At 60.8% G+C, this 115,343-nt stretch carries 108 protein-coding genes and 2 pseudogenes (1 of these 110 running past the window's edge); 11 read left to right on the forward strand and 99 right to left on the reverse strand.

The annotated features are described in order from the left end of the window. Nucleotides 1-403 (forward strand): annotated as a pseudogene (locus G485_RS30300) (hypothetical protein); the annotation flags it as partial. Between the two features lie 369 nt (nt 404-772). Here G485_RS30300 and G485_RS0100010 read toward each other — a convergent pair. The 8 genes from G485_RS0100010 to leuC all read right to left on the reverse strand — a co-directional run bounded on the left by G485_RS0100010 (nt 773) and on the right by leuC (nt 15,944). Then, entirely contained in the window at nt 773-2,575 is a 1,803-nt protein-coding gene (locus tag G485_RS0100010) for an ABC transporter ATP-binding protein (RefSeq protein ID WP_027090799.1), read from the reverse strand. Continuing rightward, nucleotides 2,572-4,359 (reverse strand): ABC transporter ATP-binding protein, encoded by a 1,788-nt coding sequence (locus G485_RS0100015; RefSeq protein WP_027090800.1) that lies wholly within the window; start codon nt 4,357-4,359, stop codon nt 2,572-2,574. The genes G485_RS0100010 and G485_RS0100015 overlap by 4 nt, the downstream gene beginning before the upstream one ends. Before the next feature lie 283 nt (nt 4,360-4,642). Continuing rightward, complete coding sequence (locus tag G485_RS24600; protein ID WP_051317914.1) at nt 4,643-8,392, reverse strand: dynamin family protein; 3,750 nt, start codon at nt 8,390-8,392, stop codon at nt 4,643-4,645. Next, entirely contained in the window at nt 8,389-9,195 is an 807-nt protein-coding gene (nth, locus tag G485_RS24605) for an endonuclease III (RefSeq protein ID WP_084423031.1), read from the reverse strand. Before nth ends, G485_RS24600 begins: the two co-directional genes overlap by 4 nt. A 191-nt stretch (nt 9,196-9,386) precedes the next feature. Continuing rightward, the gene (locus G485_RS0100030) at nt 9,387-12,098 is read right to left on the reverse strand and encodes an S-layer homology domain-containing protein (protein ID WP_027090801.1); all 2,712 of its coding nucleotides are present in this window, start codon (nt 12,096-12,098) and stop codon (nt 9,387-9,389) included. A 49-nt stretch (nt 12,099-12,147) separates the two neighbouring features. After that, nucleotides 12,148-13,686, reverse strand: a complete 1,539-nt coding sequence (locus G485_RS0100035; RefSeq protein ID WP_027090802.1) for an N-acetylmuramoyl-L-alanine amidase family protein — start codon at nt 13,684-13,686, stop codon at nt 12,148-12,150. 209 nt (nt 13,687-13,895) lie between these two features. Further along, on the reverse strand, nt 13,896-14,504 hold the full coding sequence (gene leuD / locus G485_RS0100040; protein ID WP_027090803.1) for a 3-isopropylmalate dehydratase small subunit: 609 nt from the start codon (nt 14,502-14,504) through the stop codon (nt 13,896-13,898). Between the two features lie 18 nt (nt 14,505-14,522). Continuing rightward, on the reverse strand, nt 14,523-15,944 hold the full coding sequence (gene leuC, locus G485_RS0100045; protein ID WP_027090804.1) for a 3-isopropylmalate dehydratase large subunit: 1,422 nt from the start codon (nt 15,942-15,944) through the stop codon (nt 14,523-14,525). A gap of 178 nt (nt 15,945-16,122) precedes the next feature. Between leuC and G485_RS24610 the strand changes: the two genes are divergently transcribed. Then, nucleotides 16,123-17,055, forward strand: coding sequence for a LysR family transcriptional regulator (locus G485_RS24610; protein ID WP_035154274.1), 933 nt, complete (start codon nt 16,123-16,125; stop codon nt 17,053-17,055). Here the strand turns inward: G485_RS24610 and G485_RS0100055 are convergent. Beyond that, entirely contained in the window at nt 17,046-17,846 is an 801-nt protein-coding gene (locus G485_RS0100055; RefSeq protein ID WP_027090805.1) for a carbon-nitrogen family hydrolase, read from the reverse strand. The two genes, G485_RS24610 and G485_RS0100055, sit on opposite strands and share 10 nt — an antisense overlap. A gap of 169 nt (nt 17,847-18,015) precedes the next feature. Between G485_RS0100055 and G485_RS0100060 the strand changes: the two genes are divergently transcribed. The 7 genes from G485_RS0100060 to mtnB all read left to right on the forward strand — a co-directional run bounded on the left by G485_RS0100060 (nt 18,016) and on the right by mtnB (nt 25,603). Continuing rightward, nucleotides 18,016-19,194 carry a pyridoxal phosphate-dependent aminotransferase gene (locus tag G485_RS0100060; RefSeq protein ID WP_027090806.1) on the forward strand — a complete coding sequence of 393 codons (1,179 nt, stop codon included), beginning with the start codon at nt 18,016-18,018 and terminating at the stop codon, nt 19,192-19,194. 377 nt (nt 19,195-19,571) lie between these two features. Then, complete coding sequence (gene proB, locus G485_RS0100065; protein WP_027090807.1) at nt 19,572-20,699, forward strand: glutamate 5-kinase; 1,128 nt, start codon at nt 19,572-19,574, stop codon at nt 20,697-20,699. Beyond that, complete coding sequence (locus G485_RS0100070) at nt 20,692-21,939, forward strand: glutamate-5-semialdehyde dehydrogenase (protein ID WP_027090808.1); 1,248 nt, start codon at nt 20,692-20,694, stop codon at nt 21,937-21,939. Before proB ends, G485_RS0100070 begins: the two co-directional genes overlap by 8 nt. Before the next feature lie 107 nt (nt 21,940-22,046). Further along, nucleotides 22,047-22,922, forward strand: a complete 876-nt coding sequence (proC, locus tag G485_RS0100075; RefSeq protein WP_027090809.1) for a pyrroline-5-carboxylate reductase — start codon at nt 22,047-22,049, stop codon at nt 22,920-22,922. 40 nt (nt 22,923-22,962) lie between these two features. Then, complete coding sequence (locus G485_RS0100080) at nt 22,963-24,210, forward strand: 2,3-diketo-5-methylthiopentyl-1-phosphate enolase (protein WP_035154276.1); 1,248 nt, start codon at nt 22,963-22,965, stop codon at nt 24,208-24,210. Next, entirely contained in the window at nt 24,207-24,950 is a 744-nt protein-coding gene (locus G485_RS24615; protein ID WP_240489032.1) for a 2-hydroxy-3-keto-5-methylthiopentenyl-1-phosphate phosphatase, read from the forward strand. Before G485_RS0100080 ends, G485_RS24615 begins: the two co-directional genes overlap by 4 nt. Continuing rightward, nucleotides 24,947-25,603: a methylthioribulose 1-phosphate dehydratase gene (mtnB, locus tag G485_RS0100090; RefSeq protein ID WP_027090811.1), complete on the forward strand. Its 657-nt coding sequence runs from the start codon at nt 24,947-24,949 to the stop codon at nt 25,601-25,603. Before G485_RS24615 ends, mtnB begins: the two co-directional genes overlap by 4 nt. Before the next feature lie 84 nt (nt 25,604-25,687). Here the strand turns inward: mtnB and G485_RS0100095 are convergent, their stop codons facing one another. The 6 genes and pseudogenes from G485_RS0100095 to rfbF form a co-directional block, all read right to left on the reverse strand. Further along, nucleotides 25,688-25,867, reverse strand: a complete 180-nt coding sequence (locus tag G485_RS0100095) for a hypothetical protein (RefSeq protein ID WP_027090812.1) — start codon at nt 25,865-25,867, stop codon at nt 25,688-25,690. A 51-nt stretch (nt 25,868-25,918) separates the two neighbouring features. Continuing rightward, nucleotides 25,919-26,968, reverse strand: coding sequence for a hypothetical protein (locus tag G485_RS24620; protein ID WP_051317915.1), 1,050 nt, complete (start codon nt 26,966-26,968; stop codon nt 25,919-25,921). 17 nt (nt 26,969-26,985) lie between these two features. Further along, the gene (locus G485_RS0100105; RefSeq protein WP_027090813.1) at nt 26,986-27,921 is read right to left on the reverse strand and encodes a hypothetical protein; all 936 of its coding nucleotides are present in this window, start codon (nt 27,919-27,921) and stop codon (nt 26,986-26,988) included. 18 nt (nt 27,922-27,939) lie between these two features. After that, a complete protein-coding gene (locus G485_RS0100110) occupies nt 27,940-28,845 on the reverse strand; it encodes an NAD-dependent epimerase/dehydratase family protein (protein ID WP_169732276.1) in 906 nt (301 codons plus the stop codon). Between the two features lie 17 nt (nt 28,846-28,862). After that, a complete protein-coding gene (gene rfbG / locus G485_RS0100115) occupies nt 28,863-29,951 on the reverse strand; it encodes a CDP-glucose 4,6-dehydratase (protein WP_027090815.1) in 1,089 nt (362 codons plus the stop codon). Beyond that, a pseudogene (gene rfbF, locus G485_RS24625) lies at nt 29,944-30,624 on the reverse strand (glucose-1-phosphate cytidylyltransferase); the annotation flags it as partial. The pseudogene rfbF and the gene rfbG, both read right to left, overlap by 8 nt. Nucleotides 30,625-30,626: 2 nt before the next feature. On the opposite strand from rfbF, the gene G485_RS24630 reads away from it, so the two are divergent. After that, the gene (locus G485_RS24630; protein ID WP_051317917.1) at nt 30,627-31,070 is read left to right on the forward strand and encodes a class I SAM-dependent methyltransferase; all 444 of its coding nucleotides are present in this window, start codon (nt 30,627-30,629) and stop codon (nt 31,068-31,070) included. Between the two features lie 298 nt (nt 31,071-31,368). Here G485_RS24630 and dut read toward each other — a convergent pair whose 3' ends face one another. The 71 genes from dut to sucC all read right to left on the reverse strand — a co-directional run bounded on the left by dut (nt 31,369) and on the right by sucC (nt 103,505). Further along, nucleotides 31,369-31,812, reverse strand: coding sequence for a dUTP diphosphatase (gene dut, locus G485_RS0100135; protein WP_027090816.1), 444 nt, complete (start codon nt 31,810-31,812; stop codon nt 31,369-31,371). Beyond that, nucleotides 31,775-33,055, reverse strand: a complete 1,281-nt coding sequence (locus G485_RS0100140) for a M16 family metallopeptidase (protein ID WP_027090817.1) — start codon at nt 33,053-33,055, stop codon at nt 31,775-31,777. Before G485_RS0100140 ends, dut begins: the two co-directional genes overlap by 38 nt. 103 nt (nt 33,056-33,158) lie before the next feature. Continuing rightward, a complete protein-coding gene (locus G485_RS0100145) occupies nt 33,159-34,151 on the reverse strand; it encodes a polysaccharide deacetylase family protein (RefSeq protein ID WP_027090818.1) in 993 nt (330 codons plus the stop codon). A 208-nt stretch (nt 34,152-34,359) separates the two neighbouring features. Further along, nucleotides 34,360-36,459: a polyribonucleotide nucleotidyltransferase gene (gene pnp, locus G485_RS0100150; protein ID WP_027090819.1), complete on the reverse strand. Its 2,100-nt coding sequence runs from the start codon at nt 36,457-36,459 to the stop codon at nt 34,360-34,362. Between the two features lie 191 nt (nt 36,460-36,650). Beyond that, nucleotides 36,651-36,920: a 30S ribosomal protein S15 gene (gene rpsO / locus G485_RS0100155; RefSeq protein WP_027090820.1), complete on the reverse strand. Its 270-nt coding sequence runs from the start codon at nt 36,918-36,920 to the stop codon at nt 36,651-36,653. A 175-nt stretch (nt 36,921-37,095) separates the two neighbouring features. Beyond that, a complete protein-coding gene (locus G485_RS0100160; RefSeq protein ID WP_084423035.1) occupies nt 37,096-38,067 on the reverse strand; it encodes a bifunctional riboflavin kinase/FAD synthetase in 972 nt (323 codons plus the stop codon). Between the two features lie 29 nt (nt 38,068-38,096). After that, on the reverse strand, nt 38,097-39,056 hold the full coding sequence (gene truB, locus G485_RS0100165; protein WP_035154279.1) for a tRNA pseudouridine(55) synthase TruB: 960 nt from the start codon (nt 39,054-39,056) through the stop codon (nt 38,097-38,099). Continuing rightward, nucleotides 39,053-40,039, reverse strand: a complete 987-nt coding sequence (locus tag G485_RS0100170; RefSeq protein ID WP_027090823.1) for a DHH family phosphoesterase — start codon at nt 40,037-40,039, stop codon at nt 39,053-39,055. Before G485_RS0100170 ends, truB begins: the two co-directional genes overlap by 4 nt. Further along, nucleotides 40,036-40,392, reverse strand: coding sequence for a 30S ribosome-binding factor RbfA (rbfA, locus tag G485_RS0100175; protein WP_027090824.1), 357 nt, complete (start codon nt 40,390-40,392; stop codon nt 40,036-40,038). Before rbfA ends, G485_RS0100170 begins: the two co-directional genes overlap by 4 nt. A gap of 39 nt (nt 40,393-40,431) precedes the next feature. After that, the gene (gene infB, locus G485_RS0100180; protein ID WP_027090825.1) at nt 40,432-43,338 is read right to left on the reverse strand and encodes a translation initiation factor IF-2; all 2,907 of its coding nucleotides are present in this window, start codon (nt 43,336-43,338) and stop codon (nt 40,432-40,434) included. Then, nucleotides 43,331-43,654: a L7Ae/L30e/S12e/Gadd45 family ribosomal protein gene (locus tag G485_RS0100185; RefSeq protein ID WP_205620101.1), complete on the reverse strand. Its 324-nt coding sequence runs from the start codon at nt 43,652-43,654 to the stop codon at nt 43,331-43,333. Before G485_RS0100185 ends, infB begins: the two co-directional genes overlap by 8 nt. After that, nucleotides 43,647-43,967, reverse strand: coding sequence for an RNase P modulator RnpM (gene rnpM, locus G485_RS0100190; RefSeq protein ID WP_027090827.1), 321 nt, complete (start codon nt 43,965-43,967; stop codon nt 43,647-43,649). Before rnpM ends, G485_RS0100185 begins: the two co-directional genes overlap by 8 nt. Before the next feature lie 58 nt (nt 43,968-44,025). Next, nucleotides 44,026-45,126, reverse strand: coding sequence for a transcription termination factor NusA (nusA, locus tag G485_RS0100195; RefSeq protein ID WP_027090828.1), 1,101 nt, complete (start codon nt 45,124-45,126; stop codon nt 44,026-44,028). 25 nt (nt 45,127-45,151) lie between these two features. Beyond that, nucleotides 45,152-45,613, reverse strand: a complete 462-nt coding sequence (gene rimP, locus G485_RS0100200) for a ribosome maturation factor RimP (protein ID WP_027090829.1) — start codon at nt 45,611-45,613, stop codon at nt 45,152-45,154. A 186-nt stretch (nt 45,614-45,799) separates the two neighbouring features. After that, complete coding sequence (locus G485_RS0100205) at nt 45,800-50,113, reverse strand: PolC-type DNA polymerase III (protein WP_027090830.1); 4,314 nt, start codon at nt 50,111-50,113, stop codon at nt 45,800-45,802. Between the two features lie 287 nt (nt 50,114-50,400). Next, nucleotides 50,401-51,285: a hypothetical protein gene (locus G485_RS0100210; protein ID WP_027090831.1), complete on the reverse strand. Its 885-nt coding sequence runs from the start codon at nt 51,283-51,285 to the stop codon at nt 50,401-50,403. A 26-nt stretch (nt 51,286-51,311) separates the two neighbouring features. Beyond that, on the reverse strand, nt 51,312-52,268 hold the full coding sequence (locus G485_RS0100215) for a helix-turn-helix transcriptional regulator (RefSeq protein ID WP_027090832.1): 957 nt from the start codon (nt 52,266-52,268) through the stop codon (nt 51,312-51,314). A gap of 404 nt (nt 52,269-52,672) precedes the next feature. Then, nucleotides 52,673-54,121: a proline--tRNA ligase gene (proS, locus tag G485_RS0100220; RefSeq protein WP_027090833.1), complete on the reverse strand. Its 1,449-nt coding sequence runs from the start codon at nt 54,119-54,121 to the stop codon at nt 52,673-52,675. A 26-nt stretch (nt 54,122-54,147) separates the two neighbouring features. Beyond that, nucleotides 54,148-55,410: an RIP metalloprotease RseP gene (rseP, locus tag G485_RS0100225; RefSeq protein WP_027090834.1), complete on the reverse strand. Its 1,263-nt coding sequence runs from the start codon at nt 55,408-55,410 to the stop codon at nt 54,148-54,150. 98 nt (nt 55,411-55,508) lie between these two features. Then, nucleotides 55,509-56,651, reverse strand: a complete 1,143-nt coding sequence (locus tag G485_RS0100230; RefSeq protein WP_027090835.1) for a 1-deoxy-D-xylulose-5-phosphate reductoisomerase — start codon at nt 56,649-56,651, stop codon at nt 55,509-55,511. A gap of 38 nt (nt 56,652-56,689) precedes the next feature. Next, nucleotides 56,690-57,481: a phosphatidate cytidylyltransferase gene (locus G485_RS0100235; protein ID WP_027090836.1), complete on the reverse strand. Its 792-nt coding sequence runs from the start codon at nt 57,479-57,481 to the stop codon at nt 56,690-56,692. Nucleotides 57,482-57,486: 5 nt separating this feature from the next. Further along, nucleotides 57,487-58,293, reverse strand: coding sequence for an isoprenyl transferase (locus G485_RS0100240; protein ID WP_027090837.1), 807 nt, complete (start codon nt 58,291-58,293; stop codon nt 57,487-57,489). Between the two features lie 63 nt (nt 58,294-58,356). Further along, complete coding sequence (frr, locus tag G485_RS0100245; protein ID WP_027090838.1) at nt 58,357-58,911, reverse strand: ribosome recycling factor; 555 nt, start codon at nt 58,909-58,911, stop codon at nt 58,357-58,359. 2 nt (nt 58,912-58,913) lie between these two features. Beyond that, entirely contained in the window at nt 58,914-59,642 is a 729-nt protein-coding gene (gene pyrH, locus G485_RS0100250; protein WP_027090839.1) for a UMP kinase, read from the reverse strand. Nucleotides 59,643-59,739: 97 nt separating this feature from the next. Next, nucleotides 59,740-60,390 carry a translation elongation factor Ts gene (gene tsf / locus G485_RS0100255; protein WP_027090840.1) on the reverse strand — a complete coding sequence of 217 codons (651 nt, stop codon included), beginning with the start codon at nt 60,388-60,390 and terminating at the stop codon, nt 59,740-59,742. A gap of 129 nt (nt 60,391-60,519) precedes the next feature. Continuing rightward, the gene (gene rpsB, locus G485_RS0100260; RefSeq protein WP_027090841.1) at nt 60,520-61,218 is read right to left on the reverse strand and encodes a 30S ribosomal protein S2; all 699 of its coding nucleotides are present in this window, start codon (nt 61,216-61,218) and stop codon (nt 60,520-60,522) included. A 169-nt stretch (nt 61,219-61,387) separates the two neighbouring features. After that, entirely contained in the window at nt 61,388-61,903 is a 516-nt protein-coding gene (locus G485_RS0100265; RefSeq protein ID WP_027090842.1) for an MltG/YceG/YrrL family protein, read from the reverse strand. After that, entirely contained in the window at nt 61,896-62,501 is a 606-nt protein-coding gene (locus G485_RS0100270; protein ID WP_027090843.1) for a DUF6115 domain-containing protein, read from the reverse strand. Before G485_RS0100270 ends, G485_RS0100265 begins: the two co-directional genes overlap by 8 nt. A gap of 28 nt (nt 62,502-62,529) precedes the next feature. Continuing rightward, nucleotides 62,530-62,853: a hypothetical protein gene (locus tag G485_RS0100275; protein WP_027090844.1), complete on the reverse strand. Its 324-nt coding sequence runs from the start codon at nt 62,851-62,853 to the stop codon at nt 62,530-62,532. Nucleotides 62,854-62,870: 17 nt separating this feature from the next. Continuing rightward, nucleotides 62,871-64,277, reverse strand: coding sequence for a DUF342 domain-containing protein (locus tag G485_RS0100280; RefSeq protein WP_027090845.1), 1,407 nt, complete (start codon nt 64,275-64,277; stop codon nt 62,871-62,873). A gap of 30 nt (nt 64,278-64,307) precedes the next feature. Beyond that, nucleotides 64,308-65,093 carry a FliA/WhiG family RNA polymerase sigma factor gene (locus G485_RS0100285; RefSeq protein WP_027090846.1) on the reverse strand — a complete coding sequence of 262 codons (786 nt, stop codon included), beginning with the start codon at nt 65,091-65,093 and terminating at the stop codon, nt 64,308-64,310. 16 nt (nt 65,094-65,109) lie between these two features. Further along, on the reverse strand, nt 65,110-65,520 hold the full coding sequence (locus G485_RS0100290; protein WP_027090847.1) for a hypothetical protein: 411 nt from the start codon (nt 65,518-65,520) through the stop codon (nt 65,110-65,112). A gap of 1 nt (nt 65,521) precedes the next feature. Beyond that, complete coding sequence (locus G485_RS0100295; protein ID WP_027090848.1) at nt 65,522-66,016, reverse strand: chemotaxis protein CheD; 495 nt, start codon at nt 66,014-66,016, stop codon at nt 65,522-65,524. Then, nucleotides 66,013-66,600: a chemotaxis protein CheC gene (locus G485_RS0100300; protein ID WP_420805714.1), complete on the reverse strand. Its 588-nt coding sequence runs from the start codon at nt 66,598-66,600 to the stop codon at nt 66,013-66,015. The genes G485_RS0100295 and G485_RS0100300 overlap by 4 nt, the downstream gene beginning before the upstream one ends. 36 nt (nt 66,601-66,636) lie before the next feature. Next, nucleotides 66,637-67,098, reverse strand: a complete 462-nt coding sequence (locus G485_RS0100305) for a chemotaxis protein CheW (protein WP_027090850.1) — start codon at nt 67,096-67,098, stop codon at nt 66,637-66,639. Between the two features lie 31 nt (nt 67,099-67,129). Further along, entirely contained in the window at nt 67,130-69,238 is a 2,109-nt protein-coding gene (locus tag G485_RS0100310; protein WP_027090851.1) for a chemotaxis protein CheA, read from the reverse strand. A 38-nt stretch (nt 69,239-69,276) separates the two neighbouring features. After that, entirely contained in the window at nt 69,277-70,779 is a 1,503-nt protein-coding gene (locus tag G485_RS0100315; protein ID WP_027090852.1) for a protein-glutamate methylesterase/protein-glutamine glutaminase, read from the reverse strand. Nucleotides 70,780-70,875: 96 nt separating this feature from the next. Then, nucleotides 70,876-71,739: a MinD/ParA family protein gene (locus G485_RS0100320; protein ID WP_027090853.1), complete on the reverse strand. Its 864-nt coding sequence runs from the start codon at nt 71,737-71,739 to the stop codon at nt 70,876-70,878. Continuing rightward, nucleotides 71,732-73,174, reverse strand: coding sequence for a flagellar biosynthesis GTPase FlhF (gene flhF / locus G485_RS0100325; RefSeq protein ID WP_027090854.1), 1,443 nt, complete (start codon nt 73,172-73,174; stop codon nt 71,732-71,734). Before flhF ends, G485_RS0100320 begins: the two co-directional genes overlap by 8 nt. Next, nucleotides 73,171-75,204, reverse strand: coding sequence for a flagellar biosynthesis protein FlhA (gene flhA, locus G485_RS0100330; protein WP_027090855.1), 2,034 nt, complete (start codon nt 75,202-75,204; stop codon nt 73,171-73,173). The genes flhF and flhA overlap by 4 nt, the downstream gene beginning before the upstream one ends. A 45-nt stretch (nt 75,205-75,249) precedes the next feature. Then, nucleotides 75,250-76,347, reverse strand: coding sequence for a flagellar biosynthesis protein FlhB (flhB, locus tag G485_RS0100335; protein ID WP_027090856.1), 1,098 nt, complete (start codon nt 76,345-76,347; stop codon nt 75,250-75,252). 26 nt (nt 76,348-76,373) lie between these two features. Next, a complete protein-coding gene (gene fliR, locus G485_RS0100340; RefSeq protein ID WP_027090857.1) occupies nt 76,374-77,162 on the reverse strand; it encodes a flagellar biosynthetic protein FliR in 789 nt (262 codons plus the stop codon). A gap of 6 nt (nt 77,163-77,168) precedes the next feature. Beyond that, a complete protein-coding gene (fliQ, locus tag G485_RS0100345) occupies nt 77,169-77,438 on the reverse strand; it encodes a flagellar biosynthesis protein FliQ (RefSeq protein ID WP_027090858.1) in 270 nt (89 codons plus the stop codon). Nucleotides 77,439-77,472: 34 nt separating this feature from the next. Beyond that, on the reverse strand, nt 77,473-78,222 hold the full coding sequence (fliP, locus tag G485_RS0100350; RefSeq protein ID WP_027090859.1) for a flagellar type III secretion system pore protein FliP: 750 nt from the start codon (nt 78,220-78,222) through the stop codon (nt 77,473-77,475). Continuing rightward, complete coding sequence (locus tag G485_RS24635; RefSeq protein WP_051317918.1) at nt 78,219-78,752, reverse strand: flagellar biosynthetic protein FliO; 534 nt, start codon at nt 78,750-78,752, stop codon at nt 78,219-78,221. The genes fliP and G485_RS24635 overlap by 4 nt, the downstream gene beginning before the upstream one ends. A gap of 17 nt (nt 78,753-78,769) precedes the next feature. After that, complete coding sequence (locus tag G485_RS0100360) at nt 78,770-79,132, reverse strand: response regulator (protein WP_027090860.1); 363 nt, start codon at nt 79,130-79,132, stop codon at nt 78,770-78,772. Between the two features lie 22 nt (nt 79,133-79,154). Next, nucleotides 79,155-80,396 carry a flagellar motor switch phosphatase FliY gene (gene fliY / locus G485_RS0100365; RefSeq protein ID WP_027090861.1) on the reverse strand — a complete coding sequence of 414 codons (1,242 nt, stop codon included), beginning with the start codon at nt 80,394-80,396 and terminating at the stop codon, nt 79,155-79,157. Next, nucleotides 80,386-81,387: a flagellar motor switch protein FliM gene (gene fliM / locus G485_RS0100370; protein ID WP_027090862.1), complete on the reverse strand. Its 1,002-nt coding sequence runs from the start codon at nt 81,385-81,387 to the stop codon at nt 80,386-80,388. Before fliM ends, fliY begins: the two co-directional genes overlap by 11 nt. A gap of 38 nt (nt 81,388-81,425) precedes the next feature. After that, on the reverse strand, nt 81,426-81,908 hold the full coding sequence (locus G485_RS0100375; protein ID WP_027090863.1) for a flagellar basal body-associated FliL family protein: 483 nt from the start codon (nt 81,906-81,908) through the stop codon (nt 81,426-81,428). After that, nucleotides 81,905-82,138 (reverse strand): flagellar FlbD family protein, encoded by a 234-nt coding sequence (locus tag G485_RS0100380; protein WP_027090864.1) that lies wholly within the window; start codon nt 82,136-82,138, stop codon nt 81,905-81,907. The genes G485_RS0100375 and G485_RS0100380 overlap by 4 nt, the downstream gene beginning before the upstream one ends. Nucleotides 82,139-82,193: 55 nt before the next feature. Further along, entirely contained in the window at nt 82,194-83,018 is an 825-nt protein-coding gene (gene flgG, locus G485_RS0100385; protein ID WP_027090865.1) for a flagellar basal body rod protein FlgG, read from the reverse strand. A 112-nt stretch (nt 83,019-83,130) separates the two neighbouring features. Continuing rightward, nucleotides 83,131-83,532 (reverse strand): TIGR02530 family flagellar biosynthesis protein, encoded by a 402-nt coding sequence (locus G485_RS0100390; protein WP_027090866.1) that lies wholly within the window; start codon nt 83,530-83,532, stop codon nt 83,131-83,133. Continuing rightward, entirely contained in the window at nt 83,525-84,004 is a 480-nt protein-coding gene (locus tag G485_RS0100395) for a flagellar hook capping FlgD N-terminal domain-containing protein (protein ID WP_051317919.1), read from the reverse strand. The genes G485_RS0100390 and G485_RS0100395 overlap by 8 nt, the downstream gene beginning before the upstream one ends. A 14-nt stretch (nt 84,005-84,018) precedes the next feature. Beyond that, nucleotides 84,019-85,596 (reverse strand): flagellar hook-length control protein FliK, encoded by a 1,578-nt coding sequence (locus tag G485_RS0100400; protein ID WP_027090868.1) that lies wholly within the window; start codon nt 85,594-85,596, stop codon nt 84,019-84,021. A gap of 37 nt (nt 85,597-85,633) precedes the next feature. Further along, complete coding sequence (locus G485_RS0100405; RefSeq protein WP_027090869.1) at nt 85,634-86,542, reverse strand: MotE family protein; 909 nt, start codon at nt 86,540-86,542, stop codon at nt 85,634-85,636. Nucleotides 86,543-86,606: 64 nt separating this feature from the next. Further along, nucleotides 86,607-87,050, reverse strand: a complete 444-nt coding sequence (fliJ, locus tag G485_RS0100410; RefSeq protein WP_027090870.1) for a flagellar export protein FliJ — start codon at nt 87,048-87,050, stop codon at nt 86,607-86,609. An 11-nt stretch (nt 87,051-87,061) separates the two neighbouring features. Further along, a complete protein-coding gene (gene fliI / locus G485_RS0100415; protein ID WP_027090871.1) occupies nt 87,062-88,384 on the reverse strand; it encodes a flagellar protein export ATPase FliI in 1,323 nt (440 codons plus the stop codon). After that, the gene (fliH, locus tag G485_RS0100420; RefSeq protein WP_027090872.1) at nt 88,368-89,210 is read right to left on the reverse strand and encodes a flagellar assembly protein FliH; all 843 of its coding nucleotides are present in this window, start codon (nt 89,208-89,210) and stop codon (nt 88,368-88,370) included. Before fliH ends, fliI begins: the two co-directional genes overlap by 17 nt. Beyond that, nucleotides 89,203-90,219: a flagellar motor switch protein FliG gene (gene fliG / locus G485_RS0100425; protein WP_027090873.1), complete on the reverse strand. Its 1,017-nt coding sequence runs from the start codon at nt 90,217-90,219 to the stop codon at nt 89,203-89,205. Before fliG ends, fliH begins: the two co-directional genes overlap by 8 nt. Nucleotides 90,220-90,230: 11 nt before the next feature. Next, nucleotides 90,231-91,802 (reverse strand): flagellar basal-body MS-ring/collar protein FliF, encoded by a 1,572-nt coding sequence (gene fliF, locus G485_RS0100430; protein ID WP_027090874.1) that lies wholly within the window; start codon nt 91,800-91,802, stop codon nt 90,231-90,233. 43 nt (nt 91,803-91,845) lie between these two features. Beyond that, the gene (gene fliE, locus G485_RS0100435) at nt 91,846-92,151 is read right to left on the reverse strand and encodes a flagellar hook-basal body complex protein FliE (RefSeq protein ID WP_027090875.1); all 306 of its coding nucleotides are present in this window, start codon (nt 92,149-92,151) and stop codon (nt 91,846-91,848) included. Nucleotides 92,152-92,191: 40 nt separating this feature from the next. Further along, nucleotides 92,192-92,638 (reverse strand): flagellar basal body rod protein FlgC, encoded by a 447-nt coding sequence (flgC, locus tag G485_RS0100440; protein ID WP_027090876.1) that lies wholly within the window; start codon nt 92,636-92,638, stop codon nt 92,192-92,194. A gap of 28 nt (nt 92,639-92,666) precedes the next feature. Then, the gene (gene flgB / locus G485_RS0100445) at nt 92,667-93,083 is read right to left on the reverse strand and encodes a flagellar basal body rod protein FlgB (RefSeq protein ID WP_027090877.1); all 417 of its coding nucleotides are present in this window, start codon (nt 93,081-93,083) and stop codon (nt 92,667-92,669) included. 256 nt (nt 93,084-93,339) lie between these two features. Next, nucleotides 93,340-94,107, reverse strand: coding sequence for a GTP-sensing pleiotropic transcriptional regulator CodY (gene codY / locus G485_RS0100450; protein WP_027090878.1), 768 nt, complete (start codon nt 94,105-94,107; stop codon nt 93,340-93,342). A gap of 37 nt (nt 94,108-94,144) precedes the next feature. After that, nucleotides 94,145-95,539, reverse strand: coding sequence for an ATP-dependent protease ATPase subunit HslU (gene hslU, locus G485_RS0100455; protein WP_035154291.1), 1,395 nt, complete (start codon nt 95,537-95,539; stop codon nt 94,145-94,147). A gap of 24 nt (nt 95,540-95,563) precedes the next feature. Further along, nucleotides 95,564-96,106, reverse strand: a complete 543-nt coding sequence (gene hslV, locus G485_RS0100460) for an ATP-dependent protease subunit HslV (RefSeq protein WP_027090880.1) — start codon at nt 96,104-96,106, stop codon at nt 95,564-95,566. Between the two features lie 75 nt (nt 96,107-96,181). Further along, entirely contained in the window at nt 96,182-97,522 is a 1,341-nt protein-coding gene (trmFO, locus tag G485_RS0100465) for an FADH(2)-oxidizing methylenetetrahydrofolate--tRNA-(uracil(54)-C(5))-methyltransferase TrmFO (RefSeq protein WP_027090881.1), read from the reverse strand. A gap of 35 nt (nt 97,523-97,557) precedes the next feature. After that, on the reverse strand, nt 97,558-99,654 hold the full coding sequence (topA, locus tag G485_RS0100470) for a type I DNA topoisomerase (protein ID WP_027090882.1): 2,097 nt from the start codon (nt 99,652-99,654) through the stop codon (nt 97,558-97,560). A 387-nt stretch (nt 99,655-100,041) separates the two neighbouring features. Further along, on the reverse strand, nt 100,042-101,160 hold the full coding sequence (gene dprA, locus G485_RS0100475) for a DNA-processing protein DprA (RefSeq protein WP_051317920.1): 1,119 nt from the start codon (nt 101,158-101,160) through the stop codon (nt 100,042-100,044). A gap of 226 nt (nt 101,161-101,386) precedes the next feature. Next, nucleotides 101,387-102,313, reverse strand: coding sequence for a succinate--CoA ligase subunit alpha (sucD, locus tag G485_RS0100480; protein WP_027090884.1), 927 nt, complete (start codon nt 102,311-102,313; stop codon nt 101,387-101,389). A 31-nt stretch (nt 102,314-102,344) separates the two neighbouring features. Then, entirely contained in the window at nt 102,345-103,505 is a 1,161-nt protein-coding gene (gene sucC, locus G485_RS0100485) for an ADP-forming succinate--CoA ligase subunit beta (protein WP_027090885.1), read from the reverse strand. A 340-nt stretch (nt 103,506-103,845) separates the two neighbouring features. On the opposite strand from sucC, the gene G485_RS0100490 reads away from it, so the two are divergent. Continuing rightward, nucleotides 103,846-105,381, forward strand: coding sequence for a YifB family Mg chelatase-like AAA ATPase (locus tag G485_RS0100490; protein ID WP_027090886.1), 1,536 nt, complete (start codon nt 103,846-103,848; stop codon nt 105,379-105,381). 144 nt (nt 105,382-105,525) lie between these two features. On the opposite strand, the gene G485_RS0100495 is transcribed toward G485_RS0100490, so the two are convergent. From G485_RS0100495 to ylxM, 13 genes are all read right to left on the reverse strand, one after another. Next, nucleotides 105,526-105,924, reverse strand: coding sequence for a YraN family protein (locus G485_RS0100495; RefSeq protein ID WP_027090887.1), 399 nt, complete (start codon nt 105,922-105,924; stop codon nt 105,526-105,528). A 175-nt stretch (nt 105,925-106,099) separates the two neighbouring features. Further along, nucleotides 106,100-106,447 (reverse strand): EscU/YscU/HrcU family type III secretion system export apparatus switch protein, encoded by a 348-nt coding sequence (locus G485_RS0100500; RefSeq protein WP_051317921.1) that lies wholly within the window; start codon nt 106,445-106,447, stop codon nt 106,100-106,102. Then, on the reverse strand, nt 106,444-108,450 hold the full coding sequence (locus G485_RS0100505; protein ID WP_027090889.1) for a hypothetical protein: 2,007 nt from the start codon (nt 108,448-108,450) through the stop codon (nt 106,444-106,446). The genes G485_RS0100500 and G485_RS0100505 overlap by 4 nt, the downstream gene beginning before the upstream one ends. 73 nt (nt 108,451-108,523) lie before the next feature. Next, complete coding sequence (locus tag G485_RS24640; protein WP_084423036.1) at nt 108,524-109,240, reverse strand: ribonuclease HII; 717 nt, start codon at nt 109,238-109,240, stop codon at nt 108,524-108,526. 300 nt (nt 109,241-109,540) lie between these two features. Next, a complete protein-coding gene (gene ylqF / locus G485_RS0100515; RefSeq protein WP_027090890.1) occupies nt 109,541-110,407 on the reverse strand; it encodes a ribosome biogenesis GTPase YlqF in 867 nt (288 codons plus the stop codon). A gap of 52 nt (nt 110,408-110,459) precedes the next feature. After that, the gene (lepB, locus tag G485_RS24645; protein ID WP_084423037.1) at nt 110,460-111,188 is read right to left on the reverse strand and encodes a signal peptidase I; all 729 of its coding nucleotides are present in this window, start codon (nt 111,186-111,188) and stop codon (nt 110,460-110,462) included. Between the two features lie 114 nt (nt 111,189-111,302). Next, entirely contained in the window at nt 111,303-111,644 is a 342-nt protein-coding gene (rplS, locus tag G485_RS0100525; RefSeq protein ID WP_027090891.1) for a 50S ribosomal protein L19, read from the reverse strand. Between the two features lie 276 nt (nt 111,645-111,920). Next, complete coding sequence (gene trmD, locus G485_RS0100530; RefSeq protein WP_027090892.1) at nt 111,921-112,715, reverse strand: tRNA (guanosine(37)-N1)-methyltransferase TrmD; 795 nt, start codon at nt 112,713-112,715, stop codon at nt 111,921-111,923. A gap of 1 nt (nt 112,716) precedes the next feature. Then, nucleotides 112,717-113,238, reverse strand: a complete 522-nt coding sequence (gene rimM, locus G485_RS0100535; RefSeq protein ID WP_027090893.1) for a ribosome maturation factor RimM — start codon at nt 113,236-113,238, stop codon at nt 112,717-112,719. Between the two features lie 113 nt (nt 113,239-113,351). After that, nucleotides 113,352-113,585 (reverse strand): KH domain-containing protein, encoded by a 234-nt coding sequence (locus G485_RS0100540; protein ID WP_027090894.1) that lies wholly within the window; start codon nt 113,583-113,585, stop codon nt 113,352-113,354. Nucleotides 113,586-113,613: 28 nt separating this feature from the next. Beyond that, the gene (gene rpsP, locus G485_RS0100545; protein WP_027090895.1) at nt 113,614-113,886 is read right to left on the reverse strand and encodes a 30S ribosomal protein S16; all 273 of its coding nucleotides are present in this window, start codon (nt 113,884-113,886) and stop codon (nt 113,614-113,616) included. A gap of 30 nt (nt 113,887-113,916) precedes the next feature. Then, nucleotides 113,917-115,293, reverse strand: a complete 1,377-nt coding sequence (gene ffh / locus G485_RS0100550; protein ID WP_027090896.1) for a signal recognition particle protein — start codon at nt 115,291-115,293, stop codon at nt 113,917-113,919. A gap of 29 nt (nt 115,294-115,322) precedes the next feature. Continuing rightward, nucleotides 115,323-115,343 carry the end of a YlxM family DNA-binding protein gene (ylxM, locus tag G485_RS0100555; RefSeq protein ID WP_027090897.1) on the reverse strand. 363 nt of this gene lie beyond the right edge of the window, so only the last 21 of its 384 coding nucleotides appear in the window; the start codon falls outside the window, past its right edge; its stop codon occupies nt 115,323-115,325.

The following is a 115,343-nucleotide window of genomic DNA, read 5'->3' on the forward strand; positions in this document are numbered from 1 at the left end:
CAGCCATGTCGACAACGAACAGCGCATCATTGGCAAAAGGGGAACCGAAGCGTTCGTCCGGCAGCATACCGACGGGAAGAACGTTTCGGTCGGCGGGCTCTATAGCCAATCGCCCTGGATTCTGCTGATGCTCAAATGGGACGTATGCGGTTGGCTGAACACCACCTTTAACGGCATTGGAGCGAAGCATTTGCAGGCGTACCTGGACGAATTCTGCTTCCGGGTCAATCTGAAGCTGCGCACGGCGCCCGTGTTCGGCGAGTTGCTTGGCTGGTGCGCTTCGACGCCGGTGCTGATTTACAAAGAGCTGACGCGGGACAAGCCGGTGCTCCCCGTTCCCTGGCGCTTGTGGGGGAGCAGGGCGAAATGGAAAGCTCGGCACTTCAGAGCTTGGGGGGCGTGATGTCTATCTGCGAAGATGGAGTAACCGCCTTTTCGTTAACCTCGAGGTCATGTTCCCATAATTTAATCGAGCTTTCGGTGGAACCATCTATTTTGATCGTTTCCCTTTCAGCCCGAGGACCCAGCGTGTTAACGTCCTGGTTTAATGGGATACGAAAATATCCTATGGCATGTCTTCCCTTCACGTCCCCTCATTCACTGAGTCAAAGGGATAATGGGATGAGGGCATGTGCGGGGGAGCGTGGTCCCCGGAATAAAGGCGATTGCCTGAAGCATGGGGATAGAGGGAAGCGGGGATGCGGGGGTGTGGAATGCGGACGCAAAAACAGCCCCCCTGCGAAGGGGAGGCTGTTCGTGTGTTCATGCGTAATTAAGCGGATAAAAAACGATACTGCGCTTCGATAAGGCCGCGGTAGTGACCGTCTTTGAGCCGCATGAGCTGCTCATGATTGCCCTGCTCGACGATGACGCCGTGATCGAGGACGACGATAAGGTCGGCATGGCGGATGGTGGAGAGCCTGTGCGCCACGATGAATGAGGTACGGTCGGCCAGCAGCGTGCCGAGCGCCTCCTGGATGCGCAGCTCCGTTTCGGTGTCGATGCTGGCCGTCGCTTCGTCCAGAATGAGGACGCGGGGATCGGCCAGCAGCGCCCGCGCGAACGAGAGGAGCTGACGCTGTCCCATCGACAGCGTGCTGCCCCGCTCCTGCACTTCGGTATCATAGCCGTCCGGCAAGTTCGAGATAAAGTCGTGGGCGCGCACCGCACGCGCGGCTGCTTCGACTTCGGCGTCGGTTGCGTCCGGACGTCCGTAACGGATATTGTCCCGGATCGTACCGGAAAAAATGAACGTATCCTGCAGCACGATGCCGATTTGGGAACGAAGGCTTTCCAGCTTCACGTCGCGGACATCGACACCGTCGATGAGTACGCGCCCCTTCACCGTATCGTAGAAACGGCACAGCAGATTGACGATCGTGCTTTTGCCCGATCCGGTATGTCCGACGAGCGCAACGGTCATGCCGGGCTTAATGTCCAGGTTGATGCCGCGAAGCGCCGGGCGATCGCTCTCGTACCCGAACTCCACATCCTCGAACCGGACGTGCCCGCGTACTTCGGGCAGGTCGACGGCATCCGGCTTCTCGCCGACGGCGGGCTTCTCGTCCAAATACTCGAAGATCCGCTCCGCCGAAGACATCGAGATCAGGAGCTGGGAATACATTTGGCCGAGACGCGTAATCGGCTCCCAGAAGTAGCTGACGTAAGTGATGAAAGCGACGAGAACGCCGACCGTCATTTGCTCCGATTGAATGAGGTGGGAGCCGTAAAGCAGCAAAATCAGCGTGCCGACCGCAGACGTAATTTCGATAACCGGTCCGAAAAGCTGGTTCAACGCGGAAGCAAAGTTCCACGAACGGATGTTGCTCAAGTTCATACGGTCGAAGAAACCGATGTTTTCTTTCTCTTGAGCGAAAGCCTGAGTTACGCGAATCCCCTGGATGCTCTCGTTCAAGTGAGAGTTGATTCGCGACTGCTTGATGCGCACCGTCTGCCAGGCGAAGCGAATCCGCTTGCGCAAGGAGGACGACACGATGAACATAAGCGGAACGGTAATCATGACGGCCAATCCGAGCTTAAATTGAAGGGCCAGCAAGATGATGATAATGCCTGCCAGCTGCGCGATATCGATGACCGAGTTGACGACGCCGTTCGTGAACAGGTCCTGCAGCGAGTTGACGTCGTTGGTTACCCGAACGAGCACCGATCCGGCCGGCCGCTTGTCGAAGAATCGGAACGACAAACCTTGAATATGTTTGAATAGCGCCGTTCGCAAATCGAAAATGACTTTTTGCCCGATGCTGTTCGTCTGGCGGATCGTATAGTGTTGAGCCCACCATCGGAGGGCGTACATCGCAAGCATGATTCCCATGAAGAGGCAGAGCAGGCCGCCGCTCGTCTGACCGTCCGCAGGCTTGATCGCCTTGTCGATCGCCATGCTGATCAGGAAAGGGATCGCCAGCTTCGTCAGCATGCCGAACACGGTCATGACGAACACGACGCGGGCGACGTCTCCGCGATAGGGCTTGACGTAGGTGAACAGACGGGCCATCTGCTTCCAGTTAAAATTTTTCTCGATCAGCACATCGTCCTGATATTGGAACTGCCGGCTCATCCGCTCACCCGCCTCTCGCCTGCGGAAGCCGACTCCAGCTCATCCGGACGGTCCGCGTACTGCGTTTGATAGGTTTCTCTGTACAGCCCCGGCTGGCGGATCAACTGCTCATGCTTGCCGCGTTGAACGATGCGGCCGCGATCAAGCACGATGATCTCGTCGGCATGACGCAAGGACGAAATACGGTGGGCGATAATGAACGTCGTTCGGCCCGCCATGACCTTGCGAAGCGATTGCTGAATGACGTGCTCCGTCTCCATGTCGAGCGCGCTCGTCGCATCGTCCAGCATGAGCACCTTCGGTCTAAGCAGCAGCGCACGTGCGATGGCGATTCTCTGCTTTTGTCCGCCGGACAGCCCCATGCCCCGCTCGCCCACGATCGTGTCGTAGCCCTGCGGCAGCTCCATAATAAAGTCGTGCGCCTGGGCGAGCTTCGCCGCTTCAATGATGCTCTCTTCGCTGGCATCCGCTTGGCCGTAAGCGATGTTCTCCCGAATCGTCGTCGAGAACAGGAACGTCTCCTGGAACACGATCGCCATCTGCCGGCGAAGGCTCTCCAGCTCGATGTGGCGGATATCGACCCCATCCAGGGTAATGGAGCCTTCCCCGACGTCGTAAGCGCGAAGCATCAATTGAACGACCGTCGATTTGCCGGAACCGGTGCCGCCGAGCAGGCCGATAACCGACCCGGGAGGCGCGTCGAGATTGAAGCCCAGCAACGCGGAGGGCTGCTCCTCGTGATTCGGATAGCGGAAGCTGACGTCCTCGAAATGGATATGCCCTTGTACAGCCTCGTCTTGAAGCCGTAGAGCGCGGTCGGCGTTGCGAATCGTAACCGGCTGGTTCAACAGCTCCAGGAGCCGCTCCCCGGCCGCTTTCGACTGGGTGTAGTTGTTAATTTGGAAGCCGAGCGTCCAGAGCGGGGCGACGATCATGCCGAGCATGCCGTTGAGCGAAACGAGCTCTCCCAACGTCAGGGTCTTGTTAATCACTCGAAAACCGCCTACCAGCAGGAGCAGGACGACACTCAGGTTGGCGATAAATTCGATGATCGGAAAGTACTTCGCCCAGACGGCGGCGAGCGCGAGATGGTTGTCCCGATAATTTTCGTTGCCCCCTCTGAACTTCTTCATTTCATGGGGCTCGCTCGCAAACGATTTTACCGTTCGGACGCCCATAATGTTCTCTTGCACGCTGACCGTCAGTCTACTGACCGCCGCACGTATGGAGCGGAATACCGGGTGGATGTGAAACTCGAAACGGATCGCGATGTACGCGAGCACCGGAATGATGACGAGCGTCATGAGCATGAGCGGCCAGTCGATGATCGCCATCATGGTGAAGCCGAACAGGATGAGAAATCCCGTGTTCATCAGCTGGGCCAGGCCGAAGCCGATGAAGTTCCGAATGCCTTCGATATCCGCGGTGAGCCTGGACATGAGATCGCCCGTACGCGCGGAATCGTAAAACGAGAAAGGCAGCACTTGCAGCTTCTCGTAGCTGGCATTGCGCAGCCTGGACGCGAGCCGGTTGCCCAGCCGTCCGCCGCTGAAGCCGTGAACGTATTGGCAGCCAGCCTTGAGCATGACGATGCCGACCGCAAGCAGCGCCAAGCCAAGCAGCCCTTCGTATTCGCCCGGGATGATCATGTCGTCGATGAGCACTTTCAGAAGCATCGGGTACACGAGCCCGAGCGCCGTGGCTGTGGCCAAGCCGAGCACCGACCCCAGGAGAAATCCTTTGTCTTGCCAGAAAAAAGACTTTAAACCTCGAAATACGTCCAAATGATGTCAACCCTCCCAGTCGATCGGATACGACGGAAGCATAACAGGAACCTTGCCCCCCTTCAAACGGCGTGAGGAAGCATATCGCGCCCTCAGCCGGAACGACCGCGCTTCAGACAATGGAGAACCGGTTCATTCTCCTTAATCATCGGAGATTCTCCCTTTCTTCCCCTTATTAGGGTTTAAGAAAGCGTATCAGGCCGAAAAAGAATGAAAAGGCTTTCCTGTATCGCGGAAACGATACGGGAAAGCCAAAAACAGCCAAAAATAACCGGAGGGAAAATCAGGTGCTTTTCCCATTTCGCAAAATCGTCCACTGCCGCCCGATTTCCTCGAGCAGCCGCTCTTCGCCAGGCCGGCGAAGCGTCTCTTCGAGCCCCGAAGCGTAGGCGGCCAGCTCTGCGGCGAGAGCGTCCGCTGCCTTGCCGAGCTCCGTTCGGAACGTTCCGGCGGCCGCTTCGCTCCACTCCGCTTGCGTCGCGGCCAGCCACGCATCGGCGGCGCGGAACAGCTCGTTCTCGAGCTCGTCCCGGAGTGCCGCCTTCCCGTCTCTCTCGAAGAAATGCTTCGGACTTCGGAAAGCGTTCCAAAGCCTGCGGGCTTCCACATTCGGCCCGTCGGCGAACGGCTCGCGCACGGGAAGCGCGAGTTCGGGCCGCGGCGGCTGCTCCGGCGCAAAGCCTTCCAGCGAGGCGCTTAGCGCTTCTTCCGCCACCCGCTGACCCAGCAGACGGTGCAGCGCGTTCTCCATCCGCAGTCCCGCCGCCCGCAGCTCCTGCTGCAAATCTTCGGCGACGCTTCTTTTTAAATCCATCCAGCAAGCTTGGAGAAGCTTCTTGAGATCGCGGCCGTCGTCCTGCAGCACGGAAGGATGGAACGCCATCATGAAGTGCTCGCCGAAGCGGTATTTGACCCGTTGCCGCAAATGATAGAGCTGCTCGCCCAGCTCTTGGAGCAGCGGCTGCACGGCTGTGTCGTTCAACGACGACCGCAACCGCTCCTTCAACCGCTCGGCGCTCTCAAGCAGCCGTTGCTGCCGCTCCATCCGCGTCGACGCGTCTTCGCTGGCCGCCCGAAGCAAGCTGCGCAGCAGGCCGTCGATGCGATCCAGCTCTTTGTTCGCGCTCGCGGCGGCCAAACCGCCGAGCTCCTCTCTCGCGAACGCTGCGAACGCCGTCTCGAAGGCCGTCAAGCCGGACGAAGCCAGCGATTCGCGGGAACCGCCCAGCTTGGCCTCGAGACCTCGCAGACTCGATACGGGAAACAGCCGCGGCTTGCGGATGCCGTGCTTGAGCAGCTGCGCTTCCACGTGGGTAACGACGGAGGCCAGCTCCTCTTCCGAAGAGGCGAGATCGGCCGCGTTGATGACGAAAAACATTTTATCGAGCTCGAACGCGTCTTTGACGCTCCCCAGTTGGTTCAAAAAGCGCTTGTCGGCTTCCGTAAAAGCGTGATTGTAATACGTGACGAACAAGACGGCGTCCGCATCCTTAATATATTGGAAGGCGACTCCCGTATGCCGGGCGTTGATCGAATCCGCCCCGGGCGTATCGACGAGTACCGCGCCGCTGCGGGTTAAGGGCGCGTCGACATGCAGGTCGGCGGACGCGACGAAGCAGGACGCCTCCTCTTCGGCGACGTACCGGCGGTACGCTTCCTCTTCCGCATGCAGCTCCCGGCCGAGCAGCTCTCCGTAGCGCGGCCATCCGGCCGCCGCCGCTTGCAGGAAAGCCAGATGCGGCCGGCCGCGCGGATGCAGGTCTTCCGGCGACATTTCCGCCGCCAGCCGCAGCAGCGCCTCGATATCGTCCCCCGCCGAACGGGCGGCGTCTTCGCCGATGCCGAGCCTTTCCAGCGAGAACAGGACGTCCTCCCGCATCGCCTCGGCCGTCTTCATCCGGATGAGCGCCGTGCCGTGACGGTAGTCGCCGGACGGGGCGACGATGCGGTTGATCGTCGCTGTCGTCGGATTCGGCGATACCGGCAGTGCCGGCAGGCCGACGAGCGCGTTGGCGAATGACGATTTGCCCGCGCTGAACGCGCCGAACAGCGCGATCGTAAAGCGGTTCTGACGGAAGCGCTCCGCTTTGGCGAGCAGTCCGTCCGCTTGCCGGCGGAGCGGCCCCACCTGCCGCAGCAAAGCGGCCGCCCGTTCCAGCAGCTCCGCGGCGGCGGCCTGCGGCCCTTCCGATGCCTCTCCGACCGGCGACTCCCGCTCGGCATCGGCCGTCGCGACGCCGGTTGCTTCCGGCACGCCGCGCCCGGCCCCGTTCGAGCCGCTCGCTTCAAGCCGCGCCAGAGACGGCGAACGCCCGGTTGCCGGCCGAACGGCTTCCGCCGCTTCCGTGCCGGCCTCGGCCGGCTTGGGCAGGCGATCCGCCTCCCAGGCCGGCGTCTCGGGCAACATCGCCAGCAGCTCGCGCTCCCCGGCGCGCTCCGCCGCTTCCAACGCCGCGATCGCATTCGCGGCCTCCTCGCGCCCGGACAGCGCTTGAAGTTCCGCTTCCAACCCCGCGGCGGCCGCTTCCCGCGCCGGAATCCGCCGCTTGTCGAGCTCCGCCGCCAGCCGCAGCGCTTCGCGGCGAACGCCGGACTTCATCTCGGCGCCAAGCTCCGCCGCGAAATGCAGCGTCGCCTGGCCGTCCGCTGCCGTGCCGGGCTTCACCCGCTGGCGCAGCCATTCGGCGTCGACGCCCGGAAACGCCGCCTCCAGCTGCGCTTCGAGCGCCTCGCCCTCGAAGCCCGCCTCCTTCGCTTCCTGCCGGAGCATCGACTGCACATGCACGAGAACGTGAGCCGTCAGCTGCACGTTCAAATCCCGCACGAGCTCCTCCATGCGGCGCCGGCGCTCGGCTTCGGTCTTGGCCGCGCCGCCGAACCAGCCGCCCGCCTTGAAGTTCGGCTGCAGGCTCTCCAGCACTTCCCTCACTCTCTCGCGGGTTTCGGCGGGCGTCACGCCGGCGTTGGCCAGCAGATGGTCGAGCCGCCCGCGAAACGCTTCGAGCCGGCGCTCCCCTTCGCTCCGGAGCGCAGCGAGCTCGCCTTCGAGCCGCGCGCGCTCTTCGGCAAGCCTCGCGGCCTCGTCCGCACCGCCCGCCCGCTCGGCAAGCGCCTCCCGCTCCGCCGCGTGCCGCTGCCGCACAAATTCCCGGTGCTGCTCCGCCAAGTACCGGGCCGAACGGTCCGCGCTTCGCAGCAGCAGCTCCTCGCGAAGCGGCTTCAGCCGCTCGATGACACCGAGCAGCTCCTCCCATTGCGACAGAGGATGGCCCGGCTCCCTGAGCGAAAGGAATAAAATGCCCGCCGGCTCGATGCGCCAATTGGCCAGCGCCTGGCGAAGCCCTTCCTTGAACTTCGGAAACGCCACTTCCTCCTCGCGGTGCTTGTCGATCATGTTGACGACAAGGTAGGTCGGCTTCCCCCAACGGTGCAGCGTCCGCAGAAACCGGAAGTTCACCTCGGACAGCACATGGTTGTAATCCGTGACGTAGAAGACGACATCCGCCAAATGCAGCGCCGATTCCGTCGCCGCCCGGTGCGCCCCGTCGGTGGAATCGACCCCCGGCGTGTCGACGAGCGCCGTCCGGCCGCGCAGCACGGGCACGGGATACGTCACGTCGATCGACGCAACGCCCTCGCCGTCGATGGCCAAATCCTTCAGCCGTTCCACCGGCAAGTTCGGCGTCTCCGCCGTCGTCCCATCTTTGCCGCGGAAAACGACGCGCGCCGCCGGCTCCCCGTCGCGTACCGTCACGACGTTCGCCGTCGTCGGAATCGGCGAGGACGGAAGCAGCTCCGCCCCGATCAGAGCGTTCACGAGCGTCGATTTGCCCGCCGAGAAATGGCCGCAGAAGGCGATCGTCAGATCGCCCCTCTCCAGCTTCTCTGCCAGCTCGGTAAATTTGGCGCGCTGCGCTTCGTCCCCGTTCGCTCCGGCGAACTCCGCCATGCGGCGCAACGAATCGCCGTACGCCGCCATCGCTTGCGTCCGCTCCCGGAGGAGCGTGTCTCCCCCCGTATTCCGGCCCGTCATGGCGCCTCGCCTCCTTGCGCTTGCGTCGAAGCGGCCGCGGCCGCCTTTTCCCTCGTTCTCGTCTCTCCCTTGGCTTGCGAAGCCCGTACGCCTTCCGCGTCCACCGTACGCTTCCTCGTCGCCGCCTTCGCTTTGGACGCTCCCGCCTTCGCGGGCTTCAGCGCCGCCTTCATCCGCTTCTTGCCCTCCGGGCACACATCCAGCAGCGGACAAACCTCGCACGCGGGATTTTGCGCCTTGCAGTGATACCGCCCGAAAAAGATGAGCCGATGATGCGTCAGCGTCCACTCGTCGCGCGGCACCAGCTTCATCAGCTTCTTCTCGACCTCAAGGACGCTGTCGTCCGGCTTTGCGATCGCGAGCCGCTTGGATACGCGCTCCACGTGGGTATCCACCGCAATGGCCGGCACGCCGAATGCGTTCGAGACGACGACGTTGGCCGTCTTCCGGCCGACGCCGGGAAGCTCGGTGAGCGCGTCGTGCTCGCGGGGCACTTCTCCGCCGTACCGGTCGATCAGCATCCGGCACAGCTTCCGGATGTTGGCCGCCTTGTTGCGGAACAGCCCGATCCGGCGGATGTCGTTCTCGAGCTCCTCCAGCGGCACGTTCAAATAATCTTGCGGCGTCTTGTATTTTTGGAAAAGAGACGCCGTCACCTTGTTGACCGTCTCGTCCGTGCATTGGGCGGACAGCAGGACGGCGATCGTCAGCTCGAACGGATTGGAGTGGTTCAGCTCGCAATGCGCGTCCGGAAACATTTCGGCGATCGTATCCAGTATATGTCTCATCTTTCCCGCGTTCATCCGGCTAGCTCCTTCTTCTCGTCCCGTTAAAAAGCGTGAAAATTTTCATAAACAAGTGTACCGAATCTTGGCCCCTCCGGCAACCGCCGCGTCCGTTCGCGTTCGCCTCCGGGAGCCCGAACAAACGAAAAAAGGCCGGTCGCCGAAAGGCTTATCGCCTTCCGGGACCGAGCCCGTGGTGCGGCGGCCGACTAGGCTTTGACGATCTCCACCGCTTTGTTCCGCAATACGTACACCGTTACCGTATCGCCGTTCGTGAGATTGCCGAGCGCGAGCGTCGACGTGCCTTGATGAATATAAGCTGCCGGGCTGACTTTGACGGCGTCTTCCTCCGCCAGCGTCGCCTTCTTGAAGTTCAGAATCAGGTTGGTCGCATCCGCATACCAGACCGTCTTCGTCGTTCCCGTCACGACGGTAATCGTCGTGTCTCCCGATTCGTTCTTGCGAATCTCCACGCGGTCGTCCGCGGCGATTGAAGTGAGCGACGACAGCGTCGAGCCGTTCTTCGTAATGATCGGCGACGTACCGACTTGAACGGCAGTCTCCGTTCCGGAGCCGGACTGCACGGTCACCGTTCCCAAAGCCGCGTCGACCGAAGTCACCTTGCCGAAGATGACTTTAACGAGCTTGATCGACTTCAGCGTCTTGCCTTCGAACGTCGCGTTCAACGCCGAGCCGGCCGTGAACGCGCTCAAGCTTGCCGCTTTGCCGTCTTCGCCCAGAACCGATACCGACGAATCCAACGTCCATTCCGTCGTCGTCCCGGCACTGTCCGTCACGTTAATTTTATTCTGCGAGGCGTTCAGGGAGACGACATCGAATTGCGCCGTCTTGTTCACGACGATGCGCGTGATCGAATCCTGGTCGGAATTGAGTGTGACGACCACTTTATTGCCTTTGGCGACGTCGCTGTACGAGGCCGAAGATTTGCCGTAAATTTCGACGGTCGGCGTACCGTAGCTGAGCGTGACGCTGCTTCCGTCATCCAACGTCAGCTTCAGCTGATGGGCGGAGGTGTCGTTTTTGGCAACCGTGCCCGAATATTTGGAGACGAAAGAGACGTAAATAAGCTTCGATCCGGAATAGCCGATATTGACCTTCTTGCCTTTCGTCATGTAGTTGATCGCGTTGGCTTTCGTAATCGTCGAACCGTTCAGGTCGTACTTCGTGGCGGTGTCCAGCTTGAAGGCGACCGGATTGCCGTCCGCGTCGTTGACGACCAGCACGTTCGAGCTGTACGAATAAACGACGGCTCCGACCAGCGTATCGATCGAGCGGTCCGTCACCTGAATCGCCGTGACTTCGCCCTCGTCGTTCAACGTCATCGTAATCGCATCGTCCTTGTACAGATCGTCCAGATCCGGCTCGGAATCATTGTTGATGCTGACGGTGACGTCGTCCGTGTAAAACTTCAGTTTAATATCGCTCGAATCGCCCGAAGTCGTATACTGGATCGTCCGATCGGTCTTGTCGACCTTGAACAGATAGCCCTTAACCGTCGTCGACGAGGTCGACTTGGAGACGACGATGCTCGTCACTTCGCCGTTCTTCACGACGTAGCTGATCGTATCCCCGGTGTGCAGCTCGGACAGATCGACGTATATGCCGTCCTTCTTGACCGTTGCCGTCTCGGCTACGGAGAGCGTCTGAGCGACGCCGGTGGACGCATCCTTGACCTGCATCTTCCACTTGTCTGCGTCAACGGCCGTAACGGTCCCGGTGCCCGATTTGGATACGGCGGACGTCTTCAGCGAGACGGCCAGCACTTTAGGCGAGGCGCTGAAAGCGTCGACGATGACCTTGACGTCGGCGTTCGAAGCCAAATCCGACAGCTTGATCGCGTTGTTGTCCGCGTCGGTTACCGCGGGCGGGCTGTTCTCGTCGTAGCTGTATTGCTGAACGTCTTCCCCGACCAAAATCGAGATCAGATGCTTGCTGGAATTGACGACGACCAGCTTGCCCTCCACCGATTTGACCTGCGCCGTGTCGTCCAGCTGCTCGGCGTATTCGGCTGTCCCGTCTCCGCTGCTGATGAGCAGCGCTTTGCCGTACACCTTCAGCCCGTCGATCGTCGTCAGCTTCTCCGAATCGGCGCGCGCGAACAGCGTGGCGGGAGATACCGTGTAAGTCGAAGTCGTTCCGTCGGCGTGCAGCATCGTAAGCTTGTCGGGGCCGACCGACAGCCAGATGCCCGTCACCTGGCCGGAGTAGGCGGTCTGGATTTGCGATTCCGCGCGGCTGAACAGCGTGGCGGCCGCCGCCCGGGTCAGATTGCCCTTCGGATCGAACTTGTTGCCGTCCATGCCGTTGACCAGCCCCGCGCCGACGGCGACGTTAATGTAGCCGAGCAGCTCGGGATCGATGGAAGCATTGTCGGCGAAGGAAGTCGCTTTACCGCTTTGCGCAGCGGCATCCGCGTCCTTGCCGATCGCGCGGACGAGCAGCCGGGCGACCCACTCGCGCGTGGCGGGGCTGCTGCCCCAAGCCTTCTTCGGTTCTTTGTCGGCCAGAGCGAATTCTTCCGTCATGCTGAGCAGCTTCTGCTTGAAGGCGAAGTTCACATACGGCTTGAAGAAATTGTCCACCGTGAACGTGCTCGGAAACGCGACGACGTCGTTCGGCTTGACTTCGTCCTCCATCCCCATGAGCCGGATCGCCATGACGACCGCTTCCTGGCGGCTGAGCGAGTCGTTCGGCTTGAACAAGCCGTTGTTGCCCTTCACCAAGCCTTGCAAAGCCAGCTTGGCGATATGCTTCTCGGCCCAATGGCCGGAAGCCACGTCGCTGAAAGGCGTCGAAGAGGCCGCCGACGCGGCGGGAGCCGGAACGGCCGCGCCGGTCCAGACCAAAGCGAGCAGCACAATCAAGCTTATCCATGATTTTCCACGCGACACCAACGCCATTGCTCATTCTCCCCTGTCTGATTGTTTGCGTGCCGCGCGCGCGGCAGCGTCAGCTCAATTGCAAATATTTCTTAATGGCGGTCGCCAAGCCTTGCGCAAGCTTGTTCTGGAAATCCTCCGTGTACATCTTCTTCTCGTCGTCGGCGTTGGACAGATAGCCGGCCTCGTACAGCACCGCGGGCATCTTCGTCTCCCGGGTGACGGCCAGGCTCTTCTGAATGACGCCCCGATCCTGCATCCCCGTCGCCGGAACCGCGTATTGGTGCACGACGTTCGCGAAGGCCAGGCTGTCCGTTCTCGTATAGTACACTTCGGCGCCCTTGACCGTATTCTTCGTATTGCTGTTGCCGTGCACCGACAGGAACAACGACGCGTTCAGCGAATTCGCCAGGTTGTAACGGTCGGCCAAGGTCGGATATGTATCGGAGGATCGCGTAAGCACGACGTTAAGCCGGCTGTCCTTCGCGAGCAAATCGCGAAGCTTCAGAATGACCGCCAGGGTGAAATCTTTCTCCCACTTGCCCGTAATGCTCGGAGCTCCCGGATCGCTGCCGCCGTGACCCGCGTCGAGAACGACCGTATAGACGCCGCTGCCTCCGCTGCCGGGTTGGGCAGGCGCAGCCGACGGCTCCTGCAGCTTGATCTTCAACTCTCCCGCCGCCGCGTCGTTCGTCAGCTCGTATCCCCACTTCTTGCTGAGGTCGAGCACGAACCGAATCGTACGGGGGTTGTCCGAAAAAAGGGAGTAGCGAATTTTCTGCAGCGCTTCGTGGCCGGTCACCGCCAGCTCCCCGAGCGGCTTGACGCCCATCCCGTCGTCCGTCGGCAGCGCCGGCGAGAAGTCGGAAGCGAAATCGGCCGAAGGCAGATCGACGACAATCCGATCGGGCCCCGTCAGCACGGACGTTTTCGGCAACAGAAACCCGCCGTCGTACTTCAGCACGATCGTATCGCCGTCCTCGAACGATACCGAATGAAGCTGCGTCAGCGTGCCCGTCGGGTTGGTCACGACCGATCCGTCGCCCTCGTCCCCTTCCGAGCCGTCTTCCGGAGTTACGACGCCGACGAGGCCGCCGTCGCCCGGATGGCTTCCGCCGCTCGAACCCGAGCCGTTCGTTCCGCCGCTTCCGGAACCGCTGCCATTGCCGGCGCCGGATTTGCCGTTGCTATAAAGAAAGACCGACTTGCTCGCATTCTCCCAATACACTTGCAGGCCCAGCGACTCTCCCACGAATCGGAGCGGGATGAGCGTAGTGCCGGATTTGGCCGTCGGCGGCGCCTGCAAAGCCACCGATTTGCCGTCGATCGTCGCTTTCGTCTGATTGATGACCATTTCCACGACCGACGTGTCGCTCTTCACTGTGACCTTCTTCGTGCCGCTGTCGTAATCGACCTTGTAGCCCAAGCTTTCTCCGACGACCCGGATCGGCACCATCGTGAAATTGCCGACGAGCGCGGGCGGCTCCGGGGGGTTCAATTCTTTGCCGTCCAGTACCAGCTTCGGCGTCACCGTCTGCGCGGACGCAATCTTCGCTGTCAGGAACAGCATGACAACAGCGACAAACAACAGGGACGTCCACTTCTTCATGCTTCACCTCGGTGCGAATGTGTTTCCAACGTACCGGAAGGGTGAATCCCCATCCGGCTTGTCTACGAAACATTAGACGTCCGCACAAGGCAAAAGTTGCGAGATTTCGAGGAAAAAAAGGCCCTTTGCCCCGAATTTTGCCGTTTCGGGAACAAAGGGCCGCGCAAGCTTGTCGGATTATGCCGTTAATAGGTCGAAATGGCTATTTCTTAGTAGGAATTCGCGAGGCGAGCCTGGTGCTTCGCTTCGTAAGCCGCAATCGCGTCCACGTGCTGGAGCGTCAGGCCGATGTCGTCCAAGCCTTGAAGCAGGAACTGGCGGCGGTGTTCGTCGAGGTCGAATGCGATTTGCAGACCTTTGCCGTCGGAGATGGACTTGTTCTCGAGGTCGACCGTCAGCTCGTAGCCAACACTTGCGTTCGTCCGCTGGAACAGCTCTTCGACTTGCTCCTCGCTCAGCTTGATCGGCAGGATGCCGTTCTTGAAGCAGTTGTTGTAGAAAATATCGGCGAACGACGGCGCGATGACGACGCGGAAGCCGTAGTCCAGAATCGCCCAGGGGGCATGCTCGCGGGACGAGCCGCAGCCGAAGTTGGCGCGGGAGAGCAGCACCGAGGCGCCTTGGTAGCGCGGCTGGTTCAGGCTGAATTCCGGAATCGGAGCGCCCTTCTCGTCGAAGCGCCATTCGTAGAACAGGAACTGGCCGAAGCCGCTGCGCTCGATTCGTTTCAGAAATTGCTTAGGAATAATGGCGTCGGTATCCACGTTCACGCGGTCGACCGGCGCGACGATACCCGTCAGTTTCGTAAATGGTTGCATGATATCGCAGCTCCCTTCTTATGCCGTCACTTCGGACTTGAATTCCCAGTTGCGGACGTCGGTGAATTTGCCTTTGATCGCCGCCGCGGCCGCCATTTCCGGCGATACGAGGTGCGTCCGGCCGCCCCGGCCCTGACGGCCTTCGAAGTTCCGGTTCGACGTCGAGGCGCAGCGTTGGCCGGGCTGCAGAACGTCCGGGTTCATCGCGAGGCACATGGAGCAGCCCGCATCGCGCCATTCGAATCCGGCTTCGGTGAAAATCTTGTCGAGGCCTTCTTTCTCGGCTTGCAGTTTAACGCGTCCGGACCCCGGAACGACGATCGCCGTCACGTTCGGGCTGACTTTGTAGCCTTTGGCCACTTTGGCGGCGGCGCGCAAGTCTTCGATCCGGCCGTTCGTGCAGGAGCCGATGAACACGTAGTCGATCGGAATTTCCGTCATCGGCGTGCCCGGCTTCAGATCCATGTATTCAAGCGCCTTCTCGGCCGCTTTGCGCTCGTTCTCCGTCGGGAACTGGTCCGGATAAGGCACCGTGGACGTAATGTCCGTGCCCATGCCCGGGCTCGTGCCCCAGGTGACTTGCGGAATGAGGGTGGAGACGTCGAGCTCGACGACGCGGTCGTAGACGGCGCCCTCGTCGGTGCGCAGCGCCTTCCACTGTTCGACCGCGCGGTCGAAGTCGGCGCCTTGCGGAGCGTATTCGCGTCCGCGCAAGTAGTTGAAGGTCGTCTCGTCGGGCGCGATCATGCCGGCGCGCGCGCCGGCTTCGATGGACATGTTGCACACGGTCATGCGCTCTTCCATCGTCAGGCCGCGAATCGCTTCGCCCGTGTACTCGATGACGTAGCCGGTCGCGAAATCGGTGCCGTACTTGGCGATCAGGCCGAGGATGAGGTCCTTCGCCGTAATGCCGGCCGGACGCTTGCCGATGAAGCGCACTTCCATCGTTTTCGGCTTCGCTTGCTGCAGACATTGCGTCGCCAGCACGTGCTCGACTTCGCTCGTGCCGATGCCGAACGCCAACGCGCCGAACGCGCCGTGCGTCGACGTATGGCTGTCGCCGCAGACGATCGTTTTGCCCGGATGGGTGAGCCCCAGCTCCGGCCCCATGACGTGCACGACGCCCTGGTCGATCGTGTTCAGGTCGTACAGCTTGACGCCGAACTCTTTGCAGTTCTTCGTCAGCGTGTCGACTTGCTGCTTGGAGATCGGGTCGGCGATATTGAAGCGATCCTTCGTCGGGACGTTATGGTCCATCGTCGCGAACGTCAGGTCCGGGCGGCGGACTTTGCGGCCGTTCATGCGCAGTCCTTCGAACGCCTGCGGCGAAGTCACCTCGTGAACGAGGTGCAGGTCGATGTACAGAATGCTCGGCTTGCCTTCTTCCGAATGGATGACGTGGTTGTTCCAAATTTTCTCGAACATCGTCAATTTACTCATGAATCTTCACCCCGTATAAGGACTTCTCTAGCGAATCTTATTCCTATCATACCATCGCAACGTTCATTGCTCCAAGATATAATATCTATAAAGTTAATAGTTTCATGTTATAATTAGAACATAGAGCCATCGTCCCGGCCGCCGCAACCGCCCAATCCATCCCGAAAGGAAGATGCCGTTGGAACTCCGCCTTCTGCAATACGTCATCCAGATCGCCGCCGAGCGCAACTTCTCCCGCGCCGCCGAAAAGCTGCACATCGCCCAGCCCTCTCTCAGCCAGCAGTTGTCGAAGCTGGAAAAGGAGCTCGGCGTCCTCCTGTTCAAGCGCAGCACGAACTCCGTGGAGCTCACCCACGCGGGCGCCGTGTTCGTCGAGAAAGCGCAGCGCATCGTCGACATGACCGAGCAGCTCCGGCGCGAGATGGAGGACATCGCCGATCTGCGCAAAGGACGCATCGTCATCGGCAGCCTGCCGATGACCGGGGCGCACGTGCTGCCCGACGTGCTGACCGCCTTCCGATCCGTTTATCCGCAGATCGAGCTCGCGCTCGTCGAGGAGACGTCCTCGCAGCTGGAGCAGCTGACGGCCAGCGGCGGCATCGACGTCTGCCTGCTCTCGCTGCCGCTCGTCGAGCCTTCGCTCGCTTACGAACCGATCATCGAGGAGGAAATTTTCCTCGCGGTGCCGCCCGATCATCCGCTCGCCCGCAGGCCGGCCTCCCAAACCGTTCCGATCGCGGAGCTAAAGGACGAGCCGTTCGTGCTGCTCAAGAAAGGCCAGGGCTTCCGCGCGATCGCGCACAGTCTGTGCGAAGGAGCAGGCTTCAGCCCGCGCGCCGTGTTCGAGAGCGGCAACATCGAGACGGTGCAGTCGCTCGTCGCCGCGGGCATGGGCGTCGCCTTCGTGCCGCAGATGGTGGCGCGAAGTCCCGTTAACGGCCACGCGCCCGTCTACGTCCGGCTCGAAGGCAATCCGACCCGGACGCTCGTCATCGCCTACCGCAAAGGAAGATATTTGTCCAATGCGGCCGAAGCGTTCATCGCTACGTTCCGCGAGACGATGAAGCGGCTGTCCGCCGCTTTTTCGAACGGCGATACCGCTCACTCGTAAACGGACGGGCGCCGGTCGTCGAACACGGGAATGCGGCTCCGGACTTCGTCGGTCAGCGTTAGGTCGATCTCGGCGGTCAGAATCGTCTCTTCTTCCCCGGCCTCGGCCACGATCTCTCCCCACGGATCGACGACCATCGAATGGCCGAAAAAATGCGTCTCCCCGCTGACGCCGACGCGGTTGCAGGCGACGACGTACATCTGGTTCTCGATCGCGCGCGCTTGCAGCAGCGTTCGCCAATGATGCAGGCGCGGATGCGGCCACTCGGCCGGCACGAACAGCACCTTGGCGCCGTCCAGCGCGAGACGGCGGGCGAGCTCGGGGAAGCGGATGTCGTAGCAGATCATGACGCCGGCCGGCACGCCTTCGAGCGCAAAACGTCCGGGACGCTCGCCCGCTTCCAGATGGAGATGCTCGTCCATCAGCTTGAACAGGTGAATTTTCGCATATTCCGCTATTTCGTTCCCTTCCCGGTCGAAGCCGTGCACCGTGTTGGTGACGCCCCCGCCGTCCTGCAGCTCCGCGATGGAACCGGCGATGACGTTCACGCCGTGGCGGCGGCAAAACGCCGATACGAACGCCTTCGTCCGGCGGCCGGCGGGATCCGCCAACTGTTGGATGCGGTCGAGCGCGTAGCCGGTATTCCACATCTCGGGAACGAGAACGACGTCGGGCTTCGGCTCGGCGCGCGCGGCGTCCTCCAGCAATCGCTCCAATCGGGCAAAATTATCGTCGGGATCGCCCGCGTTGATATGCATTTGCACGAGCGCTAGGCGCAGCTTGTCGGTCATCGGTCTCTCTCCTTCCGAATCGGCCGCCGCAGCGGCTTCGCTCTCATCGTACCGCATTTTCCTCGGCCGCGACAAGAAGGGTTATTCCGCCTTTTCCGATTGCCTATGCCGTCCGAATGTGCTACATTCATCCTATCTTTGCATCAAAGCTGGAGCGTGAAAGTGACTTATGTCGATATCCATTCAACCGGCCGAGCGACTGAAGACGCTGCCGGAGCAATTTTTCGCCGCGCTCGTCGCGAAGGCGAACGCCCGCGCGGCCACCGGCGCGGACGTGATCAATCTGGGGCAGGGCAATCCCGATCTGCCGACCCCGCAGCGCATCGTCGAGAAGCTCAAGGAAGCTTCGGACAATCCTCTTTACCATAAGTATCCGCCGTTCCGCGGTTTTCCGTTCCTGAAGGAAGCGGTCGCCCGCAGATATAAGGAAGATTACGGCGTGGAGCTCGATCCGGCGACCGAGGTCGCCATTCTGTTCGGGGGCAAAACGGGTCTGATCGAAATCAGCCAATGCCTGCTCAATCCCGGCGACGTCTGCCTCGTGCCCGATCCCGGCTACCCCGACTACTGGTCCGGCGTGGCGCTGGCCGGCGCCGAAATGGCGTTCATGCCGCTGCTGGAGCAGAACGGCTTCCTGCCGGATTACGAGGCGCTGGATGCGGGTGCGATCGCTCGCGCCAAGCTGATGTTCCTCAACTATCCGAACAACCCGACTGCGGCGACGGCCGACCGTTCCTTCTACGAGGAGACGGTGCGGTTCGCCAGGCGGCACGGCATCGTCGTAGCCAGCGATTTCGCCTACGGCGCGATCGGCTTCGACGGCAAGCGGCCGGTCAGCTTCCTGGAGACGCCGGGCGCGAAGGAAGTCGGCGTCGAATTTTACACGCTGTCCAAAACGTACAACATGGCCGGCTGGCGGGTCGGATTCGCGCTCGGCAACGCCCGGATCGTCGAAATGATCAACCTGATCCAGGATCATTACTATTGCAGCCTGTTCGGCGGCATCCAGGAGGCGGCGGCCGAAGCGCTCGCGGGACCGCAGGACACGGTGTCCGAGCTGGTTCGCATCTACGAACGGCGCCGCGACGCCTTGTTCGAGGCGCTGGACGCGATCGGCTGGAAGGCGCGCAAGCCGGCCGGATCGTTCTTCTGCTGGCTGCCGGTGCCGGAAGGCTACAGCTCGATGGCGTTCGCCGATCTGCTGCTGGAGAAGGCCGACGTCGTCGTCGCGCCGGGCAACGGCTTCGGGGAGCACGGCGAAGGCTATGTGCGCCTAGGCCTGCTCGCCCCCGAAGACCGGCTGCGGGAAGCGGTCCGGCGGGTCGGCGAGCTTCAGCTTTTCCGGTAGGGCGGTTGCACGGAATGAGGGTCCCGTTCCTTTACAACGCTTGCGGCGCATGGTATTCTAAACATTAACCGAGGCCGTCTTGAGCAAGTCGGCCCAAAGCGCAAACGCCATGACGGGCAACGAAGCGGAACGGGCACGTCCAGAGAGCGAATTCCGAGGCTGCAAGAATTCGCCTTCGCCCCCCGCTTCCCCCACCCCCGAGCGGCCGGCGAGGAGCCGGACAGTTCCTGCTGTTACCAGGAATCCGAGCGGATGCCGTCCGCACTTCATGTGCGCGGCGTCAATGAAGGTGGTACCGCGGAAGGCAACTTTCGTCCTTTGTTCAGGACGGAAGTTTTTTTATTTTCCCAAGAACTGCGAGAGGTTGGTGTTATGGCATGAACCGACGCATCGTCGTCAAAATAGGCAGCAGCTCCCTGACCTCCGAGGAAGGCGGGCTGAGCCGGGACAAAGTCCGCTTCTTCGCGGACGAACTGGCCGGACTGCGCCGCGCGGGACATCAGGTGCTGCTGGTGACGTCCGGGGCGGTCGCCGCGGGATTTCGCCGGATCGGCTACCGGACGCGGCCGAAGCTCGTTCACGAGAAGCAGGCGGCCGCCGCGGTCGGGCAAGCGCTGCTGATGAAGGCGTATCAGGAGGCGTTCGCCGCCCACGACATTCCGGTGGCGCAAATTTTGCTGACCCGGCCGGACTTCGGCAACCGCGAAAGAGCGCAGAACGCGCAGCGGACGATCGAGGAGCTGCTGAAGCTGCAGGCCGTCCCGATCATCAACGAGAACGACACCGTCGCGACGGACGAGCTCAAATTCAGCGAGAACGACACGTTGTCCGCGCTTGTCGCCAATTTGACGAAGGCGGACGGCCTGTACATTCTGACCGACATCGAAGGGCTGTACACGGCCGATCCCCGCAAAGATCCGAACGCCAGACGGATCGAGCAAATCGACGCGATCACGGAGGATCTGTACCGGATCGCGGGAGGCGCGGGCTCGGCCGTCGGCACGGGCGGCATGCGCTCCAAGATCGAAGCGGCCCGCATCGCCATGGGCGGCGGAGTGGCGACCTTTATCGGCCGGGTGACCGAGCCGGGCGATTTGACGCTGGCGGTCGAAGGGCGCGGACGCGGCACTTATTTTACGACTTCCCTCCACTCCCTCCCGGCCAAAAAGCAATGGATCGGCTTCCTCTCCGTTCCGCAAGGGCGCATCGTCGTCGACGCGGGCGCGGAGGCGGCGCTGCTCCATGGCGGCAAAAGCCTGCTGCCGGCCGGGATTACGGGCGCCGAAGGCGAGTTCCATCCCGGCGACGTGGTCGAAGTGGTGAATGCGGAAGGCAAAACGATCGGCAGAGGCGTATCCAACTATGCGGCCTGGCAGATTACCGCCGTGGCCGGCCTGCCCAGCGACGAAGCGCAGCGGCGGGTGGAGGCGCCGCGAGTCGAAGTGATTCATCGGGACGAATGGGTCACGACCCATGTGAAGAAGGAGGCGGAAATCCATGAGTGAAGTTAGAACGAAAGCCGCATTGGCCAAAGAGGCGGCCGCGGCTCTGAACAATCTCACGACCGAGCAAAAGAACGAAGCGCTGCGGCGCATGGCCGATATTCTGACCGAGAGGCAGGACGATATTTTGGCCGCCAACGAGCGGGACCTGACCCGGGGGCGGGAGAACGGAACGTCCCCTGCCCTGCTCGACCGGCTGAAGCTGACGCCGGAGCGGATCGCGGGCATCGCCCAAGGGTTGCGGGAAGTCATCGAGCTGCCCGATCCGGTCGGCGTGCGGCTCGAGACGTTCGAGCGGCCGAACGGACTCCGGATTGAGAAGCGAACCGTGCCCATCGGCGTCGTCGGCATGATCTACGAGGCGCGGCCGAACGTTACGGTCGACGCGGCGGGCCTGTGCCTGAAGACCGGCAACGCGGTCGTGCTGCGCGGAGGCTCGGCGGCGCTGGAGTCGAACCGCGCGATCGTCGCGGCGCTCCGCGAAGCGCTGGCCGCGACCGCCGTTCCGCCGGACGCGCTGCAAATCGTCGAGGATCCGAGCCGGGATTCGGCCAATGAGATGCTGAAGCTGAACGGCTTGCTCGACGTCGTCATCCCGCGGGGCGGCGCGGCGCTCATCCAGAACGTCGTGCAGAACGCGACCGTTCCGGTCATTGAGACGGGGGCCGGAATTTGTCATACTTATATCGACGAGACGGCCCGGCCGGAGATGGCCGAAGCCATCGCGCTGAACGCCAAGGTGCAGCGTCCGTCCGTCTGCAACTCCATGGAGACGCTTCTCGTGCACGAAGCGTTCGCGGCGCGGCATTTGGCCGCCCTCGCGGACAGCTTCCGCGCCCGCAACGTGGAGCTGCGGGGCTGCGCCCGCACGCGCGAGCTCGTCCCTTGGGCGAACGCCGCCACCGACGAGGATTACGCGACCGAGTACAACGACTACATTTTGAACGTGAAGGTCGTGTCCGGCCTCGACGAAGCGCTCGCGCACATTCGGCGCTTCGGGACGATGCATTCGGAATGCATCGTTACCGAGACGAAGGAGCATGCCGAGCGGTTCCTGCAGGAAGTCGACGCCGCGGCCGTTTACCACAACGCCTCCACCCGCTTCACCGACGGGTTCGAGTTCGGCTTCGGGGCGGAGATCGGCATCAGCACGCAGAAGCTGCACGCGCGCGGCCCGATGGGCCTTCCGGCGCTCACGTCGACGAAGTACGTCGTGAAGGGCAACGGGCAAGTGCGGGGATAATAGCGGCGGCGGGCCCAGCAAGACGGTTTTTCCTATCGCAGCCCCATAATAGATAGGCACGATATTCCGAGCCAAGCGTATACAATAGAACGGGAGTGTTAACATCCATGACAAACATGAACGCCGCTTCCCCGCTGGGGAACGTCAAAATTTGCTTTTACGGCGCCGGCTCGATGGCCGAAGCGATCGTGCGCGGGCTGACGGAGACGCGCGCCGCCGCGCCCGAGTCGATCACCGTGACGAATCGCCAAAACGCCGACCGGCTGCGGGAGCTCCAGGACCGGTACGGCGTCGTACCCGCGCTTGAGCCCGAAGCGCGCCAGCAGGCGCTGGCCGGCGCCGACGTCATCGTGCTCGGCATGAAGCCGAAGGACGCGGTCGAAGCGCTGCTGTCCCTCAAGCCGCTGCTGCGCCCCGAGCAAATTCTCGTCTCGCTCATCGCGGGCCTCTCGATCGATACGATGGAGCGGCTCATCGGACGCAAGCAGCCGATCGTCCGCACGATGCCGAACACGTCCAGCACGATCGGCCTCGGCGCTACGGGCCTCAGCTTCTCCGAGGCGCTCTCGCCGGAAGGCCGCTCGCTCGGCCTCGCCATGTTCGACGCCGTCGGCATGACGGCAGTCGTCGAGGAACGGCTCCTGGAGACCGTCACGGCGGTCTCCGGCAGCGGCCCCGCTTACATCTATTACATGATGGAAGCGATGATCCAGGCCGGCGTCGCCCAGGGCCTGACGCGGGAAGCCGCGCACGCGCTCACCGTCCAGACGGTGCGCGGCGCGGCCGAGATGGCGCGGCTGACGGGCGAAGCGCCCGCCGAGCTGCGCCGCAAAGTGACGTCGCCGAACGGCACGACCCAGGCGGCGATCGACACGTTGGAGCGTCTGGGCTTCGCCGATGCGGTCCGTCAGGCGATGAACCGCTGCGCGGAGCGGGCCGGCGAGCTCGGCCGGGCGATCGCCGACGAAGCGCTCACCCGCTAGGCGGAAAGGGCAACGATCGAAACGAAAGAAGGTTATGACGATGATCAACCGTCCGAACGGACAAGCCTACACCACCGCGACGTACCGCCTCTTTGACGACAAGGCGGACTTCCACAAAAAAGCCGAAGGCATCGCCGTCGGCCTGACCGTCGGCAGCTGGACCGACCTCCCCGAGGTCGCCAAACGGCAAATGGAGAAGCATCTCGGCCAAGTGGTGTCGGTCGAGGCGCACGAGCCGGAAGGCGCCGCCCCGGGCGAGCGCTATGCCGATATTACGATCGCCTACCCGGACCTGAACTTCAGCCGGGACCTGCCAGCGCTGCTCGTCACCGTCTTCGGCAAGCTGTCGATGGACGGCCGCATCAAGCTGCTCGACCTGAATCCGTCCGCCGACTTCCTGCAAGCGTTCAGCGGCCCCCGCTTCGGCATTGCCGGCGTTCGCGGCTTGCTGGGCGTACACGATCGGCCTTTGCTGATGAGCATCTTCAAATCGGTTATCGGCTACGATCTCGACGGCTTGCGCGAGCAATTCCTTCAGCAGGCGCTCGGAGGCGTCGATCTGATCAAGGACGATGAGATTCTGTTCGAAAATCCGCTCACGCCGCTGGAAAAACGCGTCGAGACATGCATCGGCGCGGCGCGCCAGGCGGAACGGGAAACCGGGCAAAAGCTCATCTACTTCACCAACCTGACCGGCCCGACGTCGAAGCTTCGCGAGAACGCGCGCCGGGCCATCGACGCGGGCGCGAACGGCCTTCTGTTCAACGTGCTCGCTTACGGCTTCGATGCGCTCGCGGAGCTGGCGAACGATTCGTCGATCGACGTGCCGATCGCCGCGCATCCGGCGATGGCGGGCGCGTTCTATCCGTCGCCCTACCACGGCATCGCCGCCCCGCTGCTGCTCGGCAAGCTCACGCGGATCGCGGGCGCGGATCTGTCGCTGTTCCCCTCCCCTTACGGCTCGGTCGTCATGCCGAAGGAAGAGAATCTCGCGGTTCAAGCCGCGCTCGTGGACAAAGCCTTGCCGCTGCGCGAGGCGTTCCCCGTGCCGTCCGCCGGCATTCACCCCGGCCTTGTGCCGCTCATTCTCCGCGACTTCGGCGGCGACGTCGTCGTGAACGCGGGAGGCGGCGTGCACGGCCATCCGCTCGGCGCGGCAGCCGGAGGCCGGGCGTTCCGGCAAGCGATCGCCGCCGTTCTCGCCGGTCAAGATCTGACGGCATACGCGGCGGCCGGTCATGAAGAGCTCAAGCTCGCCATCGAGCGCTGGGGGGTTCGCCAGGCATGACAAGCATGACGGGCACGAACAGCGCGAACGGCAACAGAGAAAGCCTAAACGCCAACAACGGCGCGGCAAATGGAAGCCGCAAGCCTCCCGTTCTCTTTTGCGACTTCGACGGCACGATTACGCTCAGCGACAACATCGTAGCCGTCATGAAGCATTTCAATCCCGAAGGATGGGAACCGATCGTCCGCGACATCGTCGAGCTTAAAAAATCGGTGCGCCAAGGCGTCGGCGAGATGTTTGCGCTGCTCCCCTCTTCCATGAAGCAGGAAATGACCGACTATATTTTGCGTACGGCGGGCATACGCGACGGATTTCCGGAGCTGCTGGACTGGTGCAAAAAGAACGGCGTCGAATTTTTCGTCACGAGCGGTGGCATCGACTTTTTCGTTTACCCGCTGCTGGCTCCGTTCGACATTCCGCGAGACCATATTTTCTGCAACGGCAGCGACTTCAGCGGGGAGCGCATCCGCATCACCTGGCCCCATGCGTGCGACGAGCACTGCAGCAACGACTGCGGCATGTGCAAAACGGCCGTCATCCGGCGCTTCCCGCAGGACCGGTACACCCGTATTCTGATCGGAGACAGCGTCACCGACTTCGCCGGCGCCAAGCTGGTCGATCTCGTCTTCTCCCGCTCGCATCTGACCGAGAGATGCCGCGAGCTCGGCTTGCCGCACATCCCGTTCGAGACGTTCCACGACGTCGTTCATCATCTGGAGCAAGGAGACTGGAATTCATGAGCGATCAACCTAGCAACCCGATTCTGTTGGAGGAAAAGCAGCGCATCTACCGGGAGCTCGGCATCGTCAAAGCCGATTTCGCTTCCCGCGGCTGGTTCCCGGGTACAAGCGGCAACCTGTCGATGCGCGTCGGCGACTATTCGCCGGACCGCTTCACGTTCGCCGTAACGGCCAGCGGCAAGGACAAGGCCGCCTCCACGCCGGAAGATTTCCTGCTCGTCGATCAGGAGGGCAAGCCTTGCGAGCCGACCCGGCTCAAGCCGTCGGCGGAGACGCTCATCCACTGCGAAATTTACCGCCGGACGGGCTGCGGCGCCATTTTCCACATTCATTCCGTATACAACTGCCTCGTGTCCGAGCTGTTCTGGGATCGCCGCGCCGTGCCGGTAGAGGGCGTCGAGCTGATCAAGGCGTTCAACATTTGGGACGAGGACGCCGTCATCGACGTGCCGATCGTCCCCAATTACGCCGACATTCCGCGCATCGTGCCGGAGGTGACGGACAAGCTCGATCCTCGCGTTCCCGGCATTTTGCTGCGCAAGCACGGCATTTACGCCTGGGGCCGCGACGCTTTCGAAGCGCGCAAGCATTTGGAGGCGTTCGAATTCCTGTTCGAGTACGTGTACCGCCTGCAGCTCGTCCGCGGCCGATAATCCAGAGAGGGAGAAGCCGATCCGGCTTCTCCCTCTTCGTTGGCCAACCTCTCGCCCGCTACTTCATCCGACTGGCCGGTTGTCTTACAGTCCCGTGTACGGCACTATCCATTTCACCCAATAATACAAACCGAACAGCGTAAACAGCAGCGTCGGCGGAATGACCAGCACCGTCAAGCGCAAGTAGTCCTTCCGCTCGACTTTAACGCGGTGCGTGCGAACCAAATGGAACGTTTGTTCCATCCAGTCCAGCAGCACGGTCATTTCCCATCGCACCGTTTCACTGATTTTGTCCGTTTCGGTTCCATCCTTGTTTTATACAAACGCCGCGTTGGACTGGGCAAAAGGATTCGTAAACTTGTCGAGCAATTCCGGATTTTCTTTGCACTTGAGGCGCGCTTCCATGCTGATGCCTTCCCCGCTATGAAAGAAATCGTAAGTCCACGGCAAATCGACCAGCGAACTTCGCCCCATTTCCTCCCATTCGTTTACATATTCGTCCCTTAAATGGAATAGCGGGTGTTTCCGGTCCGGAAACCAGTCGCTGATCACGCGTTCGAAAAAGATGTTGATCCCCGAAAAATGAATCAGGCGCAGCGGCTTATCCTTCACTCTGTAAACGCCGCCGATCACGTTCAACAGCTTCCGTTCGCTTTCGTGCAAGTTCCAGCCGGCCAAATTGTAGCCCGGATGCTTGAGGATGTACACGTCAAAATAGGCGGGGGCCAGATTTAACCATTTTTGATCCACAAACATGCCCTGCTTTTCGTCGATGTAGCAGTAACGTTCCAGTCGGCTTGTCATCCAGCGAAGAAACTTGTCGCTGTCTTCCGATCTTTTGAGAGCAAAACAGCCACCGTTGAAGGTGCCGTCTTTCAGGAAATGCTCCCAGGGGTCGGGATCCACCCGGTGCGGGGTGAGCACGAGCGCATGTTTGTCCAGAGCTTCCGAGATTTCTTCGAACGGTCCATAAACTTTCATGTCCGAATCCAGATACACAAATTTATCTTCATCTTTGTAATGATTCATGGCATAAATCATCGTGTGATACTTCATGATGCAGGAAGCTTCCAACGCGTTGTGTTTGAACATCAGCTTGTGAAAATTGGGGATGCCCAAATCTTTGGCCAACACCACTTCGTCAAAATATTGAAAATCCTTGGTGGCGTTGGACATCCGCAGGTCGGAAAGCCATGCCTCCGGCGTGCGCGGGAGCGGACGGTTCGCGCCCGACTCAAACATTTTCAAATCCGTTTCAATCAGGCAGGCAATGATTCGCGCATGCGGCATGTGAACCTTGGAGGACCGCGCCATGACTTTTGCCTTGTATAAGTGGTCCGCGCAAGTCGTCGTGATCATGATCATCGGTTTGCATTTCTCCTTTACCCGTGATTTTGCATAATGCGTTTGTTGGATTCCGCGAAAAGATCCGGGTACTGATCGAAGTCGTCCGGGTTGGTTCGATAAAGGTGCCGGGTCACCTGGGCGATCTTTTCGCCGCTGTGAAAATAGTCGTAGCTCCAGGGCTCGTTGGAAAGGTCCTGATCGCCGTTCTCGTCGTTTTCGGACCGCCAGCTTTCCCACTCGGCAAAGTTGAAGATGCATAGCTGATTCCCTTGAACGTGGCAAGTGCCATCGTTGGACATCGTCATCCGCTCATGAAAATTCCAAGCCGCGACGTTATAGCCGGGATGTTTCAAGACGTGCAAATCGAAAGCGGCCATAGCCAGATTTAAAAACCGCTTATCCCAATATCTCCCGTTGTATGGATCCTCGTAAGAACGGCTCAGCCGTTCCGCGAACCATTCGACGAACCGGAGCGCGTCATCCGTTCTTCGGATGCCCAGAATGCCGCCGTGAAAGGTGCCTTCGTTCAACAACTCCACTTCCCGGATGACATGCCGGATATCGGAGGGCAGCAACTGGTGCGGCGTGATCACAATGGAGTGCTCCTTCAGCGCGTCGAACAACTCGGAACACGGACTGAACACTTTCATTTCGGAATCCAGGTAAAGGAATTCGTCCTCTTTCCGGTAAAGCCTCAGGATCAAGTCTTTCAACAATTGTCCTTTCACGGCACATATGGCTTCCATGGCGTTGTATTTGAAAATGAGCCGTTCAAAGGGAGGCCAGTCGTAACCCAGATCTTTCGCCAGCAAAACCCTGTCAAAAGCCGTGCAATTTTGGGCCGCCGGATGGACCGATTGCTCGACCAGGCATACGACGACCGTGCTTCCCGCCAAATGCCGCTTTACCGACTCGGCCATAATTCTCGCTTTCGGAATTTGGGCGGCAGTGATCACGGTGCAAACGATCATGTGCGGTTTTCTCTCCTTTTAGGAATGGATTAACTTTCGAATGCCTTCTTCCAGCGTCGTTTTTGCGACCCAGCCGGGCAACGGCTTCCCTTGATCCCACAGGATCATGGCTTCCCTTTCGCGGTAAGGACGGGCTCCCCATTGGATGGGCAGCTTGCGGCCGGATACCGTTTCGTACGTTTTGGCCAAATCTTTCAGCTTGATCGGCGTCCCGGAAGACACCGCGTAAACTTCGCTTTTTTCCGCGCGCCCGGAAAAAAACCGCTCCGCGCTGACTTCATAAGCGTCGATGATGTCGTCGATGTAAAGGATATCGATATATTGCTCGCCGGGAGACATGGCCAGCGGTTTGTTTTCTTTGGCCGACCGGTGCAGCAGATTCAGAATTTTGGGCCGCGGGTCGTCAGGGCCGTAATTGTCGAACAATTTCAAGGTGATCACTTGCAGGGGCGTCGCTTCGGTATAGTAGGTCAAAATATCTTCAAACGCCTGCTTCGTTGCCGCATAAAGGCAGCTTGGGCTGTACGGCTTGTTTTCGAAATGTTGGGAATACGTGCCGGTATTGATGAGGCGGAAGGCTTCATGACGGATCATGGCTTCGGCAAGCTGCGCCCCAAAAATGACGTTGCTTTGCATCATCGGCACAATATCGGAAGGTTCATAGCGGACGGACGAAAATGCGGCCAGATGAAACACGATGTCGGGCCTCGCCGCCTTCACGATGTCGAACATCCCTTCCGTTGAACCGTCATGACGATGGACGGTCACGCGATCTTCGAACTTGCGGATGGACGCCAGATTCGACGGATGCCGCACGAGGACATGCACGCACCAACCATTGTCAACCAAACGCCGTGCCAGATGCGAGCCGACAAAACCGGTGGCTCCGGTCACCAATGCCCTGCGGGGTTCCTTCCGGTTCAAAGACATTCTCTCTCCCTTCATGCTGTTGGACTGTTGAATTCTTCCAGTTGCTTGAAGCAAACCGCCCGAATATCCTGTTGTTCTTTATAGGCGAACGTCCATTCCACCACCTTTTCAATCCGCTGCCGAATGTTCCACCGCGGATGCCAGCCCAGTTCCATCTTGGCCTTGGAATTGTCCAGCTTCAGATAATGATCCTCATGCAGATGCGGGGTATGATCGATCTCGTACGCCGCGCCGTCTCCCCACAGCGCGCACATCTGTTCCACCACCCATTCGACGTGCTTCGCGTCGATATCGTCCGGACCGAAGTTCCAGGCTTGCGCAAACTGCGGACCGGTTTCGTAGAGTTGTTGCGCCAGCAGCAAATATCCGCTCAGCGGTTCCAGCACGTGTTGCCAGGGGCGGATCGATTGGGGGTTGCGCAGCTTGATGACGTCCTTGTTAAGCAGCGCCCTTACGCAATCCGGGATCAAACGATGCTGCGCCCAGTCCCCGCCGCCGATGACATTCCCCGCTCTCGCGGAAGCGAGCGCCACCCCGTGGACGTCGTATTGATGCGGATGAAAAAAAGAATTGCGGTAAGACGCGGTGACGAGTTCCGAGCAGGCCTTGCTGTTGGAGTACGGGTCGAATCCGCCCAGCACATCCTGTTCGCGGTAGCCCCAGACCCAGTTTTTGTTGTCGTAGCATTTGTCGGTCGTCACATTGACCACCGCTTTGATCGTTTTTCCGTTTTGTACGGCGGATCGGACCGATTCCAGCAAATGCACCGTTCCCATCACGTTCGTCTGGTACGTTTCAACGGGGAACTGGTAGGAATGCTTGACCAACGGCTGCGCGGCCATATGAATCACGATTTCCGGATCGGCGGCGAACAGGGCGGCGCGCAATCGCTCGTAATCCCGGACGTCTCCGATGTTCGAATGAACCATTTCATCCAAATGACATAATTCGTACAAATTCGGCGTCGTTTCCGGCGTCCGCGCATAGCCCGTCACCTTGGCGCCGAGCGAAACGAGCCAAAGCGACAGCCAGGAGCCTTTGAACCCCGTATGCCCCGTCAAAAAGACGCGTTTGTTCTTCCAGAATTCACGATCAATCATGCCCTTCACTCCAGTTCCATGGCGCTCTACCCGTCTTCCAAATTTCCTCCAAAAAGTTTTTGTCGCGCAACGTGTCCATCGGATGCCAAAAGCCGGTATGCTTGTAGGCGACCAGTTGCCCGTCCCGGGCAAGCCGAATCAAAGGTTCGTTTTCCAGCACCGTCTGATCGTTTTCGATATATTTGAAGACTTCGGGCTGCATAACGAAAAATCCGCCATTGATCCACCCGCCGTCGCCCGACTGTTTTTCCTTGAACTCCAGGACCCGGTTGTGCTCCGCTATTTCCAGAACGCCGAATCGACCGGCGGGCTGAACGGCGGTCACCGTCGCCAGTTTCCCGTGCCGCTTGTGAAATTCGAGCAGCTCCAGAATGTCAATCGAGCCCACGCCGTCTCCATATGTCAGCATGAACGTCTCGTTGCCGACATATTTCTGGACTCTCTTCAGCCGGCCGCCCGTCATCGTGTTCAGGCCCGTATTGACCAGCGTCACCTTCCAGGGTTCCGCGGATTGGCGGAGAATCATCATTTCGTTTTTTTTCGTAAAATCGAACGTCACTTCCGATTCGGACAAATAGTAATTTGCAAAATATTCCTTGATTTTGAAGCCTTTGTATCCCAAACAGATCACAAAATCGTTAAATCCAAAGTGAGAATAAATTTTCATGAGATGCCGTGATTTGCAGCCACGTGCTCGAGCATGTTCCGGATGACCGGAAGGCGATGCGGGAACTGTACCGGGTCATGAAACGGGGCGGCTGGGGAATCATGCAGGTTCCGATTGCCCTCAGCCTGCAAACCACGAAGGAAGATCCGAGGGTCATCGCTCCCTCTCATCGCCTCCGGGTATTCGGTCAGGAAGATCACGTGAGATTGTACGCCAAAGAAGATTATGTGCAAAGACTGGAATCGGTCGGATTTGCGGTCAAGCAGATCGAGTTGGGGCAAGCCTACAAGAAAGCGGACATTTTCAAATACGGGTTGTCGCCCAAAGACGTTCTCTACGTTGCAATGAAACCGGGCCCCTCCCATTCACGGAAAGGCGATGAAGGCGTTGCCCGCGGATTGAAGAACATGTCCTGGGTGAATCATCTGTGGAAGAAGTTCCGGCGGAAATAAAACGCGGATGAAGCGGGGACAAGGGCCAAACCGCGGTCTCGGTTCACGGAAAAAACCGATCATTGGGATCGGGCAGCCTGTTGAAAAACCTCAACAGGCTATTTCTTATGAAAATCTTCGTTGACGGATCAGATGAAAACCGTCATCCTCGGCATGGCGATGACCGAAAGCCGAAATGGCATCCGCTGTTCGAGGATTTTGCCGCCACGGAAAAAAATCGCCTCTTCGTCGAACGGAAGCGACTCCGTTGCTTCGAAGAAGCGATGGACAAGTTGGATAAGGACCAAACGGTCTTGTCTTATTTGCCGGTATGGCCGAAGCCGCCTTCCCCGCGAACCGTCTCGGGCAGCTCGGTCACTTCCTCCAGCGTCACTTGCGGAACCCGCTGGAACACCATTTGCGCAATGCGCTCGCCGCGTTCGATCGTGAACGGCTCCTGCCCCAGGTTAATGAGCAGCACCTTCACTTCGCCGCGGTAGTCCGCGTCGATCGTGCCCGGCGAATTCAGGCACGTAATGCCGTGCTTGTAGGCGAGGCCGCTGCGCGGCCGAATTTGCGCCTCCAGCTCGCGCGGCATCGCCATCGCGAACCCTGTCGGCACAAGCGCCCGTTCGCCCGGCGACAACGTCAGCGGCTCCCGAACCGCCGCATGAAGATCGAAACCGGCCGCCCATTCGGACATCATCTTCGGCAGCGAGATGTCCTCATTCCCCGGCAGCCGCTTGAACTGAACTGGATACAACAAACTCCCTCCCCAATCCGGACAACACTTTCTCGTGCGAGCCGACGACCGCGATCGCGCAAGGTTCCTTCATGATGCGGTCGATCATCTCGTTCACGTCTTCCATGCGGACCGAATCGATCCGCTCCAGCATCTCATCCAGCGTAAAATGGCGGCCGAGCATCAGCTCGTTCTTGCCCAGCCGGTTCATCCGGCTGCTCGTGCTCTCCAGACTAAGAATGAGATTGCCTTTGAGCTGCTCCTTGCCGCGTTGAATTTCCGCCTCGGTGAGCCCCTTGTCCCGGATCTCGGCGAGCATCTCAAGCGTCAGGTCGTAAACGTCCTGCGTCTGCTTCGGAGCCGTTCCGGCGTAAACGGTAAACAGCCCGCTGTCCGCATAGGACGTATGGTAGGAATAAACGGAATACGCCAGCCCCCGCTTCTCCCGAATTTCCTGGAACAGCCGGGAGCTCATGCCGCCGCCGATCGTGTTATTCAGCAGAATCATCGCGTACATGTTCGGATCGTCGATGGAGCAGCCCGGGAACGTCAGGCACAGGTGATTCTGCTCCGTCTTCTTCTTGTGGAACTTCGCTCCGGAGCGGAACGTCGGCGCCGTGAGCCGCATGTCGTTGCCGGTGACGTCGAAGCGTCCGAAATGCTTCTCAAGCAGTTCCAGCACCTCTTCCCCGACGTTGCCCGCCAGGCTGACGACGGTGTTCGCGACCGAATAGCGTTCGGACATGTACTTCCGCAAATCGTCCGGTCCCATGGCGTTCAAGCGCTCGGCCGTGCCGAGAATGGAATAGGCGAGCGGATGGTCGCCCATCGCGGCGCGGGAGGCGAGATCGTGCACCGTGTCGTCCGGCGTGTCCTCGTACATGGCAATCTCTTCTAGAATGACGTTCTTCTCCTTCGCGAGCTCCTCTTCGGCGAACAGCGATTCGAAGAACATGTCGGAGAGGACGTCCACGGCGATCGGCAAGTGCTGGTCCAGCACTTTCGCGTAGTAGCACGTATACTCCTTGGAGGTGAACGCGTTGACGTTGCCTCCGATGCCGTCGAACCGGTCGGCGATCTCCTTCGCGGAATGGCGCTTCGTCCCTTTGAACAGCATATGTTCGATAAAGTGGGAGATTCCGTTGTTCTCAGGCGTCTCATAGCGGGAACCGGTCTTCACCCAGATGCCGAACGATACCGAACGACTGGTCGGAATCGATTCGATCACCACGCGCAAACCGTTTTTCAATGTATACTTCTTCACCCGATTTCCCCCTAAAGATCAATAGTAACACTATATCAAATATCGACAACCGTCTCAACCGCTCGCGATGGAACATCGAACCGGCCTTCTCCCGCAGTCCCGCTTACTTTCCGGCGTCCCGGTCCAGGCGTTCTGCGGACAGCGTCTCCGCAACGGTTCCGGGCACGAGCCCTTTCGCGCGGATAGCGCGGATGATCCCCGGGAGGGCGTCCTTCGTCGTTGGCGTCGGATGCATCAGAATCAACGTTCCGGCCTGCGCCCGCGCGGACACTTTGGCGACGACGCCGGAAGCGGGGGGATTCTTCCAGTCGATCGTATCCAGCGTCCACAGAACGGTCTTCAGTCCGTATTCCGAAGCGATCTCGACCGTCTTCTCGTTGAAGTCGCCCGAAGGGGGCGCAAACCACCGGTTGCTGACGCCCAGCTTCGTCTTGAGCAAGCTTTCCGTCTTCGCAATCTCGTCCCGCTGGCGGGCCGGGCTAAGCCGGCTCATATCCGGATGGGAGTAAGCGTGATTGGACGCTTCATGGCCTTTGCGGACGATCTCCTGAGCCAGCGCCCCGTTTTTGGACAACCAGCTGCCGTCAAAAAAGAAGGTCGCATGCACCTTCTCCTTCTCGAGCGTATCCAGGATGGAAGGCAAGTACTCGTTGCCCCACGCGACGTTGATCATAAGCCCGACCATCGGTTTGTTCGGATTGCCCCGGTAGATCGGCGACGGGCCCAGGTCGTCCAGCCCGACTTTCGGCCGAAGCACCTTGTATACCCACGGGAACGCGTCCGGATCGCCGCCGGCCTTCACCCCGAGCGCTCGCGCTTGTCCATACGTGGCTTCCACGTCGACTTCGCGCCCGTTATATCCCGGTATCGCCTTCCAGACATTGTCGATGACGGCGTTCTGCGGCTCGATGCGGCGATTGGGCGCCTCCGCGCGAATCCACTCCAGCAGGTCTTGCCGTCCGTCGACCCGGAACGCGATGGCCGCCGTGCTTCGGCTTTTGACCTCCTGAACGTACGCCTGCAGCGGACCGTAACGGCCGGCCGCGAGCAAGGCGGCCAGGCAAACCAGCATCGCCGCCAGCCGGGCGGGCGACATCGATCTCATCGGTTTTCCTTCACCTCCGCAGCCCGAGCCCCGATTCTCCCGAGTCGTCGGACATGCCCGATAACAGCCTCGCCTCCATCCTATGCCAAAATCGCTTCGATTATGTACAAGTCCCGGCGGCCGGACGGCCGTGCGGGCATGAAAAAAGAGACTGACGAAATCGGTCTCTTTTGGGATTGCTATCGTTTTGCAGCCTGCGTTACTTTACGGTCTCCTCCGCGCCGAGCAGCACTTTGCGGGACAAATTGATGCGGCCCATGGCGTCGATCTCGGTCACTTTGACCTGGATTTTATCGCCGATGCTGACGACGTCCTCCACCTTCGCCACCCGCTCGTTCGCAAGCTGCGAGATGTGCACGAGTCCGTCTTTGCCCGGCAAAATTTCCACGAACGCGCCGAACTTCTCGATCCGCTTGACGGTGCCGAGGTAAATCTCGCCGACGACGACCTCGCGGACGATGCCTTCGATGATGGAGCGCGCCTTCTCGTTCGCCGCCGCGTCCGCGGATGCGATATACACCATGCCGTCCTGCTCGATGTCGATCTTGACGCCGGTCTCTTCGATGATCTTGTTGATGACTTTGCCGCCGGAGCCGATGACGTCGCGGATTTTATCCGGATGGATGCGCATCGTGACAATTTTCGGCGCGTACGGGCTAAGCTCCTTGCGGGGCTCCTTGATCACTTCGAGCATTTTTTCGAGGATGAACAACCGTCCTTCGCGGGCTTGCTCCAGCGCTTGCGTCAGAATCGGGCGGTCGATGCCGTCGATCTTGATGTCCATCTGGATCGCGGTAACGCCTTTGGCCGTACCGGCTACTTTGAAATCCATGTCGCCGAGATGGTCTTCCATCCCTTGAATGTCGGTCAGAATGGAGAAATGCTCCCCGTCCTTGATGAGGCCCATGGCGACGCCGGCAACCGGCGCTTTGATCGGAACGCCCGCATCCATCATGGCCAGCGTGCTGGCGCAAATGCTCGCCTGGGACGTCGAGCCGTTCGATTCGAGCACTTCGGAGACGAGACGAATCGTGTACGGGAATTCCTCTTCCGACGGAATGACCTTCAGCAGCGCGCGTTCGCCGAGCGCTCCGTGTCCGATCTCGCGGCGTCCGGGCGCGCGCAGCGGGCGGGCTTCCCCGACGGAGAACGGCGGGAAGTTGTAATGGTGCATGAACCGCTTCGATTCCTCAAGCCCGATGCCGTCGAGAATTTGCACGTCGCCAAGCGCGCCGAGCGTACATACGCTGAGCGCCTGCGTCTGGCCGCGGGTGAACAAGCCGGAACCGTGCGTGCGCGGCAGAAGCGAGACGTCGGCGGAGATCGGCCGAATCTCGTTGAGCTTCCGTCCGTCCGGGCGCACCTTCTCGTGCGTGATCAGGCGGCGGACTTCGTTCTTGACGATGTCGTACAGCACTTCCTTGACATCGGCAAGCTTCTCGGGCGTCTCGGCGTACACGGCGGCGAAATGCTCGACCGTCTCGTCGTTGATCGCGTCGATCGCTTCCTGGCGGGCATGCTTCTCGGCGATGCGCACGGCTTCCACGAGGCGGTCTTTGGCGTACGCGTTCACGTCCGCTTCCACCGCGGGGTCGACCGCGTGCAGCGTCACTTCCATTTTCGGCTGGCCGCATACTTCTACCAGTTTGTCGATCGTATCGACGATTTTTTTGATCTCTTCATGACCGAACATAATCGCTTCGAGCATGTCGGCTTCCGGCACTTCGTCGGCTTCGGCCTCGACCATCATGATGGCGTCGCGCGTTCCGGCGACGACGACGTACATGTCGCTCTTCTCTTCCTCGGCAACGGTCGGGTTGATAATGAACTTGCCGTCGACCCGGCCGACGATAACGCCGCCGATCGGACCGTTAAACGGCACGTTCGAGATGGACAGGGCGGCGGAAGTGCCGATCATGGCGGCAATCTCCGGCGAGCAGTCCTGATCGACGCTCATGACCAGATTGACGATCTGCACGTCGTTGCGGAAGCCTTCCGGGAATAACGGCCGGATCGGGCGGTCGGTCAAGCGGCTGGCGAGTATCGCCTTCTCGCTCGGACGTCCTTCCCGTTTGATGAAGCCGCCGGGAATTTTGCCTACGGCGTACAGCCTTTCCTCATAGTTGACCGTCAGCGGGAAAAAATCGAGGTCCTTCGGTCCCGGCGATGCCGTGACGGTGGACAAGACGACGGTGTCCCCGTAACGAACGACGACGGCACCGTTGGCCTGCTTGGCGAGGCGTCCGGTCTCCAGTGCGAACGGACGGCCGCCGAGCAGCATTTCAACGCGATGTTCCATGAGAATCCCTCCTCTATGTAGACTTATGTAAGTTCGACACTCTTTCCATTATTTCCTGCCTGCGAACTACTTAGGCACGCATAAATGGCGCGGTTCGAAACAAAAACTCCGTTTATCAAGGAAAAAGCAACCCGGCGTCGGTCGGGATCGTTCCCGTGCGACAGGACCAGGTTGCTTCTCGCGACAACGAATTAACGGCGCAAGCCGAGCTTCTCGATCAGAGCGCTGTAGCGTTGAACGTCCTTCTTCTTCAGGTATGCCAACAGCTTGCGGCGTTGGCCGACCATCTTGAGCAGACCGCGGCGGGAATGGTGATCCTTCTTGTGTTCCCGCAGGTGGGCCGTCAAGTTGTTGACGTTCTCCGTCAGGATAGCAATTTGGACTTCCGGAGATCCGGTATCCGTAGGGTGCGTCTTGTGAAGTTCGATCAGTTCTTGTTTGCGTTCTTGCGTCAATGCCATCCTTGTTCACCTCCTTAATCAATTAATCGCCGTTAGCCTCGCCGCCGCCGGTGAGCGCGGTCGGCCAAGCCAAGGTTATGCCGCATCGGCTAAGCCTTGCGGGCCGCTTAATGCAACGAGTATTAGTATAACATAAGACGAATGCCGGACACAATGAAGCCGACGCAAAAAAACGTTATTCCGAGGCCAGCAGTTCGCGGGCCCGCTGCGCGTCGCGTCCGATCTGCGCGATCAGCTCGTCCAGCGAGCCGAACTTCATCTCCGGGCGAAGGAAATGGCGGAACTGAACGGTAAGCGTCCCGCCGTACAGATCCCCCGAGAAGTCGAACAGATGAACTTCAAGCTTCGGTTCTCCGCCCGGCGCGTCGACGGTCGGGCGAACGCCGACGTTGATGACGCCGTCGGCCGTGACCGGCTTCCCGTCCTTGAAGCCGGTCACCTTTACGGCGTAGACGCCGTGCAGCGGGATGACGTAAGCCCAATCCGACTCCAGATTGGCGGTCGGGAAGCCGAGCTGCCTTCCGAGCGCTTTGCCGTGAATGACTTTCCCCCGGATTTCGAAAGGCCGGTTCAGCAGCTCGGCGGCTTCATCGCAGCGTCCCTGGGCCAGCAATTCGCGAATGCGGGTGCTGCTCACCTTGGCGTCCCCCCGGAATACGGGCTGGACGACCTGTACGTCGATCGCCCCGCCGCTCTTCCTGCGGAGCAGGTCCGCATTGCCTTGGCCGCGATGCCCGAACTTGAAGTCGAAGCCGACGACCGCCGTGGCCACTCCCAGAGGGAGCAACAGCCGTTCGACGAATCGGTCGGCCGTCACTTGCGAGAAGGCCGTGTCGAACGACACGACGAACGCCGCTTCCACGCCCAGCCGCTCGAACAGCGCCAGCTTGTCCGGCAGCGGAGTGAGCACCGTGTGATATTGATCGTGACCGAGCACGACGCGCGGATGAGGATCGAACGTCAGCACGGCGGGCGTCTGCCCGCGGGCGCGGGCCAGCTTGACCGCGGTGCGGATCACTTCCGCATGCCCGAGATGAACACCGTCGAAGAAACCGATCGCCAAGGCAAGACCGCCCGGCTTGTTAGCGCCGGCGGGAATCGCGAACGATTGCTCCGCCTGCGAATACGAAATCTCGTAACGTTCCACCTGAGTCCTCCTGCACTTATGACTGCCGGCTATTCAGCGTCTCCCCTAGGTTCGGGAGGATGAAACACTTTGACGGGGCGCAGCCTGCCTTCCTCGGGCTCTTCCTCGAACAAGCCGAGGAACGCTTCATCTTCCGCTCGGTACACGCGCCACAGTCCCCCGGAGCCGAACGGGGCCGGCTTGAGCGCCGCGCAGGGAAGCGGCTTGCCCTGCAAGGCGTGCAGAGCCTCCTTCGCGTCCGCCGCCGTGCGCGGCAGAAAGTCCAGAAGCGCATCCGCCGCAAGCAGCCGCTGCGCGAGCTCGTTCCGGCTTTGCAGCTGTTCGATCTGCTCCAGCGTCAGGCAGTCCGCCTGCGTCAAGCCCGCGCTCTCGGTGCGCACGAGCTCCGCCATGACGGCGGGCACGCCGAGCTTGCGCCCGATGTCGACGCATAGCGTGCGGATGTACGTCCCTTTGGAGCACGTGACGGAAAACCGAAGCTCAGGGTGCGGCCCCTCCGCCTTCACGCTCAGCACCCGGATCGCGTGAATAGTGACCGGCCTCGCTTGCCGCTCGACCGTTACGCCTTGACGTGCCAACTCGTACAATCGTTTGCCGTCCACCTTGACCGCGGACACCATCGGCGGAACCTGCAGGATGTCGCCGACGAACGAGAGCGCCGCTGCCCGGATGGCCTCTTCCGTCAGATGGGAAGCGTCCGTCCGCTCGATCACCTCGCCGCCGGCGTCTTCCGTATCCGTCGCGATGCCGAACCGGAGAAGCGCTTCGTACGTTTTGGGCATCTCCTGCAAATACTCGACCATTCGGGTAGCCCGTCCGACGCAGACCGGCAGAACGCCGGTCACCGCCGGATCGAGCGTCCCCGTGTGTCCGATCCTTCGAATGCGCAAAATTCGTCTCGCCTTCGCGACAACGTCGTGGGACGTCCAGCCGGCCGGCTTCCAAACGGCGAGAACGCCTTCCAGCTCCGGAGTCGTCACCCGCTTCATCCGGCTTCCTCCAGTGCTTTGCGGGTGGCGTCCACCACTTGCCGGATCGCTTCCTCCAGCGGCGCCGACAGCCGGCAGCCGGCCGCGCGCACATGCCCGCCGCCGCCGAATTGCTGCGAGACCGCCGCCACGTCGACAAGCCCCGCCGAACGAAGACTGACCTTCACCGCATCGGAACCGATCTGCTTGAACAAAATGCCGACTTCGACGCCTTCGATGTTGCGCGGGTAATTGACCAGCCCTTCCAAATCCTCGCTCTTCGCCCCGGTCTCGCTCAAATCGTCGGTCGTCACCCACAGCCAGCCGATGCGCTGATCGTCGCTGAACGCCAGCCTGGGGAGCGCGCGCTGGATCATTTTCATCTGACCCATCGTCATGCGCTCGAGCAGCCTGTCCGCCAAGCCCGGGCCGTCCGCTCCGGCATTGAGCATCCGGGAGGCGATGTTCATGACGGCCGCGCTCGTATTCGAGTAACGGAAGCCGCCGGTATCGGTCAGCAGGCCGGTATAGACGGCCGTGGCCGAGTCGGCGTCGAACGGAAGATTGAACGTCCGGATCAGGTCGAACAAAATTTCAGCCGTGGCCGCCGCCTCGAACCGGAGCAGATTGACGAGGCCGAAGCCGTCGTTCGTCGGATGATGGTCGATGTTGAGAATTTCCGCCCCTTCGGCGAACCAATCTCTGGCGCCGCCCGCCCGGGCGAAGTCGGCGCAGTCGACCATGATGACGTTCCGGTACGCCTTCTGCGGCAAGCCCGTCGACGCGGTCGCGATCGCGCCGCTGTTCCACAGGTAGCCGAGACGGGAAGGAACCGGACCGTCATTGTACATGGCGTACTTCTTGCCCAGCTTGTCGAGCAGCCAGGCGGTCGCCACCGTGGAACTGATGGCGTCGCCGTCGGGCTGCACGTGGGAGACGACAAGGAAATCGTCCCGCCCCCGGATGAAATTCGCCGCTGCGGTCAGCCGCCGATCCCAGGTCATACGCCCCTGCTCTCCCGGTTGATCTCCTGCAGCAGCGCCTCGATCCGGCTGCCGTATTCGATCGAGCTGTCGAAGCGGAACTCGATTTCGGGCGTATGCCGGAGCCGTATCCGGCGTCCGAGCTCGGTTCTCAGAAACCCTTTGGCCTTGCCAAGGGCGAGCAAGGTCGCTTCCTTCTGCTCCTCGTTGCCGAGGATGCTCAAATAGATGCGCGCTTGCGACAAATCGCCGGTAACGTCGACGCCGGTCACCGTAATAAAGCCGATGCGGGGATCTTTAAGCTCCGTTTGAATCAAGGCGCTGATCTCTTTCTTGATCTGTTCGCCGACGCGTCCGACGCGAAATTTCGCCATGGGCGTATCACCTCATTCTGTATTGCGCAGTTGTGCGGCTTAGCGCTCGACGGACTCCATCACGAAGACTTCGATCATGTCGCCGATGTGCAGATCGTTGAACTTCTCCAGCGTAATGCCGCATTCGTAGCCTTCCGACACTTCCCTCGCATCGTCCTTGAACCGCTTGAGGGAATCGATCTTGCCCTCGTACACGACGACGCCGCCGCGGATGACGCGGGCTTCGGCGCCTCGGGTCACTTTGCCGTCGGTAACCATACAGCCGGCGATCGTGCCGACCTTGCTGACTTTGAACGTCTCGCGCACTTCCGCGTGCCCGGTGACCTTCTCCTTGAAGATCGGGTCGAGCATGCCCTTCATCGCCTGTTCGATCTCTTCGATCACTTTGTAAATGATCCGGTGCAGGCGCACGTCGACCTTCTCCTGTTCGGCCATGGAGGCCGCGCGGGGCTCCGGACGGACGTTGAACCCGATGACGATCGCCGAAGAAGCGAGCGCGAGCGAAATGTCGGATTCGGTAATGGCGCCGACGCCGCTGTGAATCGTCTTGACCCGAACGCCTTCGATGTCGATTTTCTCCAGCGAGCCTTTAAGCGCCTCGAGCGAACCTTGAACGTCCGCTTTGATAATGACGTTGAGGTCTTTGATCTCGCCTTCCTTGATCTTGCTGAACAGGTCGTCGAGCGTCACCTTCTGGTTCGACTTCATGGCTTCCTGGCGCGTCTTGATCGCGCGCTTGTCGGCGATCTCGCGGGCCTTGCGCTCGTCCTCGAACACCATGAACGGATCGCCGGCTTGCGGAACCTCGGTCAGACCGGTAATTTCCACCGGCGTCGACGGCCCGGCTTCCTTGACGCGGCGGCCGCGGTCGTTCGTCATCGCGCGGACGCGGCCGAAGCAGTCGCCCGCGACGAAGGCGTCGCCGACTTTAAGCGTACCGTTCTGAACGAGGACGCGGGCGATCGGCCCTTTGCCCTTGTCGAGCTCGGCTTCGATGACCGTACCGCGGGCCCGTTTGTTCGGGTTCGCCTTATAGTCGTTCACTTCGGCGACGAGCAGAATCATCTCCAGCAGACCGTCGAGGTTGATGCGTTGCTTCGCGGACAGTTCGACAAAGATCGTGTCGCCGCCCCATTCTTCCTGGACGAGACCGTATTCGGTCAGCTCCTGCTTCACTTTGTCCGGATTCGCGCCCGGCTTGTCGATCTTGTTGACGGCGACGATAATCGGCACGTTCGCCGCCTTGGCGTGGTTGATCGCTTCGACCGTCTGCGGCATGACGCCGTCGTCGGCCGCGACGACGAGAATCGTAATATCGGTCACCTGGGCGCCGCGGGCGCGCATCGTCGTGAACGCTTCGTGGCCCGGGGTGTCCAGGAACGTAATTTTCTGTCCGTTGACTTCGACTTGATAGGCGCCGATGTGCTGGGTAATGCCGCCCGCTTCCCCGCTCGCCACCTGCGTCTCGCGGATCGCGTCCAGCAGCGTCGTCTTCCCGTGGTCGACGTGGCCCATAATCGTGACGACGGCCGGACGGGTCACGAGATCGTCCGGATCGTCGGTTTCTTCGATCGTCTCGAAGTTCGTGTCTTCGACGACGATTTTCACTTCGGTCTCGACATTGAATTCGCTCGCGACGAGCAGGACGGTGTCGAGGTCGAGATCCTGGTTGATCGTCGCCATGACACCCATCATGAGCAGCTTCTTGATGACTTCGGAAGCGTCCTTGTGCAGCAGCTTCGCGAGCTCGCCGACGGTCATCTCGCCGCGCACGATAATTTTCTTAGGCGTATTGTCGATCTTCTCGCGCGGCGGCTGATTGTTCTTGCCTTTGCCGTTTTTGCCGCCTTTCGCTTTCGGTCTCGCGCCGAAGCGGCCTTCCTCGAACCGCTTGCCGAAATCGTTGTCCTTCCGGCCCTTGGCGCCGCCGTTGCGGTTGAAGTCGTTGTCGCGGGGTTTGGCATCCCCGCGTCCGCCTTGCCGGCCGCTGCGGGCCGGAGCCGGCGCCACTGCGACGGGAGCGGGCGTGCGCGGCGCGCCGCCGAAGCCGCCTTGGCCCTGCGGGCGTCCCCCGCCGAAGCCGCCGCCCTGGCCTTGCGGGCGATCCCCGCGCCCTGCGCCGGAGCCGCCGCCGCCTTGACCTTGCGGACGATCGCCCCGGCCCGCGCCGAAGCCGCCGCCCTGGCCTTGCGGACGATCCCCGCGCCCTGCGCCGGAGCCGCCGCCGCCCTGGCCTTGCGGACGATCCCCGCGCCCTGCGCCGGAGCCGCCGCCGCCTTGACCTTGCGGACGATCGCCTCGGCCCGCGCCGAAGCCGCCGCCGCCCTGGCCTTGCGGGCGGTCGCCCCGTCCGCCTTGGCCCTGCGGACGATCGCCGCGATGGCCGCCCTGGCCTTGCGGACGGTCGCCCCGTCCGCCTTGGCCCTGCGGGCGGTCGCCGCGTTGGCCGCCCTGGCCTTGCGGACGATCGCCCCGGCCCGCGCCGCCTTGGCCTTGCGGGCGGTCGTTCCGGCGATCGTCCCGCCGTGCGGGCGCGCCCTGTTCGGTTGCGGCGGAAGCCGCCGCCGGTTGGGCCGATCCTTGGGAAGGAGCGGCCGAACGGGAAGCGATGCTCCCCTCTTCCGGCTGGCGGCCCGGCTGCGACCCGGCGCCTTGGCCCTGACGCTGTCCGGACGGGCCTTGCTGCTCGCCGGACGGCCTGCGGTCTCCTCCGCCCGTCTTGGCGTTCGATTGCGCCATTTTGGCCGCCGCGTTCGCCTTGACGTCGCGGAAAAACTTCTCCACCGCTCCTACCATGTTGTCTTCCATAACGCTCATATGGTTATTGACGGGCAAGTTTACCCGTTTGAGGATCGTAATGATTTCCTTGCTGCTCATGTTGAGCTGCTTCGCGTATTCGTATACGCGCAGCTTATCCTTGTTGTCGTTCGTTTCTTGTTTACTCAATATTCTCCACCTCCGAATGTTGAACCCAGCCGCTTCGAATCATGTCCGCAAACCCTTTATCCGTCACGGCGAAAAGCACCCGTTCCGGCTTGCCTGCGGCTCCCCCCAGCTCGAAACGGGAAAACCCAATCAACAGCTCTACGCCGTAGCTTTCGCATTTGTCCGCGATTTTCTTGCGCGTGTTGCCGGAAGCGTCCGCCGCCATCAGCACCAGCTTCGCTTCCCCGGAACGAATTGCCTTCAGCACCAGTTCCTCGCCGGACAGCAGCTTGCCGGCCCGCATCGCGAGTCCCAACCGGGATAATGCTTTATCCACCTTCGTCATCGTCTTGCATGAGCTCCTTGTTCGCGTGGAACTCGTCTTCCACCTTTATAAAATCCGCTTCCAGCCGGTCGTAGATTTCCCCGGACACCGGCGTCTTCAGCGCGCGCTCAAACGCCTTGGATTTCTTCGCCAGCTTGAAGCAGGAAGTTTTCCCGCACAAATAGGCGCCTCGGCCCGGCTTCTTGCCCGTCAAGTCGATTTGGATGTCCCCTTGGGGCGAGCGAACGATGCGGATCAGTTCCTTCTTGGGCATCATTTCCTGACACGCTACGCATTTGCGCTGCGGAATTTTTCTCGTTTTCAAGGTTCCTCTCCTCCCCGCCTGGCAATTCGTTGTGCGGCTCCGCCGAGCGTCTAGCCGGTCAGTCGATCGTTACGCTGTCCTGATGCATGACGGCGCCGGACGCCGTGCGCGGACGCCCGTATTCCTGTTCCGCCTGCGTCTCGCTCTTGATGTCGATCTTCCAGCCGGTCAGTTTGGCCGCCAGGCGCGCGTTCTGGCCTTTGATGCCGATCGCGAGCGACAGCTGGTAGTCCGGCACGATGACGCGGGCCATCTTCTCCGCTTCGAACACGATCACTTCCAGCACCTTCGACGGGCTGAGCGCGTTGGCCACGTATTCCTCGACGGAATCGGACCAGCGCACGATATCGATCTTCTCGCCCTTCAGCTCGGTGACGATCGTCTGCACCCGCACGCCCTTCGGCCCGACGCAGGAGCCGATCGGATCGACTTCCGGATTGCGCGAGTGAACGGCGATCTTCGAGCGGAAGCCGGCTTCGCGGGCCACGGAGCGGATCTCCACGGTGCCGTCGAAAATTTCCGGAACCTCCAGCTCGAACAGCCGCTTCAGCAAGCCCGGATGCGTGCGGGACAGAATGATCTGCGGTCCCTTGCTCGTATTTTCCACCTTGGTAATATACGACTTGACGCGATCGCCTTGCTTGAATTTGTCGGTCGGCATCAGTTCCGTGAGCGGAAGCGCCGCTTCGACTTTGCCTAAATCGACATACAGGTTGCGCTGGTCGAGACGCTGGATGATGCCCGTCACGATGTCCTGCTCCTTGTCGACGTACGCGTTGTAAATCAAGCCGCGCTCGGCTTCGCGAATGCGCTGCGTGACGACCTGCTTGGCCGTCTGCGCGGCGATGCGTCCGAAATCGCGGGGAGTTACCTCGATCTCTGCGATGTCTTCCAATTGATAGTGAGGATTAATGCTCCGCGCAGCTTCCAGCGAAATTTCCAACCGAGGGTCCAGCACTTCTTCCACGACCGTCTTGCGGGCGTAAACCTTGATCAGGCCGGTCGACCGGTTAATATCGACGCGCACGTTCTGGGCCGTATTGAAATTGCGCTTGTAGCTGGAGATGAGAGCCGCTTCGATGGCTTCGATCAGGACGTCCTTGGCGATGCCCTTCTCGCGCTCGATTTCGGACAGCGCTTCGATAAACTCCATGCTCATGTGAGTATAATTCCTCCTTCCGGGATTAGAAAACGATGGCCAAACGGGCAGAGGCCACTTTATCGTAAGGGATGGCGTGTTTGCGACGGCCGACCGCGATCCGGACGACGCTTCCGTCGAAACTGTCCAGTCTTCCTTCGAATTCCTTGGCGCCGTCGATCGGCTCGTACGTTGTGACGAACACGTGCTTGCCGACCGCTTTGGCCACGTCCTCCGGCTTCTTCAGCGGGCGCTCCGCGCCGGGCGAACTGACTTCCAGGAAGTACGCGCCTTCGATCGGGTCCAGCTCGTCGAGCTTGGCGCTGACGAATTCGGAGATGCGGCCGCAATCGTCGATGTCGATGCCGCCCTCCTTGTCCACGTAAATCCGCAGGAACCAGTTGCTCCCTTCCTTGACGTACTCCACGTCCACGAGTTGGAATCCGTGATCGTCCAAGTACGGCGTGATGAAGGATTCCACGATGGATTTGATTTTCGGTGCGCTCAAATCATGACCTCCCGATTGCTTCAAATGGATCGCCTGACCGCCGCCTTAACTCGAAAAGGCCCATGGCAAAACGGAAAGAGTGGGTTTCCCCACTCTTCTGCAGACGGTGTTATCCACATGATTACCAGAATTAATATACCATAACCTCTATTCGGATAGCAACCGAATTTTTGCCGTCCGGGACCGTCAGAACAGGGACAGCTGGTTCGATTCGGGCAGTCCCCGGAAGCATCCCATGCCGCTCAGCACCTCGACGATCGTCTTGCTCGCCTTCGACCGCTGCTGGAAGTCTTCCACTGATAGAAACTCCCCGTCCTCCCGCGATTCGGCGATGTTCCTGGCGGCGTTCTCGCCGATGCCGGCGATGGCCGAGAACGGCGGAATGAGCGCGTCGCCGTCGATGATGAACCGCGTCGCGTCCGACCGGTACAGATCGATCGGCTTGAAGCGGAAGCCGCGCGCCGTCATCTCGAGCCCCATTTCCAAGATGGAGATCATGTTCTTCTCCTTCGTCGTCGCCTGGAAGCCTTTCGCTTCGATCTCGACGAGCGTCTTGAGAATGACATCATAGCCCTGGCAGAACAGCTCCACGTCGAAGTCGGCCGCGCGGACCGAGAAGTACGTCGCGTAAAACTGGATCGGATAATACAGTTTGAAATAAGCCGTGCGCACCGCCGAGATGACGTAAGCCGCCGCGTGCGCCTTCGGGAACATGTACTCGATGCGGAGGCAAGAGTCGATATACCATTGCGGAACGCCGCATTTCTTCATCTCTTCGATCCACTCCGGCGTCAGCCCTTTGCCCTTGCGCACGCTCTCCGTAATTTTGAACGCCAGCGACGCGTCCATGCCCGCTTTATAGATGAGATAAAGCATGATGTCGTCGCGGCAGCCGATCACCGTTTTGATCGTGCACGTGCCGTTCTTGATCAGCTCCTGCGCGTTGCCGAGCCATACGCCCGTGCCGTGCGACAGCCCCGATATTTGCAGCAGGTCGGCGAACGAGGAAGGCTTCGTCTCCTCGAGCATTTGGCGAACGAATCGCGTGCCCATCTCGGGCACCCCGTACGTCGCCACCGGCGTCCGGATTTGTTCGGGCGTCACCCCGAGCGCGTCCACCGAGTTGAAAAGGCTCATGACCTTCGGGTCGTTCATCGGGATCGTCGTCGGATCGACCCCCGTCAAATCCTGCAGCATCCGCATCATCGTCGGGTCGTCGTGCCCGAGAATATCGAGCTTGAGCAGGTTCGCGTCGAAGGCGTGGTAATCGAAGTGCGTCGTCTTCCACTCGGAGCTCGTATCGTCCGCGGGATATTGAACCGGCGTAATGTCCTCGACCTCGATGTAGTCGGGGACGACGACGATGCCGCCCGGATGCTGGCCGGTGCTGCGTTTGACGCCGGTACAGCCCGCCGCCAGCCGGTTCAATTCCGCGCCCCGCCACGATTTGCCGTGATCTTCCTCGTACTTCTTGGCGAAGCCGAACGCCGTCTTCTCTGCGACCGTGCCGATCGTGCCCGCCCGAAACACGTTCTTCTCCCCGAACAGCACCTTCGTGTAATTGTGCGCATGGGGCTGATATTCGCCGGAGAAGTTGAGGTCGATATCGGGCACCTTGTCGCCCTTGAAGCCGAGGAACGTCTCGAACGGAATGTCCTGGCCTTCGCCCTTCATGATCTGGCCGCAATGCGGACACGCCTTGTCCGGCAAGTCGAAGCCGCTCGGCACGCTGCCGTCGAGAATCCATTCGCTGTGCTTGCACTCGGGATTGCGGCACAAATAATGCGCCGGCAGCGGGTTGACCTCCGAGATGCCGAGGAACGTCGCCACGACCGAAGAGCCGACCGAGCCCCGCGAACCGACAAGATAGCCGTCCTGGTTGGACTTCTTGACGAGACGCTCGGAAATCAAATAGTTGGCGGAGAAGCCGTATTTGATAATCGGGACGAGTTCCTTCTCCAGCCGCTGAACGACGACGTCCGGCAGCGGCTCGCCGTACATCGACTTCGCCGTGTCGTAGCATTTGTTGCGAATCTCTTCGTCGGCCCCTTCGATAATCGGCGTAAACAGCTGATCCGGGAACATGGTGATCTCCTCGAAGCGGTCGGCCAGCTCGTTCGTGTTTTTGACGACGACCTCGTACGCCTTCTCCTTGCCGAGGAATTCGAACGCCTCCAGCATCTCGTTTGTCGTGCGGAGATGGGCGTCCGGCTTGCGCTGCTCCTTCAGCGGGCTGAAGCCCGTGATGCCGTGGATCGTGATGTCCCGGAACAGCTTGTCCCGCGGCTCCAGGTAGTGGACGTTGCCGGTCGCGATGACCGGCTTGCCCGTCTTGTCGCCGATCCGCACGATTTTGCGAAGCGCCTCTTCCAGCTCCGCACGGCTGCCGACGAGCCCTTTGTCCAGCAGGTGCATATAGAAATCGAGCGGCTGAATCTCCAGCACGTCGTAAAAATCGGCGACTTCCTCGGCTTCCTCCTCGGACTTGTTGAGCACCGTCTCGAACAGCTCGCCTTTCTCGCAGCCCGAGATCAGGAGCAGTCCTTCGCGCATTTCGATCAGCTTGCTTCGCGGAATGCAGGGGACGCGGTGAAAATAATCGGTATGCGACAAGGAGATGAGCTTGAACAGGTTTTTCTTGCCCGTCGCGTTGAGCGCGTAGATGCCGCAGTGGAACGGCCGCGTCGTCTTCCAGCTGTTGCCGTTGACGGAATTGAGCTGTTCCAGCCGATGGACGTTGCGCGTGGCCGCGTCCTTGATCAGCCCGTTCAGCACGCCGGCCAGCGCCACCGTATCGTCGATCGCCCGGTGGTGACTCTCGAGCGGAACTTTGTACAAGTCGGACAACGTGTTCAGCCGGTGGTTCTTCAGCGTCGGATGAAGGAACCGGGCCAGCTCGAGCGTGTCGAGCACCGGATTCGGAATCGGAGGCAGCCCGAACCGCTTGCACGCTTCCTGCAGGAACCCGATGTCGAAGCGGGCGTTGTGCGCGACGAGCACGGCGTCTTCGATGAAGACGAGGAACTCCTTCAGCATCGGCTCCAGATCCGGCGCGTCCTTGACCATCTCGTCGTTGATGTTGGTGAGCTGCTGAATGTTGTACGGGATCGGCTCGTGCGGGTTGATGAACGTGGCGAACCGGCCGATCTCCTTGCCGCCTTGCCACTTGACGCCCGCAAGTTCGATGATTTTGTTCGCTGTGACCGACAAGCCCGTCGTTTCGATGTCGAATACGACGTACGTGGCTTCGGCAAGCGGCTCCTCTCTCGGGTTCAGCACCATCGGAACGGCATCGTTGACGACGTTCGCCTCGACGCCGTACAGCACCTTGATTCCGTTTTTCTTGCCGGCCTTGGCCGCTTCCGGAAAGCTTTGGACGTTGCCGTGGTCGGTGACGGCGATCGCCTTGTGCCCCCACTTGGCCGCGGTTTTGATATAGACGTCCACCGGCGTCACGGCGTCCATCGCGCTCATCGTCGTGTGCAGATGGAACTCGACCCGCTTCTCTTCGGCCTCGTCCTTGCGCGGCGGCCGCGGCTGGATCTCCTTGACGTCGCTCGGCATCATGACGAGCTCCGGCGGATTGAGGAACCGGTCGTACTCCACTCGGCCGCGCAGCTTCAGCCATTTGCCGTTGGCGAGCAGGCTGAGCGTCTTGACGTCTTCCTTGTTCTTGCCGAACATCTTCACCGAGATCGAATCGGTGTAGTCGGTAATGTTGAAGGTAAACAGCGTGCTGCCGCTGCGAAGCTCCTTCACTTCGAGGCCGAACACCGTCCCCTGGACGGTGACCTTCTTCTCCTCTTCCCGGATCTCCTGCAGCGGAACGGGATCTTCCTTAATCTCGTAGCCGATCTGCAGCGTCTGCGGCGCCTCGCCCTCCACAGCCGGCGCCGCCTCCTCCCGCGCGCTGGCCATTAGCTGCTGGATGTGCTGCGTCTCTTCTTGCTGGATTTTCTGCACGAACTCTTCGTACGCTTCCTGGCGGGATTCGCCGACGATCATTTTCACCCGGCATGCCCGTCCGAAGCGCTTCTCGAAAAAAGCGGCCGCATGCGCGTCGACCGTCTTGCGCCTCGCCATCTCCAGACCCGTCTGGTCGAGCAGCGCAAGCGTCAGGAGGCCGCCCTGGACTTCGTATTTGGCTTTGGCCAGCCAGCCGTTCACGGAGGCGTATTCGGCCTGCATCCATTCGACGAAGACGCTCCAATATTCGGAGAGCACCGCATCCGTCGCCACTTCGTCCGTATAGCGCAGCGTCATCGAGATGCCGGCCAGATGCCCGAGCTTCGTTCGGAGCTTCTCGTAAAAATCCGCATAGACGTTCGCAGGCAGCAGCGTGCTTTTGACCAATTGGAAATGCCATTCCTTCTTCGAGCGGCTCACTTCCACCCGATCTATGTACCCGTCGCGAAAATAGGATTGGATCCAATCCGGCGAAACGCCGGCTTGCTGCAGCAGCAGCTCGAACCGTTGTCTCTGCTCCGCCGTCGGTTGCATTCTCGTTCCTCCCCGCCTTCCCTGAAAAACAAAAGCCTCCGCGTAAAAAGGGGGGCCCGCGCCAGGATCGGCGCCGGACCTTCTTTCAAGCCGGAGGCTCAAGCAAAAACGCCTTCGTCGTCCTCGGACGACGAAGAAGCTTTGCGGTGATCATTCAGATGCGAGTAAGCGCGTCGCTTTGATTTCTGAATGATGAACAAAATCGCTATTAGTTATTCTACCTTTTCTATCAAGAACCATCAATAGACATCGGTCGACAATCGGGCGGGAGGGTTGAAAAGGGGACGTCAGAGAACGCCGTAGGATTTGATCGTACGAAGCCGATCCACCGCTAGCAAGCCGCGCCATTCCGACTCGCCTGCCGGGCTAACCGCCGCGAAGGACAGCGGCCAGCCGCCGTCCTCCCGCTGCTGCCGAATTAAGGCGTTCAAGTGGCGTTCGACGTCCGCCTCGGATACGAACTTGCGCGCGTAACTGTCCGGGGACGGCGCCCAATCGAGCACCTTCTGCACGTAGCCTTCGGTGTCCGGGTTCCGCTCGATCGTCGTCGGCAGGCGAAGCCAGCCGTCGAGGACGCGGGCCGCTTCGGCCGCCCGCTCGCGTTCGGGCGTATGGCGGAGAAAGTGAATCCATTGAACGCCGTCATGATAATGGTGCGGCTCGGTCGTTTCGAATTGGCGCCAGACGTAGCGGACGCTCCGTTCGAACCAAGGCTCGCGGACGATCTCCGGGCGGGCGGTTTGCTTGTACAGCAGGCCGAGGATCGTGCCCGTCGGATTGATGGAAGGAGCGGCGTCCGAATCGGTCTTCCACCACGGGGCGTGCGGGTAGGTCTGGGCATCGCGGAAAACGAGGGGGAACCCCCCATTCGGGAGCGCAATGCGTTGCAAATAGTTCGCGATGCCGTCCAAAATCGGCGAATCGAATCCGTCCACTTCGTCGAGAATGTGAAGCGCCATCTCCGTCGGCACCGGCTGGCTCTGCGGACAGCGGATGTCCGGCTCGAGCGCGTGGCCGAAGCCGCCGTCGGGGTTTTGATACGCCTGCAGCGCCGACAGCACCGCCTTCTTCGTGCCTCCTTCGAAATGATACTCGTAGCGCCTTCTGTCCAGCAGCCTCGCGTTGTTGTAAATGAATGCTCTCGCCCGCTCCAAAAGTTCGCGACTGCTCATGCCCATTGGCTCCCTTCGTTCGATCTTCAGCTGTTTTCGGCATCCTCGTTCGGCCGGTACTTGCGCCGCATTTCGCTCGCCTTCTCGTAAAGTTCCCGCCGGAGCCGTTCCGGCTCGATCACTTCCGCGTCCGTTCCCATGCCGAAAAACCATTTGACCGCCCATTCCCACTCGGATGCCGGACAATCGAAGTCGATCTCCCATTCGTCGTCGCCCGTCTGCCTGACGCATTCGCCGACATGCTCGTCTTGCTCCGCCAGAAGCGCCCCGCGGTAGGTCAGCTTGGCGACAATGCGCTCCGTGCGGCCTTCCTTGCCGCCTCGAGCCGGACGAACGCCCGGAGAGGTCCGATCGTTCGGGGCGTCCGGCAACGTTTCGACCTTCTCGAACCGGTCTGCGCGGAACGTTCGTTCTTCCCCATGCGCCGTGGAATAAGCTTCGCAGTACCAGAAGCCGTGCGCTGCGTAGATTTTCCTGGGGAGAAGGTCCAGCCAGCGCTTGCGGCGCTCCGAGCGATAAAGGACGCGCAGCCAGCGGGATTGCGCCGCATTCTCCATCAAGGCGGCCAGATGGGGCGCTTTGACGCTGCGTTGGGGAACTTGAATTTCGACGCGTTCAAGCGCCGGCTCGACCTGCCGGAGCGTCTGCTCGGGAAGGGCGGCGCGAAGCTTGTCCATCGCCGTCCATCTCGCTTCGCGGAACGGCGTGTCCGCCATTTTCGCCACCGCCGACAGGGCGAAAAGCACGGCCAGCGCTTCCCCGGCGTCGAACTGCAAGGGGGGCAGGCGGAATCCCTCCATGAGGCGGAACCCGCCCCCGGGACCGCTGACGGCGTAAATCGGGACGCCGATCTCGGAGAGCGATTGCATATCCCGCAGAATCGTCCGTTTGGACACTTCCAATTTGTCCGCGATGGCGCCGGCGTTCACCGGACCTTGCTGCAGCGCGATCAGCAGCGCCATTAACCTGTCGTGCCTCTTCAAGCTCGCTCCCCCTCGCTTCGAATCCAAGTATAGCAGCGAATCGGTGACAACAGGGTGTCACCGATTTCAGCCGGCTTGCGGATTTTTTTATCCGCAGCGGCGCCGCGAGGGAGGCTTGGCCTGCTTAGCCTGCTTGCTCCGCAATGCCTCTTCCACTCGCTGTGACGCTTTCACGCATATGTACCTCCAAAATTGAGCTTCTTTCGCTCTCCGTGCCGTTTTTCCCGCCCATGTACTTCAAATATTGAGCCTCCAGAGCTCCCTATGCCAACTTTCCGCCAATGAGAGGAACCCAGTTCCTCTCCTCCGCTCGCCGCGCCGCAGAACCCTCTGCCCGCCCCGCACTAACGCGGACAAATGCAACTAGAGCCGCCCGACCGGACGGCTCCTGGTGCAAATTCCTATCAATACGCTCTCGCAAACACAACCGTATGCTTCGATTCGTCGCCGCAGACGAGACATTTCGTCTTCGTCTCGGCCGGCTCGAACGGAATGTTCCGGCTCGTCGCGCCGGTCTCCTCCTTGACCTGCTTCTCGCACGCTTCGGAGCCGCACCAGCCGGCGAGCGCGAAGCCGCGCTTCTCTTCAAGCGCAGATTTGAGCTCGTCCAGCGTCTCGATGGAGAAGAAGTGCTCCTCGCGGAACTTCAGCGCCCGGTCGAACATCTCGCGGTGCACCTCGTCCAGCATCGCCCGGACTTCCTCGACCAAGCGGTCCAGCGGCACCTGCTTCTTCTCGCCGCTGACGCGGGAGACGAGCACGCAGACGCCGTTCTCCAGATCGCGCGGCCCGAGCTCGAGACGAACCGGAATGCCGCGCATCTCGTACTCGTTGAACTTCCAACCGGGCGACACGTCGGACCGGTCGTCGACGCGAACGCGAACGCCGGCCGCTTTGAGCTGCGCGAACAGCTCATCCGTCTTCGCGATAACCTGCTCGCGCGACTTCGGCGGGCCGATCGGAATCATAATGACCTGCGTCGGCGCGACCTTCGGCGGCATGACCAATCCGCGGTCGTCGCCGTGCACCATAATCAGCGCGCCGATCAGGCGGGTGCTGACGCCCCAGGATGTCGTATGGCAGTATTCCTGGGTATTTTCGCGGCTCAAATATTTAATGTCGAACGCAACGGCGAAGTTCGTGCCGAGATAGTGCGACGTACCCGCCTGCACGGCGCGGCCGTCCTTCATCATCGCTTCGATGGAGTACGTGTCCACCGCGCCCGCGAACTTCTCGGACGGCGTCTTCTGCCCCCGGATGACCGGAATCGCCAGCACGTTCTCGGCGAAATCCGTGTAGACGTCCAGCATCGTCATCGTTTCTTTGCGGGCGTCTTCCTCGTTCTCGTGCGCCGTATGGCCTTCCTGCCAGAGGAACTCGCTCGTGCGCAGGAACGGCAGCGTTCTTTTCTCCCAACGGACGACGTTCGCCCATTGGTTGATCAGCAGCGGCAGATCGCGGTACGAGTTGATCCACTTGGCGTACATATGCCCGATCATCGTCTCCGACGTCGGACGGATCGCCAGGCGCTCCTCCAGCTTCTCCCCGCCGGCCTCGGTCACCCAAGGCAGCTCCGGATTGAACCCCTCGACGTGCTCTTTCTCCTTCTGGAAAAAGCTCTCGGGAATGAACAGCGGGAAGTAGGCGTTGCGGTGCCCCGTCTCCTTGAACCGGCTGTCCAGCTCGCGCTGGATGTTCTCCCACAGCTCGTAGCCGTCCGGACGGAACACGATGCACCCGCGCACCGGCGAGTAGTCCATCAGCTCGGCCTTCTTGATGACGTCGATATACCAGCGGGAGAAATCTTCGCTTTGCGGCGTAATTTCGGTAACAAACGATTTGTCCTTCGACATGACGAATCCCCAACCCCTACAACGGCTTAATTTTTGACCAGTCGCAAAATATCGTTATACGTGACGACGACCATGAGCAGCATCAGCATGGCGAACCCGATAAAATGCACCATGCTCTCCCGGTTCGGATCGACCGGCTTGCCGCGGACGGCTTCCAACCCGATGAAGATGAGCCGGCTCCCGTCGAGCGCCGGAATCGGCAGCAAGTTGAAGATGCCCAAGTACAAGCTAAGAATCGCCGACCACAGCGTAAGCTGCGGCAGGCCTTGCTTGGCAATCTCACCCGTCATCTGCGCGGTGCGCACCGGTCCGCCCAGATCGTCCAGCTTGAATTCGCCGAAGATCAGCTTCCGGAAGCTCTCGAAAATGTTCTTGGTCGTATCTACCATCGAGGTGCCGGCGAATTTGAGCGTCTCTCCGATTCCCGGCCGCCGCATCTCCGGACTGAGATAGACGCCGACTTTGCCCGTCGCTTTGTCCGGCGTCACCGACAACTCCAGCTCTTTGCCCTTGCGCTCGACGATCCACTTCATCGGCTTGCCCGCGGATGCCGTGATCTTGCCGACGAGCACGCTGCTGTCGCCGACGATCTCCTCGCCGTTCACCGACTTGATCCAGTCGCCTTTGTGCAGCCCGGCCTGTGCCGCAGGCATGCCGGCTTCCGTGCCGCTGACGATCACCTTCGTCGAATTTTCGACGGGCACGCCGGACATTTGCAGGTAGACGATGAACAACATAAACGCGAGAATGAAGTTCATCATCGGACCGGCGAAAATCGCCATCGCGCGCTTGCCGGTGGACACGCCGCCGAATTGGCGGTCGATGGGCGCGATTTGCGTCTCTTGACCCCGGGCGACGATCAGCGCCTGCGGATGAACGTCGTAACGCTGAATGTCGCCATCCACGTCCAGCGTGACGAACAGATCCCGCTCCAGATCGAGCGCTTTGACTTCGCCGCGCATGATATTCGTCCGCTCGTTCAGCCGATCGAGATAGAAGCGGGTCGCTTTGCCGTCCTTAAGGCGAACGCCGACCGTCTGCCCCGGCTGCATCTCCACCACTTCGGGATCTTCGCCGGCCATCCGGACGAAGCCGCCCGCAGGCAGCAGCCGAAGCGTGTACCGGGTCTCGCCCCGTTTGATCGAGAACAGCTTCGGTCCGAAGCCGATGGCGAACTCGCGAACGAGAATGCCCGCGCGGCGGGCAAAGTAGAAATGTCCGAATTCATGAATCGTGACGAGCACGAAAAAGACCAACACGACAAGGAATACGATCTGTACCATTTGCATCCTACACTACCCCCGTTGCCTGTGACGGCTGTCCTTAGATTAACATTATTCTCCGAGCCGTTACAAGAGAATACGGGAAGGGCGGCGGATTGTCTCAATTATTTGAGGGCGTCCGCTTCGCGGCGCGCCCACGCGTCGGTCTCCAGAATCGCGGCCAAATCCGGATGAGGCGTCGGCGTATGCTTCGCCAGCACCCGCTCGATGATGGTCTCGATCGCAAGGAACGGAATGTCGCCGCGCAGGAATCGGGCCACGGCGGATTCGTTCGCCGCATTGAAGACGGTCGTCGCCGTTCCTCCCGTCCGCCCCGCCTCGTAAGCGAGTTTGAGACAAGGATACCGTTCGAAGTCCATCGGCCGAAAATGAAGCGTGCCCGCCTTGAGCAGATCGAGAGGCGAAGCGGGCGACGGGCGGCGTTCGGGATACGTAAGAGCGTATTGGATCGGCACCCGCATGTCGGGATTGCCGAGCTGCGCGATGACGCTTGTGTCCGCGAATTCGACCATCGAGTGAACGATGCTCTCCGGATGCAGAACGACGTCGATCCGATCGTACGGCAAATCGAACAGCCAATGGGCTTCGATCACCTCGAGCCCTTTGTTGACCATCGTCGCGGAATCGATCGTAATCTTCGCGCCCATCGACCAGTTCGGGTGCTTGAGCGCGTCCTCCACCGTGACGTCCGCGAGCTGATCCCTCGTCCGGTCCCGAAAGCTGCCGCCGGAAGCCGTCACGATCAGCCGCTTGACCGCTTTGCGGTCTTCCCCGTTCAGGCATTGGAAAATCGCCGAATGCTCGCTGTCCACCGGAAGAATCGGCACGCCCTTCTCTTGCGCCCGCTTCATGACCAGGTGCCCGGCGGTCACGAGCGTCTCCTTGTTGGCCAGCCCGATCGCCGCGCCCGCCTCGATCGCCGCGAGCGTGGACGTCAGGCCGAGGCTGCCCACCAGCGCGCACACGACGTAATCGGCGCCGGAGGCGGCCGCCACTTCGATCAAGCCTTCTTCGCCGAAGACGATCTTCGTCCCTGCCGGCAGCCGGTGGCGGAGGCTGTCGGCCAGCTCCCGCGTCCCCACGGACACGATGCGCGGACGGAATTGCTCCGCCTGCCGAAGCAGCAGCTCTGCGTTCGCGCCGGCCGCCAGCCCGACGACCTCGTACGCCTCCGGGTTCCGCGATACGACGTCCAACGTCTGCGTGCCGATCGATCCGGTGCTGCCCAGCACGGCCACTTTTTTTATCGCCATCGTTCTCCTCCGCAATCTCTATGTATCTGATGTTAAGCAGGAAGCAAATGCAGCAAATGGACGAGCGGGAACACGATCAGCCAGCTGTCCGTGCGGTCCAGCACGCCGCCGTGGCCCGGCAGCAGGTTTCCGGTGTCCTTGACGCCGCGGAACCGCTTGTACGCCGACTGGATCAAATCGCCCATCGTTCCGGCGATCGCAGCCGCAAGGGCGATAACGACGGCTCGTCCGAACCCGAGCCAGTCCGGCTGGACGAAATGGAACGCGAGCGCTACAAGAACGGCGGTCACCAAGCCGCCGACGGCGCCCTCCACCGTCTTGTTCGGACTGATCGCCGGCCACAGCTTGCGCTTGCCGACGGCCTTCCCGACGAAATAGGCGCCCGCGTCCGAAGCCCAGATGCTCAAGAACGTCAGCAGCGACCAGAACAGGCCGTGCTCCAACCCGCGCGTTTCGGCCATAAAGCGAAAACCGAGACCGATATAGACCGCCCCGAGGAAAAGCAGGCTGGCATGCTCGAGCTGGATCCGGTTTTTGCTCAGAACGGTCGCGGCCAGCAAGACGAACAGCAGCAGCCAGATCAAGGTAAAGATCGGAGGCGAGCTCCAACCGAGCGGCAGACGCGGCAGCGCCAGAAGCAAAACGGCGACGTACCCGACGAGGATGTCTCCTCTTGCCCTGGGCAGCCCGTTCAACCGGACGTATTCGCTGAACCCGATCAAGGCCAGCGAAGCGAGCAGCGCCTCGTAATATCCGTCGCCGAGCAGCAGCAGCGCGATAAAGCCCGCGCCGGCCACTACGCCGGTGACCAATCGTTGAGCCATCGGCTTTAAAGCCCCCCGTAGCGGCGAGCCCGGCGCTGATATTCGCGGATCGCCTCATAGAAGTGTTGTTCCGTAAACGCCGGCCAATAGACGTCGGTAAACCAGAACTCGCTGTAAGCGAGCTGCCAGAGCATAAAGTTCGAGAGGCGCAGCTCCCCGCTCGTTCGAATCAATAAATCCGGGTCCGGCAGCCAGCCGGACAGCAGACTGGCGCTGAAATCCTCTTCGCTGATGGCGTCGGGATCGATCTCGCCGTTCGCGGCTTTGCGGGCCAGCTTGCGGGCCGCTTCGACCATCTCCATCCGGCTGCCGTAATTCAATGCGAAATTAAGCACCAGTCCGGTGTTGTTTTCGGTTTTGCGCACGGCTTCTTCGATGGCGTACAGCGTGTAATCGGGAAGCAGATCCCGCACGCCCATCATTTTCACCTGCACGTTGTTCTCGATCAATTCGTCCAATTCGAGCGCCAGAAACTCCTGCGGGAGCTTCATCAGAAATTCCACTTCCGACTTGGGCCGCTTCCAATTCTCCGTGGAGAACGCGTACATCGTCAAATAACGAACGCCGATGTGGTCGGCCGCTTTCGTAATTCGCTTGACCGTCTTCATGCCGTTGTGATGCCCGGCGATGCGCGGCAAGCCGCGCGCCTTCGCCCAGCGTCCGTTGCCGTCCATAATGATCGCCACATGCTGCGGCACATTCTCCGATGACAACTCTTCCAATGATCCGCCGGACGACTCGCCGGCCTGACGATCTTGCGTCGTGCCGTCTTGCAATCGGCGGAACCAGCCGCTGCCGAAACGCTTCACCATGGTCGTTCCTCCCGTTTCAAGAACAATAAACCCCACCTGACGGAGGGGTCGGAGTACAAGGCGTTACACTTCCATAATTTCTTTTTCTTTGGCGGCCAGAATTTTGTCCACTTCCGCGACGAAGCGGTCGGTAAGCTTCTGGACGTCCTCTTGATGGCGTCTGGATTCGTCTTCGGAGATTTCGCTCTTCTCCAGCTTCTTGATGTCGTCGTTGGCGTCGCGGCGAATGTTGCGGATCGCAACCTTCGCTTCTTCGCCGAATTTCTTCGTCGATTTGACCAGATCCGCCCGGCGCTCTTCCGTCAGCGGAGGCACGACGAGCCGGATGATCGTTCCGTCGTTCGCCGGCGTCAGGCCGACGTCGGATTTCAGAATGGCCTTCTCGATTGCCGCCAGAGCGGACTTGTCCCACGGCTGAATGACCAGCGTGCGGGAATCCGGCGTCGTGATCGAGCCCAATTGGTTGACTGGCGTAGGCGTTCCGTAATATTCCGCTTGCACGCGGTCGAGAATCGCGGGGGTCGCCCGTCCCGCCCGCAGCGTCGCCAAATCGCGCTTTAGCGCGGCAATCGCTTTTTCCATCCGCTCTTCCGCATGTTTCTTGATCGCTTGAGGCACTGTCAATTCACGCTCCCCTTCACAATCGTACCTATTTTTTCGCCCAATACGGCACGCTTAATATTGCCTTGCTCGGTGATGGCAAATACAAGCAACGGAATATTGTTGTCCATGCAGAGGGATGAGGCCGTAGAGTCCATAACGCCCAGATTTTTGTTCAGGACATCGAGATAGGTGAGCTGTTCGTATTTCTCGGCCGTCGGATCCTTGAACGGATCCGCGCTGTAGACGCCGTCCACCTTGTTCTTGGCCATCAGGATGACTTCGGCCTCGATCTCGGCGGCGCGAAGCGCGGCGGTCGTGTCGGTGGAGAAGAACGGATTGCCCGTTCCGGCGGCGAAAATGACGACGCGGCCCTTCTCCAGATGCCGGATCGCCCGGCGGCGGATATACGGCTCCGCGATCTGCTGCATGGCGATTGACGTCTGAACGCGCGTCGGCACGTCGATCTGCTCAAGCGCGTCCTGCAGCGCCAGCGAGTTCATGACCGTCGCTAGCATGCCCATGTAATCCGCGGTCGCGCGGTCGATGCCCTTTTGGCTGCCGGAAATGCCGCGCCAGATGTTGCCGCCTCCGCATACGATCGCGACTTCCACGCCAAGCTCGACCACTTCCTTCACCTGCTCGGCGATCGATTGGATCGTCGTCGCATCGATACCGTATCCGTTCGACCCGGACAGCGACTCTCCGCTGACCTTCAACACAACGCGCTTGTATACGGGACGATTCATTGGTACCTCCATCATTCTATTCGGGTTGCCGGCTGCCGCAGCCGCCGCTTCGTTCAAAAAAAGGGAACACGGCGTGTTCCCTTAGAACGGATGAAACTTATGCTTTCACCTGTGCCATAACTTCTTCTACGAAGTTGTCTTGCTTCTTCTCAAGACCTTCGCCCAGCTCGAAGCGGACGAAGCGGCGGATGGAGATTTGCTCTCCGATCGTGGCGATTTTCTCGTTCAGCAGCGTTTGAACCGTTTTGTCCGGATCCTTGACGAACGCTTGCTCCAGCAGAACGTTCTCTTCGTAGAACTTGTTCAGGCGGCCTTCGACCATCTTGTCGACGATCTTCTCCGGCTTGCCTTCGTTAAGCGCCTGGGCGCGAAGAATTTCGCGTTCTTTGTCCAGCTCGGCTTGCGGAACTTCTTCGCGGCGCACGAATTTCGGACTCGCGGCGGCGATGTGCATCGCGATGTCGCGAACGAGCTCCTTGAATTGATCCGTCATGGCGACGAAGTCGGTCTCGCAGTTGACTTCGACCAGAACGCCGATGCGGCCTGCGCCGTGAATATACGATTCTACGCGGCCTTCCGTCGCGATGCGGTCGCCCTTCTTGGCCGCCGCCGCAAGGCCTTTCTCGCGCAGAAGCTCGGCGGCTTTCGTCAGATCGCCGTTCGCTTCCTCCAGCGCTTTCTTACAATCCAGCATGCCCGCTCCCGTTCTCTCGCGGAGCGTCTTTACGTCTGCTGCGTTTACTGCCACGTGGACAACCTCCTGTTATTACCGTTGCGGCCCGGCCGCATACGAATGATAAAAGATCCTTCAAAAAAAGGGCGGCAAGAAGGTTCGCTTCTGACCACCCTTTGCTTCACGATTGCTTGTCGCCGTCTCTTATTCCGTCGCTTCTTCGCCTTGGCGGGCTTCGACGATGGCGTCGGCCATTTTGGACGTCAACAGCTTAACGGCGCGGATGGCGTCGTCGTTACCCGGAATGACATAGTCGATCTCGTCCGGATCGCAGTTCGTGTCGACGATGCCGACGATCGGGATGCCCAGCTTGCGGGCTTCCGCAACGGCGATGCGCTCTTTGCGCGGATCGATAATGAACAGCGCGTCCGGAAGCTTGCGCATGTTCTTGATGCCGCCGAGGAACTTCTCGAGGCGCTCCTTCTCCTTGCGAAGAAGGATGACTTCTTTCTTCGGAAGCACATCGAACGTGCCGTCTTCTTCCCATTTCGTCAGCTGATGCAGACGGTCCGTACGCTTCTGGATCGTGGAGAAGTTGGTCAGCGTGCCGCCGAGCCAACGTTGGTTGATGTAGTATTGGCCGCTGCGCTCCGCTTCTTCCTTCACGGAGTCTTGCGCTTGCTTCTTCGTGCCGACGAACAGCATCGTGCCGCCGTTCTCCGCCAGCTGGCGAACGAAGTTGTAAGCCTCGTCTACTTTTTTAACCGTTTTTTGCAGGTCGATAATGTAAATGCCGTTCCGTTCAGTAAAGATGTACTTATCCATTTTCGGGTTCCAGCGACGGGTTTGGTGACCGAAGTGTACCCCAGCTTCGAGAAGCTGCTTCATGGAGATAACTGCCATCTTAACTGCACCTCCTAGTGGTTTTTGTAGGTGAATCTCCTCCGCCGGTCGCATCTTCCGTCAGAACTTCCCGAATGGAAAGCACCGCTGACGAAATTGAACGGCGTGCGTTTTTTCACACCGGGTAATACTATACCATATCGACACCGCCCGCGCAATGTCTCAACGCTCAATTTTTGCCACGGGTCAATTCGGCGATAATCTGCTCGTACGACGGCTTGCCGGTGAAAACGCACACGCCGACGCGAAGCTTGTTCGCGTAAGGCTTCGCTTGCCGGATGAAAGCCGCTTTGTCGTCGATTAGACCGATCCCCTTCAGTCCGTTCGCCACATCCTGCAGCGAAGCTTTCTCCCATATGTAGAACATGATCGTCCGCTCGCCGGAGCCGGAAGCGGCGCTCTTCCCGGCGGACGCCTTGGCCGCGGCTTCCGCCGCTTGCTTCGCTTCGGCGACGGCCTGATCGAGCTGCTGCTGCGTATAGGTTTTGTCCCCTACGGTTCCCGAACGGACGAGGTCGTAGCCTTTCGCTCCCGCTTCATTCTTCAGTTCCTCGAGACTTAGCGGCTCGTTCGGCAGCCGGTCCGATCCGGATACGGAATCGGCGGCGGTCATCAATTGCAGCACGGCGGCGCCGAGCGCGATTCCGAGGCCGAAGCCGATCAGCCATCCCCGACGTTTACGCACGCTGCATCTCCTCCCGTCTCGCCAGCTGCAAAATCAATTGGACTTCGCCCTTGTTCATGCCGAGCGTCTTGGCGATTTGCTCGATCGAGCGTCCGCGCCGGTGCAGGTCCAGCAGCTCGGCGTACCGGCTGCCGATCGTATCGGCCGCGGCGAGCGCTTCTTCGCTCCGGGCGGCCGGACCCGCCTCTTCCCCGGCTTCGCTCCCGGGAACGGGCGTCGAGTCGGCCGCCTCTCCCGCCGCGGGGGGCGCCGCGACCGCCGCCGGATCGGACGGCGCTTGCGACGGAGGCTGCGCCGCCGACCGGGGCGGAGCATCTGCCGGGGAACCGCGATCCGGCCGTTCGGCCATCTGCATCTCCAGCTCGCGAATCCGCCGGCTCAGCAAGCCGACCTTCTCTTCCTGTTCCTTCTTAAATATAGCGACGGCGTCGAGCAATTCCCGATTTTCCGCCTCCAGATCTTCCAGCAGCCGGTCGTACGCTTCTTCTCCGCGAAGAGCGCTCCCGTCCGCGGAAGCTTTCGCGCCGGATTTGGGGAGCAGCCAGCCGTATCCGGCGATCGCAACTCCCGTAAGCACAAGGGTTACCCAAGGCTCCATCTGCTTGCCACCTTTCCCATGGCGCCCGTTAAAGCGAAATATCGAGATGTTTTCCTTTGTAAGGGTGCGCGGGCTTCTCTTCGCCTTCGCCCGGCTCCGAATCGCCCTGGCGGCCGCCCTTGCGTCCGGACGGATGCTTCTCTCGCTCCCGGGGCTCCTTCTCCGAAATCGTTCGTTTGGCGGCCGATTCCAGCTTGGCGTTGCTCCTCGCTTGCCGTTCCGCCTTCTTCATCGCCTGCTGGCCCAGCGCGGCTTGCTCCATGGCGGAGCGCTGCTGTTGCTGCTGCTGCATGGGCGACAATTCCAACGTGCGCGGCAACGAAGTTTGCAGATCGACAGGTTTGTAGCTCACCGAGATCACCTTCCGGTTTAAACGTAGGGAACGAGAACGATCTCTCCGTCGGAGAAACGAAAAGACACGCGCTGGACGCTGTCTTTGACAAAACGCGTATACCGGCCGATGACGATTTTGGTGCCGCCGTAGATCGTATGGATCGCGTCCACCCGCGCCGATTCCGTGTCGTCCAGCGTCTTCTCGATTTCCAGAACCGCTTCCTTGGCGGCCTGCAGCTCCTCCGCCGTTTGCTTGCGGGTGGCCGTCACCTTGATCCGCATGGCCAGCCGGTCCGAGGTCAGTTGGCCGGCCGCCGCCATCTGGTTCAGCATCGCCAGCGCCTTGTCCGCCTTGTCCAGACTTTCCGTCATCGTACGAATTCGGCTTCTCAGCTCGTTCAGCTCCTGGCGCAGCTCCGGGCGGACGCCGACTTCCACGACGGTCGCCGTCGACATTGCATTGCCGATCATCCGCGCGGTGACGCGGTCGCCGGCCTGTACAACGCCGCCGACAACGAGCCCCTTCGAGCCCATGCAGACGACGTTGCGGCCCGCCCTCACGTTCGAGTGCATGATGCTCTGCGTGACGAGCACGTCCTCGCCGGCCGTGACGTTGCCCTCCTGAATGAAGGAGCAGCGAACCGAGCGCCCCGCTTTGACCCATCCTTTGTTGCTGCCGATGATGCCGCCGGATACTTCAATGGAGCCTTCCGACTCCACTTCCGCGCCTTCGATGCCCCCGGTGACGCGAATGTCCCCGGAGGCCCGGATTTTGAAGCCGGTCAGCACGTTGCCCCGGATGACGACGGTGCCGACGAAGTCGATATTGCCGATATTGTAATCGACGTCGCCGTTTACTTCATAGACCGGAAAGACGTTCAGCTTGTCTTTGTCCGTCTGCGTCACCAGGCCGTCGATCGCCGCGTACATGCCGGTCTTGTCCTCGTTGACGACGACGTTCTTGCCGATTTTGAAATGCGATTCCTTGCCGTCTTTCGCCGGAATCTCCGCGCCGGTCACATCGATGCCGGCCTCTCCCGGCTCGGGCGGGTACCGTTCGGCGATCAGCTGTCCGGCCTTCACGTTGGCAAGCTGCACGATGTCCTTGTAATCGACGCTGCCGTCTTCCCGTTCCACGGGCTTGCGCGCCTCGGCGCCGAGATTGAACAGCACTTTGACGAAGCCGTCCTTGCCGTTCCGGGGAGGCGTGCCGTTCGCGATAACGGTCTGGCTGAAGTAAAAATCCTGGGGCCGGTCGCAGATCAGGCGAAGCGTATCCTGCAGCACCCCATGCTTCACGCCGCTTGCGGCGATAAATCGTTCCAGTTCCGGAACGGACAGCTTCAGATTGCCTTCCGTGCGTTTGAAAACCAAATAAGCATGCATCTTGTCTTCGGAGATCGTGATCTGCATGACTTCGTCCAAAACGGGTTTCGGCTCGATAGACACCCGCCTCACCTCCAAGTCAATGGGTCATTTATGTAACAGCTGATCCTTCTGTTTGCCCAGTGCTGCCCGTAACCGTAGGATGGCCTTGGAGTGAAGTTGCGAGATTCGGGACGGAGACAATGACATCACTTCGGCAATCTCGCTCAGCGACAAGTCCTCGTAATAGAATAAGGACACGACCGTCCGCTCTTTGGGGGTCAGCCGCTCGATTCCCATCGTGAGCGATTCTTTGAGAAACGTCTCGTGAACTTTCGATTCGGGATTGACCGCCTTGTCGTCGACGAGCATCGACAGCCGGGTCTCGGACTCTTCCTCCCGAATCGGATCCTCCAGCGAGCAGACGGTTGCGACCGCCACTTCCTGAAGCATCTGCTGGAACTCTTTGAGCGATATGTTCAAATAGTCGCATACTTCCTCGTCGGAGGCCGAACGCAGGTTTCGTTGCTCCAAGGCGGCGTATGCGTCCTCCATTTTTTTCGCTTTGTCGCGTACGGACCGCGGAACCCAGTCTCCCTGGCGAAGCCCGTCGATAATGGCGCCCCGGATTCTCCAGGAAGCGTATGTCTCGAATTGGAGCCCGCGCCGGTAATCGAATTTCTCGATGGCGTCGATCAATCCCATCACACCGTTGCTGGCCAGGTCTTCCTTGCCCACGTTCTTGGGCAAACCGACGGCCATTCGGCTCGACACGTAGTCGACCAGCGGCAAATAATGCTCGATCAGCTTCTTCTTCGCTTCCGGATTCCCTTCGTCTTTCCAGCTCCGCCAAACTTCTTGATGGGACAGCCGTGAACGGTTTTGATCGGTCATCTTCGCTTCACCATCCTTATTCGTCCGTCAATCGGCGAACCGCATGGACAACGTCTTCGGTCTTCGGATGATCCAACGACACCAGCTTCTCGGGCTTGAGCGGCTGGAAGCCGGCGACGGGCCGATCCTTGCCGTCGGCCCCCTGGTCCTTCATCAGATCGGTCAGTCCGCCGCCGTCGTCCGGCGTCGTCAGATCGATCACCGCGCCCCGTTCATCCTCGGGGAGCGCGGCCCTCGCCGTCGCCGCCGGCCGGAGCAGAATACCCAGCACGTAGCGGACGGCTAGCGACAAAGCGGCATAAGCGAGAAATGCGTACAAGGTGCGCAGAAGCGTCGTGCCTATCGTATTGCTTGAAACCTGGAACAGAAAGGTCAACAGGGCGCCGAAAACGCCGAAGCCGACCGTCCAACGCCATGTACCCGTCATGTCAAATCTCCTTTACTCCATACTGCACGCTGCGAACGGTGAGCACGCCGCTCCGGCTGTCGAATTCGATCGTGCGGCCGTAATTGCCACCCGTATCCTCCGACATGACCGGAATAGCCCACTTATCCAGCTCCCGCTTGACCGATTCCACGTTGCGGGGACCGATGCGAAGGCTGTCGCTCCCGCCGGCGAAGGCGAACATCTGCGCGCCGCCGGCCAGCTTCGCCACCAGCCGTTTGCGGTCGGCGCCCAATTGGACGACCCGATTCAGCAGCTCGGGAATCGCCGTGTCCGCGTACTTGGCGATATTCAGCTGGCCTTCGCGGGCGATGTCCGACGAAGGGAGCATAATATGGGCCATCCCGGCCACCTGCCGCTGCGGATCGAACAGCGTCAGACCGACGCACGACCCGAGCCCGGTCGTCTTGAGCACCGCGCCTTCCGCCGCGACGTTCAAATCGGCCATTCCGACTTTGACGAAGTTCCCGTCTGTCATTCGAGCGGCACTCCCAGCGAGACGAATATTTTCTCGAACGATTCCGGGTCGGGAATGAAATAGAAATGCCCTTCCGCCTCTTGCCGCCCCCTCAGGAACGTCGTATCGATCAGCAGCGCGTCGTCCCCCATCGTGCCGAACTGAAGAAGGCCGTAGCTGAGAATCGCCCCCGCCATGTCGACCGCGACGGAAGGAACGGAGGGCGACATGGCGAGCCCGGTCAAATCGGCCAGCGAGGACAAGTACGAGCCTGCGAGAATGTTGCCGATCTCGCAGAGCGCGGAGAGCTCCAGCTCCGAGTAACCGCCGTCGCCCGCCGGCTCGAAGCCGGCCAGGCCTTGCAGCAGCAGCTTCGCCTGAAGGCGGCTCATCAGGAAAAACATGTTGCCGGGCGCATCTCCGTCAACCCGCAAGAACACGGCGACAACCACTTCCTCCGGGCCGCCGACGCGGTCGGCGATCGATTCGAAGGGGACGAAGCTGACGGTCGGAACGGCCATGTCGACCGGCTTGTCCAGCAGCCGGGACAGCGCCGTCGCGGCGTGGCCGGCCCCGATATTGCCGACCTCCCGCAGCACGTCCATTTTGAAATCGGGATTGTGGTTGAACAGCTTCACGGTTTATTCCCCGAGCTGTTCCAGCTGGATGATCTCGGAGCGGTTCAGCACTTCCGACAGATTCATTAGAATAAGCAACCGGTTGTCGCCGAATTTGGCCACGCCGCTCAAATACTTGGCTTTGATGCCGCCTACGACTTCCGGCGGAACCTCGATCGTGTCGCTCATGATGTCGATGACGTCGTTCGCCGAGTCGACGATGAAGCCGACTTCCAGGTCGTTCGCCGCGACGATGATGATCCGGGAATTGTCGGTCGGCTCGGTCTCCGCAAGCCCGAATCGGCCGCGCAAATCGATGACCGGAATGACGACGCCCCGCAGGTTGATGACGCCCTTGACGAATGCCGGCGTCTTGGGGACGCGGGTAATCGGCATCATCCGTTCGATCGTGCGAACCTTGTCCACCTCGATGCCGTACTCTTCCTGCCCTAACGTAAAGACAATTACCTTCAATTCCTCTGCCATGAGCTGGTCCTCCTCGATTCCTCCGGAATTTTTACTTGATGAGCGCGTTGGGGTCGACGATCAGGGCGACTTGGCCGTCTCCCAAAATCGTGGCTCCCGATATCAGCTTCTGGTTGCCCAAATACTTGCCCAGCGTCTTCAGGACGATCTCGCTCTGCGAAATAAATTCCTCCACCATGACGGCGGCGAGCTTGTCGCCCTTCCGGATAATGACCGTCTCCGTCTCCGTCTCGCCGTCGTCCCGGTAATCGGGCGCGTCGAGAATTTGGGCCAGCGACAGAATGGGAATGATCGAGTTCCGGTATTCGATCACCCGGTTGCCCTGCAAGTCGCGGATGTCTTCCCGGCGGACGGCCGCCGTCTCCACGATCGAGGTGAGCGGGATCGCGTACTTCTCCGATCCGAGCTTCACGAGCATGGCCGAGATGATGGAGAGCGTGAGCGGCAGCTGGATGGAAAACTTCGAGCCGCGCCCGAGCTCGGAGGTGACGGACACCCGGCCGCCGAGCGATTCGATCTTCGACTTGACGACGTCCAGCCCGACGCCGCGGCCCGAGATGTCGGAGATTTTGTCCGCGGTGCTGAACCCGGCCGCGAAAATGAGCATGTTGATCTCGTCGTCCGACAGCTTCTTCGCTTCCTCCGGCGTGACGACGCCGCGCTTGATGGCGATGTCGAGCACCTTCGGCCGGTTGATGCCGTTGCCGTCGTCCTCGATCTCGATGAAGACGTGGTTGCCGCTATGATAAGCGCGCAGGTGGACGGTTCCCGTCTCCGGCTTGCCGGCGGCGAGCCTTACGGACGGCTGCTCGATGCCGTGGTCGACCGAGTTGCGGATCAGGTGAACGAGCGGATCGCCGATCTCGTCGATGACGGTGCGGTCCAGCTCCGTCTCCGCTCCGGTAATGACCAGCTCGAGCTTCTTGTCGAGCGATTTGGCCAAATCCCGCACCATGCGGGGGAACCGGTTGAAGACGCTCTCGACCGGCACCATCCGCAGCTTGAGCACGATATTTTGCAAGTCGCCGCCGACTCTCGCCAAATGCTCGACCGTCTCGGTCAAGTCGTTGCGGCGAATCTCCGAGGCAAGCTGCTCGAGCCGCGCCCGGTCGATCAGAAGCTCGCTCAGCAGGTTCATCAGCGTATCGAGCCGGTCGATGTCGACCCGGATCGTACGGCTCGCGACGCCGCCGGATGCGGCGGGACGGGGCGGACCGGATTCCGTCGGCCTAGAGGAGGCCGGAGCGGATTGGGCCGGAGATGGAGACGGAGAAGCCGGTGCGGCCGGGGCTGCAGCGGCCGTCTCGCGAACCGCCCGGAAGCCTTCCTGGCTGGCCGCTTCCTTCGACTGATCCAGCTCGGCGAGGGAAGAGCGGTCGACGGCCATAATCGTCACCGATTCGATCTCCGACACGTTCAGAATGCTCTCCCGTAGCTGCTCCAGGCCGATCCGCGAAATATAGTAGACCGAGAAGCTCTTGTCGAACTTGTCTTGTTCGAGGTCCTGTACGGAAGGATGCGCCTTGACGACCTCCCCGTTCTTCTCGAGCAGGTCGAATACCATGTAGGCGCGAACCGCCTTCAGCACGCAATCGTCGCGGATAAACACCTCGATGTGGAACACCTGAAGGCCGCTGTCCACCGACTGTTCGAGAACCGACAGCTGGTACTGGTCCAGCAGCAGCTCCGTCGCGACCAGCGGCTTGTCCGACGCCTCCCCGGCCGAAGCCGCGGGCGCGGCACCGCCCGCGGCGGCGAAATCGCCGCGAACGATCGCCTGAAGCTTTGCGACAAGAGCGCTGACGTCCGCTTTGCCCGTTCCGCCGTTCACGACGTCTTGCACCATGCCTTCTAGCGCGTCCAGACATTGGAACAGCGTATCGAAGATCGTTCCGTTCATCGCGAGCTTGCCGTTGCGGACCAGGTCGAGCACGTTCTCCATGTCGTGGGTCAACGAGGCGAGATCCTCGAACCCCATCGTCGCAGACATTCCCTTCAGCGTGTGCGCGGAACGGAAAATGACCTGCACGATCCCGATATCTTCCGGCGACTGCTCCAGTTGAAGCATATTCTCGTTAAGCGACTGCAAGTGCTCGCTCGCTTCGTCGATAAAAATGGACAGGTACTGATTCATTTCCACTGTACGGACACCTCCTGGTTGGCTGGTCTTGCCTCGGTCTATTTGTTGCGGGCGCTCACCTCTCGGACGAGAGCCGGGGCGATCTCCTGCAGGCGGAGGACGTGCGACGCCGCCCCGAGTTCGACGGCCGAGCGGGGCATCCCGTACACGACGCACGTCTGCTCCGCCTCCGCGATCGTCGTCTCCGCGCCGTCCTCCCGAAGCGCCTTCATGCCCTTCGCGCCGTCGCTGCCCATTCCGGTCATGACGACGATATGGCGCTTCAGTCCCTTGCAGCCGAGCAGCGACTCGAACAGCTTGTCGACCGATGGCCGGTGGCCGCTGCGAGGCTCCTCGTCCGAGAGAACGATCCGGTAAGCGGAAGACGAAGGATCCTTCGCGAGAAGCATGTGCTTCCCGCCCGGAGCGATATAGGCGGTTCCGGACAAGACGGTCTCGCCGTCCTGCGCTTCGCAAACCCGGATTTCCGAGAACGAGTCCAGCCGCTGGGCAAGCGACTGCGTAAATTTCGGCGGCATATGCTGAACGATCAGAACGGGCGCCGGGAAATCGGCCGGAAGATTCGTCAGCACTTCATGCAGGGCGCGCGGTCCTCCCGTCGACGTGCCGATCGCCACCAGGTGCTCGAACGCGCTATTGCCCGCAGGCGCCTCTTTGGTTTTGCGGCCGGCGCCGCCCGCCGGCTCGGCCGGAGGCGGACGCTTCGCCAGAGGCCGCTCCGGCTGCTGGACGGAGCGGGAACGGGGCGGCTCCTTGAGGAGACCGGTCCGGTCGTCCCTCGCCGTTCTGGCGGACGGCGCCGGCTTGGCAAGCTTCGGAACGAGCGGCGCCGACTGCCCGTCTGCGGCCGGCCGGGGAAGGCCGTCTTCCGGCGGCGGCTCGCTCTTGGCCGGCTTCTTCCGGAGCGGATCCGGCTTCTTCGGCGGCGATTCCGCCGTCGGCCCGCCGGAACGGTCTGTTCCGTTCGGAGACGCTGGCGGATCCGCTGCGAGAGAAGGCCGTTCGGGCTCGCCCTGCGGCGGTTCGGCCGCAGCGGGCGGCTCCGGGAAGCGCTCGCCCGGGACGATCGCCTGCGGCTCCTCCTCCTGCTTGTCCGGCTTCTCCTCGACGGCCGGAAGCATCCGGTAATTGCCGCTGCGGGCCATCTCGACCGCGACGTGCAGCTTCTCGCGAAGCTGCTCCCCGACCAGCCGAATGTCGAGCTTGACCGACCTGTCCGGCTTGCGGATGAAGTCCACCGCGCCGTATTGCAGCGCCCGGATCGTATCGCGCGTGCCGTTGTCGGTCACCGCCGACAGCATGATGACCGGCGTCGGCCGCAGCGCCATAATCCGCTTCAACGCTTCCAGCCCGTTCATGGCCGGCATTTCCAGGTCCATCGTAATGACATCCGGCGCAAGTTCGATCGTCCGTTCGACCGCCTCCATGCCGTTGGCCGCCGTAGCGACCACTTCGAAGGACGGATCCGCCGAGATGAAGTCGCTGAACACCTTTCGCATGAAAGGGGAGTCGTCCACGACCAGTACTTTGAAGCTCGACATACGGTTGCCCCCTTTCATTTTTCTGTGTTGATGATCCGCAGATGACATGATCGGTTCCCCGCCGGCGGCGATCCGCTAAAGCAAGCTCCGGCAATTTTAGCTCCACAAGCGGCGCATCCGCTGCAGAAACGTTCTGACGCCGCCCGTCTCGCGGACGGTCTCTTCCGACAAAAATCGCGAGGCGATTCGTTCGATGCCCCGGCAGGCGGGGCTGTCCGGATAAGCGATCGCCAGCGCCGTCTGGCGCTTGACCGCTTTGGAGACGAGCGCGTCGTCCGGCACGAAGCCGAGCAGCGGCAAATCCAGGCCCAAATATTTGCCGACGACCTGCCGGATGTTGTCGGCCGTCTGCTGGCCTTCCCGGTCGTCGCTCGTCCGGTTGACGACCAAGCGGAAGTCGACGTTGTGCCCCATCGTCTTCACCATCTTGATCAAGGCGTAGGCGTCCGTGATCGATGTCGGCTCCGGCGTCGTGACGACGATCGTCTCCTGGGCGGCGACGATAAAGCGCAGCGTCTCCTTCGTCAGTCCCGCGCCCGTGTCGAACAGCAGAAAGTCGACATGGCCGTGAAGCTTGCCGATCTGGTCGGCGAAATACTCCAGCTCCTCCTCGCTCAGCCGCACCAGATCCTTGAAGCCCGAGCCGCCGGCGATGAATTGCAAGCCGCCCGGCCCGGTCTGAATAATCTCCCAGATCGTTTTCTCGCGTCTGAGCAAATGCAGCAAGTTGTATTGCGCCGGAATGCCCAGCAGCACGTCGATGTTCGCCATGCCCATATCGGCGTCGAACAGCAGCACGCTGTACCCGCGTCTCTGCAAGGCGATGGCGAAATTCAAGCTGAAATTCGACTTGCCGACGCCCCCCTTTCCGCTCGTCACGGTCACGATGCGGGTTTGGCGGGACGGCGGCCGGTTCCTCGACAGCACCAGATGCCGAAGCGCTTGCGCCTGGTCATGCATCGCCGGGCTCCCCCAGCAGGCGCCGGATGATCTCTTCCGGATCGAAAGCGCGAATATCGTCGGGAACCGTCTGCCCGCAAGTGACATAGGAGATGGAGAAATCGAAATCTCTCGCCAGATTGAGCACCGCCCCGAAGGAGTCGGTCTCGTCCATTTTCGTCAGGAGCAGACGGTTCACTCCGTATTGGGAAAACTGGCCGGCGACCTGCTTCATGTCGTCGTACTTGTGCGTCAGGCTGAGCACGAGCACGCTCTCCGCCTGCTCGCCCGGCAAGAGCAGGCTGTTCACTTCCGAGACGAACAGCTCGTTGCGGTAATTGCGGCCCGCCGTATCCATCAGCAGCAAGTCGCGATCCTCGAGCTTCTTGTAAGCCCGGGTCAACTCGGACGGCGAGAACACGACTTCCAGCGGCATGTTCAGAATGTCCGCATACGTCCGAAGCTGGTCGACGGCGGCGATCCGGTAGGTGTCCGCCGTAATGAAGCCGACCGAGCGCCGGTGGACGAACGCCTGGTCCGCCGCGAGCTTCGCGATCGTCGTCGTTTTCCCGACGCCGGTCGGGCCAACAAAATGGACGATGCGCGTCGTTGCGGCTATGCCTGTGCCGACGGCCGGGGCGAGCCACTCCCGGAGCACCTCTCGACCCGCCTCCAGAAGCTCCTGTTCGGACGGTTCCCGCTCGCCGGCCGTTCGTTCGCCGACCGCCTCGGCGAACTGCTCGACATAGGCGGGCTCGACCCCGTGCTTCGCCAGCTTCTTGGCCAGCTGCATGACCGGATCCGGCAGCCTGCGGAACGTCTGCTGGCGATTCATCTTCATCATCATTTCTTTCATCGACCGGATTTCCTTGAGCAGGGCGTCCGTCTCGTCCTCTCCCGCCGGCTCCGTCTCGGCCGGCCGGCGAAGAACGTTGGACCGTTCGGCGGCCGCAATCGGCCGAACCGCGGCCGGTGCGGGCGGCGAGGCGGCTTCCGCCGCAACCGCCGGCGGGGCGGCAGCCGACAGTTCGGCCCGCCCGGCCAGCACCTCCAGCGCAGCCCCCGCCGCTTTGGGCGGCGGCGGCGGACTGTCGACGCTTCCGCGGTTGTACCGCTCCCTTACGGCCGCGGGCGGAATCCACGCGGACGGCGGCGCGGCCATAGGCTCGGGCTCGGGCTCGCGTTCCGGCGCCAGAGCGACGGCGGCCGCGGAAGACGCGAACGCCAAGGCTGCCGCAGGGCTTCGCTGGGCGCTTACGGCCGGTCGCGGCTTGGGCTTCGCCGCCGATTCGTCGACGGCTGCGATGACCTCGACCCGTTTTTTGCGGAACATGCCAAGAAATCCGCCGCTGCGGATTTCCTTGGTGTTCAGAATGACGGCATCCGATCCGAGCTCGCTTCGAATCATCTGAACCGCTTCCGGCAAATCGTTGACTAGATATCGTTTAACCTTCATGCGTTCACCACCCCGACGCTCTGCACTTCAATATTCGGTTCAAGCTCGCTGTAGGACAGCACCGGAATATCCTGCATGGTGCGTTCCAGCATCTGGCGCATGTACATGCGAATGGTCGGCGAGGTCAGAATGATCGGCTGCTGGCCCAACTGGACGACCCGGTTCACCTGCTCGGAGATCCGCTGGAAAATCGTCTGCGAGGACGCGGGGTCCAGCGCCAAATAGCTGCCCTGATCCGATTGCTGCACCGCTTCCGCGATCTTCTTCTCGATCGTAGGGCTGACCGTAATGACTTTAAGCGGCTCGTTTGGTTGGGCGAACTGCTGCGTAATTTGCCTGGACAGCGCTTGCCGGACGTATTCCGTCAGCACGTCCGGGTCCTTCGTGTACTTGCCGTAATCGGCGAGCGTCTCGAAGATGGTGACCAGGTCGCGGATCGACACCTTCTCCTTGAGCAGCTTGGAGAGCACCTTCTGGACGTCTCCGATCGACAGCGTCGACGGAATGAGCTCCTCCACCAGCGTCGCGTGGCTTTCCTTGACGCTGTCGATCAAAGCCTTCGTCTCCTGGCGTCCGATCAGCTCGTGCGCGTATTTCTTGATCACTTCCGTCAGATGCGTCGCCACGACGGAAGGCGGATCGACGACGGTGTACCCGGCCAGTTCCGCCCGCTCCTTGGTCGCTTCGTCGATCCACAGAGCGGGAAGGCCGAACGCCGGCTCCTTCGTCTCGATGCCGGTCACGGCGTCGTCTTCGAAGCCCGGGCTCATCGCCAAATAGTGATGCAGCAGCAGTTCGCCGCGAGCGACCGGATTCCCTTTCATCTTGATGACGTATTCGTTCGGCTTGAGCTGAATATTGTCGCGAATTCGGATCACCGGAACGATCAGCCCCATCTCGAGCGCGCACTGCCGCCGGATCATGATGATCCGGTCGAGCAGGTCGCCGCCCTGCTGCGTGTCCGCGAGCGGAATGAGGCCGTAGCCGAATTCGAATTCGATCGGATCGACCTGCAGGAGGCTGATGACGCTCTCCGGGCTGCGCACCTCTTCGATCTCCTTCTCTTCCACGAGCAGATCCTCTTCCTTGCGCCTGCGGTTCAGATTGAGCTGCAGGCGGTAACCGGCGATGGCCAAAATGACGGCGTACGGTATGGTGGCGAAAAATCCGATCGGCGTCGCGACGCCCATCAGCGCGATCGTTCCGGCGACGATGTAGAGCAGCCTCGGATAGCGGAGCAATTGGGTGGAAATGTCGTGCGCCATATTGCCGTCCGAGGCGGCGCGCGTCACGATGATGCCGGTCGCCGTGCTGATCAGCAGCGCCGGAATTTGGCTGACCAGACCGTCGCCGATCGTCAGTATCGAGTATGTATTGAGAGCTTCCGTCAGGCTCATGCCGTGAATGGCCATGCCGATGATGAAGCCGCCGATCAGGTTGATGAGCACGATGATGATGCTGGCGATGGCGTCCCCTTTGACGAACTTGCTGGCGCCGTCCATCGCGCCGTAGAAATCCGCTTCCTTCTCGATCTTCTCGCGCCGTTCCTTCGCTTGCTGCTCGTTGATGAGGCCCGCGTTCAGGTCGGCGTCGATGCTCATTTGCTTGCCGGGCATCGCGTCGAGGGTGAACCGGGCCGCGACTTCCGACACCCGCTCGGCGCCGCGGGTAATGACGATAAATTGAACGACGACCAGAATGAGAAACACGACGAAGCCGATGGCCAGCTGGCCGCCCGCCACGAATTTGCCGAACGTGGCGACGACCCGGCCCGCCTGGCCTTCGGAGAGGACAAGCCGCGTCGTCGAGATGTTGAGCGCGAGCCTAAACAGCGTCGTGACCAGAAGGAGCGTCGGGAAGATCGAGAAATGAAGCGCGTCCGTCGTATTCATCGAGATCAAGAGAATCATCAGCGCGGCCGAGATGTTGATGACGAGCAGGACGTCAAGCAGCTGATGGGGAATCGGGAGGACCATCATCAGGACGATGCCGATGATGCCGACAAGTATGCTCAAGTCCCGGATTTTCACGCTGTTTCCTCCCTCATCTGGATTCTATGGATTGGCCGCAGCCGTTCATCCTTTGCGGCGCACGCCTTTGAGCCGATATACGTAAGCCAGCACTTCCGCGACCGCCTGGAACAGATCCGCCGGAATCGTATCTCCGATCTCCGTCCGTTCGTAGAGGGCGCGGGCGAGCGGTTTGTTTTCCATCGTTATGACGTTATGAGCCTTGGCGATCTCCCGAATGCGCAGGGCCAAATAATCCTGACCTTTGGCGATGACTTTGGGCGCTTCCATCTTCGTGCCGTCGTACTGCAGCGCGACCGCGAAGTGGGTCGGGTTCGTGACGATGACGTCCGCCTTGGGAACTTCCTGCATCATCCGCATAATCGCCATGCGCCGTTGCCGCTCCCGGATTTTCGCCTTGATTTTCGGATCGCCTTCGGCGTTCTTGAACTCGTCCTTGATGTCCTGCTTGCTCATCCGCAGCGTTTTCTCGTGGGAATATTTCTGATAGAAATAGTCTCCGACCGCAAGAACGAACGTCAGGACGCCGAACAGCATGACCAGCCGAATCGTCAAGTTGCCGGTGAACGAGAACACTTCGATGACCGGCACGTGGGCGAGCGCCATGACGCGGTCCCTCTCGGACCAGAGCACGAAGTAGACGATCATTCCCGCTGCGGCGAGCTTCAGCATGCTTTTCAGAAACTCGACGAGCGATCTTAGGCCGAATATTTTTTTAAAGCCGTTAATCGGGTTCAAGGCGCTTAGCTTGAATTTGATCGGTTCCGTCGTGAACAGCCAGCCGATCTGCACATAATTCACGGCGAAGGCCACGACGATGGCCGCGAGAAAGATGGGCGCCAGAAACCATAACATCTCTGAGGCGTAACGAGTCAGCATGCCGAGCACGTTCCCCTCCGTCACTTCCATGTTCAAGCCGTGCAGCAGCACGTCGCTGAACAGCCGGAGAATGCGGTCCCAGAAGAAAGAGCCGAGCAGCAGGAACAGACTCCCGACGGCGATGAGACTGACGGAACTGACCAACTCCTGGCTATGGGCGACCTGTCCCTTGTCTCGCGCTTCTTTTCTTTTTTTGGGCGTCGCTTTCTCCGTCTTCTCACCCGCGAACAATTGCAAGTCTAGACGAAGCCGGTATCGGGACATCGGACAGGCACTCCCCCTTGCCGCCGTCAGGGCGTACGGTTGCCCACAATGACGAACAGCTTGTCAAGCGCGGCAAACATTTGATCGAAGATCGTCTGGAACAGCGCGCTGAAGCCGGGCATCAACAAAATCAGGATCGCGAAGCCGAGCAAAATTTTGATCGGAATCCCGACGACGAAAACCTGATACTGCGGCGCGGCCCTCGTCAGCAAGGCGAGTCCCAAATCGATCAGAAACATCGACACGACGAGCGGAGCGGATATTTGCAAGGCGATCGTGAACGTGTCCGCAAACGTCCGGGCCAAAAAGGATGTCAGGCTGCCCGAGGCCACCGTCCGGAAAAGCTCGTTGTCCAAGGGAAGCCACTTGTAGCTGTTCATAATGGCTCCGACCAAATAGTGATGGCCGTTGATCGACAGAAAGACCAGAATTTGCAGCATGAACTTGAGATTGCCCAGCATGGGAGAAGATACGCCGGTCAGCGGATCGACGATGTTCGCCACGCCGAGCCCCATCTGCATGTCCATGAAAGAGCCGGCCACTTGCACGATCGTAAAGAAAAGATAGGCTGTAAACCCGATCAGCAGACCGGCAAGAATTTCCCTCAGGATGGCTAAAATAAACGTTCCGTCCGTCGGAACCGGCTTGTCGAACCCTACATTTAAAAAGACGATGACCGTGAGAAAAAAACCGAAACCGACTTTCACCGTTCCCGGGATCGTCTTGGTCGAGAACACGGGGGCCGCGACCAGGAACGACGTTATTCTGCACAGCACCAGCAAAAACGCCGGAAACAGCTGCATCACTTGATCCATGTGTCGTCATCCAATGTAATTCGCCAAATTGCCGAGCAGATGCCCGGTGAAATCGACCAACACGTTCAAGATCCACGGGCCGAAAAGCAGAACCGCCACGAACACGGCGATAATTTTCGGAATGAACGCCAGCGTCTGCTCGTGGATTTGGGTGGTCGCCTGGAAAATGCTCACCAGCAAGCCGACGATGAGCCCGAGCCCGAGCATCGGCGCCGTCACCTTGAGCACCGTGTAGATCGCTTGACCCGCCAGACCGATGACAAATTCTTCACTCATGTAAACCCCTCCACGGATCGCTTGCGCTCAAGATTCAGGTCTGAAAGCTGGTCAGCAGCGATTTGACGACCAAATACCAGCCGTCGACCAGCACGAACAGCAAAATCTTGAACGGGAGCGAGATCATGACCGGCGGCAGCATCATCATCCCCATGGCCATGAGCGTACTGGCGACAACCATATCGATGACCAGAAACGGAATGAAGATCATGAAGCCCATTTGGAACGCCGTCTTCAGTTCGCTCATCGCGAATGCCGGAACGAGCACGGTAATCGGGATGTCCTGGTACGTCTTCGGCTTCTCCGTCTTCGTGTAGTTCATAAACAGAAGCAGGTCTTTCTCCCGGGTCTGCTTGTACATGAATTCCTTCATCGGCACCGCCGCCTTGGCGAGCGCGTCCGTCTGGGTGATTTCTCCCTTGAGATACGGCTGCAGCGCTTGCTGGTTCACCTGCGACAACGTCGGCGACATGACGAACAAGGTCAGGAACAGCGCAAGACCGATCAGCACTTGGTTGGGCGGCATCTGCTGCGTTCCGAGCGAAGTGCGGACGAAGCCGAGCACGATGACGATCCGGGTGAAGCTCGTCATGAGCACCAGGATGGCCGGCGCGAGGCTCAGGACCGTAATCAGCAGCAGCAGCGACAACGACGAAGCGCCGACCGGCTCTTTGCCGTTCCCCATCGTAATGCTGACGACGGGGTCCTCCGCGAAGACGGAGCCGCCGAGCGCCAGCACCCAAGCTTGGAGCGCGATAAAACTAAGCAGAAGCTTTTTTCTCATGATTCATCCGTCCGATCTCCGGAACGTCCTTGGTCCAGCAGCTCCTCCGCCTTCCGCCGCCGCTCCGACAGCTGCCGCAAGCGGTCTTCCAGCGTCTGCTCGAAGCTGGGCTGCCCGTCGGACGAAGCCGGCGCGCCGTTCGCTTCCCTTGGCTGCAGTCGGTTCGCCAGGCGGCGAAGCCAGTCCGGCACCGTGGAAGCCGCCGTTACGTTCGCCGTATCGTGCTCGGCGAGCAGGACGGCCACCGTGTCGGGGTCCGTAATCGCTTCGAGAAGCGTCACGTCGTCCCCGACGCCGAGCACGTAGATCCGGCCGTTCCATTCCACGATTTGCAACGATTTGTTCGTGCCGACGCCGATTCCTCCCAGCGACCGGAGCGAACGGTTCATCCACCAGCCGCGGTTGCGCTTGCCGATGAACCGGAGCAGTACGATAATCAGTCCGACGATCAAAGCCAGTACGAGAACGATTTTGATCAATTCCCAGGAGGCATTGTAGGAACCGTTGCTCTCCAACAGCAGCGAAGACATTCCGGCAAGCCTCCGACTCAGCCGAGCGTCTTCTTGATCGCTTCGATAACCCGGTCGGCTTGGAACGGCTTGACGATAAAGTCTTTGGCGCCCGCTTGAATCGCGTCGATAACCATCGCTTGTTGGCCCATGGCGGAGCACATGATGACTTTGGCGTTGGAATCGATTTTGCGGATTTCCTTAAGCGCCGCAATTCCGTCCATCTCGGGCATCGTAATGTCCATCGTAATCAAATCCGGGAGCAACTCTTTGAATTTCTCGATTGCCTGGGCGCCGTCTTGCGCCTCCCCGACAACTTCGTAACCGTTCTTCGTCAAAATGTCGCGAATCATCATCCGCATGAATGCTGCGTCGTCTACAATCAAAATCCGGTTTGCCATTCGTAGTTCCTCCCAGTGAGCGTTATTGAATTTTTTGGACGCGGTCCCATTGGCTTACGATGTCGGTAACCCGAACGCCGAAGTTCTCGTCAATGACGACGACCTCGCCTTTGGCGATCAGCTTGTTGTTCACCAATATATCGACGGGTTCGCCCGCAAGCTTGTCCAGCTCGATAATGGAGCCTTGGGACAGCTCCAAAATTTCCTTGATTTGCTTCTTCGTGCGGCCCAGCTCGACCGTCACCTTCAGCGGGATATCGAGCAGCAGATTGAGGTTCGTGTCGTCGACGGGCGCCGGGCCCGCGCCCTGGAAGCCGGAAAATTGCACCGGCTGGACGTTGACGTTCCGGTTCGTCGGCGCTCCCCCCAGCGTCTGCGGATGAGACGGCTCTTGAGCAGGCGGGTATCCGCCTGTATGCTGCCAACCGCCAGGCGCCTGCTGCGGCGCGGGTGCGGGGGGCGGCGTCTGAGCCTGCTGCGGCGCCGGAGCCGCGTACGTCTGTTCCGCCTGCGCGGCGGGAGCCGGAGGAGCGGCCGGCTTCGGAGCGGGAGCCGGTTCCGGCGTTGAAGATCCGACGAGCGACGCGACCAATTCCTTGGAGAACGGAACCGTCAAAAGCTGCATGATGGTCGAGTCGATCAGTTCGGCGATTCGGAGCCGGAACGACACTTTGACGAAAATATGTTCCGGCGGAATGTTCGATACACCCGAATTGCTCTTGACGTCCATGATGTCGACGTCCGGCGGCGAAATGTTGACGAACCGGTTGAAGATGGTCGACATCGACGTGGCGGACGAGCCCATCATCTGGTTCATCGCTTCCTGAACGGCGCTTATATGTATCTCGTTCAACTCTTCCGTCGAGACGTTCCCGTCGCCGCCCAGCATCAAATCCGCGATCACTTGCGCGTCGTGCGCCTTGATAACGAGAGAGTTGATGCCTTCGAATCCGTCCACGTAACGCACGTGGACGGCCACATGCGGCTTCGGAAACTCGCTCGCGAATTGATCGCGGGAGATCATCGACACCTGCGGCGTCGTAATGTCGACTTTGCGGCCAAGCAGCGTGGATAGAGCCGTTGCGGCGCTGCCGAACGTAATGTTGCCGATCTCTCCCAGCGCGTCTTGCTCCAGCGGAGTCAAGTAGTTGTCCACGGACAGATCTTGCCCCGCGCTATCGCCGGGAACGCTGTCTTCCATGCCCGACGATTGCCGGAGCAGCGCGTCTATCTCCTCTTGCGACAAGTAGTCTTTACTCGTCATTTAGCTCTTCCACTCCTTCGCTGACGATCTCGTGAATCTGTACGGCCATCTTGTCCCGAACGACGCCGGGGGCGCCGATAAACTTCAGCTTGTCGCCGACTTTGATCTCCAGGCCTTCGCCGGTCGACTTGTTCAGGGCGATGACGTCGCCGACGGCCAAATTCAGAAATTCCTGAATGGAGATGTAGGACGAGCCCAGCTCGGCTACGATCGGAAGCTTGGCCTTGCTCACCCGCTGCTCGAGCATTTGCACCTCGTCGGGCGCTCTCGTCTTTTTCTGGGAGACGAACCAATGATGAACGGACAGCTTCGACATGATCGGCTCGATCACGACATGGGGAATACACAAGTTGATCATGCCCGTCGTATCCCCGATCTTCGTGCTGAGCGAGATGAGCGCGATCGTCTCGTTGGGCGAGACGATCTGCATGAACTGCGGATTCGTCTCCAGCGCCTCGAGCCTGGGCTCGATGTCGACGATCGTTTTCCACGCTTCTTGCAGCGTTTCGAGCGCCCGGCTGAAAATCTTCTCCATGATGATCGTCTCGATCTCGGTCAGGCTGCCGATTTTGCTCGGAGCCGAGCCTGCGCCGCCAAGGAGGCGATCCAGCATCGCGAACGCCACATTGGGATGGACTTCCAGCACCATTCTCCCTTCCAGCGGCTCGGCCTCGAAGATGTTCAGGATCGTCATCTTGGGAATGGAACGGATGAATTCGTCGTACGGCAGCTGTTCGACCTGAACGACGTTGATCTGAACGAACGTCCTGAGTTGCGCCGAGAAATAGGTGGTCAGATACCGCGCGAAGTTCTCGTGAATGCGCGTCAGACTGCGGATATGGTCCTTGGAGAAACGAACGGCCCGTTTGAAGTCGTAGACGCGCACCTTCTTCTGCGCTTCTTCCTTTTTAAGCTCCTCCGCATCCATCTCGCCGGAGGACAGCGCCGCGAGCAGCGCGTCGATCTCGTTTTGCGACAGAACGTCAACCAATCTTCTCACCCCTTTCCGCTAGACTCGGACCCGTATCGTTAAATTTGCATCATGATGAAGTTCGTAATCTCCACCTTGGAAAGCTTGCCCTTCGTCAGGACGGGATTGATCGCGTTAAGCAATTCCGCGCACAGCTGGTCCTTGCCTTGCGTGCCGCTCAGCTGGCCTGGCTCCAATACCCACAGCGCCCGGTTGACGATCGGCTTGATCTTGACATCCTTCACTTTATCGAACTCTTCCTTTGCGGCTTCGCTGTCCAACTGAAAGGAGAGGCTGAGCGTAACGATATAGTCGGTATCCGCGATATTCGTCTTAATATCGTTCAATTCGGAAGTGACCTTGATGATCTCATCCGCAGACATCGGCTCGGCTTTCACGTCCTTCACGCTTTCCTGAGCCTGCTTTTCCGGGTCTTTCGGCGACGAGTCCCCGAATAACGTCGACCAGGAATAGAGTCCGACGATGACGATTAAGGTTATCGCCAGTAGAAGCGAAACCAGCCAAGGCAACATTTTTTTCATGACGTAGCTCCCTCCGCTTGCGTGTCGGGCGGAGGCGTAACCGCCGCCAACACGCCGATGCTGCGCAAATAGTGCCGGATGGACCGGATCACATCCGAAGAATTTTCGAGCACAATGAACTTTTTGCCTGTCGTAAGCGTAATAATCGTATCCGGCGTTTGTTCCACCGTCTCGATCAATAAAGCGTTCAAATGGAAAGTCGTTCCGTTTAACCGAGTCAAAGCGATCACTTGGATCCCCCCGAACCGCCGGGGGAGGAGGCCGTCCTCCCCGGCAGAACATCAATTACCGTTTGAGATTGACGACTTCCTCGAGAATGGAGTCGGATGTCGTAATAATCCGGGAATTCGCTTGGAAGCCGCGTTGGGCGACGATCATTTCCGTGAATTCGTTCGTCAGATCGACGTTGGACATTTCAAGCTGGCCGGAGATGATCGCCCCCGTGCCCCGCTCTTCGTCCGAAGCGGCTCCGAGATCCAGTTCGCCGTCCGGGTTGGCGTTCGGCGTCATGCGGTACAGGTTGCCGCCGACTTTCTCCAGACCGCCCGGGTTGACAACTTTCGCTACGCCGATTTGCGCGATCGCGTCGCCGGTATTGCCGTTCGCGTCGACCGGCAGAATGCTGCCGTCTTGGCTGATGGTGAAGGCCGTGACCGTCGTCGGATCGATCTGGATGGCGTCGCCGTCCGCCGAGAGGACGTACTGGCCGTCCGCATTGACCAAATAGCCGTTGGCGTCGACGTTGAAGTTGCCCGCTCTCGTCAGGTACGCGTTGTCGGACGAACCGGTCGGGCTCACCACGAAAAATCCGTCGCCGTCGAGCCGAACATCGGTCGGCACGTTCGTCGTTTGCGCGCTGCCCGCGGTATGAACGGTATCGATCGCCGCGACCGTTACGCCCAGGCCGATCTGCTTCGCGTTGACGCCGCCTTGCGTGCCTTCGACCGGCGCGGTAACGCCCGACATCGATTGGCTCAGAATGTCCTTGAACATGACGCGGCCCGCTTTGAAGCCGGTCGTATTGACGTTGGCGATGTTGTTGCCGATGACGTCCAGCTTCGTCTGGAAGCCTCGCATGCCGGAAACGCCGGAATACAAGGAACGCAACATAATTTCATCTACCTCCCGGATATGGTTCGAATAAGCCCCCGCGTCCATCGTTCGGCGGGAGAAGGCCTCCTTGTGAGGTCCGGCCCTGCACAAACCGGGCTTGCCCGATCGTTCATGAGACGACGACGGCGCTGTCGATTTGCGTAAATACGTGCTCCTGCGCGGAAGAACCGTCCATGGCGGTTATGACCGTCCGATTCGGAATGTTGACGATCATGGCGATGTCGCGGAACAGCACGAGCGAATCCTTCGCTCCTTTGGCTTCCGCCCGATTCAGCGCGCTCGCGATGCGGTCGAGCTGCTCGGGCTTAAGTTCGATGCCTCGCTGCCGGAGTCTCTGTTCCGCATGGTGGCTGAATTTCAGTTCGGCCCGGTCGAGCAGCTGGCGAAATGTGGCGTTCCCCGTCCCGAAGGCCGCGGAACCGTTATCCTCGGATGCGGCGACGGTCCGTTTGCCTTGAATCGGTCCGACCCGGCCGGGCGCCAAATGTCCGACCAGCATCCGGTCACTCACTGCTGTCACCCCCCGTACCGGTTCCCGATGCCTGCGTCGGGAGCGAGATCGAGGTCAGATCGTCCATCTTCACCTCCGCCGTGCCGATCTTGACGTACGGCACGCCGTCGCGGGTGACGACGGAATCGACGATACCGGATTTGGTCGTACTGGTTCCGCTGCTGTCGGTCTCGATCCACGTCACGTTCATGCCGAGCGCCATTGCGACCATGCCGGGCGAATGCCGCAGCGCTTCGAGCTGCGTCGCTACGTTCATCGTCTGCTCCAGCGACGAGAATTGCGCCATCTGCGAGATGAACTCTTTATCCTCCATCGGCTGCATCGGATCCTGATTCTGGAGCTGCGTCACCAATATTTTCAGAAACTCGTCCTTGCCCAGTTCCGACGACGATTTGGCCGTCGAACCGGTTGTGTTCGAGCTCGAATAGTTGGGCCACACGTTCGAGGTGCTAATGCTGGCTATTGGCTTCACCTCCCCTGCGGTTGTTAGGCGGTTACGTTAATCGAGCTGCCGTAGCCGGCTGCCCGCATGGCGGAAGACCGCTCCATCTCGGCCTCGAAATCGACCGGATCCTCGTACTCTCCGCCCCGACTGCGGCCGGATGGCTCCTTGCCGCCGCGGCCGGAATCGGACTGCCGCTGCTCCTGGCCTTGGAAGGCGGCGGTTTGATCCGTAAGCCCCGAAGGCTGCTGCACGACTTCCATGCGGTCGACCTGGATGCCCTGGCTTTGCAAGGCGGTGCGCAGCAAGCTCATTTGATTCTCCAGCAGTTCCTTGGCCGTGCCGGAGTGCGTGACGAACTGTGCCGTCATTTGCCCGTCCTGCATGGCGATGCGGACGTCCACTTGACCGAGATGCTCCGGATGCAGCGACAGCCGGGCTTCGGCCACGCCGTTGCCGCCGGTCAGCACGAATTGCTTCACGGCGTAATTGCCGATCTCCTGCGCGAACTGCCGGACGGGAACCTGCGCCGGAAGCGCCGGCTTGCCGGTTTCGGCGTTCGCTTGCTTCGCTGCGTCTTGCCCGATTAACGTCCAGCCGGAAGCCGCTGCGCCGTCGTCTCCTGCCTGATGGGTCTCCCCGACGGATGCGACGACCGGCGAGTCCGAATGCGCTTCGCTTGCGGAAGCATGGCCGATCCAATTCCACAAGACGACCGGTTCCTTGAACGCGGAGACGGCTTTGCGCGTTTCCGCCGGCATGGCGGATGCCGCCGCTGACGGCTGCTGGCGCTGAACCGACTCGGAGAGCGGAAGCGGTTGGACGGTGGCCTTGAGCGACTCTGCCGGCTGAACGGCATCAACCGCCGCCTCGCCGCCCGATGCGGACGCAAGCGCCTGCTTGAACTGCTCAAGCAACTGTGCCGCCGGATTGGCCGTTTCGTCCGGATTGGCGGCCGCCGCATTCGCCGCTTGCTGCACCGTCTCGAGCAGCGCCGGCAGAAGGAAGGTCCATGCGGACGAAGAGCCGTTTACTCCGCTCGTCGTCAGCGTATCGCTTGCCGTCAGGTCCCCGTCAACCGAACCGATGGCCGACGGAAGCTGTATCAGCGCCAGCTGTTGCAGCATCGCCAGAACGGCCGCGGAGCCTTCGCCTGCTTGGGCGTTAGCCGCCGCATCGTCGGCAGGCGCCGGCTCGTCCGTCTTCGGCTGCGCCTGCTGCAGCAGCGTTTGCAAGGCTGCGAGCAAACCCGTGAGCGGATCGTTCGCCGCGTCTTCGGAAGCGCCCGTTTGGTCGTCCGCTCCCGGCTGCAGCGTCTGCAGCAATGCGCCCACCAAAGCCATCCAGTCGGTCTCGCCCGCTTGTCCGGACGCCGCCTCGCTCTGCCCGGTTTGCGACGCAAGTCCGAGCTGCCCCAGCTGGCCGAACCATCCGGCCAAGTTGACCGGCAACGCCTGCAGCCCCGCATTCGCTTGCGAAGCCCCGGCTCCGCCTCCGAGCGCTTGAACGAGAGCGCCGGCGAATCCGCCGCTTCCCTGCTGGGCCGCGGACGACGTTCCCGCCCCTTGAGCTGCGGCCGGATTCGTCATCCCGAGCGAAGCCGTAGACATGATCGTGTTCATGTTCTCACCTCCTTTCGCGGGTCGCAGCCTGTCCCGCTTACGGATTGGCCGGCATTAGCTTGCTGACGAGTGAAGCCGTCGTCTTGCTGTCTTCGTCCGACATCGCCGCGAGCACCTTCGAACGCGACGAGTCGTCCAGCGCGCCGAGAATGCGGAGCGCCTTCGTCTGGTTTGACGCCGCCATTTGCAGCAACAGCGTCGCCGCGTTTTTGGGCTGCATGGAAGCGAACGTCGTCTTGAGCGCCGCGATGTCCAGCGTCGACGAGCCGGCGTTCGCCTCTTTCTCCAGCTCCTTGACGCGGGCTTGCAGCGCGGCGATTTGCTGATCCTGCACGGTGTCGGCGTCCTTCAGCCGCAGCGTGACGTCCGCCGCGACCTTCGGCGTCATCTTCTCCAGAATGCGCCCCCGCTCGGTATCCGACATCGCGCCCAGCACGAGAGCGGCTTCTTCCACGGTCATCTTCTCGAAGATCGGGGCTGCTTTGCCCGGCGTCATTTTCGCATACATACCCGCGAGCGATTTGATTTTGGCGTCGTATTGCTCCGCCGAGATCGTCTTGTCCCGAATTTGCGCGTTCAGGGAGTCGATCTGCTTCTTCAAATCCTCGATCGTCTTCGTCTGCTCCGCCGTTTTGGCCTTCTCTTGCTCCAGAGCCGTCTGCCGGTTCAGGAGCTGCGCGTTCAGTTCGTCAACTTTCCTCCTCGCGTTGCTGACGGTCAATTCGTCCGTATTCGCGGCCGTATCCGCAGGCGGCTCCGGATCCGGCAAAATCGTGTTCAACAGCGGGATCTTGTTGCCGATCTCAAGCGCCGAATGCCTCCATTCCGAGTTGAAAAGCAGCAGCAGCACGCCGAGCAAAACCGCGGTAAACAAGACGGGCGTCAGGAAAAAGAGGAACCGCTCGAAGCCGGAATATCCGCTCTTCTCTACGTTTGCGCTCGACACGAAATCCCCTCCCTCTCTGCGTCGATCGTTCGGTTTCGACAAGTTTCTATGTAGTGTTTATGTACTATGCACGCGCGGATGCAGCTCTCATGACCGCCATCTCGTCCAGCTCGTTCTGCTCGCGGGCGAGCCATTCGGTGCGGAACCGCTCGCGGGCTTTATCCTTGGCGTTCAGCCACACCTTCTCGTCGACCATCTTGTCGGCGAGGCGCTGCCTGCGCTGGACGATCTGATCTTCCGCCTTGCGTACTTCCGCAAGCTGGTTCTTCACCTGCCGGTCGAGCCACTCGATGAACTGCTGCAACCTTAAAATTTCGTTCAGTGGCGTCGGCCGAAGCGATTGTTCGGCCAGCTGCCGCTCCGTCTCTTCCTTGCGCAGGCGAAGCTCTTCGAGACGCTCCTCTTCCGCTTTCAGCCGGCCCAGCGCCGAGGCGTATTCCCACTCCGCCATCGACTTTTCGCTGCCCTTGAGATCGACGATTTTTTGCAACGGATACCGGAAATTCATGCCTTTCGACCTCACCTCTTATAGAAATCGATAATCAGGCGCTCCTGCGTCTCCTTCAGCGTCGCTTTCTCCGTCGTCTTCTGCCGCGTAAAATCGTTAATCGACTGGATAAACTGGATCGATTTATCGATTTCCGGATTCGAACCTCTCTGGTACGCCCCTATATTGATCAGGTCTTCCGAATCTCTATAAATAGAGAGGAGTCTCTTCAACTGCTCCGCGGCCTCCTGCTGATCTTCGGGCACGATGTCCTTCATGACGCGGCTGACGCTGGCGAGCACGTCGATCGCGGGAAAATGGCCCTTGTGCGCAAGCTGACGGCTGAGCACGATGTGGCCGTCCAGAATTCCCCTCACCGCGTCGGCGATCGGCTCGTTCATGTCGTCCCCGTCGACGAGCACGGTATAGAACGCGGTAATCGTCCCGGCGGCACTCGTTCCCGCCCGCTCGAGCAGCTTCGGCAAGGCGGCGAACACCGAAGGCGTATAGCCCCGCGTCGCCGGCGGTTCGCCGATGGCGAGCCCGACTTCGCGCATGGCCATCGCGTACCGGGTGACGGAATCCATCATCAGCATGACGTTCAGGCCGCGGTCGCGAAAATATTCCGCGATCGTCGTCGCGATGAGCGCGCCCTTGATGCGGATGAGGGCGGGCTGGTCGGACGTCGCGACGACGACGACCGATCGGGCCAGCCCTTCCGGCCCGAGGTCCCGTTCGATGAATTCGAGCACTTCGCGCCCGCGCTCGCCGATGAGCGCGATAACGTTGACGTCGGCCGTCGTGTTGCGCGCGACCATGCCGAGCAAGGTGCTCTTCCCGACGCCCGAGCCGGCGAAGATGCCCATCCGCTGGCCTTGGCCGACGGTCAGCAAGCCGTCGATGCAGCGGACGCCCGTTCCGAGCGGCTCCCGCACGCGGGGCCGAAGCAGCGGATTGTCCGGCGTGTTGTGCGTCGAATAATGGGGCAAGTGCGGCGGCAGCCGCGATCCGTCGAGCGGACGGCCGAGTCCGTCGAGCACTTTGCCCAGCAGCTCCGAACCGACCTGCACCGTCAAGGGACGTCCCGTCGAGACGACGTCGCAGCCGGGACCGACCGCGTGCAGATCGCCCAGCGGCATCAGGAGCACCCGGTTGTCGCGGAAGCCGACGACTTCGGCCAGAATCGGCTCGCCTCCCTTGAGCGGGTGAATGGCGCACACGTCGCCGATGCCGGCGTCGGGACCTTCGGATTCGACCGTCAGGCCGATAATCTGGGTGACCTTCCCGTTCACGCGGAACGGATCGAGCTGGAGCAGCGCCTCCTCGTATTTGGCGACGTCAATTCCCCGGGACATCGGCATCCCTCGTTTCGGCGGAGTGGGCTGCGATTCGCAGCAGCTCCTGGCGAATGGCCGCAAGCTGCGTATCGATGCGGGCGTCGACGCTTCCGAAGGAGGAACGGACGACGCAGCCGCCTTCCGCGACCGTCGGGTCCGGCACGATCTCGAGCTTCGCCTGCGCATCGATCGCCGTCGCCAGCTCGTCCCTGGACGCCCGCACGAACGCGAACTGGGAAGGGGCGACGCAGAGCGTGATGACGCCCTGCTCCTTGCGGCGGGCCAGCGCCCTGGCGATCATCTCGATCGTCAGCTCGGGCGTCTCTTCGATCTTGCGCGCAATCACCTTCTCGGCGATTTTGCAGCTCAGATCGACGAGGAACAGCTCCGCTTCCGCGATAATGCTTTCTTTGGCGGCGTACGCCTGACGCACGATTTGAGCGGCTTCGCGCAGATCCTGCTCCCATTGCGCCCGCAATTGCCGCTCCGCCTGTTCGCTGCCTTGCCGGAAGCCTTCTTCGTAGCCGAGCTGCCGCGCCGCTTCCGTCACTTGCTCGTCTTCCTGGCGGCGGCTTTGCCACCATTCCTGCGCTTCTTCGGCCGCCTGGGCGCGAATGCGATCGGCACTCTCGCGCGCTTCGCGAATCAATTGCTCGGCCGCTTGCTGCGCGTCTTGGAGAATTCGTTCCTTCATCGATTGAGTTTCGACATCAATCGATAAATCTCCTCCGCCTTCGCCGGCGGAATTCGAAATTATTTGCGGCCGCGTCGCCAGCCGAAGCTGTTCGATCCGCTTCAAATCTTCGAGCGAGATGACATGGGAAGATTTGATGAGATTAGACAATGATATCGTCTCCTCCGCCGCGGGCGATAATGATCTCTCCCGCTTCTTCCAGCCTGCGGATCGTCGCTACGATGCGGGTTTGCGCCTCTTCGACGTCGCGAAGACGCACCGGCCCCATGTATTCCATCTCTTCCTTGAACGTCTCGGCCATCCGCTTGGACATGTTGCGGAAGATCGCTTCCCGGACTTCCTCGCTGGCCACCTTGAGCGCGAGCTGCAGGTCGGCGTTCTCGATGTCGCGAATAATTCGCTGAATCGAACGGTTGTCCAGATTGACGATGTCTTCGAAGACGAACATGCGCTTCTTGATCTCTTCCGCCAGCTCGGGGTCCTGGATCTCGAGCGAATCGAGAATGGTGCGCTCCGTTCCCCGGTCGACGCCGTTCAAAATTTGCACGATCGCTTCGATGCCGCCCGCGTTCGTATAATCCTGCGTCACCGTCGCCGACAGCTTCTGCTCGAGCACCCGCTCGACCTGGGCGATGACGTCCGGAGAAGTGCTGTCCATCAGCGCAATTCTTCGCGCCACGTCCGCCTGCTTGTCCTGCGGAAGCGAAGACAGCACCGCCGACGATTGCTCGGGCATCAAATAGGACAGGACGAGCGCGATCGTCTGCGGGTTCTCGTTCTGGATAAAGTTGAGAATTTGCGTCGGCTCCGCCTTGCGCGCGAAGTCGAACGGACGCACCTGCAGCGTCGCCGTCAGGCGGTGAAGAATGTCCGAAGCTTTCTGCGAGCCGAGCGCCTTCTCCAATATTTCCTTGGCGTACGTGATCCCGCCTTGAGAGATATATTCCTGGGCCAAGCAGATTTGATGAAACTCGGCCAGAATCGTTTCTTTCTCGGCGCTATCCACTTTGCGGACGTTCGCGATCTCCAGCGTCAACTGTTCGATCTCTTCGTCGCGCAAATGCTTGAATACCTGGGCCGATACGTCGGGACCCAGCGTAATGAGCAGAATAGCCGCCTTTTGTCTGCCGCTTAACTGGTATTGACCCGCTTTCGCCATGAACGCCACCTCTATTCATCCACAAGCCAAGTCCGAAGCAAGTTGACGAACTCTTCCGGTTTGCGCTTGGCCAAGCCTTCCAACTGCTTGCGCACCTGGTTCTCGCTCGAAACGCTGTCGATATCGATCGTCGGAACCTCCACGCGCGGAACGTCCTCGACGACGGCTTCCGCCTCCTGCGCTTTCTTGCGCCGGCGGTACACCGCATAGCCGCCGCCTCCGAGCAGCGCCAAGGCGAGCGCGCCGATGCCGGCCCACCAGTAGGCGGACGTTGTCGCGCCTCCGGAGCTAGCCGTGGGGCTCGCGAACGATTGCGAGATGACGGATACGCGATTGGCGATTTGGGCATCGGGCAAGTTCTGGCCGGAGTTGGCCAAGAGCGTGCGCACGTCGTTGATCAGCTTCTGCTGAATGGCCTGCTGGATCTGCGGCGTCATCACCGCGGAATCCACCGCCACGCTGATCGCCAAATCCTTCACTTGGTAAGGGGCGAACGTCGTGTTCGTCGTGACGTGGCTGTTCTCGTAGTTGACCGTGGACGACGTCTTCTCCGACGAGGTGCCGCTCGTTCCGCTGGCTCCCGGATAATTCGCGACGTCCGTCTGGCCGGTGCCCGCGACGCCTCCGGCCGAGCTGTCCGTGCCGGTGTAAGACTCCGACGTGTCCTGCTGGCTGACGATGGCGCCCTTGTTGTCGTTGTTGTCCAGCGGCTTGACGATTTGCTCCTGCTGCGTCTTCTGGTCGAAATTGAGCGAGGACACGACGCTGACGACGACGTTGTCCATGCCGACCATTTGGGCGAGAAATTGCTCCGTTTTGGTCTTGATGTCGTTCTCGAACTTGCGCTGAATCTCGAATTGCTGATCGAGCACCGTTCCGCTGATACCGCCGCTGCCGCCGATTGCGGCCGAAGGCGTCAGCTCTCCGGACTGGCTCGTAATTGTAATGTCGTCGACGCTCAGGTTCGGCACCGCCGTCTTGACGAGATTGAAATAGCTGTCAATCTCCTCCTGCTTCGGCCGGAAGCCCGGCTTGAACGTCAATTGAATGGATGCCGAAGCGTGCTCCTTGTTTTCGTCGTTCAGAAACACGCTCTCTTCCGGCAGGTTGACAAGCACCTTCGCCCTCTGGATGCCTTGCATCCCGAGCAGCAGCTGCTGCACCTCTCCGTTCAGCGCATTGCGGTATTTGACTTGAAACTCCTGGTCGGTCGTCCCGATGGAGGATGAGTTTTTGCTCAGTTCGGCGAAGCCGAGCGAGCCGTTCTGGATGAGCCCTTGCGAGCCGACCGCGACCCTGACTTTGTCGGCATCCGCCTTCGGCACCGAGATGCTCGTGCCTCCGTTCCCGAGCTTATAAGGAATGCCGCTGCCGTCCAAATACTCCATGATGGCCTGGGTATCGCTGCTGTCCAAATCCTGAAACGCGAGCTCGTACTCGGTCCGGGTAAACAAATAAGTCAAGATGACGATTGCCAGAATCAACAGCGCCGCCGTCGACGCCAGCACCCATTTCTGGGTTTTGCTGTATTGGTTCCAGAAGCCCAGCAGCTTCTCCCAAATTCGGGCCAACTTCGCGCTCACGATTTCACCTCACTTGCGTCTTTGCTGCGTTGTTTGGCTGCGATTAAACGGACATCCGCATAATTTCCTGATAGGCTTCGATCACCTTGTTGCGGATCTGTGAGGTTAGCTCCAGGCTAAGTTCGGCTTTGGAAGACGCGATCATGACGTCGTTGACGTCCGCTTCGCCGATAAGAAATTGGTCGTTCAAGGTATGTACGTTCTGTTCCTGGGAGGCTACGCTGTCCAGCGCGCTCTTCAGAAATGAAGCGAAGCTTTCCGTCGCTTCCGCGGGAGTCGCCGCCTTCGTCGCGGTAGAGAGCCCGGTTGTGGCCGGACTTACGACGGACATCAAATGATTCTGAATCATGTTTGAGCCCTCCTAAAATGGGGTAAGTCCTTATGATCGCTTAGCTTCGGCCGATCTCCAGCGACTTGGCGAACAGCGCCTTGCTCGCGTTCAGTGCGGTAACGTTCGCTTCGTAGGAACGCGTCGCCGAGATCATGTCGACCATCTCCTTGAGAATATCGACGTTCGGCATGCTCACCATGCCGTTCGCGTCCGCGTCCGGATGCGTAGGATCGTAAACCTGCTTGAACGGCGTGCTGTCCTCCTGAATGGCCGTCACCTGGACGCCTTGCGAGCTCAGCGCATCCAGCTTGCCGTTAAGCATATCTGCAAAATTGGCTTTGATCGGCTCCACGACGACCATCTTCCGGCGGTACGGCACGAATTCCCCGTTGACGTAGGATGCGCGGGTTGTCTCGGCGTTGGCGATATTGGACGAGATGACGTCCATTCTGAGGCGCTGCGCAGTCAACGCAGAAGCGCTGATATTGAACCCCTCCAGCCTCATTTCGAAACCTCCTGTTCAATGGCGATCGTTACTGGCCCTTGATCGCGATTTGCATCATCTTGATGTCGTGATTGATTTGCTGGGCGTAGAAGTTGTAGCTTAGCTGGTTCTCCGCCAGAAGCGACATCTCTTTGTCGATGTCGACGTTGTTCTTGTTATTGTTGATCTGCGTGCTTTCCTCGGTCACCACTTGGGCAGAAGGCACTGTTCCGGCGGAACCGCCGATCGGGATATGCCGCTCGTCCGTCCTAATGCCCGCCAGGGCTCCCGACGGAGTGCCGCCCCCCATGGCCTGGGCCAAAAGTTCCTCGAACACGACGTCCGATCGTTTGAAATTAGGCGTGTCGTCATTGGCGATGTTGTTGGCCAGAACTTGCTGTCTCAGCGAAGCGGCCTTAATCGCGCCTTCGAGCCTCTGGAACGAAGCTCCGCTCAACAAATCCATTATTTACCGCCTCCTTATGCTTCAAAGAATTCGCGACCGACATGGCGCAACAACGAAGAATTCAACAGACAGCCATCATTTTCCTGCCTCGTTCGACAAAATCTTTCTCCGATTTGTGAAAGAAACGTCGATTTTTGACGAGATTAAAATTTTCTAAGAACAATCATCTCTGACAGATGGAAAAGTGACAATAAGAAAAAAGCCCTAATCTTGTGAACAAGACAGGACTTTTATTCCAATTGAGGGGAAAATCTGTTCAATTTTTGCGAGATTCCAATTCCTGCAGAAGCTGAGAATTGAGGATGCGAATGTATGTTCCTTTCATGCCGAGCGAACGGGTGTCGATCACGCCAGCGCTCTCCAGCTTGCGGAGGGCGTTAACGATGACCGACCTTGTAATGCCGGCTCTGTCGGCGATTTTGGAGGCGACGAGCAGCCCCTCCTTCCCTTCCAATTCTTCGAAAATATGGTCTACGGCTTCCAGTTCGCTGAAGGAGAGCGAATTGACGGCGATGCTCACGACCGCCTTGCTCCGGGCTTCCAATTCGCGCTCTTCCGCCCTCTCCCTAAGAATTTCCATTCCGATGATCGTGGACCCGTATTCCGCCAAAATAAGGTCGTCGTCGCCAAAATTTTGATTCTCTCTGGCCAAGACTATAGTCCCAAGCCGATCGCCGCCGCCGATAATCGGCACGACGGTGACCGTCTGGTTCGCAAAAGCCGCTTCCACCGGAGACAGAACGTCCGACGGCTCCACGTTCGACGCGGTTTGCGCGATGCCGAGCAGCTGTTCGTTCGTCTCCGGCGGGAATCGCAGTTCGTCGGCCGGGTTTTGGCGCAGCCAAACTTCCGGGAAATTCGGTGAAGGGGCCGCCCCCAAAATTTTGCCGCGGCGGCTGACGACGAACACGCCGCCCGCAAGCGTCTCGCGCAGCGCCTCCGCCATCTCCCGGAAATTCAGCGGCTTGCCGGCCGCCGATTGCAGCAGCGTATTTAAAGATCTGATTTTCTCGAGCAACGTCATGATTCAATTTCCTCCTACTTGACGACAAGCCGTGATGCTACAAAATGTATTGGCTCAAATCGCGATTGCTGGCAATGGACGACAATTTGTCCCGGACGTATTCGGGCGTGATGGACATCTGCTCGATCTGCAGCTCCGGCGCTTCGAAGCTCAAATCCTCGAGCAGCTTCTCGAGCAGCGTATGCAGGCGGCGTGCGCCGATGTTCTCGGTGTTGCGGTTCACTTCCTGCGCCATCCGGGCCAGCTCCGCGATCGCTTCGTCCGTGAACGTGACCTCGATGCCTTCCGTTTGCAGCAGCGCCGCATATTGCTTCGTCAGCGCGTTCTCGGGCTCGGTCAAGATGCGGATGAAGTCCTCGTCCGTGAGGCTCGACAGCTCCACGCGAATCGGAAAGCGTCCCTGAAGCTCCGGAATGAGATCGGACGGTTTGGCGACGTGGAACGCCCCGGCCGCGATGAACAGCACGTAATCCGTCTTGACGGGCCCGTATTTGGTCACGACGGTCGACCCTTCGACGATCGGCAGGATGTCCCGCTGAACCCCTTCACGGGAGACGTCGGGCCCTTGTCCGCGGCCGTTGCTGGCGATTTTGTCGATCTCGTCGATAAAAATGATGCCCGATTGCTCGGCCCTCCGCACGGATTCGGCGACGACGTCGTCCATGTCGATCAGCTTGTTCGCTTCCTCCAAGGTCAGCACCTTGCGCGCTTCCTTGACCGTCAGCTTGCGCTTCTTGCGCCGCTTGGGCAGAAACTGGCTGAACATCTCCTGCATGCTCTGCCCCATCTGCTCCTGGCCGGAGCCCGCGAACAGATCGAGCATCGACGGAGCCGCGTCTTCCACTTCGACCTCCACGATCTCGTTCTCCAGGAGACCCGCCGCCAGTTTCGCCTTCACGTCCGCACGCTTGCTTTGAAGCGCGGGATCGACGGGCTCCGGCTCGTCGGACGGGACGCCCTGGCCGCCGCCGAACAGCATCTCGAGCGGATTGCGCTGGTTCTTCGGTTTGGAAGGAGAGGGGACGAGCAGCGCGGCCAAACGCTCGTTGGCGGCTTGCTCCGCCTTGTCCTTCACCTTCTCCATCCGCTCTTCCTTCACCATGCGGATGGCCGTCTCCACCAGGTCGCGCACCATCGATTCGACGTCGCGCCCGACGTAGCCGACTTCGGTGAATTTGGTCGCTTCCACTTTGACAAAGGGAGCCTGCACGAGCTTCGCGAGGCGTCTGGCGATCTCCGTCTTCCCGACGCCGGTCGGCCCGATCATCAGAATGTTCTTCGGCACGATCTCGTCCCGGACCGCTTCCGGCAGGCGGCTGCGGCGGTAACGGTTGCGAAGCGCGACGGCGACCGAGCGCTTGGCCTGCTTCTGCCCGACAATGTATTTGTCCAGCTCCGCGACGATCTGGCGGGGCGTCAGTTGATCGTTCATAAGATTCCCTCCGCTTCCCAATCGTTAAATTTCTTCCACGACGAGGTTGTCGTTCGTATAGACGCAAATTTCCGACGCGATCTGCAGAGCGTTCCTCGCGATGTCCTTCGCTTCCAGCTCGGGCGCGTGGCGCTGCATCGCGCGGGCCGCCGCCATGGCGAAGCTGCCGCCCGAGCCGATCGCCAGAATGCCGTCGTCCGGCTCGATCACTTCCCCGTTGCCGGACAGCAGAAGCATGCCCGTCTTGTCGAGGACGATCATCATCGCCTCGAGACGCCGCAGCACGCGGTCGGAGCGCCAATCCTTGGCCAGCTCGACCGCCGCGCGCTGCAGGTTGCCGTGATGCTCTTCAAGCTTCCCCTCGAACTTCTCGAACAGCGTGATCGCGTCGGCGACCGAGCCCGCGAAGCCCGCGAGCACCTGGCCGCGGTAAAGCCTGCGGACTTTCTTCGCCGTATGCTTCATGACCATGCTGCCCCCGAACGTGACTTGCCCGTCTCCCGCGATCGCGCCTTTGCCTTTGTGACGCACTGCGCAAATCGTCGTGGCGTGAAAACTCATCTCCATTAACTCTACCTCCTTCATGGTTCCGGCAACTTCAAACGCGGCGAAGCAGCGGGCGCTGGTTCGGCTGCCGCTGCTTCACTGTGTCGGAATGTCGGTTCGATCCGACGTCTGCGATCGGAAACGTTCAATGGCTTCCAAGGCGCGGGCCGCGATTTGCTCGTTCTTGTCCTTCTTGCTGCGCACCTTGCGGTCAAGCGGAGGAAAAAGTCCGAAATTCGCGTTCATCGGCTGAAAATGGCGGAAATCCGCCGTCGTAATATATTCGGCCATGCTGCCGAGCGACGTCTGCGGCGGCAAGACGAGCGGCTCGAGCCCTCTGGCCAGCCGGCCCGCGTTGAAGCCGGCGATCAGGCCCGAAGCGGCCGATTCGACATAGCCTTCGACGCCGGTCATCTGCCCCGCGAAAAAGAGCGTGTCCCGCCCGCGGAATTGGTACGTGGGGCGCAGCAGCTTCGGCGAATTGATGAACGTGTTGCGGTGCATGACGCCGTAGCGGACGAATTCCGCGTTCTCGAGCCCCGGGATGAGCGAGAACACCCGCTTCTGCTCGCCCCATTTCAGATGGGTCTGGAAGCCGACCAAATTGTAAAGCGTGCCCGCCGCGTTGTCCTGGCGAAGCTGGACGACGGCATAAGGCTGCTTGCCCGTGCGGGGATCGACCAGCCCGACCGGCTTCAGCGGGCCGAACAGCATCGTCTGCTTGCCCCGGCTGGCCATGACCTCGATCGGCATGCAGCCTTCGAACACCATATGCTTCTCGAAGTCTTTGACTTCCGCCGTCTCGGCGGTCGTCAGCGCCTCGTAGAAAGCCTCGAACTGCTCCTCGGTCATCGGGCAGTTCAGATAAGCCGCTTCGCCCTTGTCGTAGCGGGAAGCGAGGAAAACCTTTTCCATATCGATCGAATCTTTCTCTACGATCGGAGCGGCCGCATCGAAGAAGTAGAAGTATTCCTCGCCCAGCAGCTCGCGGATATGGTCCGACAGCTCCGGAGACGTCAGCGGCCCGGTCGCGACGACGACGATGCCGTCTTCGGGAATGCGCGTCACCTCTTCGCTCACGACGGTGACGAGCGGATGCTCGCGCAGCCTGGACGTCACTTCGCCGGAGAAGCCCTCCCGGTCGACCGCAAGGGCGCCGCCGGCCGGAACGGCATGGCGGTCCGCCGCGGACAGAATGAGCGATCCGAACCGCCGCATCTCCTCCTTCAGCACGCCGACCGCGTTGGTCAGGCCGTTCGCGCGCAAGCTGTTGCTGCACACCAATTCGGCGAAGCGGTCGGTATGATGCGCGGGCGTGCGGCGCACGGGGCGCATCTCGTATAAAGTGACGGGAACGCCTTGCGACGCGATCTGCCAGGCAGCTTCGCTGCCCGCCAGACCGGCGCCGACGACCGTCACGGGACGATATTGACTCAACGGTATAACCTCCTGCAATGCATGAATCCTGCGGTTTACTCGGCCGCTTCTTCCGTCTCCGGAGCGTTCTCGCTATGGCCGCACTGGGTGCAATTCCATTTGACGTCGCCCCGCGCGCGCTTCTCGACCATCAGGCCGCCGCATTCCGGGCAAGGCTTGGCGACCGGTTTGTCCCAGGAGACGTAGTCGCAATCGGGGTAACGGTCGCAGCCGTAGAACAGGCGCCCCTTCTTGCTGCGCCGCTCGACGACATGCCCTTTGCCGCATTTCGGGCACGTCACGCCCGTCGCCTTGACGATCGGCTTCGTATTGCGGCACTCGGGGAAGCCGGAGCAGGCGAGAAACTTGCCGAAGCGGCCCATTTTGTAAACCATCGGGTTGCCGCATTTCTCGCAAATCTCGTCGGACGGCTCGTCTTTGATCTCGACTTCCTTCATCTCGTCCTCCGCGACTTCCAGCCGCTTCTCGAACGATTTGTAGAAGTCGCCGATGACGTCGACCCAATTCTCCTTGCCTTCCTCCACATGGTCGAGATCGTCTTCCATGTTCGCAGTGAATTCGACGTCGAGAATTTCCGGGAAAAACTCCTCCATCAGCTGGATGACCAGTTCGCCGAGCTCCGTCGGGAAAAACTTCTTATCCTCGATGGCGACGTAGTTCCGCTTCTGGATCGTCTCCAGCGTCGGCGCGTACGTGCTCGGGCGTCCGATGCCGAGCTCCTCGAGCGTACGGACGAGGCGGGCTTCGGTGTAGCGCGGCGGCGGCTGCGTAAAGTGCTGCTTCGGATCGAGCGAGCCGGTCTCCACCTTGTCGCCCTGCGCGAGCGGCGGCAGCAGCCGGTCTTCCTCGGTCGTGCCGTCGTCGTTGCTCTCCACGTACACCTTCATGAATCCCGGGAATTTGAGCTTGGAGCCGTTCGCGCGGAACGTCGCCGGCCCGTTCACCAGATCGACCGTCATCGTATCCAGGACGGCCGAAGCCATCTGGCTCGCCACGAACCGCTCCCATATGAGCTTGTAAAGCCGGTGCTGGTCGCGCGACAGGTACGGCTTCACCTCGTCCGGCTCCCGCAGGACGGAAGTCGGACGGATCGCTTCGTGCGCGTCCTGGGCGTTCGCGTTCTTCTTGAGGTATACGCGCGGCGTCTCGGGGTAGTAGTTCGCGCCGTACTTGCTGACGATGTAGCCCTGGGCTTCCTCTTGAGCGACCGGAGAGACGCGCGTCGAATCGGTTCTCATGTACGTAATGAGACCGACCGTGCCTTCCTTGCCGAGATCGACGCCTTCATAGAGCTGCTGCGCGATCTGCATCGTCTTGGAGGCGCGGAAGTTCAGCTTGCGCGCGGCTTCCTGCTGCAGCGAGCTCGTGATGAACGGCGGCGAAGGGTTGCGCTGGCGCTCCTTCTCCTTGACCTCGCCGACGACGAACGGCTTGCCTTCGATCTGCGCAAGCACTTCCTTCACGTCCGCTTCGCTGCGCAGCTCCTTCTTGTCGTCGCCGAGCGAGTGGAACTTCGCTTCGAAAGCCGTGCCGTCCTTCAGCAAATGCGCCGTGATGCTCCAATATTCTTCGGGAACGAACGCCTTGATCTCGTTCTCCCGGTCGATGATCAGTTTGACGGCGACCGATTGCACGCGGCCTGCGCTCAGACCTTTCTTTACTTTTTTCCACAGCAGCGGGCTGATCTTGTAGCCGACGAGCCGGTCCAGCACGCGCCGCGCCTGCTGGGCATTGACGAGGTCCATATTGATCGGCCGGGGCGCCTTGAAGGCGTCCTTGACCGCCTGCTTCGTAATTTCGTTGAAAACGACGCGGCAAGCGTCCTGCTGGTCGATCTCGAGGTAATGCGCCAAATGCCAGGCGATCGCTTCGCCCTCCCGGTCGGGGTCGGCCGCGAGGTACACTTTTTTCACCTTTTTGCTGGCTTCTTTCAAATCCTTAAGTACGTTGCCTTTGCCGCGAATCGTAATGTATTTGGGTTGAAAATCGTTCTGGATCTCCACACCGATCTGGCTCTTCGGCAAATCGCGTATGTGGCCCATGGACGCTTTGACAATAAATTTGCTGCCCAGATATTTACCTATGGTCTTCGCCTTGGCCGGCGACTCTACAATAACGAGCGAATCCGCCACGTCCATTCCTCCTCTCCTACGGTCGACGGGTCCTTGACGGCAGGCCGGCTGTCGGACAAATCGCGGCCGGTCAAAGGACAGTATATACAAATCCGGATTGCTGGTGAATGTTGCGCTTTATTTGTAAGCATAAGCATTCTGTCCACGCTTCGCAACCTGACGCCGGCGAAGGACGCCGGAGGTCGTTTTTCCTATTCTCAGCAAACATCGTATCCTATTGCATAGGCTGAGGTCAAATTTGCGGGCAAAATGGCGTTCGCAGCTTGGATGATGCCGGTCCAGGAAAGATGCGAAAAGAGCCGCGGACAAGCCGGCAGCTCTTGGTTATCGGTTATTAAAAAAGGGGCCGAGGAGTCTCGCAGCCGTTGGGGGCGCGGTTTTTCTGCCTCAGAGCACTCCGATAACGGCGTATACGGCTCCCGGTCTTTGCTCAACGATCCGCTTAATTTGAAGCGAGAGCAACGCGGCGTGCAGCTCACCGACTTCCAAAGCGCCTTCCTCCGCCAACTCGTCGACCGTTCGGGGCCGTTCCGCCAGCAGATCGTACAGCTTGCGCTCGCCGCTGGCGAGCTCTCTCGCCTGGGCTTGGACGGCCAGCTCCGCCGCCCGATGCCCAGCTTCATTCGGGAACAGGTACGGAAATTCCTTCAGAATGTCTTCGACCTCCATGACCGGCTTCGCCCCCGTTCGAAGCAGGCTTAACGGGCCTTGACTGCGCGGCGACGTGATCGGTCCGGGCACGACGAATACTTCCCGGTTCATCTTGAGCGCCAAATCCGCCGTAATCATCGCTCCGCTGCGCTGGGCCGCTTCCACGACGACAGTTCCGATCGTAAGCCCGGCGATAATGCGGTTGCGCAGCGGGAACTGGCCGGGATGCAAGGGGGTTCCCTGCGGCGTCTCGGACAGGATCAGGCCGCGTCTGGCAATATCCCGATAGAGCGCCCTGTTCTCGTACGGGTAGGGAGTGTCCGCGGGCGTGGCCAGCACGGCGACGGTGCCCGCGGGGTGCGGGAGCGCGCCGGAATGCGCGGCGGCGTCGATGCCTTTGGCCAGGCCGCTGACGACCGTCAGGCCGCTGCGCGCGCAGGCGGCGGCGATGTCTTCGGCGACGCGGCGCCCGTACGCCGTGGCCATCCGGGTGCCTACGACGGCCACGGCGAGCCGGTTCGCCAGCTCCAGGCGGCCGATATAGTAGAGCACCCAAGGCGGATCGGCGATTTCCAGCAGCAGCCGGGGGTAGTCCGGCTCGAGGGCGGTGACGGCGGACATGCCGGCGCGGGCCCGCTTCCGCCTCGCGATGTCGACGGCCTCGGGGCGCAGCCGCTCCACGAGCTTCGCCGCCTGCTTCGGATAAAGGCCGAATTCCCGCCAATCCGCCTCGCGGCGGTTCTGCGCCCCTTCGACGCCTCCCCCGCGCACGATGCGATCGATCGTTTTCCAACCGACGCCCTCCGTCTCGTGCATCGCAATCATCGCTTCGGTCAAGCTCAATGCATCCGTCATCCCGATCTTCTCCTTCCATAGATATAAGAATATAAGATGGCATTGCCGCTTATCATGTCGCTTTCCTCTTGCCCCCCGCCATGCGCTCGACAAGACGGTTTTTTCCGCTTGCTGCCCCCTCCATCGGCCAATAACGCAAAAAAGCAGCCCGCCACGCTCCCCCGAGGGAGTGCGGAAGGCTGCTTGCCTATCCGTTATGCAACGGGTTTATTATACACCCGTTCGATCAGCTTTTGCACTTCTCCAGCAAACCGCGCTCTTCAAGCACGCTGACGAGCGTCGAACCCATGTCGGACGGCGTCGGAGCGACGCGGATGCCGCACTCTTCGAGCTTGGCGATCTTCTCGGCCGCCGTTCCCTTGCCGCCGGAGATGATGGCGCCGGCATGGCCCATGCGCTTGCCGGGAGGCGCGGTGGCGCCGCCGATGAAGCCGACGACCGGCTTCGTCATGTTCGCCTTGATCCACTCGGCCGCTTCCTCTTCCGCCGTGCCGCCGATCTCGCCGATCATGATGACCGCGTAAGTATCCGGGTCTTCGTTGAACAGGCGCAGAATGTCGATGAACTCGGAGCCTTTGACCGGGTCGCCGCCGATGCCGACCGCGGACGATTGGCCGATGCCGCGCGTCGTCAGCTGGTGAACGGCTTCGTACGTCAGCGTACCGGAACGCGAAACGACGCCGACGTGGCCTTTCTTGTGAATATAGCCCGGCATAATGCCGATTTTGATCTCTTCCGGCGTAATGACGCCCGGGCAGTTCGGTCCGATCAGGCGGGTTTTCTTGCCTTCCATGTACCGCTTCACCTTGACCATGTCGAGCACCGGAATGCCTTCCGTGATACAGATGACAAGGTCAAGCTCGGCGTCTACCGCTTCCATGATCGAGTCGGCCGCGAACGGAGGCGCGACATAAATGACGGAAGCCGTAGCGCCCGTCGCCGCAACCGCTTCTTTGACCGTGTTGAAAATCGGCAGCGTAACCCTCGTGCCGTTTTCCAGGTCGAAATCGATCGTTTGGCCGCCCTTGCCCGGCGTGACGCCGCCGACCATTTGCGTGCCGTATTCAAGAGCACCCTTGGCGTGGAAAGATCCCGTCGCGCCCGTAATGCCTTGGGTGATCACCTTGGTGTTTTTATCGATCAGAATACTCATGATTTCACACTCCCCGGTTCGTTCTCCCTTGTCATTTCACGAGCGACACGATTTTTTGCGCGCCGTCGGACATCGAATCGGCCGCCACGATATTGAGGCCGGATCCGTTCAAAATTTCTTTGCCCAATTTCACGTTCGTGCCTTCCAGGCGCACGACGAGCGGTTTGTCGAGACCGAGCTCGCGAGCGGCCGCCACAACGCCTTCGGCGATGATGTCGCACTTCATGATCCCGCCGAAAATGTTGACGAAAATCCCCTTGACGTTCTTGTCGCTAAGGATGATCTTGAACGCTTCGGTTACTTTCTCTTTCGTGGCGCCGCCGCCTACGTCGAGGAAGTTCGCGGGCTCGCCGCCGTAATATTTGATAATGTCCATCGTCGCCATCGCCAGACCGGCGCCGTTGACCATACAGCCGATGTTGCCGTCCAGCGCGATGTAAGACAGATCGTATTTGGAAGCTTGAATTTCCTTCTCGTCTTCTTCGTCCAGGTCGCGGAGCTCCACGATGTCCTTGTGGCGGAACAGCGCGTTGGAGTCGAAGTTCAGCTTCGCGTCGAGCGCGATAATGTCGCCGCCGCCGGTGACGACGAGCGGGTTGATCTCGGCGATGGAGCAGTCCTTGTCCACGAATGCCGCGTACAGCGACAGCATGAACTTGATCGCTTTGTTGATCAGCTCGTTCGGGATGTTGATGGCGTAAGCCAAGCGGCGAGCTTGGAACGTCGTCAGGCCGACCGCCGGATCGATCACTTCCTTGACGATCTTCTCCGGGGTGCGGGCCGCCACTTCCTCGATCTCTGTGCCGCCTTCTTCCGAACCCATCAGAACGACGCGGCCGGTGCCGCGGTCGACGACGAGGCCGATGTAATATTCTTTCTTAATGTCGCAGCCTTCTTCGATGAGCAGGCGCTTCACTTCTTTGCCTTCCGGACCCGTCTGGTGGGTGACGAGCACTTTGCCGAGAAGCTCTTCGGCATATTTTCTCACTTCGTCCAGACCTTTGGCTACCTTGACTCCGCCGGCCTTGCCGCGTCCGCCCGCATGAATCTGCGCTTTGACGACGACGACAGGCGTACCGAGCTCCTCCGCCGCTTTGACGGCCTCGTCCACGGTAAACGCGACTTTGCCGTTCGGCACGGAGACGCCGTACTGTCTCAAGACTGCCTTGCCTTGATACTCATGAATATTCATGGCCTAGCATCCTCCCGTTTGCACGCATCGCAAAATTCTCAGTACATGTCCATGTACCTAAACCTTTCCTATTGTATCACCTTTTGAACGCGTCTTCCTCTCTTTTTCATCAAATTTTTAGTCCCAATCGGCAATGATTTCATCTCAACATGAGAATGAATGGAGCGGAATCCATATTAGGAATTCCCATTTTATCGCCGGCCGATGCTGAAATGAACAAGCCGATGTTGACAGCGAACGTCCTTGCGAATTAGACTTAACTTATCTCAAAGGACAAGCGCGGGAAGGAAGCACCTTTCGCCGCCAACGGACACGTTGCGGGAGGAGGGTGTTTTTTGTTATGTATGTGAAAATGCTCGGAGCGACCGTCGTCGGCGTCGAGGGGCGGCTGATCGAGGTGGAAGTGAACCTGTCGTCCGGGCTGCCCCAGATCGCGATCGTCGGGTTGCCGGACCCGGCCGTCCGGGAATCCGTGGAACGGGTGCGAGCCGCCATTCAGAACGGCGGCATGAAGTTTCCGCTCGACCGCATCACGGTCAACCTCGCGCCCGCCGACATGCGCAAGGAAGGCACCGCGTTCGACCTCGCCATCGCCGCGGGCATTCTCGGAGCGAGCGGGCAGCTGCCGGAGCCGCCGCCGGACGGAACGCTGCTCGTCGGAGAGCTGTCGCTCAGCGGCGAAGTGAAGCCCGTTCCCGGCGTTCTGCCGATGGTCGAACGGGCGCGCAAGGAAGGGCTTAAGCGGGTGGTGGTGCCTCGAGCCTGCGTCGCCGAAGCTTCGCTGATCGAAGGGATACAGGTTGTCGGAATCGGGTCGCTCCAGGAGTGGATTCAAGGCGGGGAAGATGCTTATGTCTCGCGGGAGGAAAACGGGGTCCGGACATCGGGCGGATTCCCCGGCTTCGCCCTTAACGGTACGGAACCGGATTTAAGCGACGTCATCGGCCAGCATCACGGCAAGCGCGCCCTTCTTATCGCGGCCGCCGGCATGCACAACGTGCTGTTCGTCGGCCCTCCGGGCACGGGCAAAACGATGCTCTGCCGCCGCCTTCCCTCCCTGCTGCCCCCTCTGGACGACGAGGAAGCGCTCGCCGTCACGAAAATTTACAGCGTCAGCGGCAAGCTTCAGGGCGAGCGCCAAGGTCTGATCCGGGAGCGGCCGTTCCGCTCGCCGCACCATTCGGTATCGGCGGCCGGCCTCATCGGAGGCGGCTCCGTGCCCAAGCCGGGCGAAGCGACCCTGGCGCATCACGGCGTCCTGTTCCTCGACGAGATGCCGGAATTTCCGCGCGCGGCGCTCGAAGCTTTGCGGCAGCCGCTGGAGGAGCGGCAGGTGACGATCGGCCGCGTGCGGGGTGCCGTGAGCTTCCCGGCCCATTTCATGCTGGCGGGTTCCGCCAATCCTTGCCCGTGCGGGTTTTGGGGATCGGAACGGCCCTGCACCTGCTCTACGCTTACCGTCGCGCGGTATCGCGCCCGCATGTCCGGACCGCTCGCCGACCGGATCGACCTGCAGGCGGAGATGCCCCGGCAGGCGGCCCCGGGAGCCGCCGGGCGCGGCATGTCTTCCGCCGAAGGCCGGGCGCTGGTGGCGGAAGCCTGTGAACGCCAACAATTCCGCTACCGGGGCAGCGGAATCCGATGGAACAGCGAATTGTTCGGCAAGCTGCTCGCACAGCACGCGAAGCTGGCCCCGGAAGCCGAAGCGCTGCTGGCGAACGCGTATGCGAGCCTCGGGCTAAGCTTCCGTGCCCACGACCGCATCCTCAAGCTGTCGCGCACGATCGCCGATCTCGCCGGCAGCGACCGCATCACGGAAGAGCATGTCGCGGAAGCGGTGCGTTACCGTTGTCTGGATACGAACGTAACGGGTTAGAGGCGGCGGACGGGGCGCTTTCAAGCCTATTTGCTTGATTGAGAAGCCGCTTCAAAGTTCTCCTGGCTGATCTTCCTCGCCATCCCGAATCGCGCACGATTGTTCTTCCGTCAGGCGTTAACCGCTTCCGTCGAAGCTCGAGCGCTAGAACGCTCCCTTCAGATGCTTCAGCTCGGCGACCTCTCCGAGGCCGTCGAACGTGACGGCGACGACGTCGCATCGGATGGGGCCCGTTCGGACCGGCTTCATGGCGAGATACACCTGGGCGACGCTTCGAACCTGGGCCGTCTTGCGGGGAGTGACCGCTTCCACCGCCGTTCCGAAGCGGGACGGGTTGCGACGCGACCGCACCTCGACGAAAACGAGCGCATCGCCGTCCTGGGCGATCAGGTCGATCTCGCCCGAGCGGCAGCGCCAATTGCGCTCGAGAATGGCATAGCCGAGGTCGAGCAAATGCAGGGCTGCGGCCTCTTCCGCAGCCCTGCCCGTCTCCCGGCGCCGATTCCAATTCGCGGTGCGGCTCTGCGACGATCGCCCTTTCATCTCGCAACCTCCCCCAGTCATTCGTTCCCGTTACCTTCATAAGACGACCCGCCGGCGCGAGCCGCCCCGACGTCAACGCCCTTACATCCGCTTGAGCATGCCGTACAGAGTCGCGCTCCGTCCCTTCCATCGGTCCTCCGGCAAGGATTCCCGCACGCAACTCGTTCGAACGCTGTTAGAAACCCGGCCTGCCGGACAACAGAGCATCGTCCCTCCTCAGGCCGGCCCTTCGGTCGGCGCGATAGACAAAGCTGAGTACCTCCGCCACGAGGCGATACAGCTCCGGAGGAATCTCCTGCTCCAGGTCGAGCTTGGAGAGCACTTCGACCAGCGACGGGTCCTCCTGGATCGGCACGCCATTCTCTTGCGCTCGACGGACGATTTCTTCGGCGAGATGGCCTTTGCCTTTGGCCACGACGACGGGCGCGGATGCGGTCTCCGGATTGTATTTGAGCGCTACCGCCTTGCGCGGCAGCGTGCCGCTGCCGGAATCCCCGGCGGATTCGCGCGAATTCGGATTCATGCCCGGTAGTCGACCCCCTTGTACGGCTTGGCCGCGTACGCGTCAGCGGCCGATCCGATCCGGTCGAGCGGGCCGAGCGAGGCCGTCGGGGCGCTTGAGGCGGCGCCGGCCGTCTCCGCGTCGTTCGCAGGCGCCGGGAAAGGCGCCGTCTTGAGCGAGAGCAGCTGATACCCGGCGGCCCGCAAGCCCGAGACCGCTTCGTCCTTGGCTGCGTCCACCAATTCGGCCACCCAGGGGCGGTCGTTCAGCAGCTTGAGGGAGACGACTTTGTCGACGACATGGACGTCTACGACCGTATCGCCCAAATGGCTCATCCGAAGGTCGAACAGCAGGCGGCAGTTGTCCGCGTCCCATTCGCCCTTGCGGCCTCTACGGGTTTGCACGTGGATCGTCGCCGTCGTATCGCCGTTCGGCCCTTTCATCGGCACGAACAGCGTCATATGGCTCATGAGCGCCATGTTCTGCCGCTCCGAAGAGAGCAGCAGCTGCTGGCCCGTAATTTGCTGGGCCATGCCTTGCGCGGCCTCGCGCAGCGCCGGCGGCAAATCGTCGCTGGACGCCAGGGCGAGCAGCGCGCCCTTCAGCGAATCCCCCGCCCGCGCGGATTCGGCGCCGACGCCATCGCCGGCGTCGGCCGTTCTTCCGCCGTGGGCGGCGGGCTCTCCCGGCAGCTGCATCGCCTGCCGCTCATGCTCCACGCCGAGCCATTGCAGGAAGCGGCCGATCCAGGCCGCTTCCTGCCGCTGCGGCGCGGCGCCAGCGCCTGCGGCGGTGCCGCCGGTGTTCAAGGCGGCGGCGTCCTCCCGGGAAGCGGCGCCGGACGAAGGCGCCGCTTCCCGGGCTCCCGCGGCGGAGGCGCGTTCGCCCGCCGCGTTCGGCGCGGCCGGCGGCGGCGCCGGCGCTTCCGGCGTCGGTTGCGGCGGCAACGCCGACGGCTTCGCCTGAGCCGAGGCTTGGCTGTCCGCCCCCGGCCGAAGCGCCGGCGCTTCGGCCGCGGCGCCCGGCTCGGCTGCAACGCCGCCCGCCGGATACGCCCCCCGTTCGCCAGGTGCGCCCACCGGCCCCCCCAAGCGGGACTTGCCTCCGTCGCTCCCGGGAATGTCCGCCTCCGCTAAGGCGCCGGCCGGCCTGGAGACGCCGGCATCCTTCCCGGCCGGCGCGAACGGCGCCCGGCTCTCTTCGCCGGCAGCCGCCGACTCGTCTCGTCCCGCCGCCATGCGCGCATCCGCCGGCTTCAAGCCTTCGCCGGCGCTCTGCGGTGCCGGCTGCGGCCCCGCCGCCGGCACCGCAGAGCGCGGCGGAGCGGACAGCTGCTCGCCCCCCTGAGCGAGCAGGGCGTTCCCTTGCGCAAGCAGCTGCAGCGCCCGGGCGGCCAGCGCTTTCGTCTGCTCCGACGAATCGCCCGGCCGCTCCAAATACGCGGTCAACTGTGCTTGCAACTGATCGAGCCGCTCGCCGACCGGAGGCCCGTACAACGTCTGACGCAGCGAAGCGATCGTCGTCTCCGTCGGCTCCAGCCCGCGCCGGAACGCCACGCCGGCCGCGTTCATCCACTCCTGCGGATCCGCGCCGGCCGGCAGCGTCTCGGCCGCCTGCCTGAACCACGCCGCCGTCATCTTGTCGATCGGATAACCGTCCCTTTTCAGCCCGCGAAGCAGCTCGAAGCTCCATTTCTGCTCCGGTAGCCCGAACGATTTGACGACGTCTTTCATCGTCTCGTCGGGAGGCAGCTCCGCCGGATCGGCCAGCGCCTTCAGCACGATCTCCCCGCCGGCCGCCGGCTGCTGAACCTGAAGCAGCGTCCCCTTGCCGACGGGAAGCTCCGTGTCCAGCCGGGCCCGCACGTGCACCCCGTTGATTTGGATGACCGCCTCGCCCTCGTCAAGCATTTCGAGCAGCACGCCCCGGACGATTTGGCCGACCTTAAGCTCCAGCGCGCGGGAATCGGCAGGCTGTCCGTCGCCAAGCAGCGCTCTCATGATCGCCCCGACGTTCATGCTCATCGTTGTCGCCTCCGTTCCTTCCGTTTCCCTACCCTATGTATCGGCGAATATCGCTTCAAGCTGCAGATTTCCGCTAAAACAATTGCTGCTGCTCGGCCAATATTCCTTCCAGAAACGTTCTGCGATGCATCGGCGTCGGCCCCATCCGGAGCAGCGCTTCCCGGTGCTCTCTCGTTGCGTAGCCTTTGTTCGCCGCGAGCCCGAAGCCCGGATAAAGCGCGTCCCATACGTCGCGGCACAGCCGGTCGCGCGTCACTTTGGCCACGATCGACGCCGCTCCGATCGACTGGCTTCTGGCGTCGCCCTTGATAATCGGCGTCTGGGGAATGTCCAGGCTCACCGTCTCCGCGTCGATCAGCAAATGCTCGGGCCGAACGGCCAGCGATTCCACCGCCATCTTCATCGCCAGGCGGGAAGCTTGGCGGATGTTGATGCGATCGACGGTCGGGGCGTCCACTCTCGCAACGGACCAGGCTACCGCGTGCTCCAAAATGACGTCGTAAAGCCGCTCCCGCTTTTTCTCGCTGAGCTGCTTGGAATCGTCGATCTCGTCCAGCACGAGACCCGGCGGCAAAATGACCGCAGCCGCCACCACGTCGCCGAACAGGCAACCGCGTCCGACCTCGTCAAGGCCGGCCACCGCCGTCAAGCCTTGCGCCCATAACCCGCCCTCGAATTCAAGACGGTTAACCGGTTCCGCCTCCGTCTGCCGTCCCCGCGTTTTCCGCTTGTTTGTCTCCTTCTCCTTCTCCTGCTCCTGCTCCTGTTCCTTCTTGCTCGTCTTCGCCATATTTGCTCGTCCCTTGCGCCCTTTCCGCACCTTTCGTCCCCTGTCCGCGGACAAAAGGTCCTCAACTCTTTCTTTCATTTTCCCTGTAAAAAGCGGTTTCGGCAACCTGATCCGATAAAAATCTTTCACGGTAGCGTGCAGTAACCCGACATCTGCGGCTTACAGCGCCGCGTCAGGCGCTTCGCGAGCCTACAAACCTGCGGAGAGTTTCTTCATAAACACCCTTCTACAAAAAAATCCGGCGCGGGAACGAGTCGATGGCATCGACCGTTTCCCGCGCCGGAGACGTAAGCGCCAAGCTCAGATAACCGGAGCTTCCAGCGTAATGCGCCCCAGCTTGCCCGAGCGCAAATCCCGCAGCAGCACGCCCGCCGCTTTCGTATAATCGACGTGGCCGCCGCCCGCGAGACAACCCCGGCGGCGCCCGATCTCCTCGAGCACGCCGGCGGCCGCCGCGATGTCCGGCAGCTCCGAAGGCAAATCCGCAAGGCCGTACCTGTCCTTAAGCGTATCGCCGTATTCGGCCGCCAGCCACTGGAGCACGTAGCACGCCACTTCCTCGATCTGGAGCACTTCCTCCTTGATCGCGCCCGTCGCGGCCAGCTTGAAGCCGACCTCCGGGTCCTCAAACTTCGGCCACAGAATGCCCGGCGTGTCCAACAGCTCCAGCTCTCCGCCGGTACGGATCCATTGCTGGCCTTTGGTGACGCCCGGGCGATCCCCGGTTACGGCCGCCGTTCGGCCGGCCAGCTTGTTGATCAGCGTCGACTTGCCCACGTTCGGGATGCCGACGATGAGCGCCCGGGCCGGACGCGGCTTCATGCCTTTGGCAATCTGGCGATCGATCTTCTCCTTCAGCAGCGTCTTCACGCGCCCGCCGATTTCCTTGACGCCCGTGCCGGTGTTCGCATCGATCGCGAGCACCTCGCGGCCGAACGAACGGAACCAGTCGATCCATTTGTTCGTCGTCTCCGCATCGGCCAGATCCGCTTTGTTCAGCAGAATGAGGCGCGGCTTCGGCCCGACAATTTCGTCGATCATCGGATTGCGGCTGGACATCGGCACCCTCGCGTCGAGCAGCTCGAACACGACGTCGATCAGCTTCAGTTTTTCTTCGATTTGGCGTTTGGCCCGCGTCATATGACCCGGAAACCATTGAATCGTCATGACGCTTCCCTCCCGCTCGCCGCGCGGACCCGCAAGCGGTTTGCCGCACTCGTCAGTATCCGCGTCCGATGTAATTGATATCCTTCAGCGGCCAGAAAATCAGCTCGGCACGGCCGACAACCCGGCTCATCGGTATGTATCCGATCATGCGGCTGTCTTTGCTGTTGGAACGGTTGTCGCCCATGACGAACAGCGTCCCTGCCGGCACGGTGCCTTCCGGAAAATCCGTATCGTTGTAGGCTCGGCCTTCCGCGTGCGCCTCGGCGATCGCCTTTTTCAAATAAGGCTCGTCGATCGGCTTGCCGTTGACATAGACGGTGTCTCCTTCAACTTTGACCTTATCGCCGGGCACCGCGATTACCCGCTTGATGAAATCGCGCTTTTCGTCCGGAACGTGGAACACGATCACTTCGCCGGCCTTGGGCTGACGGAAATCGTACAACACTTTGTTGACGATAATCCGTTCCCTGTTCTGGAAGTTCGGCTCCATCGACTCGCCGTCCACGATGAACGGGGAGACGAGCAGCCACCGAATGACGAATACGAGAATGCCTGCGATGACGAGCGCCTTGATCCACTCGGTCAGTTCGTTTCCGGCCTTGGAAGAGGACTTCTTCCGCCTCGGCCCTTCGGGAGGCTGACCCGGACCCGGAAAGGGCGGACTGTCCGTTTCGGAAGTATTCGATGGGGGGATGGAGTTCCTATTGTCCGCATCGACCAGCCTTGCGTATTCGTCTGGGCCGGCCGTATCTGCGCTTTTCCGATCGTGCGATTGATCCATGTCGATTCGCCTCTCTCCTGCTCTTACTCTCCCTCTGGGACGATCCAACGCCTTTTTTCCGGGAAAATGCAAAAAGGAGGACTTGAACACCGCCAAGCCCCCCCTTTGACGCTCTTATCGAATCTCTTTGATACGAGCCGCTTTACCGCGCAGGCCGCGCAGGTAGTACAGCTTCGCACGACGCACTTTGCCGCGGCGAGCCACTTCGATCTTCTCGATGCGTGGCGAATGGACCGGGAATGCGCGTTCGACGCCTACGCCGTACGAAATTTTGCGAACCGTGAACGTTTCGCTGATTCCGCCGCCGCGACGCTTGATGACGACGCCTTCGAACAACTGAACCCGCTCGCGGGAACCCTCGACGACTTTAACGTAAACCTTCAGCGTGTCGCCGGGACGGAAGCTGGGAATGTCTTTGCGAAGTTGGTCTTGCGTGATCGCTTGAATCAAGTTCATTCGAGTCTTCACTCCTCTCCTCACAGACGTTCGTGCCCCGCTCCGCGAATGCGCTCATTCGCCTCATGGCGTGCAGAGGACCGTCCGACTTACGGCCGATGGCACCGCTCGCTTAAACGAACGGGCAAATCGGCGCACACAACACCTGAAATTCTATCATATTCCGTTCCGGAACACAACCGCGATTTGCGGCCAATGCCCAAAATCGGCGCAAGGCTCCGAAGCCGGGTTCGATTCATAAGAGAAAGCGCCGGTGTCCATACAAGCTCAGGCTGCTCAGTCCGGTTCCGGCGCTTCGCCGGACAGGCGGGCCCGCTCCGACGCGAGCCATTGCCGTTCCTTGTCGGAGAGCTCCGCCGACTCGAGCAAGTCCGGCCTTCGGGCGAGCGTTCGCGCCAGCGATTGCGCGCGCCGCCATTTCTCGATCTCGGCGTGATGTCCGGAGAGCAGCATGTCCGGCACCTTCCAGCCGCGGAAAACGGGAGGCCGCGTATAATGCGGATATTCGAGCAGCCCGTCGCTGAACGAATCCCGCACCGCCGATTGCTCGTTGCCGAGGACGCCGGGCAGCAGACGGACGACCGCGTCGATGACGACCATCGCCGGCAGCTCGCCGCCCGTCAGCACGTAATCGCCGATCGACAGCTCGTCCGTCACGAGATGCTCGCGGATGCGCTCGTCATAGCCTTCGTAATGGCCGCAAATGAAGACGAGATGCTCCTCTGCGGCCAGCTCCCGCGCTTTGGCCTGCGTGAACTTCTCGCCCTGCGGACACATGAGCACGACGCGGGCCTTTCCCGTCCCGGACTCCTCGTCCCGGGCCGACTCCTGCTCGCTCGCCTGGCGCACGACATCCTCTACGGCGGCGAAAATCGGCTCCGGCTTGAGCACCATGCCGCCTCCGCCGCCGTACGGCGTGTCGTCGACCGTGTTATGTTTATTATTGGCGTAATCCCGGAAATTGACCGTCGACAGGGAGACGAGGCCTTTGTCGCGGGCTTTGCCGAGGATGCTGCTGCCGAACACGCCATCGAACATTTCCGGGAACAACGTGAGCACGTCGATGCGCATGTTACAGCAGTCCTTCCATCAGGCGCACTTTGACGATCCGTCCGGGCACGTCGACGCCGAGCACGACGTCGTCAATGACAGGGAGCAGCAGCTCCTTGCCCTTCGGCCGTTTGACGACCCAGACGTCGTTCGCGCCGGGGGACAGAACGTCGGTGATTTCGCCCAGCGTCTCGCCTTCGTCCGTTACGACGGAACAGCCCACGATGTCCCGGACGTAATATTCGCCTTCCTCCAGTTCGACGCGGTCTTCGCCGCGCACCTTCAGCATCCAGCCTTTGTACTTTTCCACCTGGTTAATATTGTCGAAGCCCTTGAGCTTCAACACATAAACGTTGCTCTGCTCGCGGGAGCCCGCGACTTCGACCTCGACCGGTTCCCCGGCTTCGGGAGGACAGAGCACGAGACGGCTTCCCCGGCGAAAGCGCACATCCGGAAAATCGGTTTGCGGCCACACCTTCACCTCGCCGCGAATGCCGTGGGTATTGACGATTTTGCCTACGTTCAGCATGCGCTCTTCCGCCATGGAAGTCGCCCCTTTCGCTAGTTTTCCGCCATTACCGCGCGCGGCTAAGCCGCCGCCTGCCGACACGAAGGGCCGGACATGCCTTCTTAGCATACCCGGCCCTTCGGTTGGCATTATTCCGACACGATGTCCACGATGACGCGTTTCCGCTCCTTGACGGCGGCGGAAGCGACGACCGTGCGCAGCGCCTTCGCGATGCGCCCCTGCTTGCCGATGACTTTACCGACATCGCCCGGATGAACGGAAAGCTCGTACACCAGGCCGCGCGCGTCTTCCTTGACCTGAATTCGCACGTCTTCCGGATGATCCACCAAAGCTCGGGCGATAACCCGAATCAGTTGTTCCATGGCTTAGCCCTCCGGGTAATGAGACGTCTTACTTCTGGAGCTTGGATTCGTGGAACTTCTTCAGAACGCCAGCTTTGCTCAGAAGATTGCGGACCGTATCGGACGCTTGCGCGCCGTTTTGCAGCCATTTCAGAGCTTTCTCTTCGTTGATTTGAACTTGAGCCGGTTGAGCGACCGGGTTATAAATGCCGATCTCCTCGATAAAACGGCCGTCACGCGGCGAACGGGAATCGGATACGACCACGCGGTAAAAAGGAGCTTTATGAGCGCCCATACGTTTCAAACGGATACGAACTGCCATTGCTTTCACCTCCTTAACGAAGTTATCGGGTTAGAACGGAAATCTCATGTTCTTGCCGCCGAGCATGCCCTTGAGCGCCTTCATGCCGCCCTTCGGCCCTTTGGGCCCCATCATGCCGGAAAACTGCTTCATCATCTTCTTCATGTCCTCGAACTGCTTGAGCAGCCGGTTCACGTCGGCGACGGTCGTGCCGCTGCCCGCGGCGATCCGCTTGCGCCGATTGTAGTTGATGATGTCGGGCTTCTGCTTCTCGGCCTTCGTCATCGATTTGACGATCGCTTCGGTGCGCGCGATCTGCTTCTCGTCGATCTTGAAGTTCGGATTGCCCTTCAGCTTGTTCATGCCGGGCAGCATGTCGAGCAGCTGATCGAGCGGCCCGAGCTTGCGCATCTGCTCCATCTGTTCGAGGAAATCGTCGAACGTGAACTCGGCGGTGCGCATCTTGCGCTCGAGATCCTTCGCCTTCTCCGCGTCGATGTTCGACTGCGCCTTCTCGATCAGGGAGAGCATGTCGCCCATGCCGAGAATCCGGGATGCCATCCGGTCGGGATGGAACGCCTCCAGCTGGTCGATCTTCTCGCCCGTGGAGGCGAACTTGATCGGGCAGCCGGTCACCGCCTTGACCGACAGCGCGGCGCCGCCGCGGGTGTCGCCGTCCAACTTCGTCAGCACGACCCCCGTCAGCGCGAGCTGCTCGTGAAAGCTCTTCGCGACGTTGACGGCTTCCTGACCGGTCATGGCGTCGACGACGAGCAGCGTCTCGTCGGGCTTGACCGCCTCGTGGATCCGCTTGATCTCGTCCATCAGCGCTTCGTCGATCTGCAAGCGGCCGGCGGTGTCGATCAGCACGTAATCGTTGCCCTGCTCCTTCGCCAGCTGGACGCCCTGCTTCGCGATCTCGACCGGGCTTACCTGGTCTCCCAGCGTGAACACGGGCACGCCGATCTGGCCCCCGAGCACTTCCAGCTGCTTGATCGCGGCAGGACGGTAAATGTCGCCGGCCACCATCAGCGGCTTATGGTTCTGCGTTTGAAGCAGCTTCGCCAGCTTGCCGGTGAGCGTCGTCTTGCCGGCGCCCTGCAGGCCGGCCATCAGAACGACCGTCGGCGGACGGTTCGACTTCGCCAGCTTCGCCTGCGTGCCGCCCATCAGCTCGATCAGTTCCTTGTGAACGATGTCGACGACGACCATGCCCGGCGTGAAGCTCTTCTGCACTTCCGCGCCGACGGCTTTCTCCTTGACCTTGGCGATAAAATCCTTGACAACCTTGAAGTTGACGTCGGCTTCGAGCAAAGCCAACCGGACCTCGCGCATCGCTTCGTTGACGTCGTCCTCCGACAGCTTGCCTTTGCCTCTCAGCTTGCCGAACACATTCTGCAGCCGTGTCGTCAATCCTTCGAACGCCATAACCGTTCCCTCCTTTCGTTCGGCTAACGCTAGTTGCCCGCGGCGCCTTC

The sequence above is a fragment of the Cohnella thermotolerans DSM 17683 genome, from assembly GCF_000429825.1.
Lineage (GTDB): Bacteria > Bacillota > Bacilli > Paenibacillales > Paenibacillaceae > Cohnella > Cohnella thermotolerans.

Bases quoted from the DNA above. Each gene is read 5' to 3' on its own strand.
- G485_RS0100010 (WP_027090799.1), bottom strand. From the start codon at position 2,575: ATGAGCCGGCAGTTCCAATATCAGGACGATGTGCTGATCGAGAAAAAT.
- G485_RS24600 (WP_051317914.1), bottom strand. From the start codon at position 8,392: ATGACGGGCCGGAATACGGGGGGAGACACGCTCCTCCGGGAGCGGACG.
- nth (WP_084423031.1), bottom strand. From the start codon at position 9,195: ATGAACGCGGGAAAGATGAGACATATACTGGATACGATCGCCGAAATG.
- G485_RS0100030 (WP_027090801.1), bottom strand. From the start codon at position 12,098: ATGGCGTTGGTGTCGCGTGGAAAATCATGGATAAGCTTGATTGTGCTG.
- G485_RS0100035 (WP_027090802.1), bottom strand. From the start codon at position 13,686: ATGAAGAAGTGGACGTCCCTGTTGTTTGTCGCTGTTGTCATGCTGTTC.
- leuD (WP_027090803.1), bottom strand. From the start codon at position 14,504: ATGCAACCATTTACGAAACTGACGGGTATCGTCGCGCCGGTCGACCGC.
- leuC (WP_027090804.1), bottom strand. From the start codon at position 15,944: ATGAGTAAATTGACGATGTTCGAGAAAATTTGGAACAACCACGTCATC.
- G485_RS0100055 (WP_027090805.1), bottom strand. From the start codon at position 17,846: ATGACCGACAAGCTGCGCCTAGCGCTCGTGCAAATGCATATCAACGCG.
- G485_RS0100060 (WP_027090806.1), top strand. From the start codon at position 18,016: ATGTCGATATCCATTCAACCGGCCGAGCGACTGAAGACGCTGCCGGAG.
- proB (WP_027090807.1), top strand. From the start codon at position 19,572: ATGAACCGACGCATCGTCGTCAAAATAGGCAGCAGCTCCCTGACCTCC.
- G485_RS0100070 (WP_027090808.1), top strand. From the start codon at position 20,692: ATGAGTGAAGTTAGAACGAAAGCCGCATTGGCCAAAGAGGCGGCCGCG.
- proC (WP_027090809.1), top strand. From the start codon at position 22,047: ATGACAAACATGAACGCCGCTTCCCCGCTGGGGAACGTCAAAATTTGC.
- G485_RS0100080 (WP_035154276.1), top strand. From the start codon at position 22,963: ATGATCAACCGTCCGAACGGACAAGCCTACACCACCGCGACGTACCGC.
- G485_RS24615 (WP_240489032.1), top strand. From the start codon at position 24,207: ATGACAAGCATGACGGGCACGAACAGCGCGAACGGCAACAGAGAAAGC.
- mtnB (WP_027090811.1), top strand. From the start codon at position 24,947: ATGAGCGATCAACCTAGCAACCCGATTCTGTTGGAGGAAAAGCAGCGC.
- G485_RS0100095 (WP_027090812.1), bottom strand. From the start codon at position 25,867: ATGACCGTGCTGCTGGACTGGATGGAACAAACGTTCCATTTGGTTCGC.
- G485_RS24620 (WP_051317915.1), bottom strand. From the start codon at position 26,968: ATGATCATGATCACGACGACTTGCGCGGACCACTTATACAAGGCAAAA.
- G485_RS0100105 (WP_027090813.1), bottom strand. From the start codon at position 27,921: ATGATCGTTTGCACCGTGATCACTGCCGCCCAAATTCCGAAAGCGAGA.
- rfbG (WP_027090815.1), bottom strand. From the start codon at position 29,951: ATGATTGATCGTGAATTCTGGAAGAACAAACGCGTCTTTTTGACGGGG.
- G485_RS0100145 (WP_027090818.1), bottom strand. From the start codon at position 34,151: ATGTCGCCCGCCCGGCTGGCGGCGATGCTGGTTTGCCTGGCCGCCTTG.
- pnp (WP_027090819.1), bottom strand. From the start codon at position 36,459: ATGGAACATCGCGTTGAAATGCTGCTCGGCGGCCGTCCGTTCGCACTG.
- rpsO (WP_027090820.1), bottom strand. From the start codon at position 36,920: ATGGCATTGACGCAAGAACGCAAACAAGAACTGATCGAACTTCACAAG.
- truB (WP_035154279.1), bottom strand. From the start codon at position 39,056: ATGAAGCGGGTGACGACTCCGGAGCTGGAAGGCGTTCTCGCCGTTTGG.
- G485_RS0100170 (WP_027090823.1), bottom strand. From the start codon at position 40,039: ATGACCTGGGATCGGCGGCTGACCGCAGCGGCGAATTTCATCCGGGGG.
- rbfA (WP_027090824.1), bottom strand. From the start codon at position 40,392: ATGGCGAAATTTCGCGTCGGACGCGTCGGCGAACAGATCAAGAAAGAG.
- nusA (WP_027090828.1), bottom strand. From the start codon at position 45,126: ATGAGCATGGAGTTTATCGAAGCGCTGTCCGAAATCGAGCGCGAGAAG.
- G485_RS0100205 (WP_027090830.1), bottom strand. From the start codon at position 50,113: ATGCAACCGACGGCGGAGCAGAGACAACGGTTCGAGCTGCTGCTGCAG.
- G485_RS0100210 (WP_027090831.1), bottom strand. From the start codon at position 51,285: ATGAGCAGTCGCGAACTTTTGGAGCGGGCGAGAGCATTCATTTACAAC.
- proS (WP_027090833.1), bottom strand. From the start codon at position 54,121: ATGTCGAAGGACAAATCGTTTGTTACCGAAATTACGCCGCAAAGCGAA.
- rseP (WP_027090834.1), bottom strand. From the start codon at position 55,410: ATGCAAATGGTACAGATCGTATTCCTTGTCGTGTTGGTCTTTTTCGTG.
- G485_RS0100235 (WP_027090836.1), bottom strand. From the start codon at position 57,481: ATGGCTCAACGATTGGTCACCGGCGTAGTGGCCGGCGCGGGCTTTATC.
- G485_RS0100240 (WP_027090837.1), bottom strand. From the start codon at position 58,293: ATGGTGAAGCGTTTCGGCAGCGGCTGGTTCCGCCGATTGCAAGACGGC.
- pyrH (WP_027090839.1), bottom strand. From the start codon at position 59,642: ATGAATCGTCCCGTATACAAGCGCGTTGTGTTGAAGGTCAGCGGAGAG.
- rpsB (WP_027090841.1), bottom strand. From the start codon at position 61,218: ATGGCAGTTATCTCCATGAAGCAGCTTCTCGAAGCTGGGGTACACTTC.
- G485_RS0100270 (WP_027090843.1), bottom strand. From the start codon at position 62,501: ATGGAGCCTTGGGTAACCCTTGTGCTTACGGGAGTTGCGATCGCCGGA.
- G485_RS0100285 (WP_027090846.1), bottom strand. From the start codon at position 65,093: ATGACCGATCAAAACCGTTCACGGCTGTCCCATCAAGAAGTTTGGCGG.
- G485_RS0100290 (WP_027090847.1), bottom strand. From the start codon at position 65,520: ATGACGGGTACATGGCGTTGGACGGTCGGCTTCGGCGTTTTCGGCGCC.
- G485_RS0100295 (WP_027090848.1), bottom strand. From the start codon at position 66,016: ATGACAGACGGGAACTTCGTCAAAGTCGGAATGGCCGATTTGAACGTC.
- G485_RS0100300 (WP_420805714.1), bottom strand. From the start codon at position 66,600: ATGGACGTGCTGCGGGAGGTCGGCAATATCGGGGCCGGCCACGCCGCG.
- G485_RS0100305 (WP_027090850.1), bottom strand. From the start codon at position 67,098: ATGGCAGAGGAATTGAAGGTAATTGTCTTTACGTTAGGGCAGGAAGAG.
- G485_RS0100315 (WP_027090852.1), bottom strand. From the start codon at position 70,779: ATGTCGAGCTTCAAAGTACTGGTCGTGGACGACTCCCCTTTCATGCGA.
- G485_RS0100320 (WP_027090853.1), bottom strand. From the start codon at position 71,739: ATGCATGACCAGGCGCAAGCGCTTCGGCATCTGGTGCTGTCGAGGAAC.
- flhF (WP_027090854.1), bottom strand. From the start codon at position 73,174: ATGAAGGTTAAACGATATCTAGTCAACGATTTGCCGGAAGCGGTTCAG.
- flhB (WP_027090856.1), bottom strand. From the start codon at position 76,347: ATGTCCCGATACCGGCTTCGTCTAGACTTGCAATTGTTCGCGGGTGAG.
- fliR (WP_027090857.1), bottom strand. From the start codon at position 77,162: ATGGATCAAGTGATGCAGCTGTTTCCGGCGTTTTTGCTGGTGCTGTGC.
- fliQ (WP_027090858.1), bottom strand. From the start codon at position 77,438: ATGAGTGAAGAATTTGTCATCGGTCTGGCGGGTCAAGCGATCTACACG.
- fliP (WP_027090859.1), bottom strand. From the start codon at position 78,222: ATGAGAAAAAAGCTTCTGCTTAGTTTTATCGCGCTCCAAGCTTGGGTG.
- G485_RS24635 (WP_051317918.1), bottom strand. From the start codon at position 78,752: ATGTCTTCGCTGCTGTTGGAGAGCAACGGTTCCTACAATGCCTCCTGG.
- G485_RS0100360 (WP_027090860.1), bottom strand. From the start codon at position 79,132: ATGGCAAACCGGATTTTGATTGTAGACGACGCAGCATTCATGCGGATG.
- fliY (WP_027090861.1), bottom strand. From the start codon at position 80,396: ATGACGAGTAAAGACTACTTGTCGCAAGAGGAGATAGACGCGCTGCTC.
- G485_RS0100375 (WP_027090863.1), bottom strand. From the start codon at position 81,908: ATGAAAAAAATGTTGCCTTGGCTGGTTTCGCTTCTACTGGCGATAACC.
- flgG (WP_027090865.1), bottom strand. From the start codon at position 83,018: ATGTTGCGTTCCTTGTATTCCGGCGTTTCCGGCATGCGAGGCTTCCAG.
- G485_RS0100400 (WP_027090868.1), bottom strand. From the start codon at position 85,596: ATGAACACGATCATGTCTACGGCTTCGCTCGGGATGACGAATCCGGCC.
- fliJ (WP_027090870.1), bottom strand. From the start codon at position 87,050: ATGAATTTCCGGTATCCGTTGCAAAAAATCGTCGATCTCAAGGGCAGC.
- fliI (WP_027090871.1), bottom strand. From the start codon at position 88,384: ATGTCCCGGGGAATTGACGTCGCCAAATACGAGGAGGCGCTGCTCCAG.
- fliG (WP_027090873.1), bottom strand. From the start codon at position 90,219: ATGGCGAAAGCGGGTCAATACCAGTTAAGCGGCAGACAAAAGGCGGCT.
- fliE (WP_027090875.1), bottom strand. From the start codon at position 92,151: ATGATTCAGAATCATTTGATGTCCGTCGTAAGTCCGGCCACAACCGGG.
- flgC (WP_027090876.1), bottom strand. From the start codon at position 92,638: ATGAGGCTGGAGGGGTTCAATATCAGCGCTTCTGCGTTGACTGCGCAG.
- flgB (WP_027090877.1), bottom strand. From the start codon at position 93,083: ATGGATTTGTTGAGCGGAGCTTCGTTCCAGAGGCTCGAAGGCGCGATT.
- codY (WP_027090878.1), bottom strand. From the start codon at position 94,107: ATGACGTTGCTCGAGAAAATCAGATCTTTAAATACGCTGCTGCAATCG.
- hslU (WP_035154291.1), bottom strand. From the start codon at position 95,539: ATGAACGATCAACTGACGCCCCGCCAGATCGTCGCGGAGCTGGACAAA.
- hslV (WP_027090880.1), bottom strand. From the start codon at position 96,106: ATGGAGATGAGTTTTCACGCCACGACGATTTGCGCAGTGCGTCACAAA.
- dprA (WP_051317920.1), bottom strand. From the start codon at position 101,160: ATGACGGATGCATTGAGCTTGACCGAAGCGATGATTGCGATGCACGAG.
- sucD (WP_027090884.1), bottom strand. From the start codon at position 102,313: ATGAGTATTCTGATCGATAAAAACACCAAGGTGATCACCCAAGGCATT.
- sucC (WP_027090885.1), bottom strand. From the start codon at position 103,505: ATGAATATTCATGAGTATCAAGGCAAGGCAGTCTTGAGACAGTACGGC.
- G485_RS0100490 (WP_027090886.1), top strand. From the start codon at position 103,846: ATGTATGTGAAAATGCTCGGAGCGACCGTCGTCGGCGTCGAGGGGCGG.
- G485_RS0100495 (WP_027090887.1), bottom strand. From the start codon at position 105,924: ATGAAAGGGCGATCGTCGCAGAGCCGCACCGCGAATTGGAATCGGCGC.
- G485_RS0100500 (WP_051317921.1), bottom strand. From the start codon at position 106,447: ATGAATCCGAATTCGCGCGAATCCGCCGGGGATTCCGGCAGCGGCACG.
- G485_RS0100505 (WP_027090889.1), bottom strand. From the start codon at position 108,450: ATGAGCATGAACGTCGGGGCGATCATGAGAGCGCTGCTTGGCGACGGA.
- G485_RS24640 (WP_084423036.1), bottom strand. From the start codon at position 109,240: ATGGCGAAGACGAGCAAGAAGGAACAGGAGCAGGAGCAGGAGAAGGAG.
- ylqF (WP_027090890.1), bottom strand. From the start codon at position 110,407: ATGACGATTCAATGGTTTCCGGGTCATATGACGCGGGCCAAACGCCAA.
- lepB (WP_084423037.1), bottom strand. From the start codon at position 111,188: ATGGATCAATCGCACGATCGGAAAAGCGCAGATACGGCCGGCCCAGAC.
- rplS (WP_027090891.1), bottom strand. From the start codon at position 111,644: ATGAACTTGATTCAAGCGATCACGCAAGACCAACTTCGCAAAGACATT.
- trmD (WP_027090892.1), bottom strand. From the start codon at position 112,715: ATGCGCATCGACGTGCTCACGTTGTTCCCGGAAATGTTCGATGGCGTG.
- rimM (WP_027090893.1), bottom strand. From the start codon at position 113,238: ATGGCGGAAGAGCGCATGCTGAACGTAGGCAAAATCGTCAATACCCAC.
- G485_RS0100540 (WP_027090894.1), bottom strand. From the start codon at position 113,585: ATGGAACAACTGATTCGGGTTATCGCCCGAGCTTTGGTGGATCATCCG.
- rpsP (WP_027090895.1), bottom strand. From the start codon at position 113,886: ATGGCAGTTCGTATCCGTTTGAAACGTATGGGCGCTCATAAAGCTCCT.
- ffh (WP_027090896.1), bottom strand. From the start codon at position 115,293: ATGGCGTTCGAAGGATTGACGACACGGCTGCAGAATGTGTTCGGCAAG.